The 115343-nt window shown below is 60.8% G+C and carries 92 protein-coding genes and 1 riboswitch (2 of these 93 only partly in view); of the genes, 59 read left to right on the top strand and 33 right to left on the bottom strand.

Annotation, left to right across the window (positions count from 1 at the left end; translation table 11 throughout):
* Window positions 1–627, bottom strand: a protein-coding gene (locus tag NJLHNGOC_RS03715) for an IS5 family transposase (protein ID WP_113595154.1) whose coding sequence is annotated in 2 segments (ribosomal slippage) — window positions 1–294 and window positions 294–627 — 759 coding nt in all (it extends 131 nt beyond the left edge of the window). Because the reading frame shifts where the segments join, the coding sequence is not laid out codon by codon here.
* Between the two features lie 280 nt (window positions 628–907).
* Here NJLHNGOC_RS03715 and NJLHNGOC_RS03710 point away from each other — a divergent pair.
* The 3 genes from NJLHNGOC_RS03710 to NJLHNGOC_RS03700 all read left to right on the top strand — a co-directional run bounded on the left by NJLHNGOC_RS03710 (window position 908) and on the right by NJLHNGOC_RS03700 (window position 5088).
* Window positions 908–2497: an acyl CoA:acetate/3-ketoacid CoA transferase gene (locus NJLHNGOC_RS03710; RefSeq protein WP_113595153.1), complete on the top strand. Its 1590-nt coding sequence runs from the start codon at window positions 908–910 to the stop codon at window positions 2495–2497.
* Window positions 2498–2634: 137 nt separating this feature from the next.
* Window positions 2635–3894 (top strand): glycerate kinase type-2 family protein, encoded by a 1260-nt coding sequence (locus tag NJLHNGOC_RS03705; protein WP_113595152.1) that lies wholly within the window; start codon window positions 2635–2637, stop codon window positions 3892–3894.
* Window positions 3895–4131: 237 nt separating this feature from the next.
* Window positions 4132–5088 carry an alpha/beta hydrolase gene (locus NJLHNGOC_RS03700; protein WP_113595151.1) on the top strand — a complete coding sequence of 319 codons (957 nt, stop codon included), beginning with the start codon at window positions 4132–4134 and terminating at the stop codon, window positions 5086–5088.
* 129 nt (window positions 5089–5217) lie between these two features.
* On the opposite strand, the gene NJLHNGOC_RS03695 is transcribed toward NJLHNGOC_RS03700, so the two are convergent.
* Together NJLHNGOC_RS03695 and NJLHNGOC_RS03690 are read right to left on the bottom strand one after the other, a co-directional pair.
* Window positions 5218–6588 (bottom strand): NAD-dependent succinate-semialdehyde dehydrogenase, encoded by a 1371-nt coding sequence (locus NJLHNGOC_RS03695; protein ID WP_113595150.1) that lies wholly within the window; start codon window positions 6586–6588, stop codon window positions 5218–5220.
* Entirely contained in the window at window positions 6585–7721 is a 1137-nt protein-coding gene (locus tag NJLHNGOC_RS03690) for an alkene reductase (RefSeq protein WP_113595149.1), read from the bottom strand. The genes NJLHNGOC_RS03695 and NJLHNGOC_RS03690 overlap by 4 nt, the downstream gene beginning before the upstream one ends.
* Window positions 7722–7836: 115 nt before the next feature.
* Here NJLHNGOC_RS03690 and NJLHNGOC_RS03685 point away from each other — a divergent pair, with 115 nt between their 5' ends.
* Entirely contained in the window at window positions 7837–8199 is a 363-nt protein-coding gene (locus tag NJLHNGOC_RS03685; protein ID WP_113595148.1) for a winged helix-turn-helix transcriptional regulator, read from the top strand.
* Between the two features lie 218 nt (window positions 8200–8417).
* On the opposite strand, the gene NJLHNGOC_RS03680 is transcribed toward NJLHNGOC_RS03685, so the two are convergent.
* The gene (locus tag NJLHNGOC_RS03680; protein WP_113595147.1) at window positions 8418–9494 is read right to left on the bottom strand and encodes an SDR family oxidoreductase; all 1077 of its coding nucleotides are present in this window, start codon (window positions 9492–9494) and stop codon (window positions 8418–8420) included.
* A 114-nt stretch (window positions 9495–9608) separates the two neighbouring features.
* Between NJLHNGOC_RS03680 and NJLHNGOC_RS03675 the strand changes: the two genes are divergently transcribed.
* From NJLHNGOC_RS03675 to NJLHNGOC_RS03665, 3 genes are all read left to right on the top strand, one after another.
* Window positions 9609–10001 (top strand): winged helix-turn-helix transcriptional regulator, encoded by a 393-nt coding sequence (locus tag NJLHNGOC_RS03675; RefSeq protein ID WP_113595146.1) that lies wholly within the window; start codon window positions 9609–9611, stop codon window positions 9999–10001.
* Between the two features lie 117 nt (window positions 10002–10118).
* Window positions 10119–10424 carry a plasmid stabilization protein gene (locus NJLHNGOC_RS03670; RefSeq protein WP_113595145.1) on the top strand — a complete coding sequence of 102 codons (306 nt, stop codon included), beginning with the start codon at window positions 10119–10121 and terminating at the stop codon, window positions 10422–10424.
* Between the two features lie 585 nt (window positions 10425–11009).
* Complete coding sequence (locus tag NJLHNGOC_RS03665; RefSeq protein WP_133258661.1) at window positions 11010–12104, top strand: DUF5700 domain-containing putative Zn-dependent protease; 1095 nt, start codon at window positions 11010–11012, stop codon at window positions 12102–12104.
* Between the two features lie 214 nt (window positions 12105–12318).
* Here the strand turns inward: NJLHNGOC_RS03665 and ligD are convergent, their stop codons facing one another.
* From ligD to NJLHNGOC_RS03655, 3 genes are all read right to left on the bottom strand, one after another.
* Window positions 12319–13245 carry a non-homologous end-joining DNA ligase gene (gene ligD / locus NJLHNGOC_RS03660; RefSeq protein WP_113595143.1) on the bottom strand — a complete coding sequence of 309 codons (927 nt, stop codon included), beginning with the start codon at window positions 13243–13245 and terminating at the stop codon, window positions 12319–12321.
* 129 nt (window positions 13246–13374) lie between these two features.
* Window positions 13375–13575: a hypothetical protein gene (locus NJLHNGOC_RS15590; protein WP_133258660.1), complete on the bottom strand. Its 201-nt coding sequence runs from the start codon at window positions 13573–13575 to the stop codon at window positions 13375–13377.
* A gap of 124 nt (window positions 13576–13699) precedes the next feature.
* Window positions 13700–14494 carry an OBAP family protein gene (locus NJLHNGOC_RS03655; protein WP_113595142.1) on the bottom strand — a complete coding sequence of 265 codons (795 nt, stop codon included), beginning with the start codon at window positions 14492–14494 and terminating at the stop codon, window positions 13700–13702.
* Window positions 14495–14872: 378 nt separating this feature from the next.
* On the opposite strand from NJLHNGOC_RS03655, the gene NJLHNGOC_RS03650 reads away from it, so the two are divergent.
* From NJLHNGOC_RS03650 to NJLHNGOC_RS03625, 6 genes are all read left to right on the top strand, one after another.
* Window positions 14873–15604, top strand: coding sequence for an IclR family transcriptional regulator (locus NJLHNGOC_RS03650; protein WP_113595141.1), 732 nt, complete (start codon window positions 14873–14875; stop codon window positions 15602–15604).
* A gap of 90 nt (window positions 15605–15694) precedes the next feature.
* Window positions 15695–16093 carry a GlcG/HbpS family heme-binding protein gene (locus tag NJLHNGOC_RS03645; RefSeq protein WP_113595140.1) on the top strand — a complete coding sequence of 133 codons (399 nt, stop codon included), beginning with the start codon at window positions 15695–15697 and terminating at the stop codon, window positions 16091–16093.
* A gap of 27 nt (window positions 16094–16120) precedes the next feature.
* Entirely contained in the window at window positions 16121–17353 is a 1233-nt protein-coding gene (locus tag NJLHNGOC_RS03640) for an MFS transporter (protein WP_113595139.1), read from the top strand.
* A gap of 217 nt (window positions 17354–17570) precedes the next feature.
* Window positions 17571–18680 (top strand): acyl-CoA dehydrogenase family protein, encoded by a 1110-nt coding sequence (locus tag NJLHNGOC_RS03635; RefSeq protein ID WP_113595138.1) that lies wholly within the window; start codon window positions 17571–17573, stop codon window positions 18678–18680.
* Complete coding sequence (locus tag NJLHNGOC_RS03630) at window positions 18677–19405, top strand: PIG-L deacetylase family protein (RefSeq protein ID WP_113595137.1); 729 nt, start codon at window positions 18677–18679, stop codon at window positions 19403–19405. The genes NJLHNGOC_RS03635 and NJLHNGOC_RS03630 overlap by 4 nt, the downstream gene beginning before the upstream one ends.
* Entirely contained in the window at window positions 19402–20046 is a 645-nt protein-coding gene (locus tag NJLHNGOC_RS03625; RefSeq protein WP_113595136.1) for an SAM-dependent methyltransferase, read from the top strand. The genes NJLHNGOC_RS03630 and NJLHNGOC_RS03625 overlap by 4 nt, the downstream gene beginning before the upstream one ends.
* On the opposite strand, the gene NJLHNGOC_RS03620 is transcribed toward NJLHNGOC_RS03625, so the two are convergent.
* The gene (locus tag NJLHNGOC_RS03620; RefSeq protein WP_113595135.1) at window positions 20014–21108 is read right to left on the bottom strand and encodes a glycosyltransferase; all 1095 of its coding nucleotides are present in this window, start codon (window positions 21106–21108) and stop codon (window positions 20014–20016) included. The genes NJLHNGOC_RS03625 and NJLHNGOC_RS03620 overlap by 33 nt on opposite strands.
* Window positions 21109–21725: 617 nt before the next feature.
* Between NJLHNGOC_RS03620 and NJLHNGOC_RS03610 the strand changes: the two genes are divergently transcribed.
* From NJLHNGOC_RS03610 to NJLHNGOC_RS03555, 12 genes are all read left to right on the top strand, one after another.
* Window positions 21726–22379, top strand: a complete 654-nt coding sequence (locus NJLHNGOC_RS03610; protein ID WP_113595133.1) for a cytochrome c3 family protein — start codon at window positions 21726–21728, stop codon at window positions 22377–22379.
* A complete protein-coding gene (locus NJLHNGOC_RS03605; protein WP_113595181.1) occupies window positions 22367–25255 on the top strand; it encodes a 4Fe-4S dicluster domain-containing protein in 2889 nt (962 codons plus the stop codon). Before NJLHNGOC_RS03610 ends, NJLHNGOC_RS03605 begins: the two co-directional genes overlap by 13 nt.
* On the top strand, window positions 25252–26634 hold the full coding sequence (nrfD, locus tag NJLHNGOC_RS03600) for an NrfD/PsrC family molybdoenzyme membrane anchor subunit (protein ID WP_239021308.1): 1383 nt from the start codon (window positions 25252–25254) through the stop codon (window positions 26632–26634). The genes NJLHNGOC_RS03605 and nrfD overlap by 4 nt, the downstream gene beginning before the upstream one ends.
* Window positions 26631–27122 carry a quinol:electron acceptor oxidoreductase subunit ActD gene (locus NJLHNGOC_RS03595; protein WP_113595132.1) on the top strand — a complete coding sequence of 164 codons (492 nt, stop codon included), beginning with the start codon at window positions 26631–26633 and terminating at the stop codon, window positions 27120–27122. Before nrfD ends, NJLHNGOC_RS03595 begins: the two co-directional genes overlap by 4 nt.
* 65 nt (window positions 27123–27187) lie before the next feature.
* Entirely contained in the window at window positions 27188–27625 is a 438-nt protein-coding gene (locus NJLHNGOC_RS03590; protein ID WP_239021307.1) for a c-type cytochrome, read from the top strand.
* 14 nt (window positions 27626–27639) lie between these two features.
* Window positions 27640–28668, top strand: coding sequence for a hypothetical protein (locus NJLHNGOC_RS03585; protein WP_239021306.1), 1029 nt, complete (start codon window positions 27640–27642; stop codon window positions 28666–28668).
* A complete protein-coding gene (locus tag NJLHNGOC_RS03580) occupies window positions 28661–29044 on the top strand; it encodes a hypothetical protein (RefSeq protein WP_239021305.1) in 384 nt (127 codons plus the stop codon). The genes NJLHNGOC_RS03585 and NJLHNGOC_RS03580 overlap by 8 nt, the downstream gene beginning before the upstream one ends.
* Window positions 29041–29853 (top strand): SCO family protein, encoded by an 813-nt coding sequence (locus tag NJLHNGOC_RS03575; protein ID WP_165837835.1) that lies wholly within the window; start codon window positions 29041–29043, stop codon window positions 29851–29853. The genes NJLHNGOC_RS03580 and NJLHNGOC_RS03575 overlap by 4 nt, the downstream gene beginning before the upstream one ends.
* On the top strand, window positions 29850–30848 hold the full coding sequence (gene coxB / locus NJLHNGOC_RS03570) for a cytochrome c oxidase subunit II (RefSeq protein WP_113595129.1): 999 nt from the start codon (window positions 29850–29852) through the stop codon (window positions 30846–30848). Before NJLHNGOC_RS03575 ends, coxB begins: the two co-directional genes overlap by 4 nt.
* A 5-nt stretch (window positions 30849–30853) precedes the next feature.
* Entirely contained in the window at window positions 30854–32494 is a 1641-nt protein-coding gene (locus NJLHNGOC_RS03565; protein ID WP_113595128.1) for a cytochrome c oxidase subunit I, read from the top strand.
* The gene (locus NJLHNGOC_RS03560; protein ID WP_113595127.1) at window positions 32487–33119 is read left to right on the top strand and encodes a cytochrome c oxidase subunit 3; all 633 of its coding nucleotides are present in this window, start codon (window positions 32487–32489) and stop codon (window positions 33117–33119) included. Before NJLHNGOC_RS03565 ends, NJLHNGOC_RS03560 begins: the two co-directional genes overlap by 8 nt.
* The gene (locus NJLHNGOC_RS03555) at window positions 33119–33433 is read left to right on the top strand and encodes a hypothetical protein (RefSeq protein ID WP_239021304.1); all 315 of its coding nucleotides are present in this window, start codon (window positions 33119–33121) and stop codon (window positions 33431–33433) included. Before NJLHNGOC_RS03560 ends, NJLHNGOC_RS03555 begins: the two co-directional genes overlap by 1 nt.
* 98 nt (window positions 33434–33531) lie before the next feature.
* On the opposite strand, the gene NJLHNGOC_RS03550 is transcribed toward NJLHNGOC_RS03555, so the two are convergent.
* Complete coding sequence (locus tag NJLHNGOC_RS03550; RefSeq protein ID WP_165837834.1) at window positions 33532–34821, bottom strand: metal-dependent hydrolase family protein; 1290 nt, start codon at window positions 34819–34821, stop codon at window positions 33532–33534.
* A 135-nt stretch (window positions 34822–34956) separates the two neighbouring features.
* Between NJLHNGOC_RS03550 and NJLHNGOC_RS03545 the strand changes: the two genes are divergently transcribed.
* From NJLHNGOC_RS03545 to NJLHNGOC_RS03505, 8 genes are all read left to right on the top strand, one after another.
* The gene (locus NJLHNGOC_RS03545; RefSeq protein WP_239021314.1) at window positions 34957–37095 is read left to right on the top strand and encodes a penicillin acylase family protein; all 2139 of its coding nucleotides are present in this window, start codon (window positions 34957–34959) and stop codon (window positions 37093–37095) included.
* 166 nt (window positions 37096–37261) lie between these two features.
* Window positions 37262–38566, top strand: a complete 1305-nt coding sequence (locus NJLHNGOC_RS03540) for an alpha/beta hydrolase (RefSeq protein ID WP_239021303.1) — start codon at window positions 37262–37264, stop codon at window positions 38564–38566.
* A gap of 190 nt (window positions 38567–38756) precedes the next feature.
* Complete coding sequence (locus NJLHNGOC_RS03535; protein ID WP_113595122.1) at window positions 38757–39470, top strand: hypothetical protein; 714 nt, start codon at window positions 38757–38759, stop codon at window positions 39468–39470.
* Between the two features lie 72 nt (window positions 39471–39542).
* A riboswitch (Fluoride riboswitch) is annotated at window positions 39543–39623 on the top strand.
* A gap of 388 nt (window positions 39624–40011) precedes the next feature.
* The gene (locus tag NJLHNGOC_RS03530; RefSeq protein ID WP_338045540.1) at window positions 40012–40833 is read left to right on the top strand and encodes a universal stress protein; all 822 of its coding nucleotides are present in this window, start codon (window positions 40012–40014) and stop codon (window positions 40831–40833) included.
* Window positions 40834–40871: 38 nt separating this feature from the next.
* Window positions 40872–41291: a fluoride efflux transporter CrcB gene (crcB, locus tag NJLHNGOC_RS03525; RefSeq protein WP_113595121.1), complete on the top strand. Its 420-nt coding sequence runs from the start codon at window positions 40872–40874 to the stop codon at window positions 41289–41291.
* A 369-nt stretch (window positions 41292–41660) separates the two neighbouring features.
* A complete protein-coding gene (locus tag NJLHNGOC_RS03515) occupies window positions 41661–44822 on the top strand; it encodes an efflux RND transporter permease subunit (RefSeq protein ID WP_113595119.1) in 3162 nt (1053 codons plus the stop codon).
* Window positions 44815–45990, top strand: a complete 1176-nt coding sequence (locus tag NJLHNGOC_RS03510; protein ID WP_113595177.1) for an efflux RND transporter periplasmic adaptor subunit — start codon at window positions 44815–44817, stop codon at window positions 45988–45990. The genes NJLHNGOC_RS03515 and NJLHNGOC_RS03510 overlap by 8 nt, the downstream gene beginning before the upstream one ends.
* Window positions 45980–47380, top strand: a complete 1401-nt coding sequence (locus NJLHNGOC_RS03505) for an efflux transporter outer membrane subunit (RefSeq protein ID WP_113595118.1) — start codon at window positions 45980–45982, stop codon at window positions 47378–47380. The genes NJLHNGOC_RS03510 and NJLHNGOC_RS03505 overlap by 11 nt, the downstream gene beginning before the upstream one ends.
* A gap of 59 nt (window positions 47381–47439) precedes the next feature.
* Here the strand turns inward: NJLHNGOC_RS03505 and NJLHNGOC_RS03500 are convergent, their stop codons facing one another.
* Complete coding sequence (locus NJLHNGOC_RS03500; protein WP_113595117.1) at window positions 47440–48696, bottom strand: cation:proton antiporter; 1257 nt, start codon at window positions 48694–48696, stop codon at window positions 47440–47442.
* Window positions 48697–48997: 301 nt separating this feature from the next.
* Window positions 48998–49651, bottom strand: a complete 654-nt coding sequence (tmpT, locus tag NJLHNGOC_RS03495) for a thiopurine S-methyltransferase (protein WP_113595176.1) — start codon at window positions 49649–49651, stop codon at window positions 48998–49000.
* Window positions 49652–49790: 139 nt separating this feature from the next.
* On the opposite strand from tmpT, the gene NJLHNGOC_RS03490 reads away from it, so the two are divergent.
* Window positions 49791–50609 (top strand): dienelactone hydrolase family protein, encoded by an 819-nt coding sequence (locus tag NJLHNGOC_RS03490; protein WP_113595175.1) that lies wholly within the window; start codon window positions 49791–49793, stop codon window positions 50607–50609.
* 51 nt (window positions 50610–50660) lie between these two features.
* Here NJLHNGOC_RS03490 and NJLHNGOC_RS03485 read toward each other — a convergent pair whose 3' ends face one another.
* A complete protein-coding gene (locus NJLHNGOC_RS03485; protein WP_113595116.1) occupies window positions 50661–55496 on the bottom strand; it encodes an ATP-dependent helicase in 4836 nt (1611 codons plus the stop codon).
* 145 nt (window positions 55497–55641) lie between these two features.
* Here NJLHNGOC_RS03485 and NJLHNGOC_RS03480 point away from each other — a divergent pair, with 145 nt between their 5' ends.
* The 3 genes from NJLHNGOC_RS03480 (at window position 55642) to NJLHNGOC_RS03470 (ending at window position 59266) form a co-directional block, all read left to right on the top strand.
* Window positions 55642–56649: a zinc-dependent alcohol dehydrogenase family protein gene (locus NJLHNGOC_RS03480; protein ID WP_113595115.1), complete on the top strand. Its 1008-nt coding sequence runs from the start codon at window positions 55642–55644 to the stop codon at window positions 56647–56649.
* Between the two features lie 503 nt (window positions 56650–57152).
* Window positions 57153–58523 (top strand): NAD-dependent succinate-semialdehyde dehydrogenase, encoded by a 1371-nt coding sequence (locus tag NJLHNGOC_RS03475; protein ID WP_113595114.1) that lies wholly within the window; start codon window positions 57153–57155, stop codon window positions 58521–58523.
* Between the two features lie 251 nt (window positions 58524–58774).
* Window positions 58775–59266 carry a 2Fe-2S iron-sulfur cluster-binding protein gene (locus NJLHNGOC_RS03470; protein ID WP_113595113.1) on the top strand — a complete coding sequence of 164 codons (492 nt, stop codon included), beginning with the start codon at window positions 58775–58777 and terminating at the stop codon, window positions 59264–59266.
* Between the two features lie 23 nt (window positions 59267–59289).
* Here the strand turns inward: NJLHNGOC_RS03470 and NJLHNGOC_RS03465 are convergent, their stop codons facing one another.
* Window positions 59290–60225: a ketopantoate reductase family protein gene (locus NJLHNGOC_RS03465; RefSeq protein WP_113595112.1), complete on the bottom strand. Its 936-nt coding sequence runs from the start codon at window positions 60223–60225 to the stop codon at window positions 59290–59292.
* Window positions 60226–60561: 336 nt separating this feature from the next.
* Here NJLHNGOC_RS03465 and NJLHNGOC_RS03460 point away from each other — a divergent pair, with 336 nt between their 5' ends.
* Window positions 60562–61332, top strand: coding sequence for an SDR family NAD(P)-dependent oxidoreductase (locus NJLHNGOC_RS03460; RefSeq protein ID WP_206059699.1), 771 nt, complete (start codon window positions 60562–60564; stop codon window positions 61330–61332).
* A 208-nt stretch (window positions 61333–61540) separates the two neighbouring features.
* On the opposite strand, the gene NJLHNGOC_RS03455 is transcribed toward NJLHNGOC_RS03460, so the two are convergent.
* Complete coding sequence (locus tag NJLHNGOC_RS03455) at window positions 61541–62614, bottom strand: L-idonate 5-dehydrogenase (RefSeq protein ID WP_206059698.1); 1074 nt, start codon at window positions 62612–62614, stop codon at window positions 61541–61543.
* 250 nt (window positions 62615–62864) lie between these two features.
* The gene (locus NJLHNGOC_RS03450; RefSeq protein ID WP_113595173.1) at window positions 62865–64310 is read right to left on the bottom strand and encodes a helix-turn-helix transcriptional regulator; all 1446 of its coding nucleotides are present in this window, start codon (window positions 64308–64310) and stop codon (window positions 62865–62867) included.
* 330 nt (window positions 64311–64640) lie between these two features.
* Here NJLHNGOC_RS03450 and NJLHNGOC_RS03445 point away from each other — a divergent pair, with 330 nt between their 5' ends.
* From NJLHNGOC_RS03445 to NJLHNGOC_RS03420, 6 genes are all read left to right on the top strand, one after another.
* Entirely contained in the window at window positions 64641–65585 is a 945-nt protein-coding gene (locus NJLHNGOC_RS03445) for an AMP-binding protein (protein ID WP_113595110.1), read from the top strand.
* A gap of 240 nt (window positions 65586–65825) precedes the next feature.
* Window positions 65826–66833, top strand: coding sequence for a Gfo/Idh/MocA family protein (locus NJLHNGOC_RS03440; protein WP_113595109.1), 1008 nt, complete (start codon window positions 65826–65828; stop codon window positions 66831–66833).
* A gap of 41 nt (window positions 66834–66874) precedes the next feature.
* Window positions 66875–68224 (top strand): MFS transporter, encoded by a 1350-nt coding sequence (locus tag NJLHNGOC_RS03435; protein WP_239021302.1) that lies wholly within the window; start codon window positions 66875–66877, stop codon window positions 68222–68224.
* Window positions 68225–68256: 32 nt separating this feature from the next.
* Window positions 68257–69018: a 2-keto-4-pentenoate hydratase gene (locus tag NJLHNGOC_RS03430; protein WP_113595172.1), complete on the top strand. Its 762-nt coding sequence runs from the start codon at window positions 68257–68259 to the stop codon at window positions 69016–69018.
* A 17-nt stretch (window positions 69019–69035) separates the two neighbouring features.
* Window positions 69036–69965, top strand: a complete 930-nt coding sequence (locus NJLHNGOC_RS03425; RefSeq protein WP_113595107.1) for a 2-hydroxyacid dehydrogenase — start codon at window positions 69036–69038, stop codon at window positions 69963–69965.
* A gap of 403 nt (window positions 69966–70368) precedes the next feature.
* Window positions 70369–71634: a carbohydrate porin gene (locus NJLHNGOC_RS03420; protein WP_239021301.1), complete on the top strand. Its 1266-nt coding sequence runs from the start codon at window positions 70369–70371 to the stop codon at window positions 71632–71634.
* Window positions 71635–71879: 245 nt separating this feature from the next.
* Here the strand turns inward: NJLHNGOC_RS03420 and NJLHNGOC_RS03415 are convergent, their stop codons facing one another.
* From NJLHNGOC_RS03415 to NJLHNGOC_RS03405, 3 genes are all read right to left on the bottom strand, one after another.
* Entirely contained in the window at window positions 71880–72851 is a 972-nt protein-coding gene (locus NJLHNGOC_RS03415) for an MIP/aquaporin family protein (protein WP_239021300.1), read from the bottom strand.
* 388 nt (window positions 72852–73239) lie between these two features.
* A complete protein-coding gene (locus tag NJLHNGOC_RS03410; protein WP_113595169.1) occupies window positions 73240–81834 on the bottom strand; it encodes a GH36-type glycosyl hydrolase domain-containing protein in 8595 nt (2864 codons plus the stop codon).
* 81 nt (window positions 81835–81915) lie between these two features.
* On the bottom strand, window positions 81916–82188 hold the full coding sequence (locus tag NJLHNGOC_RS03405) for a hypothetical protein (protein ID WP_113595106.1): 273 nt from the start codon (window positions 82186–82188) through the stop codon (window positions 81916–81918).
* A 203-nt stretch (window positions 82189–82391) separates the two neighbouring features.
* Between NJLHNGOC_RS03405 and NJLHNGOC_RS03400 the strand changes: the two genes are divergently transcribed.
* A complete protein-coding gene (locus NJLHNGOC_RS03400; protein ID WP_113595105.1) occupies window positions 82392–83057 on the top strand; it encodes a glutathione S-transferase in 666 nt (221 codons plus the stop codon).
* A gap of 60 nt (window positions 83058–83117) precedes the next feature.
* Here the strand turns inward: NJLHNGOC_RS03400 and NJLHNGOC_RS03395 are convergent, their stop codons facing one another.
* The 3 genes from NJLHNGOC_RS03395 to NJLHNGOC_RS03385 form a co-directional block, all read right to left on the bottom strand.
* On the bottom strand, window positions 83118–83864 hold the full coding sequence (locus NJLHNGOC_RS03395; protein ID WP_113595104.1) for a hypothetical protein: 747 nt from the start codon (window positions 83862–83864) through the stop codon (window positions 83118–83120).
* Window positions 83861–84535, bottom strand: a complete 675-nt coding sequence (locus tag NJLHNGOC_RS03390) for a type 1 glutamine amidotransferase domain-containing protein (RefSeq protein ID WP_113595103.1) — start codon at window positions 84533–84535, stop codon at window positions 83861–83863. Before NJLHNGOC_RS03390 ends, NJLHNGOC_RS03395 begins: the two co-directional genes overlap by 4 nt.
* 159 nt (window positions 84536–84694) lie before the next feature.
* Window positions 84695–85600 carry a LysR family transcriptional regulator gene (locus NJLHNGOC_RS03385; RefSeq protein WP_113595102.1) on the bottom strand — a complete coding sequence of 302 codons (906 nt, stop codon included), beginning with the start codon at window positions 85598–85600 and terminating at the stop codon, window positions 84695–84697.
* 116 nt (window positions 85601–85716) lie between these two features.
* On the opposite strand from NJLHNGOC_RS03385, the gene NJLHNGOC_RS03380 reads away from it, so the two are divergent.
* From NJLHNGOC_RS03380 to NJLHNGOC_RS03370, 3 genes are all read left to right on the top strand, one after another.
* Complete coding sequence (locus NJLHNGOC_RS03380; RefSeq protein ID WP_113595101.1) at window positions 85717–87432, top strand: NAD-dependent malic enzyme; 1716 nt, start codon at window positions 85717–85719, stop codon at window positions 87430–87432.
* 55 nt (window positions 87433–87487) lie between these two features.
* The gene (locus tag NJLHNGOC_RS03375) at window positions 87488–89554 is read left to right on the top strand and encodes an FUSC family protein (protein ID WP_239021299.1); all 2067 of its coding nucleotides are present in this window, start codon (window positions 87488–87490) and stop codon (window positions 89552–89554) included.
* Between the two features lie 252 nt (window positions 89555–89806).
* The gene (locus NJLHNGOC_RS03370; RefSeq protein WP_113595100.1) at window positions 89807–91045 is read left to right on the top strand and encodes a cation:proton antiporter; all 1239 of its coding nucleotides are present in this window, start codon (window positions 89807–89809) and stop codon (window positions 91043–91045) included.
* Here the strand turns inward: NJLHNGOC_RS03370 and NJLHNGOC_RS03365 are convergent.
* The 6 genes from NJLHNGOC_RS03365 to NJLHNGOC_RS03340 all read right to left on the bottom strand — a co-directional run bounded on the left by NJLHNGOC_RS03365 (window position 91037) and on the right by NJLHNGOC_RS03340 (window position 97491).
* Window positions 91037–92350, bottom strand: a complete 1314-nt coding sequence (locus NJLHNGOC_RS03365) for a DUF4910 domain-containing protein (protein WP_113595099.1) — start codon at window positions 92348–92350, stop codon at window positions 91037–91039. The genes NJLHNGOC_RS03370 and NJLHNGOC_RS03365 overlap by 9 nt on opposite strands.
* Before the next feature lie 53 nt (window positions 92351–92403).
* Window positions 92404–93375, bottom strand: a complete 972-nt coding sequence (locus NJLHNGOC_RS03360; protein ID WP_133258659.1) for a hypothetical protein — start codon at window positions 93373–93375, stop codon at window positions 92404–92406.
* Between the two features lie 25 nt (window positions 93376–93400).
* Window positions 93401–94360 carry a hypothetical protein gene (locus tag NJLHNGOC_RS03355; protein WP_113595097.1) on the bottom strand — a complete coding sequence of 320 codons (960 nt, stop codon included), beginning with the start codon at window positions 94358–94360 and terminating at the stop codon, window positions 93401–93403.
* Between the two features lie 54 nt (window positions 94361–94414).
* Entirely contained in the window at window positions 94415–95710 is a 1296-nt protein-coding gene (locus NJLHNGOC_RS03350; RefSeq protein WP_113595096.1) for a class I SAM-dependent methyltransferase, read from the bottom strand.
* Window positions 95711–95774: 64 nt separating this feature from the next.
* A complete protein-coding gene (locus NJLHNGOC_RS03345; RefSeq protein ID WP_113595095.1) occupies window positions 95775–96320 on the bottom strand; it encodes a dTDP-4-dehydrorhamnose 3,5-epimerase family protein in 546 nt (181 codons plus the stop codon).
* A gap of 163 nt (window positions 96321–96483) precedes the next feature.
* The gene (locus NJLHNGOC_RS03340; protein WP_113595094.1) at window positions 96484–97491 is read right to left on the bottom strand and encodes an SDR family oxidoreductase; all 1008 of its coding nucleotides are present in this window, start codon (window positions 97489–97491) and stop codon (window positions 96484–96486) included.
* Window positions 97492–97581: 90 nt separating this feature from the next.
* On the opposite strand from NJLHNGOC_RS03340, the gene NJLHNGOC_RS03335 reads away from it, so the two are divergent.
* From NJLHNGOC_RS03335 to NJLHNGOC_RS03295, 9 genes are all read left to right on the top strand, one after another.
* Complete coding sequence (locus tag NJLHNGOC_RS03335; RefSeq protein WP_113595093.1) at window positions 97582–98628, top strand: NAD-dependent epimerase/dehydratase family protein; 1047 nt, start codon at window positions 97582–97584, stop codon at window positions 98626–98628.
* Between the two features lie 46 nt (window positions 98629–98674).
* Window positions 98675–99568: a hypothetical protein gene (locus NJLHNGOC_RS03330; protein WP_165837833.1), complete on the top strand. Its 894-nt coding sequence runs from the start codon at window positions 98675–98677 to the stop codon at window positions 99566–99568.
* 96 nt (window positions 99569–99664) lie between these two features.
* On the top strand, window positions 99665–100429 hold the full coding sequence (gene rfbF, locus NJLHNGOC_RS03325; RefSeq protein WP_113595091.1) for a glucose-1-phosphate cytidylyltransferase: 765 nt from the start codon (window positions 99665–99667) through the stop codon (window positions 100427–100429).
* A gap of 140 nt (window positions 100430–100569) precedes the next feature.
* Window positions 100570–100998 carry a hypothetical protein gene (locus tag NJLHNGOC_RS03320; RefSeq protein ID WP_113595090.1) on the top strand — a complete coding sequence of 143 codons (429 nt, stop codon included), beginning with the start codon at window positions 100570–100572 and terminating at the stop codon, window positions 100996–100998.
* A gap of 74 nt (window positions 100999–101072) precedes the next feature.
* Complete coding sequence (locus tag NJLHNGOC_RS03315) at window positions 101073–102845, top strand: copper resistance system multicopper oxidase (protein WP_113595089.1); 1773 nt, start codon at window positions 101073–101075, stop codon at window positions 102843–102845.
* An 89-nt stretch (window positions 102846–102934) separates the two neighbouring features.
* Window positions 102935–103648 (top strand): copper resistance protein B, encoded by a 714-nt coding sequence (locus NJLHNGOC_RS03310; protein ID WP_239021313.1) that lies wholly within the window; start codon window positions 102935–102937, stop codon window positions 103646–103648.
* 36 nt (window positions 103649–103684) lie between these two features.
* On the top strand, window positions 103685–103999 hold the full coding sequence (locus tag NJLHNGOC_RS03305) for a hypothetical protein (protein ID WP_113595088.1): 315 nt from the start codon (window positions 103685–103687) through the stop codon (window positions 103997–103999).
* Window positions 104000–104237: 238 nt separating this feature from the next.
* On the top strand, window positions 104238–105614 hold the full coding sequence (locus NJLHNGOC_RS03300) for an 8-oxoguanine deaminase (protein ID WP_113595087.1): 1377 nt from the start codon (window positions 104238–104240) through the stop codon (window positions 105612–105614).
* A gap of 89 nt (window positions 105615–105703) precedes the next feature.
* Entirely contained in the window at window positions 105704–106990 is a 1287-nt protein-coding gene (locus NJLHNGOC_RS03295; RefSeq protein WP_113595086.1) for an Hsp70 family protein, read from the top strand.
* Window positions 106991–107175: 185 nt separating this feature from the next.
* On the opposite strand, the gene NJLHNGOC_RS03290 is transcribed toward NJLHNGOC_RS03295, so the two are convergent.
* A complete protein-coding gene (locus NJLHNGOC_RS03290; RefSeq protein ID WP_239021298.1) occupies window positions 107176–108267 on the bottom strand; it encodes a PQQ-dependent sugar dehydrogenase in 1092 nt (363 codons plus the stop codon).
* Window positions 108268–108424: 157 nt separating this feature from the next.
* On the opposite strand from NJLHNGOC_RS03290, the gene NJLHNGOC_RS03285 reads away from it, so the two are divergent.
* The gene (locus NJLHNGOC_RS03285; protein ID WP_113595166.1) at window positions 108425–109720 is read left to right on the top strand and encodes a replication-associated recombination protein A; all 1296 of its coding nucleotides are present in this window, start codon (window positions 108425–108427) and stop codon (window positions 109718–109720) included.
* Window positions 109721–109724: 4 nt separating this feature from the next.
* On the opposite strand, the gene NJLHNGOC_RS03280 is transcribed toward NJLHNGOC_RS03285, so the two are convergent.
* A complete protein-coding gene (locus NJLHNGOC_RS03280; RefSeq protein WP_113595084.1) occupies window positions 109725–110330 on the bottom strand; it encodes a nitroreductase family protein in 606 nt (201 codons plus the stop codon).
* Between the two features lie 344 nt (window positions 110331–110674).
* Between NJLHNGOC_RS03280 and NJLHNGOC_RS03275 the strand changes: the two genes are divergently transcribed.
* Window positions 110675–111439 carry a creatininase family protein gene (locus tag NJLHNGOC_RS03275; protein WP_239021297.1) on the top strand — a complete coding sequence of 255 codons (765 nt, stop codon included), beginning with the start codon at window positions 110675–110677 and terminating at the stop codon, window positions 111437–111439.
* Between the two features lie 262 nt (window positions 111440–111701).
* Here the strand turns inward: NJLHNGOC_RS03275 and NJLHNGOC_RS16575 are convergent, their stop codons facing one another.
* The 4 genes from NJLHNGOC_RS16575 to NJLHNGOC_RS03260 all read right to left on the bottom strand — a co-directional run.
* Complete coding sequence (locus tag NJLHNGOC_RS16575; RefSeq protein WP_275399375.1) at window positions 111702–111836, bottom strand: hypothetical protein; 135 nt, start codon at window positions 111834–111836, stop codon at window positions 111702–111704.
* Between the two features lie 113 nt (window positions 111837–111949).
* The gene (locus NJLHNGOC_RS03270) at window positions 111950–112951 is read right to left on the bottom strand and encodes an LLM class flavin-dependent oxidoreductase (RefSeq protein ID WP_113595165.1); all 1002 of its coding nucleotides are present in this window, start codon (window positions 112949–112951) and stop codon (window positions 111950–111952) included.
* A gap of 43 nt (window positions 112952–112994) precedes the next feature.
* Window positions 112995–113822: an MOSC domain-containing protein gene (locus NJLHNGOC_RS03265; protein WP_113595164.1), complete on the bottom strand. Its 828-nt coding sequence runs from the start codon at window positions 113820–113822 to the stop codon at window positions 112995–112997.
* 10 nt (window positions 113823–113832) lie between these two features.
* A protein-coding gene (locus NJLHNGOC_RS03260) for a glycoside hydrolase family 15 protein (protein WP_239021296.1) crosses the window boundary here: on the bottom strand, window positions 113833–115343 show its 3' portion. It continues 385 nt past the right edge of the window; only the last 1511 of its 1896 coding nucleotides appear in the window; the start codon falls outside the window, past its right edge; its stop codon occupies window positions 113833–113835.

Here is a 115343-nt window from a genome sequence, read left to right as displayed (position 1 = left end):
GTTTATATTTTCTCTTGTCGTATCTGACCGGTTTTTCGCGAGATTTCCGTCCTGGAATGCAAGGCTTTATACATTTCGCTTCCAGGGCGTCCCTGAACCAGTCGGCGTCATACCTGCGATCTCCCAGCATCCATTGTGCTGCAGGAAGACTGTCCAGCAGGGCAGCGGCACCGGTATAATCGCTGATCTGTCCCGCAGTCATGAAAAAACTCAGCGGTCGTCCGCTCTGATCGGTGATCGCATGCAGCTTCGTGTTCATGCCACCTCTGGTGCGGCCGATCAGGCAACCTGGATCCCCTTTTTTAGCCGCAGGCTCGAAGCCGTGCGGTGTGCCTTGAGATACGTCGCATCAATCATGATGGTCTGGGGCCCTGCCTTTCCGGCAGCCAGACCGTCCATCATCCGGACGAAGATCCCCATGGCGCCCCAGCGCTTCCAACGGTTGTAGAGCGTCTTATGTGGACCGTATTCCCGGGGTGCATCGCGCCAGCGCAGACCGTTCCGATTGACAAAAATGATGCCGCTCAGCACACGGCGGTCATCAACGCGGGCTCCACCGTGGCTCTTTGGAAAAAAGGGCCGCAGACGCTCCATTTGTTCGTCCGTCAGCCAAAACAGGTCGCTCATCTCCAGCCTCCTCACAGAGCCTGAATCAGATTTCCGCAATCAAATCAATGGGTCCTGAGCCTAGGGAACCGGCATCCCTTCAGATTCAGCCTTTGCCATGATGTGTCGTCGCATGCCCTGCGGGGACGATCCATCATTCCGGTATGGCAAAAAATGACCTGTTTACAGGACATTCACATGCGCGTGGGGGACAACACGTTTTGGCAATAGCGCTTGAGGTCGGGTTGGTCCGGATATATAAATAACCAGATAGTTATGTATGGTGATGAGAGGTTCCGGTATGTCAAAAACAAAAAGCGCCGCGGACGTCGCCGCGTTGATCGGTGATAACGCCATTGTCGCGGTGAATTCATCAAGCGGCCTGTGCTGCCCCGACGCGGTCCTTGCCGCCATTGGCGAGCGGTTCCGCACCGAAGGCGCGCCGCGCAACATCACGACCATCCATCCCATCGCCGCGGGCGACATGTTCGGCACGCGGGGGGTGGACCACCTGGCGCAGCCGGGTCTGATTTCGCGCATTATCGGCGGGTCGTATCCGTCCGGCCCTTCCTCGGCCGAGCCACCCCTGATCCGCCAGATGCTGGGACGCAACGAAATCGCGGCCTATAACGTGCCCAGCGGCATCATCTTCGATATCCTGCGTGAGGGGGCCGCCATGCGTCCCGGCGTGCTGACGAAGGTCGGACTGGACACATTTGTCGACCCCGCGCAGGAAGGCTGCGCCATGAACGAGGCCGCGCGGGAAACGCCACTTGTCAGCAAGGTGGAATTCCAGGGGGAGGAATGGCTGTATTTCCCCGCGATCCGTCCTGATGTCGCCATCATCCGCGCCAGTACCGCCGATGAACGGGGAAACCTGACGTTCGAGAACGAGGGCGCCTACCTTGGCGCCATGGAACTCGCCCTTGCCGCCCATAACAGTGGCGGCATCGTCATCGCACAGGTCCGCCAGGTGGCGCAGGCAGGCACGTTGCGCCCCCATGACGTGCGCGTGCCCGGCATTCTGGTGGATTACGTGGTCGAAGCCCCGAACCAGCTGCAGACCACCGCAACCCCCTATGACCCGGCGATTTCGGGCGAGGTGTTTCGTCCGCTCGACAGTTTTGCCCTGCCGCCTTTCGACGTGGCCAAGGTCATGGCCCGACGCGTGGCGCGTGAACTGCGACCCGGATGGGCGGTCAACATCGGCTTTGGAATCTCGGCCAACGTGCCGCGCATCCTTCTTGAGGAAGGGCGCCATGGCGAAGTGACATGGGTGATCGAACAGGGCGCGGTTGGCGGGATTCCGCTGCTTGATTTCAAATTCGGCTGTTCATCGAATGCCGAGGCCTTTGTCGCATCCCCCCATCAGTTCACCTATTTCCAAGCCGGTGGCTTCGACATCTCCCTGCTTTCCTTCCTCCAGATCGATCGCAACGGGTCGGTCAATGTTTCGAAACTGTCCGCGCGGCCCCATGTCACGGCGGGTTCGGGCGGGTTTGTCGATATCACGTCGCGTGCGCGGCGGATCGTGTTTTCCGGCTATTTCAACGCCGGCGCGAAATTCGACATTGTGGACGGCAGGCTTGTGATCGAACGCGAAGGCAAAATTGCGAAAATCGTTGACGAGCTGGAGCAGGTCTCCTTCTCCGGTCCGCGTGCGATCGCGCAGGGACAGGAAGTGCTCTACGTGACGGAGCGCTGCGTCATGCAGTTGACCCCGGATGGATTGATGGTAACGGAAATCGCCCCCGGCATCGATCTGCAGACGCAGATCCTCGATCAGGCGCAGGCATCGCTTCTGGTCTCTCCTACGCTGCGTGTCATGGACGCGGCACTTTTCCAGCCTGATGGCAAAAGCCCGTCCCACGCTGCCCGCGTCGCGGCCTGATGGGAAAAGGGGCCTGTCGCGTCATGACGAGGCAGGCCCGTCACGGGCGCGGGAATACGCGATCATGGATGCGCCCGCCCGATCAGCCATGCCTGTCTGCCCCGATGGACCGGATGCCCGGTTGAGGAGAGTTGCCCATGTCGGGTGAGCGTGCGTTTCTGAAACGCCTTTTTAGGGCTGCCGTGGTTGCAGCTGATCCAGAAGTCGTGCTGCGGCCTTTCCTTCCGTCCCCGCCTGCGGGCCGGACGGTCGTGGTTGGCGCCGGAAAGGGTGTTGCCCAACTGGCCCGCGCGCTGGAACAGGCATGGGATGCGCCCCTGTCCGGCATCGTGGTGACGCGGTATGGCTATGGCGTGGAATGCGAACGCATCCGCGTGGTGGAAGCAAGCCACCCCGTACCGGACGCGGCGGGGCTAGAGGCGACGCGGCTGCTGTTTGATGCGGTGGCCGGTCTTACGCCGGATGATCTGGTGATTGCCCTTGTGTGCGGCGGCGGTTCCGCCCTGCTGCCCGCGCCGGTGGAAGGGCTGGACCTGTCCGATGAAATCGCCCTTAACGAAGTCCTGCTGGCGTCGGGCGCGCCGATTTCGGTCATGAACATGATCCGCAAGCAGGTTTCGCGTATCAAGGGCGGCAGGCTGGCGGCCGCAGCATGGCCCGCGCGCGTGGTGACGCTTGTCGTATCCGACATCCCGGGGGATGATCCCGCATTGGTGGCGTCAGGACTAACGGTGCCGGATCCCGGCACGCGGCATGATGCCCTGACAGCCATCGAACGTTATGGCATTGCGGTGCCCCCCGCGATCATGCGCCATCTGCGGCATGCCATGACGGATGCGCCGCGACCTGACGATCCGCTGTTCCAGCGCAATACGGTGCATGTCATCGCATCCGCCGCCCGGTCACTGGAAGCCGCGGCAGAGGCGGCAGCGGCCGAGGGCATCAGGGCGGTGATCCTGTCGGATTCCATGGAGGGGGAGTCACGTGACGTGGCGCAGGTGCATGCGGCGATCGCGCGCGAAATCGTCCTGCGTAACCGGCCGTTTCCCCGACCGGTCGTCCTTCTTTCCGGGGGGGAGACAACCGTGACCCTGCGCGGGGATGGGAAGGGGGGACGCAACAGCGAATTCGCCCTTGCCTTCGCGCTTGGCATCAATGGCATGGCAGGCATTCATGCGTTGGCGGCCGATACGGATGGCATAGACGGGAGCGAGGATAATGCCGGCGCGTTCGCGGATGCCTCCACTGCGTCCCGTCTGTACCAACGTGGCATGGACCCCGCGATTTTCCTGCGTCGCAATGACGCCTGGACGGCTTTTTCCTGCCTGGGCGACCTGTTTGTAACCGGGCCTACGGGTACGAATATCAATGATTTCAGGGCAATCCTGATTTCCTGAATACAGGGCAGCGTTTCTGTTCATATAGAATATAAGAATGTCATATATTCCAGAACAGAAGGATCAGGATAGCAGATATAAAAGATAGAAAAATAGTATAGTTTTATATTTTATATTCATTTGCGCAGTAAGATATTTGATTTCCCTCATGGATGATCACGCGGATGAGAGTGACGGTCCCCTTATCGAAACCGGTTCCGATTACCGGTTTCTGATAACAAGAGGACTTGGTTCATCATGCCGAAAAACGTCGTAAATCCCGAATTCCTTCCGATCCTGGAAAAGATGCCCTCCTTTGACGGGCTGTCTGACCGATCTCTGCCGGAAGTGCGGGAAATTTTCATGACGGCAGTACGCCTGATCGAAGGGCGTCCTCTGTCCGATGTCGAAACACAGGAAGAATACGTACCCGGGCCCGCAGGGGCGCCGGACGTTCGCGTGCTGATTTACCGGCCGCGCGAACGTCGGCCCAACGCGCCTGTCATGGTCTATATTCACGGCGGCGGCCTTGTTTCCGGCCATCCCGAAGTTGACGATCCAAAATGCCAGGTTCTGGCAAGCAAGATGGGATTTGTCGTCGTTTCGGTCGATTACCGCCTTGCGCCCGAGGTCAGGTATCCCGGCGCGATCGAGGACTGTTATGCCGTGCTGAAATGGGTGCATGAAAATGCGCAGAAGCTGGGCATCAATCGCGACAAGGTGGTTGTCGCGGGGGAAAGCGCGGGAGGAGGGCTGAGCGCCGCCCTGTCGCTGATGGCGCGCGACCGCAAGGAATACAGGCTTGCCTATCAGCTGCTGATCTATCCGATGCTGGATGACCGGACGGCGACGAAAGTGGATCCGGCCCCCGACTTTGGCGAATATGTCTGGACGCGATCGGCCAACAAGTTCGCGTGGGAGGCCTATCTGGGGGCTGCCGCGGGCGGGGCTGACACGCCTGCATATGCCGCTGCCGCGCGGGCAAAGGATCTGTCAGGCCTTCCGCCCACGTTCATCGGGGTGGGATCCATGGACCTGTTCCTGTGCGAGGATCTGGACTATGCCCGTCGCCTGATGGCATCCGGCGTCCCGACGGAGGTTTTTGTGGTGCCGGGCGCCTATCATGTATTCGACATGTTCGTGCCCGATGCCGAACTGTCCCGGCGCTTCATGGATGCCTATTGCGCGGGTCTGAAGCGGACGCTGGGCCTGTAAGGGAACAGGGGGCGCGAACAACAGGGCGTATCTGTTGCGATGCGCCGTGAAAGTTCGCGTCCCTGCGTTATTTCCTGCGGGTTTCCATCCGGGCGAAACGGCCCGGATGGAAACCCGTGTCCGGGGATATCAGCCCAGGCGGATAAGCTTGCGGTTGATGAACTCCTCGATCCCCAGGAAGGACAGTTCACGTCCGAATCCTGAATTCCTGATCCCGCCAAAAGGAAGTTCCGGAGCCGCCGCAGTCGCCGTATTGATGAACATCATGCCGGTTTCGACCTGTTCAGCGACCCTTTCGGCCCGCCCGATATCGCGGGAGAAAACAGCCCCGCCAAGCCCGTAGGGGGAGTCGTTCGCCAGTTCAATGGCTTCGTGTTCGCTTGCCACCTTATGCACGACCGCCACGGGTCCGAATATTTCCTGATAGAATACGGGATTGTCCTTTGACACGCCCGTCAGGATGGTCGGTTCCATGAAGAAGCCCTTACGGTCTATCCGCTTGCCGCCAGCCACCAGGGTTGCCCCTGCCTTGACGGCTTCATCGGTCTGCGCAAGTGCTGTGTCGAGCGCCTTTTTACTGCTCATCGGGCCATGGGTGGTGCCTTCGGCCAGCGGATCGCCAATACGGAACTGCGTGATCGCTTTTTTCAGTCCTGCGACGAAAGCATCATAGACCTTTTCATGCACGATCATCCGCTTGGCGGCCGTGCAGACCTGCCCGTTATTGGCGAACCGGCCCCATGTCGCCCATTTTACGGCAAGTTCAAGGTCCGCGTCATCCAGCACGATGAAGGCATCGCTGCCGCCCAGTTCCATCGTGTCTTTCTTCAACGCCGCACCGGCTTCGGCGGCAACGGCCTGCCCGGCGCGTTCGCTCCCGGTCAGGGCGACGCCACGGATGCGGAAATCCTTGATGAGGTCCGAGGACTGTTCGTTGCTGAGGAAAATGTTGGTATAAACGCCTGCCGGCGCGCCCGCGTCATGGAACAGCTTTTCAAACGCCAGGGCGCATTGCGGCACGTTGGGGGCATGCTTGGCGATTACCACGTTGCCTGCCATCAGGTTGGGGCCGGCCACGCGCGCAAGCTGGTAATAGGGGAAATTCCACGGCTCGATACAGTAAATGATGCCAAGCGGCTGATTGATGATCTTGGCATGGCCTTCCCTGACCTTCAGGGGCGTCGGCGCAAGGAATTCTTCCGCCCCCTCGGCATAGAAGGAGAGGATATCTGCCGTGATGTCGATTTCCTCCAGCGCGTCAGGCAGCGCCTTGCCCATTTCCGTGGCAATCAGGCGCGCATGGGTGACGCGATCCCGGCGCAGCAGGTCGGCGGCTTTGGACATGATCTCCTTGCGCGTGGGAATGCTGCGTTTCTTCCAGTCTGTTTTCCAGACATGTTCGGCACGATCAACAATCGCCGTCATCTGCTGCGGCGTATGGAGTTCAAACGTGCGTTCGATGGTTTCCGTTGTCGGATTCAGGGTCTGGTACACGATCATTGGTGCGTTTCCTTGTTATGAAATGGGTAGTCGGTGTAGCCATGCGCGCCACCGCCATACATGGTTGCCGGATCAAGGGAATTGAGCAGCCATCCATGTTCCAGCCGTGCGGGAAGGTCCGGGTTGGCGATGAATTTCCGGCCAAAGCCGATCATGTCCGCCCAGCCATGGCCCAGCACGTGCCGTGCCCTGTTCAGGTCATACCGGCCCGCGCACAGGATGCGGCCCCCGAAGATGTCGCGCACGGTGGCACGGAATGAATCCGGCATTTCAGGCGCATTGGCCCAGTCAGCCTCGGCAAGCGAAACATAGGCAATGCCTGCTTCCGCCAGCACGCGAACGGCCTGTGTATAGGTTTCCGCCGGATTGCTTTCCAGCAGCCCGAGATAGACACGTTCTTCCGTGGTGGTGCCGAACAGGGGAGAGAACCGCACCCCCAACCTGTCTGCGGAGACAACGGCGCGGACGGCCTCCACCACCTCGCGCAGGAAGCGCAGACGGTTGGACAGGCTCCCGCCATAGGCATCGGTACGGAAATTGGCCCGTTCGGACATGAACTGGTTGATCAGGTATCCGTTGGCCGCATGGATTTCAACGCCATCGAACCCCGCGGCCAGTGCATTGCGGGCCGCCTGTGCATACAGTTCGACCATCTGGTGGATTTCCAGGATTGTCAGCGCCCTTGGCGTATCTGGCGGGACAAGCTTTCCCGTGCCCGGCCCGGTTGGAATGAAAACATTTACGCCCGTGGCCGCCACGGCAGATGGTGCGACGGGGGGCTGATGGTCGGGTTGCAGGGCGCGATGGGAAACCCGGCCAACATGCCACAGTTGCGCGAAAATAGGCCGTTGCCTCTGATGAACGGCTGTCGTGACCTGTTTCCATCCTGCGATCTGTTCCGGCGTGTAAATGCCGGGCGTCCATGCGTAACCCTGTCCCCGGGGTTCGATCTGCGTTCCTTCGGTAATCAGGAAACCGGCCTGCGTGCGCTGGGTATAATATTGGGCCATCAGCCCGTTGGGGATGTCGCCGGGCTGCGTGCTGCGGCATCGTGTCAGGGGCGGCAGGAAAATCCGGTTTTCAAGGGACAGGTTCCCCAGACGGACAGGAGTGAAAAGAGAAGATTTCGACATGACAAGCCTTGTTCACAAACAGACACGCAGTGTCTGGCCTGTCCATGAACATTGACCTGTTGGTCCTGCTGCGCAAGAACGCACATAAACCGCCACTAGTGTCAGGAATGATACCATGCCCCGTATCCGCCACACCACGTTGACATGCAGCCCTGGCTGTACGGTGGAAGCCACGCTGGAACTGTTCGGGGGGAAGTGGAAGGCGCTTATCCTCTATCACCTGTTTGAGGACGGGGTGCTGCGTTTTGGGGAATTCCGCCGTCGCATGCCCAATGTCACGCAGCGGATGCTGACCAACCAGCTACGTGAACTCGAAGCGGACGGACTGATTTCCCGCACCGTTTTCCCTGAGGTCCCGCCGCGCGTGGAATATGAACTGACCAATCTGGGCATGACTTTAAGGCCGGTTATCGAGGCACTCAAGAAATGGGGCGATGAACATGCCCATTCCCTGCAGGGCAGGAAATCGGCCGATTGATGCCGGATGGTAAGATGTTTTCCGATGGAAACGGCTGATGAAAATAACAAAAGTTTTTGGGTATCGCCTTTTTTTCAAAAAGGCGACATTCTTCGAAGCTTTTTGCAAAAAGCTTCACCAAAAACTTTTATGATTTCAGCATATTCCGGGACTGCCTTTTCAAACAGTCCCTATGACAGCCGGAGGAGACCAGACGCGATGCCTGATCCCCTGTTTTTCTATCTGTTCCGTCCGGGGATATAGCCCCCGGCACTCAGCCGTTCGAAAAGGTCGAAGAATGAATCCGGGGTGTAGCGATACCCGGTAAAGCCGAACTTCCGGCTCTTGCTCATGTCCGTCACGCATTCGGCAGGACGGCCTAGGTCGGCGTCCGTATGCCACGCCGACGCCAGCCGATGGAGCGTTCTTTCGCGCAGGCCGTATTTCTCAACGATTGCGGTCCAGTCCGCCTCTTTCCCGCTCAGCATCCCTTCCAGCGACGTGGCATGTCCGGGATAGGTCGCGGCCTCGATACCGAACCAGGCCGCCAGTTCAGGCCAGAGCCAGTTCCAGCGGAACACATCCCCGTTGACGACATTGAATGCTTCGTTGCGTCCGGCAGGACTGCTCGCCGCCCACAGGATCTGGCAGGCCAGCTGGCGGGCATCCGTCACGTCCGTCAGGCCGTTCCACTGCATGGGGGAGCCGGGGAAAACAAAGGGCAATCCCGTTTCACGACACAGCGTGGCATAGACAGCCAGCGTCGTCCCCATGTTCATCAGGTTACCGATTGCATAGCCGATGACGGTATGCGGACGATGGACCGTCCAGGAAAAACCGAACTTCCGCGCGGCCTCGAACAGCACGTCTTCCTGATTGTAGTAGAAATTTTCAAGATCGAGCCGTGGCATGACCTCACGGAAAGGTGTCTGCGGCGGCGCCCCCTGCGCATAGGCCTCGAACGGTCCCAGATAATGCTTCAATCCGGTGACAAGGCTGCCGTGGACAAGGGATTGCGGCTTTGGCAGGGTCTCGAACACATTGCGGATCATCGTGCTGTTGGCGACGCAGTTTTCCTTTTCCGTCGCGCGTCGCGTCCATGTCGTGAAAAAGACATGCGTGGGCTCAAGCCCCGCAAGCGCCTGACGGAGCGAGGATGGATCAAGCGCATCCCCGGCCACGGGAATGATGGTGCCCGGCAGGTTTTCAATGCGCCGTGCAAGGCCGTACACGGTCCAGCCCTCCGCAACGAGCCGGTTGGCAAGGTTCTGGCCAACGATCCCCGTCGCGCCAACGACAAGAGCCCTGTGAGACATCTGTTTCCTCCCTGAATGAAACATGGATTTCGCACGTTGTTGGGAAACGCTACAAAACGCAATCCGGCACCTTTTCGTGCCCTGGCCACCCAATGGTTCCCAGGAGTTTTTTACATGGACCTTGCCCCGCTACCCGACATCTACCGCCGTGCGCCGTTTGCCGAGGACTGTGCGCCGCGACGTCTGCTGCGCCTGTTTAGCGGCAAATGGACCACGATGATCCTGCATATGCTGCATCTGCTGGACGGCGCGTCCCGCCCCGGACAGCTTCAGCGGAACATTCCGGGCCTGTCAAAGAAGATGATGACCCAGACCCTGCGTGGGCTGGAGGAAATGGGGCTGGTGACGCGCGAAGTCCTGCAGGTCATGCCGCCTGCCGTGGAATACCGGCTGACCGCGCTGGGACAGCAGTTTATCGAGCCTCTGGAAATGCTCTATCGCTGGGGCGCGGAACATGCGGCGTTACTGGACCGCGTTGACCGGAACGCTGCCATGGCCGCGAGGTAGGGGGGCCAATGCCGGCATAAGGAAAGGTCAGGAAAACTTTTCATGTTTCCCTGCCTTGTTACCGGCAGGGGTTTTCGTCCCATAATGCAAAAACCGCCATTAACGGGAGCATGGATCATGCCGCGTGGTGACAAATCCGCATATACGGACAAGCAGAAGAGACAGGCCGAACATATCGAGGAAAGCTACGAACAGCGTGGCGTCAACGATAAGGAGGCGGAGCGCCGGGCCTGGGCCACCGTCAACAAGGAAACGGGTGGCGGAAAGAAAAGCGGATCGGGACGGGGACATGCCGTGACGCATGAATCCGCCCGCAAGGGAGGGGAGGCAGGCGGTGCTGCAGCCGCGCGACGTCCGGCCGGGGAACGCTCCGCCTCGGCCCGGAAGGCCGCCGAAACCCGCAGGGAAAACGAAAACGGATAGGACGCGGCGCATTCATTGCGCGTACCCTGACCCGGACGTTCGCATATGCGATTAGCACTACAGTTGCAGTTTATTTTCCGGACCAGAAAAACGAAAAAATTGCGGATTTCTCGCCGTAGACAGCCTGAAATTCGAGCTTTCTGGAAAGTATGGGAACCATGAACAATTAACGAACAAAACAAATTGTAACTGTAGTGCTAGCCTTATTATTGACGATCCATGAGGCCATGCGAGCTTCCATGCTACTGCTTGCCGTCTACAATTTACGGACGCGTAGCAAAAAATTTCGACACAGGCACGTTTCCTTCAAGCTATGCTGTGGGTTTTCATCGGCGTGTTCTTTATTTATGCGCCGCATCTTCTCGGATCAGCAATGATCGATTTCGCGCACGTCTCACATTAATCGTGGTACAAATTGCATAGTCTTCCGAAAATTGAGCGAAGCGTTTCCGATGCTTGACTGCTCGAATCAGGTAAGGAAGCTTCAATGTAAGAATTTATGACGTCCCGCAACCTGACAGCGAGGTATCTTGCCGTTCCAGAATGGTCTGGTATGAAGAAAGACGGTCCCGGTGGCGCCCGCTCATGGCGGCCTCTGGTTATGCGGGGTTTTCCTCAATGCTGCGACGTTCTGTTTTGCTGCTGCTGCTCCTGACAGCCGGATTGGCGCTCGATGCGCCACAAGCCATGGCCACAGGGAAGTTTTCGGACGTCCCCATGCCCACCATTATACTGGATACCCAGGGGGCCTCGGAATGGGTGCGCTGCATGCGCGTCACCAAAAACGACATTGCCCGATGCAACGCCATGAGTGCTACCACGGACGGTGGTAAACTGGCGGAACTGTCAGTTCCCACATTTGGGACCCTGCCCTCGGGCACCATTAAGCTGCCATCGGTCCAGAGTGTGCAGACACTTCTGGACACCATGAGCCACTGGCACTTACAGGATATTGCCCGCGAGGTCGCCGCCTATGTCCCACCTCTGAAAGGTTCCGGCCACACACTGCGCATTTTTGTGGTGGGTAACGGGGTTCCGTCATTCAGTGACATGTATGTCCGTCATTTTTCATGGCGGCACGGCATACCGTTTTTGAATGAAACATCCGGCGATCCCGTGATGCTGATTGATGCGCGGCAGGTTGCATCATACGGAAATACCGGGACGAATGCGGCAGATATCATAAAAGATGTTCTGCACCATGAAATATTCCATATCTATTTTTCATGGTATCGTGCCACGGATGCCCGGTGGCAGTCCTTCATGAAAGCCATGACGCCGGAAAGACAGCTTCTGCTGGATGTGCAGGACGAAGGCATTGCCCATTATCTAGGGGATCCTGCCTGGAAACAGACCGGCTTTCCCCGTGCGCGCGGTCAGGCCGCCATGGATACGCTGGGTAAGGTCATCCTTGCTTTCAGAAATGGCACGGTAACGCCAGACATGCTGCAAAAAGCTAATGAAGGGTCATTCTGGGAAAAATATGCCGATATTGCCGGGGGACTGTTTGCGACCGGTATCGATCATGTATTTGGTAAGGCTACTATACGCCAGTCCGTGCAGGACGGCCCCGCCTGCTTCATCCTGAAATATGATGCAGCCACTCGACAGGACCCCAGTCTTCCGCCCTTGACAGACACAATTCGTCAATGGGCGTACCAGCCTGAATGGAGGCTGTAGGGCACCTGCCCTCGCACCTCATGCAGTTTCTCTATGTCAGCCGGACTGGCCGATGCTGTTAACTCGGACTTCCCGAAGAAGATACCCGCCGTCCCCTCGATCGCCAAGCATTTCCATTGGACGATTATCGTCTAGGACCGATCTGGTGCCATCCATAATGCGAGAACCTTGCGCAGGAAGCAGTCCTGTCCGATCAATGCCTGAAAATCAATCCTTAACTGTGGTCCGTGGAAAGCATGGCTGCTGTAATCGGACGCCGTGCCGTATTGAAATCCTTCCACGGATCCGTGTGGAACGATGCGGGACGTTCCAGTATGTCGCTCACCGTGAATTGCGCTGCCCCGGTCAGTGAGTCCAGTTCCGTCCACGCAACCGGCATCGAGATCGGCGCGCCGGCACGCGCGCGTGTCGAATAGGGCGCAACCGACGTCGCGCCCCGTTGATTGCGCAGATAATCAAGCAGTATCTTTCCATGACGCTTGGCCTTGGAAATCGTGGCGACATAGCGTTCCGGGCTGTCGGACGCCATTTCGCGCGCCAGCGTTTGGGAAAAACTCTTTGCCATATCCCAGTCGGCTTCGGGTTTCAGGGGAACCACGACATGCAGCCCCTTGCCGCCGGAAGTCTTGGCGAAGGCAGCTAGGCCGAAAAGGCTGAGGCGCTTACGCACTTCACGCGCCGCCGTGACGATGGCTTCCCACCCAACGCCATCCCCCGGATCGAGATCAATGATCAGTTCGTCAGGCTTTTCCCAGTCATCAGGGGATGCGCCCCACGGGTGAATCTCCAGCGTCGCAGATTGCACCAGCCCCATAAGCCCGTCGAAATCATGGATGCCGATCAGGTGCGCGTCCGCGTTTTCCGTGGGATCGTTCAGCGTCAGAATATGGGCGTTCATGCCCTTCCACGTATTTTTCTGGAAAAAGCGTGGTCCCCCAATTCCTTCCGGACATCGCAGCAGTGCCAGCGGGCGGTCAACAATGAACGGGGTGATACGTGGCCATACGATGGCATAGTAATCGGCAAGGTCTTGCTTGGTGATGCCGGCATCCGGCCAGTAAACCCGCCCCGGATGGGTCAGGCTGATCGCGCCGTGCGGTTCTTTCCCCGAACCGGCAGGGGATGTTTCGGCCGTAGGCATTTGCAAACGATCTCCTGTGCCGCTGTATCATGACCCCACCCGGCGGAGATTGCGTTCGCCGGGCCCGGAAGCACGATATCACCAGTTTCCGTTTCATGGATCCTTGATCTGGATGGGGCGGGTTTCCCTTTATTGCCGTTCTGTCTTGCCCGGCAGCATCGGATGCAGGGCAAATCGCTTTTCCACGGTGCCCTGATGGTGCGGACAGGCATTATCTGATTGCGTAACAGACTGTTGGGAAACAATCTGTTGATTGGAATAAGAAAGTTTTTTTGCATCGCCTTTTTCGGGAATGCGGTGTCTTTTGAAGCTTTTTGCAAAAAGCTTCACCAAAAACTTTTATAATTTCAGTGTGTTGCTTGGCCTGCTTTTCATGATCTCTAAGAGAGACATCCCGCGGGCGACACAATCCATCCGGTCTGTTTTTCCCGCACAAGAATAATCATGTGTGAATTCATCCCCTGAGATTTTTCACCGGCATTTCGACCAGCTGCAGTTGCATTGTCTTTCCACCCTGCCACGCGTTCGCGCCGGGAACGATGTCCGGCAGTGGAATATCGGCACGGTTCTTTCTTTCGCTCTGGGTGGAAATATCGAAACGCCTGTCCCGATCATCCAGCAGGGACTGCCGGATCTGACCATCTCTTGTAAAACCCATCATCAGCTGCGGAATGCCGAAGGGAAAATCAGGATTCCGATCTATCTGCCAGGTGTGCCATGTTTTTCCGTAAGTCGTGACGAGGTCAGCCATGAAAGCATGCTCCCCTAAATCGGGGACATTTGGGGCAACCAGCATGCCGGATTTTACTTCATACTGGTGACTGTGCCACAACTTCTTTTCTTCTTCAGGGAGCGTTTTGAATATTCTTTCGCTGACTATATATTCAATCCCAAGCAGCTTGGCGTCTGTCTGATTTGCTTCATAAATGACGCATTGGTGAAAATCCTCGTTCAGATGCGTGCAGAAATGATTGGCTTCGACCTGGCGGCCCATATCGTCGGCGTAAAAATGAAATCCGTTCAGATACTCGCTCATGGCATCGATCGGTTTCTTGACCTGCAGGGCATCCGCCGCCTTATCAAGAACCTGACTCCGCACGGAATTCGGGCTTCCCGGAACAGGGGACAGCTTCCTGTCCGCCGCGCTGGCCCTGCGTCCGGCGAGGGCCGCAAGAGGGGTCGCGACAAGCGCCGTTGCAAATGTGCGATTGAAACAGCGGCGACAGGTAAGGTTGTGAAGGAACGACATCGGTCCGTCCTTTCCGGCAATACAGGCCGTGATTTGTCCCGCTATAAAGTCCTCCTGCCTGCGGGAGTTGCGCACTCCGGCACCTGTCGGCGGGATAATCGTGACACCGACCGGTCATGGTCCTGATCACGTGTCAAAGAGCCATTCGTGGCAGTGGTGGCCCGGCGTGGCAGTAAATTGATGCGAGGATCAGGCGTCCAGCCCCAACCTCGCGGCCCATGATGCCCATGACCCTGCGCCGCACCGTAATGGATCGCGATGGCCGGATGGGGTGACAGCGATCCCCGGTTCGGATACTGCGCAAAGGCGGGATGATGGGGCGGGTCGCACCCCGCCCATGACAGGCCCCATGAGTGTGTAGGACAGAAAAGCAGTTTCATGGACAAGACACCAAAGCTGATCCAGTCCATCGAGCGTTCGGCCGCCCTTCTGGAAATCATCGCGCAGGCGGGTGGCAGCGCGCGCTTGCGCGAGATTGCCGCGATTTCAGGTATCGAGAAAACGACGGTGCACAATATCCTGCAGACACTTGCCCATCTTGGCTATGTACAGCGGCGGCCGGGTGACATGCGCTACCATCTGGGGGGACGTATTCTCAACCTTTCGCGTATCGTGGGCGATGACCATGCCCTGCGCGACAGGATGCGCCCCACGCTGGAAATCATTGCGCGTGAAAGTGGCGGGACTGTCCATCTGGGCGTGCCCAGCGGGGACAAGGCGGCCTATCTGGATATTATCGACCCGCACGATCCCGACATCGCGGCCGCACGCGTGCAGCGTCGCGAGGCGCTGGAGGGATCGGCGGTGGGGCTCATATTCCTTGCCTTCGTGCCCGGCATGGGCAAGCGCGTGCTGAGCACACGCGCCAACGCACTGGATGCCGGCGTGCGGCACGAGATCGAGGCCGTGCGCATCAAGGGATATGCACTTGACCTTGAAACCTATCGCCCGGGCCAGAACGCGGTCGCGGTACCGTGGCGCGAAAATGGGGAAGTCCGGGCCAGCATCGCGGTAACAGGTCCGTCATCCCGGCTGCCGCCGCAACGTCTGGTCCGCCTGGCCTGGATGATGATGAAGCATGTGGAACGCGCCACGGTTCAGCAATGTTGAACAAATCGGATTTTTCATTATTTGGACGTTACACCTCTGCCCGGTCGCGGTTACCCTGCGCTTTTTTGCGACAGGTTCCGGAATCAGGAAATGAGACTCTCCGACGCGATGACCATGATGGATGCTGCCTTGGCGGAGGCACGCCGCCGTGGGGTCAGTGTATGTATTTCCATCGTGGATCAGGCGGCATGGCCCATGGCGTTCATCCGCATGGACAACGCGCCGCTGGGCGTGATCGACGTGGCGTGCAAGAAGGCCCGCACCGCCGCCCTGTTTCATATGGACAGCGCCGATTTCGCGCGGATTGGCCATCCCGGCGGCGGTGCCTACACGCTGGAGAATACAAATGGCGGCCTGACCAGCTTTGGCGGGGGGCTTGTGCTGAAAGGGGCGGATGGTAGCGTGCTGGGGGGAATTGGCGTATCGGGCGCCAGCACGGAAGATGACATCGACATCGCGCGTATCGCCGCGCAGACCCTTACGGCCTGAATCCTTTTTCCTACCGGATTGTACAAGATGACAGAAAATGTGCCTGCCACGGGCGGTGTTTCGCCCATCGTGGCGCCACATGGCGCGAAAGCCGCCTTTTTTATCCTTACCTTCGGTACATTCGTGGTCGGCACCGGCGAATTCGCCATCATGGGCATGCTGCCGGAATTTGCGGCGTCGCTCGGGCTTTCGGCCGCCGATGCCGGGCATGCCATCACGTCCTATGCGCTGGGTGTCGTGATCGGCGCGCCGCTGATCACCATCCTTGGCGCGCGGCTGTCGCGGCGTGAACTGCTGCTGCTGCTTTTCACGCTGTTCTGCTGCGCCAATCTTCTGAGCGTGGTCATGCCCAGCCCGGAACTGGTGGAGGTCGCCCGTTTCATCACCGGCCTGCCGCATGGCGCGCTGATCGGCATTTCCGCGCTGGTCGGTGCCTCCATGGTCGAACGCAGGCGCCGGGGATGGGCGGTGGGGCGCATCCTGTCGGGCATCGCCATTTCCACGCTTGTGGGCGCGCCATTTTCCACCTTCGCGGCGGATCATTTCGGCTGGCGCATCGCCTACCTCCTGATCGCGGCGCTGGGCCTGCTGACCGTTCTTGGCATATGGCGCTATATTCCTGCCGATGTGCCCAACCGCAGGAATTCGCCTTTCCGCGAAGTAAAGGCGCTGGCCAATACGCAGCTTCTGCTGACCCTGCTGACGGCATCAATCGGTTTTGGCGGCATGTTCGCCATCTATACCTACCTGACCAGCGTTCTGCAGAACGTGACGCATGTGCCTGAATGGCTGATCATGATCTATATGATCGTCTGCGGGGCGGGAATGCTGATCGGGGCGAATGTCGGCGCGTGGATCGTTGACCGTGACCTCAACCTTGCCGCGCTGCTGGCGCTGGCGGGCAGTGCGCTTGTCATGCTGGTCTTTCCTTTCGTGCTGCATGACGAGATGGCGCTGATGCTTGACGTGCTGCTCATCCCCGCTTTCGTGAATGCCCTTGGCCCGGCGCTGCAGACACGGCTGATGGATTTCGCGGGCGATGCGCAGACGCTGGCGGCATCGCTCAATCACTCGGCGTTCAATATCGCCAATGCGCTTGGCGCATCGCTCGGCAGTTTCCTGCTGGCCAACCAGTTCGGCTATGGCGCGCTGGGGATTGGCGGGGCCATGCTGTCGGCCGGGGGGCTGGTGGTGTATGTCGTCGCGCTGGTCCTGCTCAAACGCAGCGGCCAGACGGAGGTGCGGGGGGATATTGACTGAACCGCGCCGCCTTCTGTCATCCGGCAGTTCTTCCCGCATTAAAGGGGAGGGCGCCATGATGGCGGGCATCATTACATGTTTTGACAGACCCCGATCGCAAATCAGGGGGAACTAAACTTACACGGGCGCTGTTTCTGTGGGGAGGTTGGCAAAGGAAGGCCGTTTTTTTCCTTTGCCTGCGGATTAGGGTTTCCCCGACGAAAAGAGCATTGCGGCCATGACCTTCCCCTTCGAAGCCCTGACGGCCTGTGGCGCGGAACTGGAAGAGGAGGCAAGCGCCAATGACGCGCAGGCCGCCTTCCCGTCCGAGGGGATGGGCCGCCTGCGCGAACTGGGGGTCCTGTCCGCATCCTTGCCCCATACGCTGGGCGGGCAGGGGTTCGGCACCGGACAGCAGAATATCATCGGGCTGCTGCATCTCCTGCGATTGGTGGGGCAGGGAAGTCTGGCGCTTGGCCGTATCGTGGAAGGGCACATCAACGCCATTCGCCTGATCGCATGTTACGGCACCCCCGATCAACTGGCCCGTGCCGCTGCGGATGTGCATGATGGCGCCCTGTTTGGCGTATGGGTGACCGAAGGTACGACACCGCTGCGCATGGAACAGGTGGACGGGACCATCAGGTTGCGGGGCGAGAAAATCTTTGCCTCCGGCGCGCGTCATGTCACCCGTGCCCTTGTGACGGCCCGCACGCACGATGAGACGACGCGCATGCTGCTGGTGACGCTGGATGATGGCCGCGATGTATCCCCTGTCTTTGGCGGGCTGTCGGGCATGCGCGGCGCGGAAACGGGACGGTGTGATTTCGGTGCGATGACGCTGCCCCCCGATGCGGTGATCGGGCAGGAGGGAGATTACCTGCGCCAGCCGGAGTTTTCCGCCGGCGCATGGCGTGGCATGGCCGTGGCGCTGGGGGGGATCGAACGGCTGGCGACCCTGCTGCGCCTTCAGTTGGCGGAGCGTGGACGCGCGGAAAGCCCGGCCCAGCAGGCCCGCATCGGTCAGGCATTGATCGCCACGGAAACCGCGTATCTGTGGACCCGAAAGGCCGCGCTGATCGTTGCCACGCAGGACGGGCGGGACGCGGGCGATATCGTCGCCACCGTAAATCTGGCCCGCATCGCGGTGGAACGAGCGGGGCTGGATGTCATCGAACTGGTGCAGCGTGGCCTGGGGCTGTCGGCGTTCACCCGGACAAACGTGGCCGAACGGCTGATCCGCGACCTTGCGACCTATCTGCGCCAGCCCGCCCCGGACGAAACATTGTGCGAGGGGGCGGCATGGTTCACGCATCGCGACCTGCCCCGGATGGAGGACATGCGATGAAGGCCGGTGTCCTGCAGGGAATGTTGCGTGACCTGCCCATGGCGCCGTTATCGGCGATCGTGTCCGGCACGGCCCTGATCCTTGCCCCGCATGCCGATGATGAAAGCCTTGGCTGCGGGGGGCTGATTGCCGCCTGCTGCGCGGCGGGTCATCCGCCGATCGTGGTGATCCTGACCGATGGCGTGGGCTCCCACCCCCATTCACATGCATGGCCCGCACCGCGCCTGCGCGCGCAGCGGCAGCATGAGGCGCAGCATGCCGTGTCCTGCCTCGGGCTTGTGCCGGAGCGCCTGATTTTCCTCAACCTTCCCGACACCAGGGTCCCGCATGAAGAGGTGATGTTCGATCAGGTGGTGCGGGAACTGGCGCGACTGTCGAAAAGTCATGGCTGTGCCGTGGTGCTGGCCCCATGGCGGGCCGATCCGCACTGCGATCATGAGGCGGCGTGGAAAATGGCCGTCGCGTTGCGACAGTCCTGCGGGCTGCGGGTGCTGGCCTATCCTGTGTGGGGCTGGCTTATCCCTGCGGAGACGGAAGTGGATCATGAACGGCCCACGGGAATGCGCCTGGACATCGCGCCCTTTCGTGCGGCCAAGGCGCGCGCCGTCGGCATGTATGAAAGCCAGTATGGCAACCTGATTACCGATGACCCCACCGGCTTCAGCCTTCCGAAGGAACTGCTGGAAGCGCTGATCACGGATTTCGAGGTCTTTGTCGACCCATGACGGGCGCAAGCTGGTCGCGTACCGTGTTTGAACGGATGTACGAACACCATCCGGACCCCTGGGGGTTCAGGACGCGGGCGTACGAACGTGACAAGTATCACGCGACACTGTCCCTGCTGGCGGGACGGCATTTCCATCACGCACTGGAACTCGGCTGTTCCATCGGGGTCATGACGGCCCAGCTTGCGCGGCAGTGCGCGCGTATTACGGCGGTGGACGTGGCGGAAGCGGCCCTGAAACGCGCCCGGCATCGCTGCGCCGGGCTGACGGGGATTTCATTTTACAGGGGACAACTGCCAGAGGCTTTTCCGCCCCTGCCGCCGCACGGATGTGACCTGATCCTGATTTCGGAACTGCTGTATTTCCTCACACCACAGGATATCGGGCATCTTGCGACGAAGTGCCTGCATGTGCGACAGGCCGGGGCGCCGGTCATGCTGGTCAACTGGACGGGCCCGACCGATACGCCGTGCCATGGCGACGAAGCCGCCGGTTATTTCATCGATCAATGCGTCGCCGGGGGGATGCGCGTGGTCCATGCCCGCCGTCATCCCCGTTATCGGCTGGATGTCCTGAACGATGCGCCGCATTGCCGGCAGCCGGGGGCGTCACACGCAGGCGGCAGATCGTGGCGCGAGTAACTGGCGCATGATCCGTTCGGCCTGCCGGACATGCAGATCCAGTTCGCAGCGCCTGACGGGCATGCGCCGCAGTTCCGGACCTGTCGCCTCCAGCTGGCTCCACGCCATGCCGAAAAACCGTTCCTGCGTTACCCCGATGACGTAGGGCAGGGGCAGGCCCAGCTGACGGGCCAGACGCCTGCCTGCCTCCTGATACGATCGGGTGGAAGGGTTCATCGCGCGCAGACGGCGCAACGCTGCACGGGCCTGAGCACGATGCAGGCACGTCGTGGCGGGTTCAAGGCTTTCGTCCAGCATTTCATCCTGCCGGATCAGGCGACGCGCCATCGTATCCGCCATGCCGCCGCGCGCGCGTCCGACAGTGCGGCCCGATACGGTTACCATGACATCGGGCGCATGACGGATGGCGGCATCGACGTTCCGCAACGCCATGAGGAATCCACGATCCTCGCCCAGTGGCAGGGGCGGGACGCCGCCCGCCTGCCGCCATGCCCCCACGCGCACGGCGATGCTGGCGCCGGAATGTTCCGTATGGCGTGGCCACGGATCGTGCGGATCGGGATCGATCAGGTGATGGATACGGTCCAGCATCGTGGCATAGGCCATTTCCGCGCGGTCATCCTCATGCAGGCATGCAGGAAGCAGCCGGGCCTCTGCCGGGTCGATAAGTGCCCGCCCGCATACCGCATCGGCCCCGTTATCCAGCGCGGCAAGATTGCGGGCCAGCCAGTCCGGCGCGACAACGCCATCGGCGTCAGTCGTCAGCAGGATACCGTCCGGCCCCGCCATCGCGGCCGCCACTTTCATGGCGTCGCTCCGCGCGGTTCCGGCGTGGGCCACGGGCGGCGGATATGTCCGCTCGACGACGGAAACACAAAAAGGCAGGCATGGAATTGCGGCCTGCACCCGGTCCGCCGTACCATCGGTGCTGTTGTTCACCAGCAGCACGGCATGGGTCAGGCAGGCATCCTGCTGCGCCGCAAGGGCACGCAGGCAGCAGCCGATACGATCCGCCTCGTTACGCACGGGAATGGCAGCGACAAGGGAACGGGCAGGCGACATGGATCACCTGTTGAAAGGGGATGGGTTAACGTCCGGCCGGATGTCGCGGTTGCATGCGTCTGGATTAAGGAATGGCCACGCACCATTCCGGTAATATCCGGCCGGTTTATGCCAGATCTGTAAAAAGCCCTGCAGGTCGGTCCGGTGAACCATGACATGCATGCGGATACAGGGAATGGAGCCATCATTCTGCCTGTCGGTAAATGACATGATTTTCGAAAGAACAAGTCCCATCATGATGGTTCCCGATAATCTGCAGAACATGTGTTCAGAAAAAATGCGTGACCGGGTCATGGAGGTGAGGGGGAAGATGGAAATTCCTGATTATCGCCATCAGTAACGACATATATTTTTTGTCCTGAAATATGGCTTATTTAAAAGGCTTTTTCAAAAGACAGGAATGATGTTCCCCGTTGCATTCAGGGAGTGCCTGTCAATCACCGCGTTGTGAAGGGATCGTTTCTCCGGCTGGTGACGTTCTGCCCCACGGAACCTCCGGAACGGATGTCATGGTTATCCCCGCCGGTTTTTGAAGAACGCCAGGGGGAGGCCGGATATACCCCGGATATACAAGGGTCCGGATATAAAACGCGATATCCAGAACGGAAAAGAAACAGATGGCAGCGCCGTTCAGCCCCCGCGCCAATGTCATCATGACCACATGCCTGATCGGGATCGCCTTTGTGGTCATAAGCGGGTGCATGGTGTGGTTCGCGTGGCCATACACCGATTACGACCGGCATGTGGGATGGACAGTCGAACAGGCCGTTCCATTCAGCCATCAGCATCATGTGGCGGGCCTCGGCCTGGACTGCCGGTTCTGCCACAGCAGCGTGGAACGTAGCGCGCAGGCCAGCATGCCGCCCACCTTCACCTGCATGACGTGTCATTCACAGATATGGACGAATGCCGAGGTCCTGGCGAACGTCCGTGACAGTTTCCTCAGGAATGTTCCGATGACCTGGCAGCGCGTGACCAATGTTCCTGACTATGTCTATTTCAACCACAGCATTCATGTCGCAAAGGGCGTTGGCTGCGAAAGCTGCCATGGCAATGTCGCGGCCATGCCGCTGACCTACAAGGCAAGGACGCTTACGATGCGGTTCTGCCTTGACTGCCATCGCGATCCTGGCCCCCAGCTGCGTCCGGCCGAAAGCATCTTTGATACCGACTGGCATCGCGATGCCGCCACGCCCGCCCCGGTCGCGCTGATGGCGCGGTATCATGTCGGCGGACGCAACCTGACGGAATGTTCGATATGCCATCGCTAGGCCGCGGCGGCGCGGACGCGTCCGATCGGCTGGCGGGACTGTCGGATGGCGAACTGGCCCGGCGGTTCCCAAAACTGGAGGGCGCCCTGTCGCATGCGCTGGACCGCAGGCGTACGCTCAGGCTTCTGGCGCTGGCGCTTGCCAGTGGCGGGCTGAAGGGATGCGACCCGGGAACGCCCGATCGTGGTTTCGTCTCGGCCGTGCGCGCGGCCGAAGGGGTGGTTCCCGGCGTGCCCAATATCTATGCCACCGCGCATGTGCGCGATGGATACGCCGAAGGCATTCTGGTCACCCATCAGATGGGGCGTCCCATCAAGATCGAGGGAAACCCCGCCCATCCCGGCAGCCGTGGGGGCACGGACGTGATGGCGCAGGCCCTGATCCATGATTTTTATGACCCCGACCGGGCGATCGGACCCCTGCATCACGGCATGCCCGCATCGTGGCAGGACCTGACCGGGGCAATGCAGCGGATGCGTTCCACCGTCATGGCCCCGCGTCGTCCCGACGGCATCCGTTCGGGAACCGGACTGCGCATCCTGACGGGCACGGTGACGTCCCCGACCATGGGGCGGGCGATCACACAGGTCATGGAGGCATATCCGGGGGCGATCTGGCATCAGTGGGACGCGATCGGGCGACAGCAGGTCCGTCAGGGGGGGATGCTTGCCTATGGTCAGGCGGTTTCGGTCCTGCCCGACCTGACGCAGGCTGATGTCGTGCTGGCGCTGGACAGCGACCTTCTGGACAGCGCGCCGGGGCATCTTGCCTTTGCCCGGGACTTTGCCATGCGGCGCAATCCCGTGCGTGGGACGATGAACCGCCTGTACGCGGTGGAAGCCACGCCCTCGCTGACAGGCGTGGCGGCGGACCATCGCTTCATCGCGTCTCCCGTCATGCTGGACGAGGTCATTGGCCGGTTATCGGCGGGGCTGCTGCAAGATGAAGCACCATCGGGCGGCCCGGAATGGCTGGGGCCGGTCATGCGCGACCTGCGCGTCCACCGGGGCCGCGCGTTCATCCATCTGGGTCCCGATCACCCGCCAGAGGTCCATGCCACGGTCCATGCCATGAACGAGGCCCTTGGCGGCCGGGGGCGTGTCTTCGATGTCCTTGAACCGCCGGAATACCGGACGCCATCCCCAGCCGACGACCTGTCCACATTGATGGAGGACATGGAAAATGGCCGGGTGCAGGCGCTGCTGATCGTTGATGTCAATCCGGTCCATCAGGTTCCGCGCCTTGCCGCCGCCCTGCGTCATGTCCCCACCAGCATCACCCTTGCGGACCGTCCGCATGAAACGGCCGTCGCCACGAACTGGCACGTTCCGCTGGCCCATGGGATGGAGGACTGGGGCGATGCGCGGGGTCATGATGGCACGGTGGCCCTGATCCAGCCGCAGGCCATGCCGCTTTATGGCGGGATGAACGGGCTGGCGGCGCTGCATGCCTGCGTGGGACTGCCGCTGCGCCCCGCCATCGACATGGTGCGCGCGACGTGGCGCGATTTGCTGCCAAACCAACGGGACTGGCACGATGCCCTTGCCACCGGCGTCATTGCGGGAACCGCCTGTCGCAGCATCGATGCGTCCCTGCATCCAGCGGCCAGCCGGGTTGCGTCCCCGGCGTCGTTTCCCCGCAACGCCGCGCAGCCTGTCCTGCTGCTCCGGCCCGATCCCTATCTGTGGGATGGACGGGGGGCCAACAATCCATGGCTGCAGGAGCTGCCCCGACCGTTGAGCAAGGTCGTGTGGGACAATCCGCTGCTGATCCCCCCCGACCTTGCGCGGGACATGAAGCTGCGCAACGGGGACGTGGTGACCCTTTCACAGGGACAGGCGCGCGCCCGGCTGCCTGTATGGATACAGCCCGGACAGGCGTCGGGATGCGTGGTCGGCCTGCTGGGCTGGGGACGCCGGCATGCGGGCGAGACCGGGGATGATGTCGGGACCGACCTGTATCCCTTCCGCGATGCCCCAGGTCCCCTGCGGATCGAGGTGGCAAAGGAAACCGCCATCCCGGTCGCCTGCACGGAACACCACGCCACGATCATCGGGACCGCGCCATCGGAAATCGCGCGTCACGGCACGCTGGAACAGTTTCGCGACAATCCCGCCTTTCTGGCGGGGAAGCAGGAACCCGATGCAAGCCTGTATCGACGACCGCCCGATGGCCCCGTCGCGTGGGGCATGAGCATCGACCTCAATGCCTGCATCGGATGCAATGCGTGCGTGACGGCGTGCCAGGTGGAAAACAACATTCCCGTGGTGGGACGTGACGAGGTGCTGCGCCAGCGGGAAATGCACTGGCTGCGGATTGACCGTTTCCATGAAGGAACGCTGGACGCGCCCGATACGTTCTTTCAGCCGATGCTGTGCATGCATTGCGAACAGGCCCCGTGCGAAACCGTCTGTCCGGTCGGGGCGACGACACATGATTCCGAAGGCCTGAATGTCATGGTCTATAATCGGTGCATCGGGACCAAGTTCTGTTCCAACAACTGCCCCTACAAGGTCAGGCGGTTCAATTATTTCGCGTTCGCGCAACACGAAAATCGTCCCGCCATCAGCCGCAACCCCGATGTGTCCGTCCGCACGCGCGGGGTGATGGAGAAATGTACGTTCTGCGTGCAGCGCATCGCGCAGGCGCGCATCGCCACGGACCGCGATGGCGTGGCCGAACAGGTGGTCACGGCCTGTCAGGCGGCCTGTCCCACGCGGGCCATCAGTTTTGGCGATATCCATGATCCTGCGGCCGAAGTCACGCGCCACAAGGCCAGCCCCCTAAGCTATGCCGCATTGCCCGAACAGGGCACGCATCCGCGCGTGACGTATGAAGGGCGCATCCGCAACCGTAATCCGGACATCGGATCATGACGCGCGGCGCGGGCATGGCCGTGGACGTGACACAGGGGAATGATCCCCTCATTTACCCGCAGGAAACTCCCGCCTCCCTGACGGAGCGCGTCTGTGTGGCGACCCTGCGCCCGGATGGCGGCATGTGGGCGCCGATGTGGTGGTGGATGTGCCTTGGCGTGGCGCTGCTTCTGGTGGGGATGGGCGTCGTGTCCGTGGCATGGCTGTTCTATGCCGGGCTGGGGATATGGGGAATCGACTGGCCTGTGGCCTGGGGCTTCGACATCCTCAATTATGTCTGGTGGATCGCCATCGCCTCTGGCGGCACGTTCATTTCCGCGCTGTTTTTCCTGCTGCGCGCGCCGTGGCGGACGTCGCTCAACCGGCTGGCCGAAAGCCTGACGTTATGCGCGGCACTGTGTGCGGCGATATTCCCCATCCTGCATCTGGGGCGGCCGCAGTTCTTCTACTGGCTGTTTCCCTATCCCAACACGATGGGATTGTGGGCACAGTTCCGCAGCCCGCTGGTCTGGGACTTCTTTGCCATCCTGGCCTATGTCACCTGTTCCATCCTGTTCTGGTATTTCGGGCTGCTGCCGGATCTGGCAACCCTGCGTGACCGGGCGCAACGCCGGTGGCAGCAGGTGTTCTATGGCGTGCTGGCGTTGGGGTTTCGTGGCTCCGCCCGGCAGTGGCGGCATTACCACCCGGTCTATGGCGTGCTGGCAGCCCTGATGGCGCCCCTGGTCGTATCGGTCCACAGCATTGTCGGCATGGATTTCGCGGGGGGTGCCGCAACGGGGTGGCATTCCACCGAATTCCCGCCATTTTTCGTATTCGGCGCGGCGCTGTCCGGTTTTGCCATCGTGCTGCTTGTAATCCTGCCGCTGCGGCCGGCGTTGGGACTGGAACCCTATATCACCGACCGGCATGTCGATGTGCTGGGCAGGCTGCTGCTGACGAGCAGCCTTTGCGTCGCCTATGCCTATGTCATGGATGTCTTCTCGACATTCTATGGCCCCGATCAGGCCGACCGGACCATGTTCGCCTTCAGGCTGCATGGCCTGTACGCGCCCGTCTATTGGGGCACGATCATCCTGAACATCGTGTTTCCGCAACTGCTGTGGTGGCGCGCGATCCGGTTGAAGTCGGCGGTGGTCTGGCCGATCTGCCTGGGCGTGCTGATTGGCATGTGGCTAGAGCGTTTCCAGATCATCGTGACCAGCCTGGCGCGCACGCAGCTTGTATCCGCATGGGGGCAATATACGCCCACCGTGTGGGAATGGAGCCTGCTGTGCGGCACCATTGGCCTGTTCCTGACGACATTCCTGCTGCTTGTGCGCTTCATTCCCATGCTGGCGATGGCTGAAATGCGTGCGATGCTGGGGGACGACCCATGATCGTCGCGGCATTTATCACCGAATCCGCCATGCATGACGCCGCCGCCGAATTGCGACAGGTGCCGGGATGTGCGGTTGAAACCTATGGCGCGACGCAACCCCAGAATGAAGAGGGCGCATGGTCCATCCTGCCGCTGGTGATGCTGGGCGGTGGCATGGTGGGGGGGCTGGGCGGTTTTGGCATGCAGGCCTATGCCACGACCATCAGTTATCCGCTCGATATCGGTGGCAGGCCGGACCTTTCATGGCCATCCTATATCCCCGCGACCTTTGAACTGGCGGTGCTGGGCGCGGTTCTGGCGGGGATCTTCGGCTATTTCATCACGATGCGCCTGCCGCGCCTGTATGACCCGGTGGATGATGCCGTCGCCATGCGCGATGTCATGGCAGGCGGCCATGTCGTCGTGGCGTGCACGAGCGATATATCTGGCGTGCGTGAAATACTGGCCCGTCATGATCCGCTGTCCATCGAGTTGGTCGGCTCATGACCCCCGCGCGGCACGCCTGCGTCATCCCTGTCATGCTTGCGCTTTTGCTCACGGGCTGTGACGACATGTCGAAACAGCATAAGGAAAACCCTTACGCCAGCCGGGACAGCGCGCCTGCGGACATCGCGCAGGGCAGCGTGGAATATCATGATGCCCCGCATCCTGCTCCTGCGGTGACGATGGCGCTGCTGCGACGTGGGCACAGTGAATATCACGCATTCTGCGTGCCGTGCCATGCGGAAACGGGCGCAGGCGACGGCATGGTGGTACAGCGGGGCTTTCCCGCGCCCCGGCCACTGCTGACAACGGAGGAGGGACAACCCGCCCTGCCAGAACGCCTGTATGGCATCATCACATCGGGGCAGGGGATCATGTATGGCTTTGCCCAGAGGATCGTGCCGGACGACCGCTGGGCCATTGTCGCGTACCTCTTTGCCCTGCGGCGCAGCCAGCATGCCACGCGCGCCGCCATGACGCCCATACAGCAGGCGGGCGCGCAATGAACCGCGCGCGCAACATGACGGCCATCGTTACATTGGCGACGCTGGCGGCAGTCGTGGGGGGGGCTGCCCATATGCCGCATGCGGTCTTTCCGGCGTGGCTTGCGGTCTGTGCCGCATGGGTTGGCTGGCCGCTGGGCAGCATGGCGCTGCTGCTTGTCCATGCCCTGACCGGCGGCCGCTGGGGCGATGCGCTTGGGCCTGCGCTGCGTGGGGGGATCGTGACGCTGCCACTGGGCCTGCTGGCGCTGGCGGGGGTGATGTGGGGCGCGCGCGACCTGTATCCCTGGATGCATCCTGATGGACCACTGTCCAACGGGTTCTACCTCAACGGGTCATTCGCCCTGGGGCGGGTGGTGCTTTATCTGCTGGTCTGGGGCGGGCTCGGGGCCCTGTGCCTGCGGGGTGGGGATCTGGCGCGTGTCGCGCCCGCGGGTCTGATCGCGCTGGCCTTTACGTTCGGGTTTGCCGCGATCGACCTGACGGAATCCCTCGATTCGCGTTTCAGTTCCAGTGCCTATGGGCTGATTGCCTCCGCCGGGGCGGTGCTGGAGGCTTTCGCGATTGCTGTCCTGATGGAGGGAACACGCGCGGCGGGGGCAAGGGTATCGCCGGATCTGGCGCGCCTGATGCTGGGGCTGACGGTCCTGTGGGCCTATCTGGATTTCATGCAGTTCCTGATCATCTGGCAGTCCAACCTGCCGGTGGAGGCGGCGTGGTATGGCCCCCGCCTGCGGGGAACGTGGGGGATGGTGGCCGTCGGGATTGTCATGCTGCATTTCGTGCTGCCTTTCGGGCTGCTGGTTGCATCGCCGCTTCAGGCGCGGCGGGGTGTTGTCCTGACGGTGGCGGGACTGCTGGTGGGTATGGAAACGCTGCGCAACCTGTGGCTGGTCCTGCCGACATGGATGGGCCCTTTCCCGCTGTTCGGGGTTCTGGGCTCGCTTGTCGTCCTTGGCGGGGGAAGCGCCCTGCTGGTCGCGCGACATATGGAACGCGAAGGCGCGACTTCGTCCCGGATGCGGATGGATGGCGCCCATGTCTGAGCCTCATTCACCCGACAGCACGCAGGGGATCCACCATGAAACGCGCGATGTGTCGCTGCGCGCGGTGATCGTGGGGGGCATGGGTATCGGCCTTGCCGTCGGGGGGCTGGTGATGCTGGCCGATGTGCTGTTTCCGCAGGGATCGCTGGACCGTCTGCTCCGCCCGCCATTCCCGGTGATGTCGCGCCCCGCGTTGCAGTCGGACCCCGCGGCCGACATGTCGGCATTCGCGGCGCGTGACATGGCCGCGCTGAATGGTTTCGGCTGGACCGATCCTGCCCACGGCATCGGTCACATTCCCATAGAACAGGCCATGGAGCAGGTCGCGCGCGAAGGCATCCCGGACTGGCCCGCAAAAGAAGGGACAGGACCATGAACGGCTATCCGATGACGTCATGGAAACGCCATGCGGGGTTATCGGCGGCAGTGGCGTGCATGTGGATGCTGATGTGGGCCGTCCCCCTTCGGGCGGAGGAGGGGGCGATGCAGGCGCTGGCCTTTACCCCCCGGCCGGGAAGCACGCTGCCGCTTGATGCCCGTTTTACCGATACAGCCGGACGGGCGCTGCCGCTGGGGGCGTTCCTTGGCGGGCATCCGGCCATCATCTCCATGGGATATTATGCCTGTCCCAACCTGTGCGCGCTCGAACGCGAGGACCTTTTGCATGCGCTGGCGCGCAGCGGCCTGAAGACGCCGGGGGATTATACGCTGGTGGTGGTCAGCATCGATCCGGCGGAAACGCCCGCCGTGGCCCGTCAGGCCCGCGGGGAGGACATGGCGCGTTTCCCCACCAGCGGGGCGGAGGAGGGATGGCATTTCCTGACCGGCGATCCGGCCGGCATCCGGCGCCTGTCGCAGGCGGTGGGGTTTCACGCGCGATATGACGCGAAACTGGGGCAGTATCTCCATCCCATGGGGCTGATCTTCATTACTCCGGCCGGCATGGTGTCCGGTTATGTGCTGGGTGTCGGATACCAGCCGGGCGATGTGCGGCAGGCGCTGGTGCATGCCGCGCGCGGGGATCGTGTCGCGGCATCGCCCATCCTGCTGCTGTGCTTTCATTATGACGAGGTGACCGGACGTTACACGCTGGCGATCGAAAAGCTGCTGCGCATCGGTGGCGTGCTGACCGTGCTTATGCTGGGGACGGTCATGGTGCTGGCCCACAGGCGGCGGCAGGGATGAGCTGGCTTCCCGAAGCATCGGCACATGCCACGCGGATCGATATCCTGCTGGCGGGGCTGCTGCTGATCAGCCTGGCGGTACTGGGTCTGGTGTTCGGGCTGATGACGCTCAACATCATCCGCTTTAGGGTGGGCAGCAGGGTTCCCCTTTCGCATGAGGCCGTGGTCCACAAGAGCTGGCGTTTCGAAATCGGCTGGACCTCGGCCACGCTGGTGATTTTCTTCATCCTGTTCCTGTGGGCGGCGCGGCTGTACGTGGTGGGGTTCCAGCCCCCGTCGGGGGCGATCCAGATCTATGTGACCGGCAAGCAGTGGATGTGGAAGGTCCAGTATCCCGGCGGCCAGCGGGAGATCAACATGCTGCACGTTCCGATGGGCCGTGCGGTACAGCTGCTGCTGACGTCCGAGGATGTCATCCATGATTTTTCCATCCCCGTGCTGCGCATCAAGCATGATGTCCTGCCCGGCCGGTACCAGAGCATATGGTTCGTCGCCACCCGCTCCGGGCAGTTCCGTTTTTACTGCACGCAGTTCTGTGGCATCGGGCATTCGCGCATGACGGGCACGCTGGTTGTCCTCAACAGCACCGATTATGCCGACTGGCTGGATCATACGCCTGCCAGCGGCAGCCTGGCGACGACGGGGGAAATGCTGTTCATCCGCAATGGATGCAGTGGCTGCCACGTCTCGGGGCGTTATGCGCCCGACGCGCATGATACCAGCCGCGCGCCCTCCATGGTGGGGCTGTATGGCAGCATGGTGCCGGGACCTGACGGGCGCCCGGTCAGGGTGGACAGCGCGTTTCTGCATGACGCCATCCTGCATGGCGGTCCCGCGCGTTCGCAACAGGGAAACTATAGCACCGAAATGCCGTCATTTCGTGGGGTGCTGGGTGAGGACGACCTGGCGGCGCTTGTCGCCTATCTCCAGACGTTATCGCCCTCTGCGTCTTCCGGCATGGGGGTGGATGCCGTTACCCCGCGTGAAGGGAACTGAATGTCATGGCACTGACGGCCGATCGCGAACGCAGTTACCTGTGGCAGGATGGCACCGTGCGGTCATGGCTGCTGACGACCGACCACAAACGCATCGCGCTGCTTTACATGGCGTCCATTACCGTGTTTTTCATCCTCGGCGGTATCGGGGCGGCCCTGATCCGCATGCAGCTGGTCATGCCGACGGGCGCCATCCTGTCGGATGAGACCTATGGCCGGATGTTCACCATGCACGGCATTGTCATGGTCTGGCTGTTCCTGGTTCCCTCCATTCCCGTCACGCTGGGGAATTTCGTGGTTCCGCTGATGCTGGGGGCGCGGGACCTTGCCTTTCCGCGCCTGAACCTGATCAGCTGGTACCTGTTCGTCATGGCCGGGTTGCTGGTGGTGTACGGACTGTTCCGGGGCGGGCTGGAAACCGGGTGGACATTCTATACCCCGCTTTCCACCGACTATACGCAGGGGCGTGTGCTTCCGGTCGTGGCGGGCGTGTTCCTGAGCGGGTTTTCATCCATCGCCACCGGCCTGAATTTCATCATAAGCATCCATCAACTGCGGGCATCGGGCATGACCTGGTATCGTCTGCCGCTCATGCTCTGGGCGCTTTATGCCACCAGCGTGATTTTCGTCCTGGCGACGCCGGTGCTCAGCATCACGCTGGTGCTGCTGGCGTTCGAGCATTTTTTCCGTGTCGGTGTCTTTGACCCCACCCTTGGCGGGGATCCGCTGCTGTTTCAGCACCTGTTCTGGTTTTATTCCCACCCTGCGGTCTATATCATGATCCTGCCGGGAATGGGCGTTGTGAGCGAGGTGGTCAGCACCTTCTGCCACAAGCAGGTCTTCGGCTACCGCTTTGTGGCGTGGTCTTCCATTTCCATTGCGGCGATCGGCTTTCTGGTCTGGGGACACCACATGTTCGTGGCCGGAACATCCCTTTACGCTGCCGTCGTGTTTTCCATGCTGAGTTTCCTTGTATCCGTTCCATCGGCCATCAAGGTCTTCAACTGGCTGGGGACCATGCATGGCGGGGCCATCAGGCTGGACGCGCCCATGCTGTATGCCATGGGGTTCATCGGCCTGTTCACGGTGGGGGGACTGACCGGGCTGTTCCTGGCGTCGCTCGCCAGCGACGTGCACCTGACGCAGACCTATTTCGTGGTCGCCCATTTTCACTACATCATGGTGGGCGGCATGGTGTCCGCCTATTTCGCGGGGCTGCATTACTGGTGGCCCAAGATAACGGGGCGCATGTATCCCGAAATGTGGGGGCGGACGGCGGCGGCGCTGCTGTTCTTTGGCTTCAACCTGACATTCTTTCCGCAGTTCCTGCTTGGTTACGAAGGCATGCCGAGACGGTATGCGACCTATCCGGCGCAGTTTCAGGTACTCAACGTGCTGTCTTCCGCCGGGGCAAGCATCCTTGCGCTGGCCTATATACTGCCGCTGATCTATTTCGCCTGGTCGCTGCTGCGTGGCGCGCGCGCGACGGACAATCCATGGCAGGCCACCGGTCTTGAATGGCGGACGTCCTCCCCCCCGCCGACGGAAAATTTTGTCCATCCCCCCGTCGTGACCCATGACGCCTATGATTACGCCGCGCTGGATCAGGCGAATATCGCCGCCCGTCAGGAGGTTCCGCATGTCTGATCATATCACGCCCTATGATACGGCCCTGCATCGCGATGAATCGGCGGTATCGGGCATGTGGCTGTTCCTTGCCAGTGAAATCCTGCTGTTTGGCGGGCTGTTCCTGATCGTTCTGGTCTATTCCCATACGCATGCCGCCGGATGGAATGCGGGCGTGCGGCATACCAGCCTCATGATCGGCAGCATCAATACGGCAGTACTGCTCAGCAGCAGTGCCGTTTTCACCCTTGCCGTCGAAGCCGCGCGGACAGGGGATCACCGCCGCATCATCCATGCCGGGCTGGGTGCTGCCGGACTGGGGATGGTTTTCCTTATGCTCAAAAGCTGGGAATGGCATCTTGAATTTGAGGAACATCTTTTCCCGGGATCGAGTTTTTCCATTTCCGGACCGCATGACGGTGGCGCGCAGTTATTCTACAGCTTCTATTTCATTTCCACCGCACTGCACGGGTTGCACATGCTGGTGGGGATCGGACTGATCCTGTGGATATGCGATCGGACCCGCAAGCAGACGGGGAGGGAAGTATCCACCATCCCCGTTGACATTGTCGGACTTTACTGGAGTTTTGTCGATCTTATCTGGATCGTCCTGTTCCCGGTCCTCTATCTGATCGGGCGGAACTGATGGCGCGCGTCCTGTACTGCTGGATCCTGCTCATGATGCTGCTTGCCGGGGAACTGACCATGGCGCGGCTGGGGTTCGGTTCCGCCGTCTGCGCCTGCGCCGTCCTGATGGGGCTGGTTATCATTTTCGGCTTCATGCGTATTGCGCAGGCGCCGCCCCTGGCCGCGATTTTTGCATTGGGGGGATTGTTCTGGCTGGTAATACTGCTCTCCCTTGGCAGTCTGGACAGTTTTACCAGAACAAATTTCGCCGTGGGCAGCGCCATGTCCTCCCGACCGGACCATGCCCCCGCCTCACCGGATGAATCCCGCTGACGAATATCGGAAAACGCATAGATATTTCAAGATATTGCATAAACGATCATTCAGGATCATCGCATTTCCGACACGCCTTGCGCCATCGGTCCCCACATTCATCCGCCATTTCGCATGATGATGCCCCCCTTGGCGACGAAACGGACCGCGCGCAGGGCGGTGATGTCGTGGGTGGGGTCGCCATCGACCGCGACCAGATCGGCAAGGTAGCCGGGCCGGATGACGCCAAGCCGATCGTCAAGATGGAAGATCCGCGCATTGCCGGAGGTCGCTGCCTGCAGGACGGCGGCAGGGGGCATTCCGGCGGCGACCATGGCCTCCAGCTCACGCGCATTTGTCCCGTGGGCGAAAACGCCGACATCCCCACCGACGCACAGGGTGACGCCCGCCTTTCGCGCGGCGGCAAAGCTCGCACGGCCGGTCCGCACGGACTCCGGGGCGGGTTCCCTGCCGTCCCAGCCGCGATAGCGGGCAATCGCCTCCGTAGCAGCAAGAGTGGGGCAGAGCGCGGTGCCATGGTCGTGCATCAGGCGAAAGACATCCGGCGTGCCATCGGTGCCGTGTTCGACGGTATCGACACCCGCGATAATGGCACGGCGCATCCCTTCGGCCGAATGCGCGTGGGCGGCGACGATCCGCCCGGCCGAATGGGCGGCCTCCACCGCCGCGCGCATTTCCTCCATCAGGAAGGTCGGGCGGCTGGGCTCGCCCGGTCCCCAATGGTAATCCGCGTAAAGCTTGACCACGTCCGCGCCGGCTGCGATCTGCTGCCGGGCGGCGCGGACCAGTTCGGGACCATCCGCCTCCTGCGCACCCTGCGGAATGGCGACGCCAGGTTCAAAACCCTTTGGCCCGTAGGAGCCGGTCGCAACCAGCGCGCGCGTCGCCACCAGCATGCGCGGCCCCGGGATGATGCCCTGTTCGATGGCCTGTTTCAGACCGACATCGGCGTAACCCGCCCCCTCGGTCCCCAGGTCACGCACCGTGGTGAAACCGGCCATGAGGGTCGCCCTTGCCGCGACCGTCGCGCGCGCGGTGCGCAGCGCCAGCGGTTCATGCAGGACCTGATCGTCCCATTTTGCCTCGTCATAGGGATGAAGGAACAGGTGCGAATGTCCCTCGATCAGGCCAGGCAGCAACGTCGTGCCCGGCAGGTCGATCACGCGTGCGCCCGCAGGCGTGCCTGTCGCCGGGCCGGCGGCCGTGATGCGTCCGTCATGGACCAGGACCGTCCACCCTTCGTGCGGGTGGGGATCGACGCCGTCAAATACCCGCGCGGGGCGGATCAGCAGGTCATCGGCCCATGCATCGCCCCATACCGGAACCGCAAGGAGCGTCACCAGCCATGCGGCCAGAAAATATCGCGTGAAATATCTCGTGAAACGCATTGCGGCCCTTCCCATGCGCACGCGCCCCCGATCTTGCATCTCGTTGCGCCTGTGAATAGATTTTTGCCGATGATAACCCTGCCTCTTCGTGTTGCAACCTCCCGCATTCTGTTTCTCGGGGTCCTGTGCGTGGGAATGATTCCCTGCGCGCGGGCGGCCGCGCCCGACGATGCGGCCCGCCTGCAACGCGAGGCGGGCAGGGTGACGATCACCCGTGATGACTGGGGCATTGCCCATGTGCGCGGACGCACGGATGCCGATGCCGTTTTCGGTGCCAGCTACGCGCAGGCGGAGGACGATTTCAACCGAGTGGAGACCAATTACCTCGTATCGCTCGGCCGGCTGGCGGAGGCCGAAGGCGAAAGCGCCCTGTGGCAGGATCTGCGCATGAGGCTGTTTGTCGATCCGGCCGGACTGCAGGCGGATTATGCCACGTCCCCCCGATGGCTGAAGCGGCTGATGGATGCGTGGGCCGATGGGCTGAACTGGTATCTCAAGACGCATCCGCAGGTGAAGCCGCGCGTCATCACCCATTTCGAGCCGTGGATGGCGCTCAGCTTTACCGAGGGCAGTATCGGCGGCGATGTGGAGCGTATTTCGCTGACGCAACTGCAGGCATTCTATGAAAACCGGCCCGTCGCGCCGGACGCGGAAGAACGTGGCGCCAGACCGCGGGAGCCGAAAGGGTCGAACGGGATCGCGATTGCGCCCTCCCGTACGGCGGACGGGCATGCGTTGCTGCTGATCAACCCGCATACCAGCTTCTTCTTCCGCTCCGAACTGCAGATGACCAGCGATCAGGGGCTCAATGCCTATGGCGCGGTCACGTGGGGGCAGTTTTTCATCTATCAGGGGTTCAATCCCCACGCCGGATGGATGCACACGTCAAGTGGCGTCGACGTGGTTGACGAATTCGCGGAAACGGTCACCCACCATGATGGCCGGACCTATTACCGCTATGGCGACAGGGAACTGCCGGTTGAAACCCGCAGGGTCACGGTGCGGGTACGTCTGCCATCGGGCGGATTGGCCGGGCGCGAATTCAGCGTCAATGCAACCCGTCATGGCCCGGTCGTCAGGGCAGAAGGGAACAGGTGGATCAGCACCGCGCTGATGTACCGGCCTGTCCCCGCGCTGGAACAGTCCTTTTTGCGCACCAAGGCAAAGAATTATGCGCAGTTCCTGAAAATATCCGCGCTTCAGGCGAATTCGTCGAATAACACCATCTTCGCGGACCAGAAGGGGGAGATCGCCTACCTTCATCCCCAGTTCGTGCCGCGCCGTGATGACAGGTTTGATTACCGCCATCCCGTCGATGGCAGCGACCCGGCGACGGACTGGCACGGGCTGCACGCCCTTTCCGAACTGCCGCAGGTCATCAATCCGTCTGATGGCTGGGTCATGAACACCAATGACTGGCCCTGGTCGGCTTCGGGGAATGAGAGCCCACGGCGGGAGGATTACCCACGTTACATGGACATGGCCGGGGAAAACCCGCGTGGCATTCACGCAACCCGCCTGCTGGAGGAGGGCAGGGATTTCACTGCCCGGTCTTTGATGAAGGCGGCCTATGATCCATGGCTTCCCGAATTCGCACTGCTGGTGCCCCAGCTTGTTTCCGCATGGGAACGCCTGCCGGCTGGCGCGGCGCAGAAGGCACGGCTGGCCGGGCCGGTCGCGCTGCTGCGGGGATGGGACAATCGGTGGGCTGCGGATTCCACGGCGACGTCGCTGGCCGTATTCTGGGGGGACGGGCTGCTTGAACGGGTGCGTCCGCTTACCACGGCGGCGGGGATCCCGCTTTACGATGGCCTTGCCACGCGCATCAGCGACGCGGAAAAGCTGGACCGGCTGGACGTGGCCGTAAACCGTCTGGTGCATGATTTCGGCAGCTGGCAGGTGCCGTGGGGGACGATCAACCGTTTCCAGCGGATCAATGGCGATCTGGTCCAGCCCTTCAGCGACGCGAAGCCGAGCATGGCCGTCCCGTTCACGTCCGCCATATGGGGCTCGCTCGCCTCGTTCGGGGCGAAACGTTATCCGGGGACGAAACGCTATTACGGCACCAGTGGCAACAGCTTCGTCGCCGTGGTGGAATTCGGCCGCAAGGTCCATGCGTGGGCTGTCTCCACCGGGGGAGAGAGCAGCGACCCGGCCTCGCGTCATTTCATCGACCAGGCACAGCGATACAGCGACGGGAACCTGCGCGAGGTCTATTTCCGTCCCGCGCAGTTGCGGGGCCATGTGGAACGGCGTTACGCCCCCGGCGGCTGAGGCCCCGATTGATGACATCGGTGGCGGCTGGCCATGCCCGCACGTCGTGGGGCCGGGGTGGATATGGGGCGCGTCGCGTGTTTGACTGGGGTGCCGGCCTGACTGGGGCATTGTCCTGATCGGGCGCTGGCAATCTTCATCATGGAACGGGATACGGATATTGATATTGGGTTTCAGGACGCGGTTTTCATTTCCTTTCATAATCGGCGCGCTCTGCCTTGTCGCACCGTTGCGGCAGGCCCGCGCTGATTGCCAGTCCCTGCGCATCCCGCAGCCACCCGTGGCCAATACCACCCATCCGCAGGCCCCGTTCTTCATCGATCTTTCGGGAATGACGCTTGACCGCATGCCGCCACGGCGCGACCCGCACGATGCGCATTACCCCGCCGCGCGCGACCTGCCCGATGGCAGCGTGCCGCCGGTCACGGCCAGTGGCAATTTCGTGCTGGGGCCAACCCATCCGGTCGCGCCCGAATTCGCAACAGCCACCAGCGTGCCGCACGGGCGCGTTGTCTCCTTCACCATGGATTCCGAACACAGCGTCCTGTTCAGGAACGGCATCGCGCGTGACGATCCGGACAACTGTCCCAATGGCGCGATCTATACCGCCCATTCCGAACCCGGCGATCCGTCGGATTTGCGCCTGATGGCAAGCCATCCCGCCCCGTGGACGCGGCAGGTCGATGTATATGTGCCCGCGCAGTACAGGGCGGGCACCAGGGCGCCCTTCCTTGTGTTTGGCGATGGCGGGGCGGATGGCATCTATCCCGGCCGGGACCTGTTCGCGGTCCTTGATGTCCTGATCGCCAGCCATCGGCTGCCACCCATGATCGCGATTGGCGTCGGCGCGGGCGGACAGGACGCGCAGGGCAGCGAGCGTGGACTGGAATATGACACGGCTTCGGGCACCTATGCCGAATGGGTCGAACGCGAGGTCCTGCCGCTGGTGCAGCAGCAGGCCGGGGTAAGCCTGACCCGCGATCCCGACGGGCGGGCCACGATGGGGGTCAGTTCCAGCGGTGGCGCGGCCTTTGGCATGGCATGGTTCCATCCCGACCTGTACCATCGCGTTCTGGCCTATTCCCCCACGCTGACCAATCAGCAATGGCCGCATGATCCGGCGATGCCCGGTGGGGCGTGGCAGTATCATTCCCCGTGGGCGGGCGCGCCAAGCGCGACGGGGAAGCAGCCGGGGGCCGCCCTGATGCCCGATGCGCCCCGCAGGCCGATCCGGTTCTGGTTCGCGGCGGGGGATCAGGACCTGTTCTATCCCGCGCCGGCCATGCCCGATGGCATGCATGACTGGGTACTGGCGAGTGAGAACATGGCGCGGGTGCTGGGCCGGAAGGGATATGATTACCAGTTTGTCCTGTCGCGCAACGCGGGTCACATCGATGGGGCGACAATTGCCCAGACCCTGCCAGAGGCCCTGTTGTGGCTGTGGCGGGACTATACCCCGAAACGGGACTGAGCGACGATCGCGGCAGGGTGGGTGCCTACGGACCCCGCACGGTATAATGGGGATAACCGGCAAGGCGTCGATGCCGTGCCGGCCATCACAGGCCGGGGAAACCCATCCCTGCCTGTTGCCGCGGATCCGACCCATCTTCCATCGACGGGCCGGTCGCGATGACTGCAATGCCCCATTTCAGGAGCCGAAAGTGCATAATCTCGATTTCAGTTCGTGGCACAGCCTTCTGGTCACCCTGATCGGCCTGTCGCTGATTACGCTGATTGGCGTTGGCATCCGGCTGCTGATGATGGTTGTCATCCAGCAGCGTCGCGAACGCATGAACCGCCAGATCAATGAACGCCTGCGGACCCTGATCGCGGCCTACCGGACGCTGGGCGGCTCCTTTACCGGCGATCTGGCGGTCGATCCACGACATCGCCGTGAACTTCGCATCATGCCGGAAGGCGCGACGCTGCCGGGCGATGACGTAACTGGCCAGACGGGGACGCAGGCGGGTTCAGAACGCGCGCGGCGCATCCGCGACGCGGTGGAGGCCGCGCTGTCGGACATCATCCTTCTCGGCACGGAGGAACATGTCCGCTTGGCCGAACAGGCGGCACGGGAACTTGTGGCGGGACAGCGTGTGCATACCCATAACCTTGTCGTCTCGCTCCGCAGTTTCATCCGTAAGGCACTTGATCTCGAACCCATTCCGTCCGACCTCGCCATTCCCATGCAGGGGCCGGTGCGCACGTCGTCATCCGGTGGGCGGGCGAAGGAGGATGGCAAGAAAGACGGGTCGGATAAAGGCGGCGGTGGTGGCGGAGGCGATGGCGGCATGCACGGGTCGGGTGAGATGACGGCTTTTGGTGGCGGAACCGGCACGGACAGCCACGATGCGGCATCTCATCCCGGCCCCTGAGCGGATGCAGGGGGCAGGGGCCCGCACGGGATCGGGCAAGGCGCTTGACCTGAGCATATCGCGGATGCGAATGTGGGGGCAGGCAATGGACTCTGCCTGACTTCCTTTCCAAGGGGTCGAACCGCCCGCAGGGCTGATGATTCCTACCTCGCCACATGGCATGAGAGGGAGGAGTGTGTCTGCGGTCATGGGTCTGTTTTTCCGGAATTCTGGATATGATCGGTCCACGATCCTGCGGGATTGTGGTGACGCTTTGTATCGCGTGTCCGCTCTGCCCGTCCGGGCGGAGTGTCGGCCTTTGGGAAAAGGGATGTTCCATGCCCCCGCATGACGTCCTTATCGCCTCGGATAAATATGGTGCCCCATCGATCCCATCGGTTCAGATACACGTTTCCGATCCTGTCCGGAGCGGAAATGGAAGTATTCCATTGCGATGGAAATCAAGAGAAACAACCGGACGCATCGTAAATAAAATATCCACCAACAGAATTACAATAAACAACAAGATCCGAATGCAACCCAACTTCCTGCGGGAGTACTGATGATGCGTATCCTCGCCATCCTTGATCGTCCTGAAACGGCCATGTTCACGCTTGAGACGGCAAGCGGACTGGCGGACCGGTTGAACGGCCCCGAAATCCGGGTTCTCTGCCCGCAGCCGGCAGGCGATCCGGATTTTCAGTCCCCTGATGAGGGATTGCCCACCCATGAGGAAAAATCCCGCTTCGCGCATGACATCTCCACCCGGGTGGAGGCCCTGCGTAACGCCTTCGATCGCTGGGCGGCCCCTGCGGGACAGTCCCATGGTGCCCGATGGGTGGAAATCGCGGGCGATATTCGCAAGGTCGTCGCGCGTGAGGCAATGGCCGCCGACATGACGGTCCTGAGCCGCCCGCGTTCCGGGGATGCGGATCATGTAACGCTGGCATTTTCCGCAGCACTTTACGACGCCAGGGCGGCCGTGGTGGTCGCCCCCCTGCAGCATCATCAAACGGTGGGCGCGCATCCGGTCATTGCCTGGCATCCGGCCCCCAATCTGGAACGCGCCATGGCCGCCGCCCGCCCCCTGTTGGAAAGCGCGTCCCGCGTCACGGTCATCATCGGGGAAAGCCGGGAAAATGAACAGCCGGACCCGCCCTTTGTCGATGCGTTGCGCCAGCGGGGGATTCCCGTAACGGTTGATCGTTTCATCATCGCCTCGGCCAATGTGGGGGAGGAAATCAGAACCCGCGCCCTGGCGGCGGGCGGTGACCTGCTGGTCATGGGCGCGTACAGCCGCCCGCATTTCATCGAATGGCTTTTCGGCGGACCGACGCGCGACATCCTTGCGCACGGCACGCTGCCCATCCTGACACATCACTGAAACCGCCACCGCAAAAGAGACGGGAGAGAAAACCACCCATGTATTCGAATGTCCTGCCTACCCTCCTGATCGCGCTTGGGGGCGCGATGGGGACCGTCCTGCGCTACTGGGTTGGACTGGCGACCGCACGGTGGAGCCAGTCTCTGCCTTGGGGGACGATCCTGATCAACGTGACTGGCTCCTTCGCCATCGCCTTTTTCGCCGGGCTGACCATGGCGGGGGGACGTCTGCATGTCCCTGAGACAGGCAGGCTTGTATTCATGGTGGGGATCTGCGGCGGATATACGACGTTTTCCTCATTCAGCCTCCAGACGCTGGATCTTTTCCGCAACGGGACGCCGGAAAAAGCCTTTCTCAACATGGGACTTTCCGTAGTCCTGTGCATGATCGCGGTATCGTTCGGCTATTACGCGGCACAGGCCCTGAACCAGGCCGACACGACCATCGGGCATCACTGATCCGCTGTGTTTCGGTGGTTTCGTGCCGCCGGAATCAGGCCACCATGACATGACTTTCCATGGCCGTTTCCCGTAACCTGCGCGACATCATGCGCGGGCGGGTGGTCATTGCCTGAAACCCGGTATGGCCGCTGGAGCGGCGGCTGCGGTTTTTTCGGAATTTGATGTCATCCGATCTCCCCATTCATGCGTTCAGCGTGAAACCGGCCGGAACCAAGGAAACCGGTTGCGGCGGCAGGGAGCGCGATCATGAAAATGCGGGTCGTCATCAGTGGGACGCGTGCCATCCGCTCCCTGCGTGCAGGAAGGGGATCGCAGCGGGGCCGGGTGGAACATGCCGGCACAAGCCGCAGGGGATAGTCCCGGGGCATGAACGCGATTGTCCGTCTGGCGCTTGCCCGTCCCTATACCTTCGTCGTGATGGCGATCCTGATCGCCATTGCCGGCGTGCTTTGTGCCATCCGCACGCCAGAGGACATCTTTCCCGATATCGGCATTCCCGTCATCGCCGTGGCATGGACCTACAGCAACCTTTCGCCGCAGGACATGTCGGGACGCATTGAACTGCCATTCCAGCGGGTGCTGACAACCACCGTCAACAACATCGAACATATCGAGGGGGAATCGCTGACGGGCATTGGTGTTACCAAGATTTTCTTTCAGCCCGGCACCGATGTCCGCATCGCCAACGCGCAGGTCACGGCCATCGCGCAGACGATCCTGCGCCAGCTTCCTGTCGGCACCACGCCCCCGCTGATCCTCAACTACAGCGCATCGACGGTGCCCATTGTCCAGATCGCCCTGTCGGGACAGGGGCTGACCGAACAGCAGATGTATGATTACGGCTTCAACTTCATCCGCAACCGGCTTGTCACGGTGCCGGGGGCCGCGATCCCGTATCCCTATGGCGGACGGGTGCGCCAGATCCAGATGGACCTTGACCCCCGGCAGCTGCAGTCGCGTGGCGTCTCGGCGCAGGATGTCGGCACCGCCCTGAGCAGCCAGACCCAGATCACGCCAGCGGGCTTCGTAAAGATCGGGGAATACCAGTACAATTTCAGGCTGAACAACCAGCCGGTTTCCGTGGAACAGCTCAACATGTTGCCGGTGCGGACGATAAACGGCGCGGTGGTGCGCGTGCGCGACGTCGCCCATGTGCGCGACGGCGCGATGCCGCAGCAGAATGTCGTCCACGTTGACGGACAGCGTTCCGCCCTGATGACCGTCCTGAAATCGGGCGCGACCTCCACCATTTCCATCGTGCAGGGCATCAGGGACATGGTGCCCGATGCGACACGCGGCCTGCCGAAACAGCTCCGCCTCCGCCTTGTCAACGATCAGTCGCTGTTCGTGAAGGCTGCGGTCAACGGCGTCATGCGCGAGGGCGCGATCGCAGCCTGCCTGACCAGCCTCATGATCCTGCTGTTCCTCGGGTCGTGGCGTTCGACCCTGATTGTCGCGACCTCCATCCCGCTGTCGGTCATGGGGGCGATCACGGCCCTGTCCACGCTGGGCGAGACCCTGAATGTCATGACGCTGGGCGGTCTTGCGCTGGCGGTAGGGATCCTGGTGGACGAGGCGACCGTGACGATCGAGAATATCGAACGCCACCTGGAAATGGGCAAGGATGTCCACGCCGCGATCATCGATGGATCGGGGGAGATCATCGTCCCCGCCTTTCTTTCGCTGATATGCATATGCATCGTGTTCGTGCCGATGTTCTACCTGCCCGGCGTGGCGGGGTTCCTGTTCGTGCCGATGGCGCTTTCGGTCATGTTCGCGATGGTGATGTCCTTTGTGCTGTCACGCACGCTGGTGCCAACCATGGCGATGTTCCTGCTGCGCCCCCATCATGACGAAGGCGGCAGGCAGGGATTTTTTCAGAAATTCCAGAAAGGTTTCGAACGACGGTTTGACGCCCTGCGCACCCGTTACGGCGCGCTGCTTGAAGGGGTGCTGGAACATCGGGGCCGGTTTGTCGTCGGCTTCCTCGGCTTTGCGTTGCTGAGCATGGGGCTGCTGCCCTTTCTGGGGCGCAATTTCTTTCCGCAGGTGGATGCAGGCACCCTGACGCTGCATGTGCGCGGTCCCGTGGGCATGCGCATCGAGGAATCATCGGCCCTGTTCCAGCGGATCGAAAAACAGATCCGCAGGCGGATCGCGCCGGCCGAACTGGACTCGATCGCCGATAACATCGGCCTTCCCACCAGTTCCATCAACACGGCCTATAACGCGTCGGGCACGATCGGGCCGCAGGATGGGGACATCATCGTGGCACTCAGGCCGGATCACCGGCCTACCGGACATTATATCCATATCCTGCGCCGCGAACTGCCGAAACTCTTCCCCGAGGCGACCTTTGCCTTCCTGCCGTCGGACATCACCAGCCAGATCCTCAATTTCGGGGCCCCGGCGCCCATAGACATTCAGGTTTCCGGCCCCAACCCGGCCGATACGCGGCAGTTCGCGGAACGGATCCTGCGCCAGATCCGCCGGATCGACGGGCTGGTCGATGCCCGTATCCAGCAGCCGGGGCATTACCCCGAACTCCGCTTCGATGCGGACCGGACCCGCATCAATCAGCTGGGCCTGACCGAAAGCGACGTGACAGGCAGCATCGCGACCTCGATTGCGGGCACGGTGCAGACCGCGCCGCTTTACTGGGTGGATCCGCACAGCATGGTGACCTATCCCATCGCGGTGCAGATGCCGGAATACCGGATCAGTTCGCTGGCGGATGTCATCGGCCTGCCGGTTACCGGAATTGCGACATCCCAGCTGCAGGTGCTTGGCGCGCTGGGCACGATTACGCGCGATACGACCTCGCCGGTGGAGGCGCAGTACAACATCCGCTCCCTGATCGATGTTTTCGCGGGCGGGGATGGCCGCGACCTTGGCGCGATCGCAACGGATGTGCAGGCGGTGCTGCACCATCTGGAACATGAACGGCCGGAGACCGTCACGGTTACGCTGCGCGGGCAGTACCAGGCCATGACAACCGCATTTTCGGGCATGGGATTCGGCCTTCTGGGCGCGATCGTGCTGATTTACCTGCTGATCGTCATCAATTTCCAGAGCTGGACCGATCCCTGCATCGTGGTCCTTGCCCTGCCGGGGGCGCTGGCGGGCATATGCTGGATGCTGTTCGCCACGCGCACCCCGCTTTCGGTGCCGGCGCTGACGGGGGCGATCATGTGCATGGGGGTCGCCACGGCGAACTCCATCCTTGTCATTACCTTCTGCCGTGAACAGCTGGCAGAACATGGCGATGCGATCCGCGCGGCCGTAACCGCGGGCAGCACCCGCCTGCGGCCCGTCCTCATGACGGCGCTGGCGATGATCATCGGCATGCTGCCCATGGCGCTCGGACTGGGGGAGGGGGGGGAGCAGAACGCGCCGCTGGGCCGTGCCGTCATCGGCGGCCTTCTGTTCGCGACCTGTGCCTCCCTGTTCTTCGTGCCGACGCTGTTTGCCGTCATCTATGACCGGCGTGCGCGCCATCAGGCGACCGGGGCTCATGCCCATGGCTAACGCAGACCGATCGATACAGCATGCAGGACACAGGATACGGCTGCGGTGGATCGTGATCGGCGGGGCCGGTCTTTTTGCGCTCATCCTTGTAACAGGTCTCCTTGAACGTCTGCATTCCCGCCGGCAGCTTCATGCCACGACCATGGCCGCGCTGGTGCCGAGCGTGACCGTCGTCCATCCGGGCGGTCACGCGGTCGATACGCTGGTCCTGCCCGGCATCCTTCAGGCATGGTACACGGCCCCCGTCTATGCACGGACCAATGGCTACCTGCGACGCTGGTATGTCGATATCGGACAGAAGGTGACGGAAGGCGAGCTTCTGGCGGAAATCGATACGCCGGATGTCGACCTTCAGCTTGCCGGTGCGCGCGCGGCGCTGGGCACCCGGACGGCCCAGCGCGACCTTGCGCGCATCACGTCGCGGCGGTGGGACCGCCTTGTCGTGCAGAACGCCGTTTCCCAGCAGGAGACGGACGAACGCCGCGGCAACCTCGCCGCCAGTGAAGCCGCCCGTCACGAGGCGGAGGCAGAGGTCGGGCGGCTGGAGACGCTGTCGGGGTTCAAACGTATCATCGCGCCATTTTCAGGGGTCGTGACCAGCCGCGCGACCGATATCGGCGCGCTGATCGTCGCGGGCACCGCCGCCGCACAGCCCCTGTTCAGCGTATCGGACGTAACCCGGCTGCGGCTGTATGTCCGGGTGCCACAGGCCTATGCCGCGCGGATGCGTGAGGGGTTCGTCGCCCGTTTCACGGTGCCCGATTACCAGGAACGCAGGTTCGAGGCACACCTGCTGCATTCCGCCGACGCCGTTGATTCCCAGTCGGGCACCATGCTGGTCCAGCTTGTCTATGACAATACGGAAAATCTTCTCAAACCCGGGGCGTATGCGCAGATTTCCTTCACGTTTCATGGGCCGGGACCGCAGGTCCCGCCATCGGCGCGCATTCCCGCCAGCAGCCTGCTGTTCCGCAGGGACGGGACAACGGTGGCGCTTGTCGATGATAGCAATCACGTCCATATCCAGCCCATCTCCATCATGACCGATTTCGGAACCGAACTGGAGGTCACCGGCCTGACCCCGCGCAGCAGGGTCATCGACAACCCGCCCGACGATATTGCCGAGGGCGATCCGGTCAAACCGCGTGAGGACGGACATGCGTCCTGAGTGGCGCAGGGGGATCATCATCCTTGTCTCCCTGCTGTGTGGATGCGACCTCTCCCCACGTTACAGAAAACCGGTCATGGCGGATATTCCGGTCACCTTCCGCGAAAGTGGGCCATGGACGCCCGTAACCCCTGCGGACAGCGTGGGGCGCGGCGCATGGTGGAAAATCATGGATGATGAGGAACTGAACCGGCTGGAGGACAGGATCGAACATGGCAGCCCGCAGCTGGCGGCGGCGGTGGCGCGATATGACCAGGCACGCGCGCTTGTCCGTCGCGCGCGGGCCGAGTTCTTTCCCCAGGTCGATGCCACGGCCAGCGCACAGCGCGAACGCGCGCTGTTTCCCGCGACAGGGCGTTATTATGAATATCGTGATTATGACGCGGGCGGCACCATTTCGTGGGAGCCGGACATCTGGGGCCGCATCCGCAACCTGGTCAGGGCCGCGCGGGCCGATGCGCAGGCAAGCGCGGGCGACCTTGCCTCCCTGCGTCTCAGCCTCGAAGGGGAACTGGGTGACGATTATTTCCAGCTGCGCGGCCTCGATGCCCGCATCAGCCTGCTGCACAAGACCATGGCGGCCTATTCTGCGGCGCTGGACCTGACAACGAAACGTTTTGCCGGCGGGGCCTCGAACGAACTGGATGTCGGGCGGGCGCGGACCCAGCTGGCCACGGTCCAGTCCCAGCTGGAACAGCAGGTTGCAGACCGGGCGCTGCTTGAACACGCCATCGCCGTGCTGATCGGTGAACAGCCCTCCACCTTTTCCGTGATGCCCCGCGACGACCTTGTGCCCGTGCCGGTCATTCCCGTCACCGCCCCGTCCCTGCTGCTTGAACGCCGGCCGGACGTCGCTTCGGCCGAGCGGCACATGATCGCGGCCAATGCGCGGATCGGCGTCGCGAAGGCGGCATTCTTTCCCAACATCACGCTGGGTGCGACCGGCGGATCGGAAAGCACGACAAATACGCTGCTGTCGGCGGGATCAGGCGTGTGGGCGCTGGGACCGGCCCTTGCCACGCTGGCGATATTCGATGGCGGGCGGCGGTTTGCCAATCTGGCGATCACCCATGCGGAATATGCCGAAGCCGCCGCGAATTACCGGCAGGTGGCCCTCAATGCCTTTCGCGAGGTCGAGGACCAGCTGGCGTTGCTTAATCATCTGGCCGATGCCTCGGCACGGCAGGATGAAGCCGTCGCCGCCGCCACGCGGACCGATCAGCTGGCCGCCATCCAGTATCGGGAGGGCGCGGTTGACTACCTTCAGGTCGTGATAGCGCAGACAGCGGAATTACAGGCACGCGAAGACCTGATTACGGTCAACACGCGTCGTCTCATGGGGGGGATCGACCTTATCCGCGCCATGGGCGGGGACTGGGGCAGAAGCTGAATGGAACCAGAAGGGCGCAGGCCACGCTGCCATGGCCTGCGGTTGGGCATGAATGTGCCTTATTCCTGAACGGGCACTACCCTTTGGCATGCGCGGGGCGCGGGGGCCTTGCGCGGGCGCGGGGCGACGAACTGGAACAGGGGGCCTGTCAGTATCGTCGAAATGACCGCAAGCAGCATCAGCGACGTGAATGCGAATTCCGAAATCATGCCCTGGGCATGCAGGATCGTGGCCGCCACGATTTCCATCAGGCCCTTGCACTGCAGGAGTGAGCCGATCGCCAGCTTCTGCCGCCCGCTCAGGTCCGCCGCCGGCGCGAACAGATAGACCCCGCCCATTTTGGAGGCGATGGAGATCACCACGAGCATGACGGAGGCAAGGACCGACGGCCATGTCAGGGCATCGCCATTGATGTGCAGGCCGCTATGACCAAAGAACATCGGCGCGAACCAGATCAGGGCGAACGTCCCGACCTTTTCCACCGGCAGGCGCCGGACCCAGCCCGGCGGCATGACGGCCCCGGCGAAGTACGCCCCGATCAGTTCATGCAGCCCAAGCTGCATGCTCGCCCACGAACCCGCCGCCAGATAAAGCGGCAGGCAGCCCCAGATCAGCCACAAGGGCGGATGGCGCAGGTTGCGCGTCGCCCAGCTTCCCATCAGGGCAAGACCTGCCAGCAGGCCGACAGCAAGGAACTGCATGGCGCTCCAGCCATGCAGCGCGGCCGATCCCCTTGCCGCGAACTGCAGGGCGGCCAGCCCGATCCACAGGGTCGCGTCATCAACCACCGCAAGCTTGAGCGCCAGTTGCCCAAGCGGTTTCTGCGCGGGTTCGAGTTCCCGCACCACACCGATCAGAACCGGCAGGGCGCTTACGGCAATGCACAGCCCGATGCCCAGCGCCGCGATCACGCCGGTTGCGTGGGGGGGCTGCCACCCGCGAAGGGGCAGGAAAAACTGATAGATCAGGGCCGAACCGACGAAGAACGGCACCGCCATGGCGACGAACGCCCCGCCAAGCAGCCGCCCGACAGAGGGTTGAGGCACGGACTGCGCAGAAGGATCCTCGCCGGGGTGCTGCCACATTTCCAGTCCCGCCGTAAAGGCAAGGATCAGGACCGCCACCCAGCCGATATCGGTGCCATAGACGGACGGTATCCCCAGCCGCCCGACCGGCAGATGGAAGGCGGCCAGAGTAATGCCGACAAGGATCGGAAGGACAACGATCGGGATGGCGCGCTGCATAAGCCGCCATGCAATCCACGGCAGCAGCACGAAGACACCCGCATCCAGAATAAGCGCCGTAATATCTGACATGATCTATCCTCCCTCGCTTATTGGAGGGAGAGTGTATGTTTTTTCATGCCTGATATGCAAATTTTACATTATTTTGACGACGGGATTACATCCGGTTATCTGTCATGCATCTGAAATAATGCGTTGTTATATATTCATAATTTTCCAACATCCTGAAACAGGTTCACATTTCTGACATCAGGTTTCCGCCTCGCTTTACCCCGGTTCGACCGGATCATTCGCCACGATTTCCCTTTCCGACGGCGTTGCTGGATATGGCCGGGCATCGCCTTCCGCCTGATGGGCGGCACGAAATGATGGCTTACCGTGCTGGTTCGCTGCGGGGTTCCAGCTTCCAGACGGTTTCCACCGCCGGGCAGGTGCCCTTCAGGCCACCGGGGATGTCCTGTCTTTCCAGGCAGGTCAGCTGAAACCTGTCCTCATAATGCCGTCGGACCTCGGCCTCATCGACTGAAAAGGGCGGACCCGGGCGGCATGACTGGTCATAATCAAGACAGATCAGAAGCTGGGATGCCGCATCCGTAATCGAAATCAGGTGCGTGGCATAACCCTGCCTGACAGGCGCGGGCAGGGCGATGAGTGCCGCGCGATCATACACCCCGTCGATAGGTCCCAGCTCATGCCGGGTCAGGTCAAAGAAATCGCCGACAAAAATGCACAGTTCCCCCGCCTCGAAACGCTGCAGCCTGTTCATCGTGGTAATGCGCGGGGTCAGGCCGAGTTCGGCAAACAGCTGCCTGACTGCAATATCGCTCAGTTCAATGCCGCGGACCTGATATCCCTGTGCCAGCAACCAGTGGATATCGAGGCTTTTTCCGCACAGGGGCAGGAAGATGCGCGACCCGGCCGCAAGATGCATCGCAGGGAAGTGGCGGATCAGGAACGCATTGGGCTGGCGTTCATGAAAGCCGATCTCATTGCGCTGCCATTTCGCGTGCCAGAAGGCAGCATTTATCGCATTTTCATTCATGCGGACAGTTTATACGGTGGAAACATAACAGTCACGATAATGGGATCCGCATGGAAACGCAGGCGGATTTATGATCCGGACACAGCTATTTCATCAGCCATTTCATGGGGGCCCCATGCGGACCATGCTTTCATCCTTCCTTTCGCGCTGCTGGCTGATACTCGTCCTGTCCTGCCTGCTTGCCGGGTTCGGGCCGGTGGCACAGGCGCGAATGGTGGCAAGGCCCGTGTCATGGGATTTCGAACATACGCGTTTTGACAGTGTCATCGTCTATGACGATGCGGTCACGACAAAGCGGCCCGGCTTGTTGATGGTGCCCGCATGGTTCGGGGTCAATGACAATGCCATCCACAAGGCTGAACAGATCGCGGGGCAGAGCTATGTCATCCTGCTGACGGACATGTATGGCGCTGGTATCCGGCCGCGCAATACGGCGCAGGCCCGCGCTGCTGTCGGGCCATTGCTGGTGGATCGGGCGCTGATGCGCCGGCGCGTCAACTTTGCATTGCAGCAGTTCCGGGCACAGGTGGATACGGCACCGCTTGATCCGTCTCGCCTTGCGGCGATCGGTTTCTGTTTTGGCGGGGCCGCCGTGCTTGACCTTGCGCGCAGTGGCGCGGCCATTGCGGCGGCCGTGTCGTTCCACGGCAATCTCAGCACGGACAATCCGGCACTGGCGAAACAGATCCATGCCCACGTACTGGCGATGAATGGCGCGGATGATGAGGCAACGGCGCCGGATTTCGGATCCTTCATGCAGGAAATGCGGCAAAGCCCCGCACCGTGGCAGTTCCTGGTGATCGGACACGCGGTTCACTGCTTTACAGAGACGGAGGCGACCGCCACGACGGGACAGTGCCGGTATGATCCACAGGCGACGGCACAGTCCTATGCCCTCATGGACCAGTGGCTGGCGACCAGCTTTGAAAAGGGCGATCGTTAAAAGCTTTACCTGATACGTCGTTTTCCAAAAAAAGTTTTGAAAAACGACGTATCAGCCACGCCATCCCAATCCTTTTGGCAGGGCAAAGAACCCGACCTGACGAAGGTCAGGGACCAGCGATGACCGGCCTGCCGGTTCCCCGTTAATTGTCTCCACGGTGAACATGGCCCTTTTTTCACGTTTCAGCATCAAGGCCAGTGCCGTGAAGGATGCGGAAGCCATGGCCGGGCTACGGGGGACATCCGGGTGGAAATATGTCAGCAGGCTTCGTCCGCCATGCGACAGATAGAGTGTCAGACACCCGTCGCACAGGACGACGATCGCGCCCTTGCGCCGCACCGGTCTTATGCCGGTACCGTGCACGGGCCATGCCAGGATCGTGCCATACGGATTGGCGGGATCCAGTGCGGCGAGGGCAAGTGCGACGGGTTCTGCGGTCGGGGCCGTGGCCAGATCGCGCAGGCGGTCGATCGTCTCGCGATCGGCGAACTGGGCCGCGCCCAGTTCCTCCACGAATCTTCCGCGCAGGACATGTCCCGCATCCTCCATGCGGCGCAGGAAGGGATGCAGCGCCGGAAAGCCGCCATTCACGTCCTCTGCCATTGTCGCTCCGCGGGTCACGATGGCGTATCTGTCCATGATTTTTTCCACGACTGCCAGTCCACGCTCCGTATCGCTGCATGGCCTGTACGGAATCACGGACCAGCGGCCGGGCATCGTGGCGTCTTCGTGTCGTGACGCGCCCTGCAACGCGGCGCCAGGCGGACGAAGGCGCGAGGACGGGGCCCATATCCCGCCATGCCGTCGCATGGGACGTGCTGGCCTGCGCTCTGCCAGCGATGGTCCGCGCGGAGTGACAAGCAACCGTAGCGGCGCGAAGCTGTCCGCCGAGACATAGCCATGCCAGACAAGCCCCCACAGGGCGGAGCGGATATCACTGGTCGTGGCGCGCTCCATTCCGGCTGGCGGCATGGCGTCGGGATGCAGCAGGTCACGCAGCTGACGCACGAAAAAGGCGCCCCCATCCGCCATGATGTGCAAAATCCGGTTCTGGAGCGTGGACAGTTCCTCCGGCGGGACTGACGGGGCGGCGGGAAGCGTCTGTTCCGCGATGTCGCGCAGGTGCAGGGAAACATGGCCGTCATCATCCCCGATGGTCCCGTGCCCAAGCCAGATGACGTCACCGCTGGCAAGCAGGCTGTCGAGCATGTGCGGGGCATAGTCGCGCACGCGCGAAGGCAGGATATGCGTTTCCCACAGGGAGGCTGGCAGGGGCAGGGAGACCAGCTGTTCAATGACGCGGATGACGCCATCAATCCCCTCCAGACATCCGTGTCCGGGAATTGACGCAGCCGCAGCGAAACCGGCGGTTCCGACGGCGGGACACAGGTAATGCCGTTCGGCAAGCAGGCGGACATAGGCCTGTGGCGGCACGGGCCGCGTGGCATCCCGCGCGGCGCGAAGCGAACGCAGGCGGAGACGGCGGAAGACTTTCGCCGATACCCATTCATGTTTCGCGACGGGCAGGTCGCCCACGGTGGCGGGTGCCTCCTCCTCCAGCTTTCTTTCGACCCCGAAATTGCCTTTCAGGACCGTGCCCCGGTCGCTCAGCTCGTTCAGGCCCCTGTCCGCCACCACCGTCCCAAGCCCGAAATGGCTGGCGATTTCGCCGGTGGTAAAAGGGGTATGGGTGCGCGCGTAACGGGCAAGGAGGTCGCGCAGAGGATCATCGGCCGGACGCAGGAACGCATCGGGAATGCCATCAGGAAGTCGTACGCCAAGCGCATCGCGCAGCCTGCCCGCGTCCTCGATGATTGCCCAGTGTTCCTCGCCCGCGATATCGACCGCGATCAGACGCGATGCACGCTGCAGTTCATGAAGATACGCGCCCACATTTCCGGCCTCCGCCTCCGCGACGCTGCGGGTGATGCGCGGCAGCGTCAGCGGCCCGAGTTCACGCAGAAGGTCCACGATCCCTTCCGCGCCGCTGATGCGCCGATCGGGAAGGGTCCGGCCCAGTTCCTGCCCGACCAGCGCCACGACCTCGGGGTCAAGGATTTCGCTGAAATCAACCTGCCCCAGCAGGTCGTCAAGCAGGCCGGTATCCAGCGACAGGACGGAGGCACGACGTTCGGCCAGCGGTGCATCGTCCGAATACATGAACTGCGCGACATAGCCGAACAGCATCGTGGCGGCGAACGGGGAGGGGGTTTCGGTCGTCACTTCGACCAGGGCGATCTTTCCCGCCTGCAGGCCACCCATCAGGTCATGCAGGGCCGTCAGGTCATAGACATCCTGCAGACATTCCCGCGCGGTTTCGACAAGGATGGGAAAGTCGCGATGTTCATGCGCCACCTGCAGCAGCTGCGCCGAACGCAGCCTCTGCTGCCAAAGGGGTGAGCGCTTGCCCGGATTGCGGCGCGGCAGGAGCAGCGCGCGCGCGGCGCATTCGCGAAAGCGCGAGGCGAAGAGCGCGGATCCCCCCACGGCATTTGTCAGGAATCCCCGCAAAAGATCGGGATCGAACGTGAAAAGCCCAGCCCCCGGGACGCGTCCGCCCGCGTCGGGCACGCGCGCCACGATGCCGTCGTCGCTGGCGACCACCGACGGGTCAATCCCGAAGGTCCCGCGCGCCCGCTCCGCCACGGCCAGCGCCCACGCGGCATGGACGCGCCGGCCATAGGGGGAATGCAGGATGACGCGCCAGTCGCCGGTTTCATCGCGGCAGCGTTCGATGACAAGGGTTTCATCCGTGGGCACGACGCCCGTCGCCTCGTGCTGTTCCATCACATAGCGCACGATGTTGGTCGCGGCATTGGCATCCAGGCCAAGCGTCCTGAGCTGCGTGTCCACCAGCCGGCTGGCGGCGTCCTCGATCCCCGTGCGCGCGACGGACGTGTCGAGTTCGCGCAGGAACTGCCCGATCGCCTGCCCCAGTTCGGCGGGACGGCCGGGGCCGTCGCCACGCCAGAACGGCAGACGCGCGGAGCGTCCGGGGGCAGGCACGACGATCACCTGATCATTGGTGATCTGCTGTATCCGCCATGAGGAGGCACCCAGCGTGATGACATCATTCACGCGGGATTCATAGACCATCTCCTCGTCCAGTTCGCCGACCCGGCGCGCGCCGGCTTTTTCCTCCCCTTCGGGAAGCATCACGCTGAACATGCCGCGATCGGGGATCGTGCCCCCGCTGATGACGGCAAGCTGCCGCGCGCCCGGACGCGCGCTCAGGGTATCTTCTTTCCTGTCCCACACCAGCCGGGGGCGGAATTCGGCGAATTCGTCGGACGGATACTGCCCCGCCAGCATTTCAAGCGTGGCGTCGAAGGCCTTGCGCGACAGTTCATGAAACGGCCAGGCCCGCCTGACGGTCGCAAACCAGTCCTCCACCCCCAGCATATCCATCGCGACGGCGGCCACCGTCTGCTGCGCAAGGATGTCGAGCGGGTTGCGCGGCGGGGAGAGTGCCTCCAGCCTGCCTTCGAGCATGCAGCGGGCCGTTACGGTCGCATCGATCAGGTCCCGCCGGGAACGCGGATAGACAAGCCCGGTCGAAAGTCCGCCCACCTGATGGCCCGCCCGGCCGATACGCTGAAGCCCGCTGGCCACAGTGGGTGGCGCGCCGACCTGGATCACCAGATCGACCAGTCCCATGTCGATGCCGAGTTCAAGGCTGGAGGTCGCGACCACGCAGCGCAGTTCGCCGGATTTCAGGGCGGCCTCTATCTCCCCGCGCTGTTCCTTGGATACCGATCCATGGTGGGAACGCGCGATCAGCGGCGTGATCCCGGTCGCGCGTCCCTGCGTTCCCCCGGACCATGACTCGTAATGGACAGGCGTCGCAGGGGACGTGGGTGACTGGGCCTCATGCCGTTCGGCATACAGTTCGTTCAGCCGCGCCGTCAGCTTTTCCGCCAGGCCACGTGAATTGACGAAAACGATTGTCGAACGCCGGGTCTCGATCTGATCGAGGATATGGGCGGTCACGTGGGGCCAGATCGATCCCGTCTGGGCTGGGTGGGACGTGCCGCCGATGGGGCCGCCGGTGGCGGGGATGTCGGCCATATCCTCCACCGGAACGACAATGCGCAGTTCCAGGCGGCGCGACGATGCCGGATTGACCACCGTTGTCGGCTGCGCCCCGCCAAGGAAGCCTGCAACCCGTTCGACAGGGCGGACGGTGGCGGACAGGCCGATGCGCTGCGCCGGGCGCTGCAGAAGGCGGTCCAGCCGCTCAAGGCTCAGCGCAAGGTGGGAGCCACGCTTGGTCCCGGCGACGGCGTGGATTTCGTCGATGATGACGGTCCTGACATCCCGCAGCGTTTCACGGGCATTGGATGTCAGCATCAGGTAAAGGGATTCCGGCGTGGTGATGAGGATATCGGGCGGTCGCCGGACAAGGGCCGCGCGTTCCGACGGCGTGGTATCGCCGGTGCGCATCCCGACCGTTATCGTGACAGGCGGCGCGCCCTGTTCTTCACGCGCCGCACTGACGCCATCAAGGGGAATGCGCAGGTTACGCTGCACATCCGCGCCAAGCGCCTTGATGGGGGAGATATAGATGATCCCTGTCGTCGTCCGGGGGCGTCTGGTGGAAACGGGCGGCGCGGTTTCGCCCGCGCGGAAAAGGCCGTCGATGGCCTGAAGAAACGCGGCAAGGGTCTTTCCCGAACCCGTGGGCGCGATGACAAGGACACATTTCCCCTTGCGGATTTCCGTCCATGCGGCGCTCTGCACCGGGGTGGGGGCGCCAAAGGTGTCACGGAACCATGCGCGCGTCGCAGGCGTGAATGACGCAAGGCTTTCGTGGGAGGTGTCAGGCTGTCGGGTGCGCTTGCGGGAAATGGGTGTGGCCTCCGGTCGGTGTGATCCATGTCGGAACATGGCAATTCGTCATAACATGCGCGGCGTCCGGCATCAGCACCAATCCGGGGACGACGCATGTGTGGGCCACAAGACGGGGGCACGGATTGGAAATCGCTTCTGTCCTCTGATATCCCGGTCGTTCACGAAACAAGGAGAGGTGATCATGCCAAAGGCGATCATGGTGCAGCCGCCCGGGGGATTTGCGAACGTCGGCATCGCCGAGGTGGCATCGCGCGCGCCCGGCCCGGGCGAAATCCGGGTGAGGTTGCATGCCTCGTCCCTCAATTATCACGATTACGCCGTCGTCAGCGGCATGTGGGGACCCACGACGCCACGAATTCCCATGGCTGATGGCGCGGGCGACGTGGTGGAAGTCGGCCCGGGCGTGACGGAATTCGCGCCAGGGGACCGGGTGGTCAGCACATTTTTCCCGACATGGCTTTCCGGTGCGCCAGAAGTCATCGGATTTGCCACGGTTCCGGGGGATGGCGTCGATGGCTATGCCCGTGAAGAGGTCACCGCCGCCGCGACGTCATTTACCCGCGCGCCGGCGGGCTGGAGCCATGCCGAAGCCGCCACCCTGACGACAGCGGGCCTGACGGCATGGCGCGCGCTGTTTGTCGACGACCATATAAAGCCGGGCGATACGGTTCTGGTGCAGGGGACGGGCGGCGTCTCGATCTTTGCGCTCCAGTTCGCGAAGATGGCGGGCGCTACCGTGATCGCGACATCCTCCAGCGGTGAGAAGCTGGAGCGTCTGCGTGAACTTGGCGCGGATCACCTGATCAATTATCGCGAAGATACGACGTGGGGCAAAACCGCGTGGGATCTGACAGGCGGCAAGGGGGTCGATCATATCATCGAGGTCGGTGGCCCCTCGACCCTTGAACAGTCGATGGCCGCGATCCGTGTGGCGGGTCATATTTCCACGATCGGTATCCTCAGCGGGGTTTCGGGCCGGCTGGAAGTCGTGCCGATGCTGCTGAAGCAGTTCCGGCTGCAAGGGGTGCTGGTGGGCTGCCGGGTTGACCAGCAGGCCATGGTGCGGGCCTTTGAAAACTGCGCCATCCGACCGGTCATCGACCGTTCATTTGCGCTGGAAGATATTGTCGCAGCCTTCAGGTATCAGGAAAGCAACCGGCATTTCGGAAAAATCTGCCTGGAATTCTGACCGCGCGTCCCCTGGCCGGGTCATCTTCGGCTTCTTCCTGTTGCCCTGCTGTTTCTTTCAAAAGGAACTGCGGGCAACAGGGCATATCTGGCATGTCCGCGCCGATACCATGTATGACAGGGCGACGGTATTTTATGCCAGCCATTTCCATGAATGGATGCTATATTACTGATATATGCAGAATATTTCCTGAAATCTGATCCCGCATGGCAAAATCGGGATCATGACCTTTCGGCCCCTTGCCCCACCCTCCAGCAGGGAAAGGCAATGCCGCGCAGTTCTGACCTGAATGCATAACTCCCAGTCATAATAACGAATTTCACGTGATATTGAGCGTAAAAGACATTGTTGTACGACCATGACTATATATGGTCGTATATAGACATGGCTGACCAGCCCGCCATCTGTCGCGCAATTTCACATCATGACGGGCATGCCGTGGTCACGGCCGAAGCAATTTCAGGTTGGCCGTAGAAAAAATATCGGGAGGGAACCGTTTTACCATGAAATACCAGACCATAAATCCGTACACGGAAGAAACGCTCAAGACATTCGACCTTCATTCGGATGAGCAGCTGGCGGGCATCGTCGCAACGGCCGACGCCACCTACAGGAACAACTGGCGCAAAAAGAGCTTTGCTCAGCGCAGGGAAGTCCTGCACAAGGCCGCTGAAATCATGCGGCATAACCGCGATGCCTTCGCCACGCCGATTACCGTCGAAATGGGCAAGCTGTTCCGCGAGGCACAGGCGGAAGTGGACCTGAGTGCCGATATCCTTGATTATTACGCGGATAATGCGGAAAAATTCCTCGCCCCTGTCGATCTGAAGGTCAATGATGGGAAGGCGACAATCATCAGCCAGCCCATTGGCATCGTGTTCTGTATCGAACCGTGGAATTTTCCTTATTACCAGCTGGCGCGCGTGGCCGGTCCGAACCTGATGGCGGGCAATGTCCTGATCGTCAAGCACGCGCCCGGCGTGCCGCAATGCGCCGTCATGTTTGAGGAGCTGTTCGCCGATGCCGGCGCGCCCGAAGGAACATATTCGAATGTGTTCATCACCAACGAGCAGTCCGCAACCGTCGTGGCCGACCCGCGCGTGCGCGGCGTGGCCCTGACCGGAAGTGAACGCGCGGGCAAGGCGGTCGCGGCGGAAGCGGGCAGCGCGCTCAAGAAAAACACCATGGAACTTGGTGGCAGCGACGCCTTCATCGTGCTGGACGACGCCGATATGGATGTCGCGGTAAAATGGGCGGTCTGGGGCCGGATGAACAATACCGGACAGTGCTGCGTGGCGGCCAAACGGTTCATCGTGCATGAAAAGATCGCTGATACGTTCGTAGTCCGCTTCAAGGCGGAACTTGAAAAGCTGGTCGTCGGCGACCCGATGGATGAAAAAACGACCCTTGGCCCGCTTTGCAGCGAAAGCGCGCTGAAACTCGTGCTTGGCCAGATCGAGACGGCAGTGGCACATGGCGCGCGCGTCGTAACCGGCGGCAAACGCGTCGAACGGCCGGGCTATTTCCTGCAGGCGACCATCCTTGAGAACATTACCAAGGACAATCCCGCTTTCTATCAGGAGTTTTTCGCACCGGTCGCCCTGATCTTCCGCGTCCCGGATGAGCAGGCGGCGATCGACCTTGCCAATGACTCGCCTTATGGACTGGGCGGTTCCGTCATCACGACGGATATCGAACGCGGCAAACGTGTCGCCAGCCAGATCGAGACGGGCATGGTCTTCATCAACCGCTCCACATGGACGGCGCCCGGGCTGCCTTTCGGTGGCGTCAAGAATTCGGGATATGGCCGGGAGCTTTCCTCACTCGGCATCGAGGAATTCCTCAACAAGAAACTGATCCATACGCCAGCCTGATCGCTGTTGTGCGTGGGTGCGCAGGGGACGATCCATTGATGTCCGTTGCATAACATCAGGCTGTATCAGATGGCCTCCCTGCGACCGGAATCGCGGGGAGGCCAGATGTCCTGAAGTATGAAACAGGGGATGCGGATATCTCCTGATTACTGATCCCATCTCGGGATTACTTTTACCATACCTGTCATCGTATCTTTCCTGCTTGCGAAATATTTTCCCATTTCCCGCCTTGCCCTGCCGCATATTTCACGATGCCCGACAGGACAGGAGACAGCTACATTTCGTCCACGCCCTGCGTGATTGCCTCGCCCGGGCCATTGCATGCCCCCGATGGTGATGTAATCATCACGCCGCGTGGTCTGGATGGGTTCATGAAGGCCGCCTGTTTCTGCGTACCTGCCATCAACTGGCGCGCGGATCCGGGCCATAAGGAACCTTTCCGTGCCGCGCGGATGGCAAGAGTGGAGAATACCATGTCGGATCAGGCATTCGATGTCGTGCTGGCCCGTTCCGGCCGGACCGTTCACGTGTCTGCGGGACAGAGCATCGCAAACGCCCTGCTGGATGCGGGGATTGATGTGGCGGTGGCGTGCGAGGAAGGCATGTGTGGCGCGTGCGTCGTGCCCCTGCTGGCGGGGGAAGCCGATCATCGCGACACGGTTCTGGGCGATGACGAGCAGCAACGCGCGATCGCCCTGTGCTGTTCACGCGCACGCACGCCGTCCCTGACGCTGGATCTGTGATATATATGAGAACGGGCAGGGGTCTATGCGGTCCGGTCCTGCCTTTGCCGTTCATAGACACACAGGTTGAGGTCAACCAGATCCAGAACGGGGGTCGCGACCTGCGCGGCGCGGGCCCGTTTTACCAGATCGCCAATGATCTGCCCTGCCTCCACAGGGGCGCCCTGCATCAGGTCACGATACATGGAAGAGGTAAGGGTGGAGTCCGGCTTCGTCAGCATTCGCACGATACCCTGGACGTTGTCTTCGGGTAGTGGATATCCGGCCGCCGTCGCGATCGATGTGCATTCACCGATGACCATGCGCGCGAAATCAGGGCCGGAAGGCTGGCTTGCGATCTCCCCCACCGTTCCGCGCATCAGGCAGCATATGGCGCCGAGTGACGCCAGCAGAACCCATTTGTTCCACATATCCTGCAGGATATCGGATGAAAGCACCGTGTCGAACCCGGGGGCGGAAAGGGTTTGCACGATCGCATGATCCTGCGGCGTGTCCGCACCGGCCAGTTCCCCGAAGGAAAGCCGTGGTCGTGGTCCCGTCTGGATAATCCGTCCCTGCTGGTCCAGCTTGCTGACGATGAAACATGTGCCCCCCATGACAGCGGCAGGGCCGAACCGTTCTGAAAGCACATCAAGATGCCGCATGCCGTTCAGCAGGGGGATGATGCGGGTGTCGGGACCGACAGCCGGGGCGAAATCAGTCATCGCGGCATCAAGGGAATAGGCCTTTACGCTGAGAAGGACGATATCGTACGGACCGTCAATTTCGCTCGCCATCACCATTTGTGGCCTGACGGTTTCGTCTCCCATGGTACTGATCAGGCAAAGCCCTTCGGCATGGATCTGCTGCCTGCGTCCCGGGCGCACCAGAAAGGTGACGTCATGCCCCGCCGCAACCAGCCGGGCGCCAAAATACCCGCCAACAGCCCCCGCGCCGACAATAAGGATTCTGGATCCCATCAAGCTACTCCCTGTTCTCATGCTGTGTAGTGAAAATCCGGCAATGCCTGTGCATGATGCCTGACATTTACGGATTTTTCAGATGAAATGAAGCTGATGAGCGGGAAAAGGGAAATACCGGACGGGGAGAACGCCAATCCGTCTTGCGCATCGTGCGCTGCGGCAGTTCTTCAGGGGATCAAACACCGGGCGCCACGTTCGTCAGGACCTGCAGTTTCTGAAATTTTTCGTCCGCAAACGTTCAGGACATGGCACGCCGCGCGCGGATACGTGTGCGGGCACGGGTTCGTGTCCGTGCTATGGTCGATGATACAAATAACAAAGGCGGAAATTGCCATGCACGACACTACCCTTTTCTCCCTTTCCGGAAGACGGGCGCTTGTGACCGGGGCCTCCCGTGGCATCGGCCTGACCCTGGCGCGCGGCCTTGGTCGGTATGGGGCGAAAATTGTGCTGAACGGTCGTCATCCCGAACCGCTGGAGGCCAGCCGCGCCATGCTGGCGGATGAGGGGCTGGATGTCGTGACCGCGCCCTTTGACGTGACTGATCAGGACGCCGTCATTGCGGGGGTCGAAAAAATAGAACGCGAACATGGCCCGATTGATATTCTGATCAACAATGCTGGCATCCAGCGACGCGCGCCACTGGATCAGTTCAGCCGGGCGGACTGGGATGCGCTGATCGCCACCAATCTCAATGCGGTTTTCTTCGTGGGGCAGGCCGTGGCGCGGCACATGCTGCCGCGCGGGCGGGGCAAGATCGTCAATATCTGTTCGGTGCAGAGCGAACTGGCCCGTCCCGGTATCGCGCCTTATACCGCGACCAAGGGGGCGGTCAGAAACCTGACCAGGGGCATGGCAACGGACTGGGCCCGTCATGGCCTGCAGATCAACGGTCTGGCCCCCGGTTATTTCAAGACGGAAATGAATGAAAAGCTGGTGGCGGATCAGGCCTTTACCCAATGGCTGTGTCAGCGCATCCCTGCGGGGCGCTGGGGAAATATGGAGGAACTTGTGGGGGCAGCGGTCTTCCTGTCCTCCGACGCGTCAAGTTTTGTGAACGGCCATGTGCTTATGGTTGATGGCGGCATGACCGTCTCCGTGTGAATACAGGCTGGATATTCCACCTGTTTTTTGCCGGACGCGTAAAAATGGGCAGCTTTCTTTTTACGGGCTGCCCAAAAGCCCCCTTGAAATGTTCCGTAATCATGAAGAAGTTTTTGGTGAAGCTTTTTGCAAAAAGCTTCAGGGGAAAGCCGATTTTTTGAAAAATGTGCCCCCAAAAACTTTTGCCATTTCTATCAATGGACTGTTTTCAGGCAGTTTCCTGATCGCGCAGGGATAGCAGGACCTTGGTCGCCTGCCTGCGATCAGGCGCAACGGCAAAGGCTGTGGCGAAATCGCGCAGGGGAAACTGCTGCGTGACCAGAATATCGGCGATTTCGGGACGTTCGGCCAGCAAGGCAAGGGCCGCGTCAAATTCCATGTCGAAACGGAAGGTTCCCCTGAAATCGAGTTCACGACTGATGATCTGTGCAATCGGCACCGCCACATCCCCCGGCGGGAACATGCCAACCTGCACCAGAATGCCACCGCGTCGCGTACGGGCTATGGCCGTTGGCAGGGCGGCTGGCACGCCGGTGGCTTCGAACACGATATCGAATTCTTCCTCCACCGCGACATGGCGGGTGTTGTGCCACGCATCCGCGCCAAGCCTGCCCGCGCGTTGCAGGGGAAAATCCTCCAGATCGGTTGCCACGATCCGTCCTGCCCCGTGATGCGCCAGTCCTGCGACCAATAACAGCCCGATTGGCCCCGCCCCCTGTACCATCACGTCACGCCCCCGCACATCGCCCGCGCGCGCAATGGCATGCAGGGCCACGGACAAGGGCTCGGCAAGGCAGGCCCGGCGCAGATCAAGTCCAGGGGGAAGATGGTGCAGTTGCGTCGCCCTGACGATCATCGCACGGCGAAAGCCGCCGTCGGTATGGGGATCGCGCGCGGCACTTCCCAGAAACTGCATGTTGCGGCACAGGTTCCGCTGTCCCCGCGCACATTCGGGACAGTAACCGCAGGGCCGCGCCGGATGGATGGCGACGGCCTCGCCCACGGCAAAGCCTTTCACATCGCGCCCCATCGCGCCAATGGTGCCTGAAACTTCGTGCCCCAGAACCATGGGGGCGTGCAATACGGACGCGCCGACGCCCCCGTGTGCGAAATAATGCAGGTCGGAGCCGCATATGCCGCCCCAGGCCATGTCCACCCGCACTTCATCGGGTCCGGGAGAGGGCAGGGAGGCCGGGTCCAGCCTCAGGTCATGCGGGGCATGGATGACCAGTGCCTTGCTCAGGGAAAAGGTGGCCTCTTCATACCCTACATTATTATCCACACTATCCACGTTCTGGGCGCTCCCCGCCTGTTACAGGGCTTTCGCCGCGTGCAACCGCCACAGGGCATGGGTTACAGGACGGGAAAGCCATTTCCATGGTTCTTTCTGGGTCAGCGCGGCGACCTCGGGCAAGGAATGGCGAAACGGGCATCGCCATGATCTCCACCGCTCGGCCGCCGCCGCTTCCTAACGAAGCGTCAGGCAATCAGGTTTCCCGTCAGGTGGCATCTTCCCCGTCAAGGCCAGCCCCTTACTGCGCCGTGCGATAGGGGGCGATGCCGCGTCCTTCGTTATTGATATCGACACGATGGCCGACCATGGGCAACGCGCGATGGTGGCAGTTTTCGCGCGTGCAGGCGCGGCAGCCCGGCCCGATGGGAATGATCATACGCGGATCTTTAAGGTCGAGGCCCGCGGAATAGACAAGGTGTTCGGCATCCGCGATGGAACAGCCCAGAACGACCGCAGTCAGGCGCGGGCGATCAAGGTAGGAGATGCTGCTGCGTCCGACGGTGCGCGCGATGTTGAGATAGACGGCGCCATCGGTCGTCTGTGACATCTGGACCTGCACCTGCAGGGGCGTGCTGAACGCACGGAAAATATTCCACAGCGGGCAAGGGCCACCGAAACGGGACTGGGTAAAGCGGTTTGCGCTGAAACTTTTGAGGATGTTGCCAGCTATGTCCGTTTTGAGAAAGTAGAAGGGAATCCCCTCGCTGCCCGGCCGCTGCATGGTGCTGAGCCTGTGGCAGGCCTGCTCGAAACTGACGCCGAAATGGCGTTGCAGCCGTTCCAGGTCATGGCGCACTTCGTGGGCGGTTATACGAAACCGCTCATAAGGCAGCAGCAGCGCCCCGGCGAAATAGTTGGTCAGATAGACACGCGCCAGTCCCCGGGCCTCGCTCTCACGCAGGCGGGAGCGGCGGATGGTGCGCGCGAACACGTCCTGATGTTCAATCTGCCCCAGTGCCTGCGCCATCCAGAACGTACTGCTTTCCGAAGGCACGATGCGCGACAGGAACAGGGTGCGCTGCCGCCGGTCCATCCGCCACATCAGGCCCTTGTGGTTCAGGCTGAGGTCAACCTCGGTGCGGATGCCATGATGGTCCAGCAGGTAGCGGGCAAGCTGCTCCGCCGGGCTGCCGTCATCCAGTCGCATCTGTTCGAACTGATGTTCAGCCGTGCGATCGACCTCGTCAAAATAATTGCGCTGGGCCTGCACCCAGTCACTGACGGCCTCGTACGGCTCCACCCGGTCGGGCGTGCCCGACGCGCCGGCGCGTGGCGGGGGACTGCTGCCGACCAGCGGCGTGGCGGTATGCTCCTGCTGCAGCAGGTAGGCACGGTAAAGCCGGATGAACTGCGCGCACAGATCGGGCGCGACGCGCATGGCGGCCTGAATGCTGTCCAGCCTGACGGCCTGCATGTCAAAGACGGGATCGGCCATTATCTCGCGCAGGGTCTGTATGCCGCGTGTTTCCTCGGTATCGCTGAAATAATCCGCGCCCACGCAAAAGATGTCACACAGCGCATTGAGCAGCGGCAGCGGCAGCGGCCTGACGTCATGTTCGATCTGGTTGAGGTAGCTGGCAGATATGCCAAGCCTTGCGGCAAGGGCGCTCTGCGTCATGCCCGTGCGGTTGCGCTGATGACGGATACGCGATCCGGTAAAGGTTTTGGTGGCGGGTTTTTTCATCTTCGCAATCTTTGCAATTCGCACCGTGGCGTTCGCACCTTTAAACGGCAAAACGTCTTCCGCCCGCAACCGCGATTTGTCACAGTCCGGGACAAGAAAAAGAAACAGGGACAGTACCGATGAAATGCCATGACCGGGCAAAAGCCCCGATGGACGACATGTTTTTGTGGAATTCCGCAATGCGTCCGATGGCATTCCCGACTTGATGCCGGGCGGCACCACGCCCGGCATCACTTTCATCCGTACAAGTCACGCACACCCTCTCCTTTAATTGACTGCTGCGCCGCGCATCGCGGGTGCCGGGGCGGTTGAACGACGGGAAGCAGGTCCATGATCGGCAAAACTTATGATAACGTCTCCATCCTGCCTGTCGCCCATGCGCGGCAGCGTTTTGGGCAACCGGTGGATTACGCGGGCATGTCGCGCATCCACCCGCTGACGCAATATGATCCTCCGGTGCTGAATATCTCCGCCCTGTGCGTTGACCGTCATCTTGGCGATCATGCGGACAGGGCCGCGATATCCTGGCATGGGACGGATGCACGGCCGGACAGGCGGACAATCTCCTACAGGACGTTGCATGAAGAGGTCTGCCGTCTGGCGAATGCCCTGACGGATCAGGGCGTGGAACGCGGCGACAGGGTTGCGATCCATCTGCCGCTGATGGTCGAAAGTATGGTTGCAGTCCTCGCCTGTATCCGTATCGGCGCGGTGCATGTCGTGTTGGGCGGGGATCTGGATGCGCCCACCCTGGCCGAACGGCTGGCGGAATGCGGGGCGGTTGCCGTCCTGACAGACCATGATACTGACGGTATCATAGGGGATATTACGGGCCACACATCGCCGAAAGCCATGCTGGACCGGGCGCTGGCCATCATCGGTTCACGCTGTCGGGTGCAACTGGTCCTGGTTGTCGGAACCAGTGGAACGGACGCGCCGATGAAGCCGGGGCGCGATCATTATTATGATGCCATGGTGGACTGGTACGAACCCGATTTCACGCCGGTGGTCATGTCGCCGGACGATCCGCTGTTCTTGCTCTATCCCCCCGGTAGGTCTGGCAGGAAGCGCGGCGTGACCTATACGGCTGGCAGGTACAGCCGGCTGACCACCTATGCGATGGAAATGCTTGCGCCAAAAGGCAATGTGGAGATTCCCGGCAGCCTGCTCGACATGGCATGGAACGCGGGACAGACCTCGCTTCTGGTCAGCATGCTGGCAAAAGGCGGCACCATTATGCCCCCCGCAGGCAGCGCCCGGCCTGCAGGTGGCTGAACAGGGGACATATGGATCCGCGCGCCTGACTTTCACAATTTTGTTTTCAGCCTGAAAAAACCGGCCCGGCAGGGTGACGTTTGAAGTAAGTCGTCGCCCGTTACCGAACACAGGGCAATAATTAATAAATAAAAATTCAACATTCAGCTGCTTCCCACAACTGACAACAAAAGACACGTCCCCCACGGGGGAAGCGTGCCCATATAATGGAGAGGGCCTGAAATTGTCCCTGTTTATCCAATGAATACCCCAATCGGTTGGGCTTTGATTGGCGCGAGTAACGTGGCACGGCAATGGATTATCGACGCCATTCGCGCGCAACCTGACAGCACGATCCTGAACGTGCTGAGTTCAAGCGAAGAACGCGGCGCCGGATTTGCGGCTGAAAACGACATTCCCGCCCATACGACGGATATCGACACGATCCTGACGGACAGGAAGGTGGATGCCGTCTATATCAGCACCGCCAACCAGTTTCACTGCAGCCAGACACTGGCGGCCGCGGCGGCAGGGAAAAATGTCCTGTGTGAAAAGCCGATCGCCCTTGATGTGGCTGATGCCCGAAAAATGATTGTCGCCTGTCGGGAGGCGGAGGTGGTGCTGGGGATCAACCATCACCTGCGCTGCAATGCCATGCACCAGAAACTGCGGCAGCTTCTGCAGAAAGGGACAATCGGCAGGCTCAATGCCGTGCGGGTGTTCCATGCCAATTTCCTGCCCGAAGCCCTGCATGGCTGGCGCGTCAACGATCCCGACGGGGGCGGGCTGATCCTCGACAGCACGATCCATGACATCGACACGCTGCGTTTCCTGATCGGAAGCAACCCGACGCATGTCATGGCCATGACACAGAGCGGTCGCCTTGCCCACGATGGCGTGGAGGACGGCATCATGGTCGTCATGCGTTTTCCCGGCGATGTGCTGGTGCAGATCCATGGCTCCTATACCGTCCCATTCTCCGAAGGGGGGGTGGAATTCTATGGGAGCGGGGGCGTCCTGATCGGTCGTGACTGCATGAGCCAGCGGCCTGCGGGCCGGCTGTTCATGCGCAACGCCGATGGGGAACGGGAAATACCGTTTCAGCATCACAATCTTTATCACTATGCGCTTTCTGCATTCAGCAGTGCGGTGTGGGGCACGGGGCACCCTGCCGCGACCGGCGAAGATGGCCTTGCCGCCCTGGCCATCGCGCTGGCCATTCGTGAATCGGCCCGTACGGGTCGTCAGATCGAAGTGGAAATCCCATGACACAAGCAGCATTCGGGGCCATCGGCGCAGATGGCCGGATAATGTCTCCCCCGGTCCGCTTTACCCTGACGGTAAGCGAACTGCGTCGCGCGGCATGGACATGCTCGTTGGGAAGTGCGCTGGAATATTATGATTTCGCGCTCTACAGCTTGGCCTCGGCACTGGTTTTCGGGCCACTTTTCTTCCCGTCGACCACGCCGGTCACCAGCCTTATCGCCAGCTTCGCGACCTATTTTGTCGGATTTGCCGTGCGTCCCATCGGCGGAATCATCTTCGGCCGGCTTGGGGATCATATCGGCCGTAAAAAGGTCCTGCTGATGACGGTCACCCTGATGGGGCTTGCCAGCACGGCCATCGGGCTGATTCCCACCTATCAGACAATAGGGATATGGGCGCCCGTCCTGCTGATTACGGCCAGAATGCTTCAGGGACTTGGGGCAGGGGCGGAACAGGCGGGCGCTGCCGTGATGATGACGGAATACGCCCCCCTTGGTCAGCGCGGCTTTTATGCATCGCTGCCGTTCCTGGGTATCCAGATCGGCACGATCATCGCGGCACTGGTCTATTGCAGCCTGCTGTTCGGGGTGACGGACATCACGCATTCATGGATATGGCGGCTGCCGTTCCTGGTGAGCGCCGTCATCCTGGTGGTCGCGCTTTACATGCGCCTGAAACTCAAGGAATCCCCCACTTTCGAGACCATCCAGCGCAAGGTGGCGGAAGAGCGTGAGTCGCTGGTCTCCCTCCTGCGGAGTTCGTGGCGCACGATCCTGGCGGGAATTGGCGTCAGGATGGCTGAAAATGGCGGTTCGTCCATCTATCAGGTGCTGGCCATCAGCTATCTTGTCAATACGATGGGCCTGTCCGGACTGTGGGGGACCACATCGCTGATCACGGCTGCCGTCATCGGTGGCTTTACCGTTCCCGCCGCAGGCATGCTGAGCGACAGGTTCGGGCGGATAAGGACATACCGCACCTTTGCCATCCTGCAGGCCGTGACGGCGCTGCCGGTATGGTATGCCTTCAGCACCGGGCGTCCCCTGCCGGCCGTGATCGCCCTGTCTGTGGCGTTGGGGGTGACCACGTGGGGCATGTTCGGAACGCAGGCCGCGATGCTGCCGGAAATGTTTGGCGCCCGGCACCGCTACATGGCCGTGTCGATGTCGCGTGAGGTTTCGGCCGTTATCGCCGGTGGCCTGACCCCGCTGGTCGGTTCGTGCATCATCAGGTGGGTTGCGACCTTTTCCCCGAACGCGGCGCATCCGGGCCAGATGTCATGGCTGCCCATTTCGGTCTATGTCATGTTTCTTGCCGGCATTACCATCGGCACGACTTTTATTATTCCAGAATGTCGCGACCGTGATCTCGTTGAACAGCACGACATTCTATAGTTCATTTTTATTTCATTATGGAAAATATGTACATGCACACCGTTATGTCGTCTGATGTCGCGCACCTGCTGCAGTCCGTGCGCAATGGAACGGCCACACCACCCGCCTGCGTCCCTGACAGCCTGATCCCGCGCTCCATCGAGGAAGCCTATGCCATACAGGATGAGGTGGGGCGTCATCTCGGGCCGGTTGCGGGATGGAAAGTCGGATCGGAAACCCCTGATTCAGAACCATTCTGCGCGCCCATCCATGCTGCCACCCTGTTCAACGACGGCGCCGTCATCCCGGCCGACCTTTGCCGCCATCGGGGCGTGGAAGCCGAAATCGTCTATCGGTTTGACCGCGCCTTGCCGCCGCGCGCCGGGGAATGGACCCGTGACGAGGTACTTGACGCCATCGGCACGATCCATCCAGCCATCGAGATTCTGGATACCCGTTTTGAAAAACCCGGTTCGCAGCACAAGCTTCTTCACACTGCGGACCAGCAGAGCCACGGTGCCCTGATCGTGGGGCAGGGGGTGACGCAATGGCGCAAATTCACGCCGGTGACGCAACGGGTGGTTTTGGCCATCAATAACCGGACCGTGGCCGACCATGCCGGTGGCAATTCCGCAGGCGATCCCCTGCGGCTGCTGGTGTGGCTGGCCAATCATGCCTCGCGTCGGAAAATCGGCATCTCCGCCGGCAGCGTTGTCACGACTGGTTCAACGACCGGAACCATTTTTGTCGGGCATGATACCGAAATCGAGGCCGACTTTCCCGGTATTGGCAGCGTGCATGCCCATCTTTCCTGAACTGGAAACCTGAAATTATGAAACCAGAAATTCTGCTGATTGAACCGATGATGCCCGAGATCGAAAGACAGCTTGACGCGGCCTATACCGTGCATCGCTTTACTTCGATTACGCAACTGAAGGACATCGCGGGCAACATACGCGGCATTGCGACGGGCGGTGCCACCGGCGTGCCACAGGCCGTCATGGACAGCCTGCCCGCCCTTGAAATCATTGCCATAAACGGAATTGGCACGGATGCCGTAAACCTGACGCAGGCCAAAGAACGCAATATCCGCGTCACCACCACACCGGGTGTCCTGACCGATGACGTCGCGGATATGGCAATCGGGCTGATCCTGTCGCTGTTGCGGGGCCTGCCCGCAGGGGATCGGTACGTGCGTGACGGGGAATGGGGCCAAAAATCCGTCCCGCCGCTGGGACGCAAGGTGACGGGCAGGAAGCTGGGGATTATCGGCATGGGGCAGGTCGGCCGGGCGATCGCCCATCGTGCCCAGGCTTTTGCAATGCCTGTTTCCTATACTGATTTGCGGGATTTCGGCCTGAAGGATCATACGTTTGTGCCGGACCTGAAAACCCTGGCGCAAGAGAGCGAGGTTCTGGTGGTTGCTGCATCGGGTGGCGCGGGTTCGCGACACCTTGTCAACCGCGAAGTCATGGAAGCGGTAGGGCCAGAAGGCTTTCTGGTCAATGTTGCCCGTGGTTCGGTCGTGGATGAACAGGCCCTGGCGCAGGTGCTGGAGGCAGGAAAGCTGGGTGGCGCGGCGCTTGATGTTTTCGAACATGAACCCGAAGTGCCTGCGGCACTGCGCCATTCGGCCCGCACGGTATTGCAGCCCCATCGTGCCAGCGCAACGGTGGAAACACGACTGGCAATGGGCCAACTGGTTGTAAAGAACCTCGCCGCCCATTTTGCGGACCAGCCCCTGCCGACCGCCGTGATCTGAGCAGACGTACTGCGTGCAGGATACGCCCGGCGCGGGCGTATTCACCATATGTTGTCACAGGCAGTCGCACCGAAAGCGACTGCCTCATTCCCGACATCACCCTAAATTCCAAAATAATTTTTCAGTATTGGAAGATTTATTTTCAATACCATAAATGGATTCAACCGGATCAGAATGGATGCGTACGCTCCTTACAGTGGTTATGGCATTCTATCGTCAAAAACTGGTTTCCAGAACAGCAGTCCGGATCATTGCCGTCGCAGGCATGATGGTATGTGGTCAGGCGACGGCGCAGACTTTTCAGGACAATTCAAACAGCGATACCAAGCTGCGCGTGGCGACGCCTCTTATGGCTCATCCGTCGAATTCGCCTGTCGTTCCGGCATTTTCACGACCGGAAGCAATGTTTTCAGATCCATTCGGCATGACGTCATGGCTGCGCGCACGCGGCATTGCCCTGACAATGGATAATACCAATGAATACACGGATGCCGTTTCCGCCCCGACACCCGGTCATCCGAATTACAGGCAGGGATCAAGTAATGCAGGACAGGTCAATACCGCCCTGCATATCAACTGGGAAAAAATCATCGGGCTGAAAGGATTTGCCACCCATGCGCTGTTTACCAGCAGATATGGCACGACCGCCAACCGGATGATGGGTGACTGGCTGGCGCATTCATCGGAAATATACGGGGGCGGTGGAAATGTCGTCGTCCATCTGGTGACGGCGTATGGAGAAGAAAATCTGCTGGGCGGTCGCGTCAGCATTGCCGGTGGCCGGTTGACGGAAATGAGCGAGTTCAGCGCCAGTTCGCTTTTCTGCAACTTCCAGAACAACAGTTTCTGCGGACGGCCCAAGGCAGCCATCGATAATCAGTACATTACGTCCTATCCGGCGGGGGAGTGGGGTTTTCGCGTTCGTGGGCGTCCGTCCCGCTATATCTACATACAGGCGGGCGTCTATTTCGCCGAACGCGGGATTTACGCCAACAGTCAGCATCGGACGGGATTTCATTTCAATTCATCCAATATCGTGGGGCAGCTTGCTCCGGTTGAATTCGGATGGGAACCCCTGTTTGGCCGTCAGCATAAATTGCCAGGACATTACAAGATTGGCGCACAGCTGATTTCCGCCCCCAATCCGGACAATTACTATGATGATGCAGGGCAGCCTTATGCCATTTCAGGAAAAACCGCCCGCAACCACCAGCAGACATGGAGCACATGGTTTGAAATTGACCAGAAACTCCTCCATCATTCCTATTCCAACGCCGAAGGGGGCCTGACCACGATGGCGGGCGTGATCTATAACGATCCGCGCACATCGCTGCGTAATTACGAAACATATGTGGCATTCGTTGATCGCGGCTTTCTCAGAAGCAGGCCCTATGATTCCCTGGGCGTCGTCATGACCTATGTAAAAATTGCTCCGGGTGTTTCGGCTACGGATATGCTGGACCTCAACATGGTGCCGGAAAAAACGGCGCCAAACCATGCGACAGGGGTGCAGGGCCACGCGACCATCTTTGAAACGGACTATCAGATCCATGTCATGCGCGGCGTGGTGCTGGCGCCGGACTTCCAGATCTATTTCCATCCAAATGCACAAAGAAACCTCAAGAACGTGGAGTTCATAGGTTTCAAGTCACAGATACAGATTTTGTGACCAATTCCGGAAAGGCCAGACGCCTCGGAACAGAGGGAGCGCCCGCATCTGCACATGACGTGCTTCACGCTGACAGCCCGCAGCGCAGGCCGTGGCATGTTGCTTCCGGTCAAGGGGACAGACAATGCCATGCCTGTCCCGTTCATTCATCCGTGGGGGTAAATCTGCGCGGAAGGACGCGGACGAACTGGCAACCTCGCGAAGCTATGGCGCCCCCCTGAACGGCGTCATGTCACGGGTCTGCTTCACGTATCCTGCTGAGCGGCGTTCTTTTGCGCCTTCAGCTTCGCCAGTTCCTCCAGATGCGCGCGATAGGCATCGTAATGCTCCGGCGCGGCATGCTTGAAATGCGGATCATCCAGATGCGGCACACGGCCATGATGGCCGAAATTCACCAGCCGCGCCTCCAGAAGGTGGATCTTGCCAAAAAGATCGAACTGGATCGCCAGAACCGCCAGCGACGAACCGGCGAAAGGTCCGATCAGGTAGATCCACAGGTTGGTCCATTCCCCTGCGAACAGGGCGGGGGCAAGGCTGCGGGCAAAATTGACGCTGTTGCCTGACAGCCATGCGGTAATCGGATTCATGACCAGAAAGAAGATCCCGCCAATCCACGGCGTCACGGCCTTGTATCGGGGATGGGCCGCAAGCCAGTAGAGGGTTATGATCAACAGTCCGGTCACCAGTGCCTCGGACCCCAGCGCATACCAGACTGAAATCTTGGTATAGGGAATGGTCGCGCCATAGTGCACTTCGGCCGACAGGTTACGCCATGAGGCAAAAACCATGCCCATGCCATACACGGCGGCGGTCCCGAACAGGGCGCCGATAACCTGCGCGATGGCATATCCCAGGGCGTCGATCCAGACAATTTTCTTCGACAGCATGAAGGCAAGCGTGACGGAGGGATTAAGGTGCGCCCCGCTGATCTTGCCAAACGGCGTCATCGCCGCTGCGGTGCCGGCCATGCCGAAACACAGGCCACACAGCGCCGTCTGGATATTGGGATAGGGGGCAAGCATGCGGCCAAGGAACGTGTCGGGCGCAGTCAGCAGTATGACACATACAAGCCCCACGATCATGAGGACGGCCGTCGCAAGGGCCTCGCACCAGTAAAGCCGCCAGTGAAACGGGCGTTCGGGATGCGGTTCCCCCGACAGGGGGCGGTCATGGAAGTGAATATGGAAATGCGGCCAGTGAATATGCGGCAATCGCACATGAGGAAGATGGAAATGAGGTAAATGCATATGAGGCATATGAAAATGCCGATGCCCGCCATGCTTTTCCGTATCGTCCTGATGTTCTGACATCGCTCTTCTCATGTATTCGTTATGTCATAAAAATATGAATATATCTTATTTTACATTTTGTTTTTTGCATTCTGGTTATAGATTTAGATCATCAGGATATATTTTCAACGTCAATACATCGTGAATATATGACATTCAAATATGAATTATTTCTTATTTATGTGTATGTTTTATTTTAATATGGACGATTAATATTGTAAAAACCTGAATACAGATTCATTCCGGATAAACATCTTCCAAGAATTATACATATACAGATTATTATTTTTCAAAATATGTCCGTATTGTCCTGTATTTATCCAAGCATGACAGATACGGCATGCGTCCGGCCATCATCCGACATCATCACGCGATCGGTACCGCCCAGGATCTTTCCATCCACATCCAGTTCACGGATTCCCCGGCTGACATGATCGGGATTATGGACCCTGATCACATAGCGCGCCGTGCGCCAGAGGATCGTGACGTCGTACCCTTCCCACGATGTCGGGATGCATGGGTCGATCACCAGTTCCTCGCCCTCGATCCGTATCCCCAGCAGGGTTTCGCATCCCACGCGCTGCATCCATCCGGCCGATCCCGTGTACCACGACCATCCTCCCCGGCGTTCATGCGGGGGGCGGGAATAGATATCCGCCGCCACGACATAGGGTTCCAGACGATAAATCTCCGCTTCGTGCAGCGACAGGGCGTGTGTGATGGGCAGGAGGTCATGGAACAGGGCATGCGCGCGGCTGCCATCCCCCAGCCGGGCCACGGCCATGACGGTCCACAGGGCGGCATGCGTGTACTGGCCGCCATTTTCGCGGATGCCCGGCGGATACCCCCGAATATAACCCGGATCAGGACCGGTAACGTCAAAGGGTGGGGCAAGAACAAGGACAAGGCCCGGCGGCTTTCCCGTCAGACGCTGCAGCACGGACTGCATGGCGTGCGTGGCGCGTTGCGGCGCCGCCACGTTGGACAGGACGGCCCATGACTGTGAAATGGCGTCGATCTGACATTCCACATTCGCATGCGAACCCAGCGGCGTGCCATCATCGAAATAGGCACGCAGGTACCAGTCCCCATCCCACGTCTGTTCCAGCGCCTGGGCCAGCGCATCCGCATGGGCCTGCCATGCATCGGCACGCGCATTTTCGTGGCGGGCGCGTGCATGGGGGATGAACGTCATCAGCGTGGTGTGCAGGAACCACCCCAGCCAGACGCTTTCGCCGCGCCCCTTTTCCCCCACGCGGTTCATGCCGTCGTTCCAGTCACCCGTTCCCATCAGCGGAAGCCCGTGTTCCCCCACGCGCAGGCTATGCTCCAGCGCGCGGGCGCAATGTTCGAACAGGGACCCGACCTGCGTCGAGATTTCAGGCACGCTGAAACGGTCATGCTCGCTCTGCGGCAGAAGGGGGGCCTGAAGGAAGGCAAGCGGTTCATCCAGCACCGCCATATCCCCACTGACCCGCACATAATGGGCCACTGTATAGGCAAGCCATGCGCAGTCATCGGAAATATGGGTCCGCACCCCGGCCCCCGTCTGCGGCAGCCACCAGTGCTGGACATCGCCTTCGACGAACTGGCGCGACGCCGCACGCAACAGATGCTCCCGCACACGCGCGGAACATGCGGGGACAAGCGCCATGCCGTCCTGCAACTGGTCGCGAAAGCCGAACGCGCCGCTGGCCTGGTAAAATCCCGCCCGTGCGCGCACCCGGCTGCTGAGCGTCTGGTACAGCAGCCAGCCATTGAGCATGATGTCCATGGCGCGGTCGGGGGTCCGCACCTGGATCGAATGGGTCAGCCTTTCCCACTGCGTCGTGACCTCATGCAGGACGACATCAAGGCTGGTGGCGCGATAATGCGTGACAAGGCGACGGGCCGCGTCCTCGTCCTCCGCTTCGCCCAGCAGGACGACAATCTCCACCCGCCCGTCGGGCGGCAATGTCACGACCGTCTGGACGACCCCGCACGGGTCAATCCCCGCACCGGTCGGGCCATTGATCCCTGCGGGATCGCGCAATGCCGCCGGGGAGTCCAGCGTGCCATTGCGCCCGACAAAGGACGCGCGATCGCCCGATGACGCCGTGCTGTATCCGCCGATGTCCACAAAGGCGACACGGGGGGCGTATGTCACGTCCCACTGGTTGCGCGCGAACAGCGCCCCGGTCTGCGGGTCGATCCGGGTCGTGATGAACGGTGCCGTATTTCCCCGTGCGCGTCCCATCACCCATTCTACATAGGCGGTGATGGACAGGGTCCGCGCGCGCGTGGAAAGGTTATGCAGCTGTATGCGTGAAATCTTGATTGGATCGGTCACGGGCACGTACTGCAGCAGCAAACTGGCAATCCCGTGCGCCACCCGTTCATGGCGGGTATAGCCCCAGCCATGCCGCGCGACATAGGTGGCCCCCGCGTCCCGGCGGGTGGCGGCAGTCGGACACCACAGTTCGTGCGTAGCCTGATCGTGGAAATAGATATGTTCCCCGCAATAATCGCTGACCGGATCGTTCGACCATGGCGTGATCTGATGCTCCCGGCTGTTCTGCGACCAGGTATAGCCACGCCCCTCGGCCGAGACCTGAAAGCCGAAGACGTCGTTTGCGATCACGTTGATCCATGGCGCGGGCGGCATCCGTCCGGGCGCCAGAACCACGACATATTCACGCCCGTTCTCCGCAAAGCCACCAAATCCGTTGAAGAACTCCAGTTCGGGAATGACCGGCGCCCCCGGGGCACGCACGGGTGGCGGGTATGCGGGCACCATGGGCGCGGCACCACGGGGGGGCTGCCGTTCCGCCTGATCCAGCTGTTCCACAAGGGAATGCCGCGCCGAAAGCACCACCCGGGCCGTTGAGACCAGCATGTCGCGCAGGGCGGGGGAAATCAGGTCCGCCCGCAATGTGCGCACCGATCCCCCGCCTGCCGCCGCCCTGGTTGTCGAACGCACCAGGTCATCCAGCGATACCTGAAGATCCTGAAGATAGGAGGAGGGATGTTCGTTCAGGATGACAAGGTCAACCGCCAGCTGCTTCATCCGGAAATATTCGTGGGCCAGCAGCAGGCTGCGCACGATTTCCGTATTGGCATTATCCTTTATCCGCAGAAGGAGGATCGGCAGGTCACCCGAAATTCCCTGTTCCCACAGAACGGGCTGCGATCCTGCCCCCCTGATGATACTGGCGCCCGACGCACGCAGCGACGGCCCCGCGAACAGGATGTGCCCCGCCAGGCGCTGGAACAGGTCGGCCTCGGTGGGGGCGATATCCAGATGCCGCAGCTGTACCTGCGCCTGGGTCCATGCCAGGGTCCGCACGCGTTCGAACGCGGCCTGGTCCCTGTGGGTGTCGATCAGGTCCAGCAGGGCCTGCCGCGATGATGCGACCAGCATCCAGAACGTGATCCGCGCCATCGCGCCGGGCCTGACGACAACCGTGCCACGAATGGAAAATACCGGGTCCAGCACCGTGCCGGTCTGTCCCGACAGCGCCTGACGCGCCATGATCGCGGCGGGGGAGCGGACATCATGTCCACGCCCGATAAAACGCGTGCGGTCGGTTTCCACCTGAACGGGCGTGGCACATACCGCCAGATGCGCGGCCCAGATTTCGGGTTCATCAGGGGTGCGCCGCCGCCGGGTGGCAAGCAGGGCGCCGGATTCAGGCAAATACTCCGTCTGCACGAACAGCTTGGTGAACGCGGGATGCGCCATGTCCGCGTCCTGTGGCAGGAGGGCCAGTTCGGCATAGGACGTGATTTCGACCTCCACCGTGTCGCTGCCGCCGTTGAAAAGCGATACCTGACGTACTTCGGCATCATTCTCGGCAGAGACCATGACCTCCATCGTCGTGGTCAGCGCCCCGTCGCGCCGGGCGAATTCCGCGCGGTCCTCATGAAACACGACGGCGTAATCATCCGCCCGCGCGCCACAGGGCTGGTGCCCGGCGGACCAGACCTGTCCCGTATGGGTGTTGCGCAGGTAGATGTAGGATCCGAAATTATCCAGCGTCGGATCCTCCCGCCACCGGGTCACCGCCTGTCCCTGCCACCGGCTGTATCCCGACCCGGCGGCGGTCAGCATGACGGTATATCGTCCGTTCGACAGAAGGTGGGTCATGGGTTCGGGTGTGTCGGGGCTGCTGTAATACCGTCCGGCGGACGCCGTCTTTGGCCCGGTGGGGGTGGAGATCACCTCTTCCGAGGGAAGGGCGCGCGCGACCGCGCCGGTGCGGGGCGCGCGTTCCTGCAGCAGGAGTTCGGCCGCGGCAATGGCCGGGTCATCGTGGAAACGCGAACGCATGATGCCGTTCATCACCGTGTCGGCGGCGGCAAGGATGGACATCCCCTGATGATGGGCCATGTAGGCACGCACGATCGCCACGCGATGATGATCGGGAACGCGATCGGGGGTATAATCGAGGGATTCGTAAAACCCGTACCGCCCCTGCGCGCCGGTCCTGTCAAGCACGGAAAGGTTGGCCACCGCCTTTTGCGGGTCGATCATGGCGGCCAGCATGGTGGCATAGGGGGCGACGACCATATCCTGCCCCAGGCCGCGTTTTAGGCCCAGCCCCGGCACGCCGAAATTCGAATACTGATAGGTATATTCAAGATCGCGCACGTTATACGCGGATTCCGAAATTCCCCACGGAATGCCGCGTGCCTGTCCATAGGAAATCTGGCATCGCACGATCAGCTTGTTGGTCTGTTCCAGCAGGCTTCCTATGGGCGCGCGCATGACAAGCGAGGGCATGAGGTATTCGAACATCGACCCCGACCATGACACCAGCGCCGCACCATTGCCGACCGGCGTTATGGCGCGGCCCAGCCGGAACCAGTCATTGGCCGGCATGTCGCCCTTCGCAATGGCGAAAAAGACCGCCAGCCGCGCCTCGGACGCCAGAAGGTCGTAACAGTTGGCATCCTGCGCATCTTCGGCAACCACAAAACCGATGGAAAGCAGCTTTCGCGATTCATTGCACAGGAACCCGAATTCCATTTCCTGCGCCATGCGCACGGCCCGATGTTCCAGAACCTCCAGCCGCGCCGCCACTGATGGGCCGGCCACCTGCGTTCGGTCACGCAGGTGGCTTTCGATGCTCCGCAACGCGGCCTGCGCCCAGAAAAGCGGATCGGCCTGCGGTTTCACCCCGTCATCGGGCAATGTGTACCTTATGCCGGCAGCCTGTTTCACGATCGTCCGCGCGCGTTCCAGCAGAAGGGTAAGATCAGCGGCCAGCGCCTTCTGCGGCGCGGAAAGCACCGCGTTCTTGAGACCGGAAAGCGCCCGGACCAGATTTTTTTCAGACGAAGAAAGGGACAGGCGGACGCCATTGCGGAATGTCAGGTCGGTAATGGCGATGTTGAGCGCATCGGAAACCCCCTCGCGCCATGTGGGGGCGGGGGTATCGACATTCCTTTCGCGCCACAGGCGACAGGCGCTTGCCAGCGTTACAAGGTGTCCCGCCATGTTGCCGCTATCGACCGTGGAGACATAGACCGGCTCCAGCGGCGCAAGGTCCGATGTATCGTACCAGTTATAGAAATGCCCGCGATAGCGACGCATTTTTTCCAGTGTGGCGAACGTCGCCTCCAGCCTGTCGAGGGTATCGTTCATCCCGGCCCAGCCAAAGTCACGCGCGCTGACGCCGCACAGGAGGTACAGCCCGATATTGGTGGGCGATGTCCGCCGCGCGAGGACCGGATCGGGATCTTCCTGAAAATTGTCGGGGGGCAGCATGTTGTCCGCGGGCGTCACGAAGGTTTCGAAAAATCTCCAGGTACGCCGGGCAACCATGCGAAGGGAGCGAATGTCGGTGCGCGAGGGACGGGAGCGGGCATATATGACAGGCAGCCTGCTGGCCCACATCGCCACGGCGGGGGACGCGCCCCACAGGAATGTCAGCGGCCCCGCGATAAACAGGCTCCACGGCGCAAGATGCGCGATCACGTCAATGATCCCGAGGGAGAGGAGGGGGGCGGACAGCATCCGTCGATAGTACCCCGCCACCCCCGCGCGGCTGGCTGATATGACCTGTGCCGCGGGAATCCACTGCAGCAGGTAACGCCGCGTGATGAAAACCCGTACCAGCGTACGCACGATCGCATCGCCCATCAGGTAGGCCTGATGGGCCACGAATGTGATGTTGAGGCAGGTCACCACGGCGGCATCGGTCGCATCGGCAAGCAGGACGCTGCCATAGCTGCGCAGCGTTATCCATTCCCGTCGTGGAACGAAATCCGCCAGGACCGGCAGGAAAACCGGCAGCGCCATCATGGACAGAAGGAAGAACGTCCAGACGAATGCGTCATGCAGCGACAGAAGCCAGCAGACGACAAATGCCACCATAAGAAGGGGGGCGCATAACGTCCGGCGCAGGTTGTCCGCCATTTTCCAGCGCGAAATGCCCGACAGGCGGAGCCGTGGGTCGCTGGGACGGCGAATTCCTGAAAAGATCCACGGCAGCAGCTGCCAGTCCCCCCGCGTCCAGCGATGGAGCCTCTGTGCCGCGACCAGATAATCGGTCGGGGCCTCCTCGACCACCTCGATGTCGGAAACAAGGCCCGCGCGCGCGAAAATCCCCTCGAACAGGTCATGGCTCAGCATCGTGGAATCCGGCACGCGATGGGCCAGCGCGGCCTCGAACGCATCAATGTCGTAAATGCCCTTGCCGGCATAAGACCCTTCGCCGAACATGTCCTGATACAGGTCGGATACGGCGGCGGAATAGGCATCGATGCCGCTGGCGCTGGAAAATGCACGCTGGAAAAGGGTGTTCTTGTGACCGACCGGCAGGGCGGGCGTCACGCGTGGCTGCATGATCGCGTATCCCTCGTCCACCCGTCCCGTCATGTGATCGAAACGCGGGCGGTTCAGCGGATGCGCCATCTTTCCGACCAGCCGCCGCACCGTCTCCAGCGGCAGGCGCGTATCGGCATCAAGGGTGACGACATACCTGATATCGTTCGGCAGGACGCGGGCCGGGTCCGCAAGGAAGGTCGTGTCGGTCGACCCGCGCAGCAGGCGGTTGAGTTCATGCAGCTTGCCGCGCTTGCGTTCCCATCCCATCCATGCGCGCTCGCTCCCGCACCATACCCGCCGGCGGTGCAGCAGCACAAAGCGCTGTCCCCCTGCGGTCGGGCCATATTTCTGGTTCAGGCGCGCAATCCCCTCGGTCGCGAGGGTCAGCAGGATGTCGTCATCCGGCGCATGGGCGCTGTCATGATCCGTCCAGTCGCTGAGCAACGCGAAATGGACCGAATCATCGCGCGTGGCCAGATAATGCACCTCCAGCCGCGCGATCAGTTCGGCAACCGTCGCGCGCGTCGTCAGCAGGACGGGTATGACCACCATGGTGCGCAGGCCCACCGGAATACCCGCGCGCAGTTCCAGCCCCGGCAGGGACGTGACCCTGATCGCCTGCAGCGCCAGCCGGTTGATGCAGGCAACGGCCGCGTCGGTCGTGGGAATGAAGGCCAGGAATACCACCAGCAGCACGCCCGGCGGCACATCCGCGACGCGCGGCAGCGACAGCCACAGGGGCAGGGCAAGAAACGCAACCGTAAGCACGGTGACGGCCACGCTGTATCCCGTAATCCCCCACCCACAGAACGTCCGCACCATCCACATCGGCGCAGCCGGCCGGAATCCCAGCAGCCGTTCAAGCTCCGCACGTCCTGCCATCAACAGGTAATATCCCGGATCCCCCCGACGCGGGTCGTCCGCAGAGGTTCCCTGCGCCTGATGCGCAAGCGTGACAGAAGCGCGGGCAATCTCCATTTCCGTATGGGCACAGCCCTGCGAAAGCTCCTCTATCGCCTTGCGATACAGATCCCGGCTGGCGAAGTCCGCCTGTGTGAAGCTGTCATATTCGGCAAATACCCGATCGATCAGGCAGATCTGCTCGAACGCCTTGGTCCAGTCATAGCCGGCGATCAGCCGCAGGCTGGTGATGATGTTGCGGATCGTGGCATTGAACGCCCCCTGTTCCTGTAGGTCTTCGCGCACGGCGGCGTCAATCGTGCTGTCCCTGTCGGCAACCCTCTGTTCCAGCCAGACAAGGGCGGCATCCCTTTCGGGATCCAGCCCGCGCAGGCGATGGGCAAGCCGCGCGGTGAAGGCAGGCGTCAGGACCAGCGGATCGACAGAAGCCAGAAGGTCCGAAATCGAGGGGCGCCCGTTCCTGCGTGCCTCGGCCAGATGGTCCGCCAGCCTGTCGGCCTCATGCCTGCTGGCATTGTTTTTCATGATCGCCGCGACAACCCGGCGCAGGTTTTCAATCAGGACGATACGCACCGTGATGGGCACGGCCCACAGTTCGCCAATGGTCAGGACCTCCACCTCCTGATAGGCCAGAAGATAGCGCCGCAGGGTTTCCGGCTGAAGGTGGCTGTCGGTATGGGCGACAAAGGACCATGCCACGCCGAATATGCGCGGCAGCCCGACAAAGGGACCGTTCGAAAGCTTGGGCAGGCGTGCGTAATACCCCGCCGGAATATCAAGCGCGGTTTCGCGGATCTGCATGTCCACAAGGGCATAGTTATCCGCCAGCCATTGCGCCGCCGGCGTCAGGGGACGGCCCTGCGTGATCGCCCGGGCGATTTCCATGTCGGCCTCGCGCAGGAAGGCGCTGTTATCCGCCAGCCGACGCGATAATGGCTGCCGCGGCCAGCGATGTGGCCGCAATGGCGCGACCTTCTGCGCCACCGCTAGGCTGCGGGCATGATCCTCAAGCCGTTCGACGCCAAAAATCTCGCTTTTGAGGGGGAAGGCATCATCCTGCCATCCACGCGCCCCGCCATGGCGATCCCGGCGCAGGATACGCCGCAGCAGGTCCGCGCCGCCACGCCACGCCCCGGAAGCAGAGGACGGCTGTGGCGTCAGTGTGGGATTCACGTCCATGCCATGCTCCGCAGGCGGCATCGGAAAAAGGGAAGGGGGCGAGCCGTCACCACACAAGACGGCCGCCATCCCGTGATGGCCCTATTGCCGAAAAAGGGTTTTTCTTGTCTTGCTTACATATCCGGAAAGTTTGCGTATCAGCGGCGTGGGCGTATCGGGCCGCGGCGTCTTCATGTCGGGTGGCGATCCCGCCGGTGCGTCGTTTACGGCGGAAGTGTCGCGCCGGTCCTCATTTTCCGGTAATTCCATGATATTTTCCCCAATGATCTTTTCCCCGGCCAGAAAAACGTGGGAACCGCCGAAACGTGGACACCGCCACGGTTGGGTAATCGGGAACTCTGCCGCAAACGCCACGTCCGTTTGGAAGCGTCCTGACAACGCGCAACGCGGTCGCGTGTTGCATGACCATCTTTTCCGCCCGTCTTTCCCGACGGCGATGCAACCGCGCATGAACATTCTCAATGTCGGCGCGTTCAGGTCGCGATGCTGACGCACTTCATGCGCAACATGTTCCCTCATCATTGGAAATGGGGGCGAAAGCACAAGGACGCTTCGCCATGATTACCGTGCATCACCTGAACAATTCCCGTTCCCAGCGCGTATTATGGCTGCTGGAGGAACTGGAACTGCCCTATGAAATACGCTTCTACCAGCGCGATCCGAAAACCATGCTGGCGCCCGCCGCGCTGCGCAAGGTGCATCCGCTCGGCAAGGCGCCTGTCATCACGGATGGGAATGTCACCCTTGCCGAAAGCGGGGCCATCATCGAATACATACTGGAACGTTACGGCAATGGACGCCTGCTGCCGCAGGCGGGAACGCCCGAATGGCTGCGTTTTACCTACTGGCTGCATTATGCCGAAGGATCGGCCATGCCGCCGCTGGTGATGAAACTGATTTTCCAGCGCCTACCCCGACAGGCCCCGTTTTTCGTGTGGCCTGCCGCGAAGCTGATTTCCGGCGGCGTCCAGCGGCGTTTCATCGACCCGCAGATCCGGCTGCACATGGATTACTGGGAAACCGAGCTTCAGACCCATGAATGGTTCGCCGGCCCGGACTTTACGGCCTGCGATATCCAGATGAGCATTCCCCTGGAAATCGCGATAACACGGGCACGCGCCATTGCGACACGCCCCCATGTGACCTTTTTTGTGGAGCGCATACGCGCGCGCCCCGCCTATTGTCGCGCCCTGGAAAAAGGCGGTTCGTACGCCTATACCTGAAACCGCATCGCATTGCCCGTACCTGCCCCGGCGGCGCGTCGGGCATGCGATCAGGTCTGTTCAGGCGAGCGGGGTAAGGCGCCCCGGATTTGCTTTCCAGTCGCGCAACGCTTCCTCGCAATAGGGCAGCACCTCGAATACTGCCATGGCCGTCAGGGCACCTGCGGCATACGGCAGGCCCAGCGGGTCGCGTTTCAGGCGCAGCGGGGCAGGGGGCATGACCCGGCGACCCATCAGGGCCTCCAGCTGGGGCCAGTGCAGGACGGAAATCATCGACACCGCCAGCAGGGGAATCATCTCCAGGAAACTGTGGACATGCTGTTCCACCGGCTGCACATCGCGCCGCGTCACGGCATAACTGACATCCCACATCGCCGTCGCTTCATGCACGAAAAAGGTGGCGATCATCAGCGACAGGACCGGCACGTCGATTTCCAGAAACAGCCCGGCCAGCACAGGCACAGCCGCCTCGCCCAGCATCAGCAGGTGAAGGCCGGTTTCCTTCAGGCCCGTCGTATGCTGGATGTCGGTGCGGCGATGGCACCACCAGTCCGTCAGGCCAGAGGCCAGCCACAGCGGAATGACGAAATACTGCAGCACCTTGCGCACGACGCGACGGGTTTCATCCGTTTCGGCAGGTTCCTGTGTCACGGATGTGCCGCCCGTCGGGGACTCGCCAGTGGCGATGACGATGCGCGACTGGCGTTTTCCCCGCCACCACGCAACCACGCCCGCCCCCAGTGACACGCCCGCCATCGCCAGCGTACCGATTGCATAATATCTGAGAAAAGTCCTGTTTTCCTTCATGTGGCATGCCCCTGCGGCATCTGGGCCGCCGTCGCATGGGATGCCGCATGGGCAGAGGCAAACATCGCCACGATGGCGGGACAGAAGACCTTCAGGTCGCCGGGGTTGCGCGATGTCACCAGCATGCCATCGGTCACGACGTCACGATCAACCCAGTGCGCCCCGGCGTTCGTCAGATCCGTGCGCAGGGAAGGCCAGGATGTCATCGTATGTCCCCGCACGCCCTCGGCATCGATCAGTGTCCATGCCCCGTGGCATATGGCGGCAACCGGCTTGCCCTCCTGCACGAATTCCCGGACGAAGCGCACCGCGTCGCGATCCATGCGCAGGTGATCGGGATTGGTGGTGCCCCCCGGCAGGACAAGGCCGGCGAAATCATGGGCATGCGCCTGTCCCACCTGCATGTCGACATGATAGCGGTTGGTGGGATTGACGTCGGCCTCCATGGCCTGGATTTCCCCGCTCTGCGGTGAAACCAGAACGGTGCGCGCCCCCGCCTGCCGCAGGGCGGCGGCAGGATCGGTCAGTTCCACTTCCTCCACCCCATTGGTCGCAAGGATCGCAATCGCAAGCCCCGCGAGACTGCCGCCGTCACGGCGCGTCACGGCATCGGAAGGCGGGTGCGCCACATGCATGGCGGCGTCTGTCTGGCGCGAATTTCTGAGTATCATGGTCGTCCTCCATCTGCGATGGGCAGGGGATGCCGACAGGATCTTCAGCCTTGTGAATCGACACCCCTCTCATGACCCCAACGAGTGGAGAGCGACGCATGTTCCCTGAAAAATACACAGGCTTTCCCTATGGAAAGCCGACATGCATGCAATCTTCGCTCAGGTTACGAAGTCACGGTGCCGCAGGGCCTGACGGACAAAATCAAGAAAGAACCGCGTCCGCGACGGCAGATGCGCGCGGGAGGGATAGACCGCGCACAGCACGATTTCTTCCCACGCATATGACGTAAGACATTCAATCAGCCGACCGCATTTCAGGTCGTCGGCGATGTCCCACAACACCTTCAGCGCAATGCCGTGACCACTGACGGCCCAGTCATGGACAACCTCGCTGCTTGATGCCGCCAGATGGGGCGTGACATGGATTTCCTTGCGCACCTTGCCATCGTGATAGGCCCATTCGTTGAAAATCCGCTGCCGGCGCAGCAGGCATATGCAGTCATGTTTCAGAAGGTCATGCGGTGTCGCGGGAAGTCCCCTGCGCGCGCGATAGTCGGGAGAGGCACAGACCACGCGGCGGCTGCTGATCAGCGTGGTCGCCATGACCCCCTGATCGGGCGGCATGCCCGCGCGGATCGCGATATCCAGCCCGTCATCAATGACATCCAGCCCCGCATCGGACAGCGTCAGGTGAACGGTCACGTCGGGATATTTTTCGACAAAGGCCGCCACGATACCCGCCAGTCTCTTGCGGCCCAGTTCGGAGGGAACCCCCACCCGCAGCAGGCCGTGCGGAATATCGGCCCGGGCCGTGACTTCCGCCTCAGCCTCCTCGATTTCCTCCATGATGCGCACGGCGCGTTCATGCAGCCGCAGCCCTTCGGCCGTCAGCGCGAAATGACGCGAGGTACGGGTCACGAGGCGGGTGCCCAGACGCGCTTCCAGCGCGCTGAGCCTGCGGCTCATCGCGGCGGAGGACATGCCCACAACGCGCGCGCAACCTGCGATGCTTCCTGCCGCGGCCAGGGTGCAGAAGAATTTCAGGTCACTGATTTCGTCTGGCATGCGCTCTCCATGATTGCGTCTGGCGTACGGTTACCGTGCATGCGCGTGCTCTACACGGAATTGTGCGGATCGGTATTGTGCGCATCCTTTCACCGTGATCGCAATATCGAGTTCTGATGCCTTTTTCCGCGCGCCTTTCCCGTACATCCCCCCGCAAGGTCAGCCTGCATGGCCGTAACCTTCTGGAATGTCCTGTTTTGAACAAGGGAAATGCCTTTGACATGCGCGAAAGGGATCTGTTCGGATTGCACGGGCTGCTCCCGGCCAATGTCACGACGCTGGAACGCCAGGTCGCCCGCGCCACGCGACGGCTTGCGGCCCTGCCGGACAATTTTTCGCGCCATGTTGCGTTGCGCGAAATCCAGGACCGGAATGAAACGCTTTTCTACGCCATCATCGCGCAGTCGCTCGAACACTATCTGCCCATTATCTACACCCCGTGCATCGGGCGCGCCTGCCGGCAGTTCAGCCAGATATGGACACGTCCGCGCGGGCTGTTCCTGAGTTACGAAGACAGGGGGAGGCTGGCCGATATCCTGTCGGACCCGCAGTGGGACGACGTGCACGTGATCGTTGCCAGCGACGGGGGCAGCATCCTGGGCATTGGCGATCAGGGCGCCAACGGAATGGGCATTCCGATCGGCAAGCTGGCGCTCTACACGGCCTGTGGCGGCCTGGACCCGGCATGCGCCCTTCCCATCGAGCTTGACGTGGGAACGGACAATGCGACCCTGCTGGAGGATCCGGATTACATCGGCTGGCGTCATCCGCGCGTGCGCGGTGCGGAATACGACGCGTTCATCGCCGAATTCGTCGAAGCGGTGGAAGCGCGCTGGCCCCATATCGCCCTGCACTGGGAGGATCTGGCGGGCGCGGACGCGCTGCGGATCCTTCATCGTTATCGCGGGCGGATGTGCACCTATAACGATGACATACAGGGCACGGCCGGCGTCACCGTCGGCGCACTTCTGGCGGCAATCAGGGCTGGGGCCGCGCCGGTCGCGCAACAGCGCATCGTCATCTTCGGCGCGGGGGGCGCGGGCTGCGGCATCGCGGACCTGCTGTCGCGCCTTATGATCGCGGACGGCATGGACCCGCAGGAGGCGCGTCGTCGCTTTTTCATGATCGATGTCGACGGCCTTGTCCGGCAGGGAATGGCAGGCATTACCGACGGGCAGCGCCCCTTTGCCCAGCCTGCGGATATCGCGGCGGAATGGCATGTGCGCGATCCCGCCCATCTCTCGCTGGCGGATGTCATGGCGCATGTCCGTCCCACCATGCTGATTGGCACGTCAGGGCAGGGCGGGGCGTTCACGCGCGACATCATCGCCCCCATGATCACGGGAACATCGCGTCCCGTTATCTTCGCCCTGTCCAACCCGACCGCCAATATCGAGGCGACGCCTGCGGATCTGCTGGAATGGACGGATGGTCGCGCCATCATCGGGACGGGGGGACCTTTCGCGCCGGTTGTCTTCAACGGGCAGGAACGCCCGGTGGACCAGATCAACAATTCCTATGTCTTTCCCGGTGTCGGCCTGGCGGTGGTGGCAGGCGGCATCACACGCATGACGGATGGCATGTTCCTTGCCGCGGCCCACGCGCTGGCGGAACGTTCACCTGCGGCACATGCACACGGGCCAGACAGCGCGCCGCTCCTGCCGCCGGTCTCCGAACTGCCCAGGGTCGCTGTTTCCGTGGCCCGCGCCCTGATCCGGCAGGGACAGGCGGAAGGCGTGGCCCCACCCGCCACGGAGGCCGAGACGGAAACCGCCCTGCGAAACGCGACATGGACCGCGCGGTACCAGCCTTATGAAAAGGTGGATGGCTGAGGACGCGCCACCGCCACGCAATGCATTTCCATTACATCAGAATGCGTCATAGCTGATGTATCTTCACCGTTTCATGACGAGTGTGCCCTTTCGTCCGGCATGGACGCGCAATGGGGCCGCCATGATGCAATGGCTGTTCTGCCCCACGCCGCAGGCCGTGGGTTTTGCCCTGCGCAATACGCTGGCCTCGCTCCTCGCGCTGGCGGTGGCGTTCTGGATGGAACTCGACAGTCCCCAATGGGCCGTGGCGACCGTCTGGTCCGTGGCGCAGGTGCGCCGGGGCGAAAGCATGTCCAAGGCGCGCTGGCGGATCGTGGGTACCATGGCCGGGGCGATCGCGGCCGTGGTCTTCATCGCCGCGTTTCCGCAACAGGCATGGCTGTTTTTCCCCGCTGTGGCCATCTGGATCGGGCTGTGCAGTTTCCTTGCGACGTTCAGCCTGAATTTCCGCTCCTATGCTTTCGTGCTGTCCGGATATACCTGTTCCATCATCGCGGTCGCCGCCGCATCACAGCCCGACAATGTCTTTTTCATCGCGGTATCGCGCGCGACCTATATCGTACTGGGGGTGGTGTGCGAGGCCGCGATGGCATTGCTGTTCGCCCATGACCTGGCGACCCGGGCGCGTGCGACAATGCATGCGCGGGTGGAGGAGGTCCTGCACCAGCTTGCGCTGCTGCTGCGCGAAATCGTGCTGCATGACCGCGAGACCCTGACCCATGCGGGCGAGTTTTCGGACATGATGGTATCGGTTCACAGGGGAATAGAATTTCCTGCCATTGAAATGGGGCGCCATTCCCATGCCGGGGATCATGCGCGTGCGGTTTTCGCCAATATTTCCATCATGGTCACACGCCTGTTCGGCCTGTCCGGCGCGGCAGGGCAGGGGGACCCGGTTCTTCTGGATACGCGCGAACGGCTTTTGCGCCTGTGTGACAGCCTGCATTCATGCCGGTTGCACCAGGGCATATTGCAGGCATTGCACGGGGAGGCCAAAGCCCTCGCCACGCTGTTTCACGATCGCGCCCTGTATGACAACAAGGATGAGGCGCGGCGTGTCACCCACACCATGTTGCATGCCGCGATGACGGATCTCGCGCAGGCGCTGGAGCACTGTCAGGCCATTTTCACGCCACCGGCACATGACCGGTTCCGCTTCCGCCTGCCGGGGCATCGGGACCTGCGGCTTGCGCTGTATAACGGTTTGCGTGGCGCGGCGGCCATCATGATCGCCGGCCTTGTCTATGAAGTGACCGCATGGCCCGGCGGGATGGGATTTATCGCGATCACCACGCTGGTATGCGGCCTGTTCGCTACACGGGAAAACCCGGTCGTGGGGACGCTGCGCTTCCTGTCAGGCGCGATATGGTCCGCCGTTGCCGCCGGATGCCTGGACCTGTGGATCGTGCCCTATCTCAGCAATTACGAGGAACTGGCCTTCGTGCTGGGCATATTCCTGTTTGTCGGTGGCCTGGCAAAATATAATCCCGGCACTGCTGGTGCGGCTGCGGCCTACGGGCTGCTGATGCCCAATCTCCTGATGCCGGGGAACCAGTTGCGGGTGGATGAAATCACCTTCCTGAACAACGCACTGCATACAGTGCTGGCTGTCGGGCTGAGCGTGCTGGTATTCCGGCTGGTGCTGCCTTTCTGCGCGGCGGAGGAACGCGTCCGCTTTGCCGCGCATATCCGTGCCGAACTGCGCGGATTGTGTATCATGCCGCTGCCCCCGCTACCCCAATGGTGGATCGGAACCAGCGTCGACCGGATCGGGCGGCTGGTCCGCCATGCCGCACAGGCCGGGGACCGCGCGGCGGCAGGGGAAATCCGCCAGGCACTCATGCTATCGGCGGTCGGACTGAATATCCTGCTGCTGCGTCAGCTGAAACGTGAACAGGATAACGATGCCTCCCACAGCCTTGCCGTGCTGCTGCGGACACTGGCGCGATACCAGCCCGTCAGCCGGCGGGGGCTGGCGATGATCTCCGTCACGCGGCGTCGGTTACGGGCGGCGGCGCAACGTGACGGAGCCGATCCGTGGCTGTTGCAGGTGATGGGATGCCTTGACGGTATTGAACGCACGGCCGCCATCAGCATGGATGGAAACCGGGCATACGTCTGACAATACATCATGACGTCCACGGAATAGACCGGAGATTTGCAAATATTACATTCAGTATTAAAAATACATATGGATTTATCATGAAATCAAATATCCTATCAAATCTGAATGAAAATCATTTTTCACGAAAGATGGGATTTCTTTGATTTCTGTGCCGCATCAGGATGTGCCGGACAGGTGACGTTTTATTTACATGCCCTGCATATCGATATATAACAATCCGGGTCGGAAACAAAAACAAAAGAGAACGGCATGGATAGGATGTTTCATTTTTCGGCGGACATAGTCCTGTTCGTTTTTATTCCTCTGCTATTGTGGCACCTCTGCCGGAAAGCCGTACCGATTGTCGTAATTCCCATTCTGGTGGGGATCGTGATCGCCGTTACAAAATACCCCGTCGGCGCATGGGGCATTCCCTCCCAATATGGCGAAAACATTGGCTGGATCGCCGTGCTCGTGCTTGCCTTTACCGCCGGGCTGGACATGTGGCAGCTGTCCGATGGCACGGATCCCAACCAGACCTTCACCTCGCCATCGCTGGGGCGGTTGCTGGCAAGCGCGCTGGTGGCGCTGGGGGTGCCTTTCTGCATCGGCTCCGTGCTGATCTATTTTTATTTCCTGCCCCTTCACGGGTGGGAGACGCCACACGGCAGCCCTGTCATCGGGGCCATGTCCATCGGGCTGTGCCTTGCCGTCAGTGCCCTGCCGGTGCTGATCGGAATTGTGCGCGAACTTTCACCAGCGGAACGTCCGATGGGTCAGTTGGCGCTGCGACTGGCGGTTGTGGACGACGCCGCATTGTGGATCGGGCTGGCCTGCCTGCAGTTCGCGGCGGAAGGGTCGGATGCTTTCCACGGATGGCGCATCCAGCAGTTCCTGGCCGTTGCCCTGCTGGGCATGCTTGCCCTCATTAGTGGCGCGGCCACACGGCGTCTGCAGCAGCCCCCCATGTGGGTCATCTGGATGTGCGTGCCGGTCTGGCTGGTGGCCGGGGCATGGGCCAGCAGGGAAATCGGGCTGCATGAACTTATCGGGGCTTATTATGCTGGTGCTGTCATGCCCCCCCGATGGGTCCGTCGCCTGCCGGTGGAAAAGGTGGGAACGTTCGCCCTGTTCTGGCTGGCGCCCATGTTCTTTGGCCACAGCGGCATGCACATCAATGGCGAGGCCCTGACATGGCCATCCGTGTTCGCGTCCTTCATGCTTGTCGTCATTTCGATCGGAAGCAAGATGGGGGCGGTCGTCCTTTATCCGCCATCTCCCGACATGTCCCGTTCCGAGGCGCTTGGCATGGGCGCGCTTTTGCAGTGTAAGGGGCTGATGGAAATCGTTGCCGCCACCATCCTGCATGGCAAGGGCATGATTTCGGAATTCGCCTATGCCTCCCTGATGATCCTGGCTGTCACGTCCACGACGCTGACGGGACCCATGTTCCGGCTCGTGATGAAGCAACGGCCGACATGGAAGGATGGGCCGATCGGATCAGCCTGACCGCTGCGCCAGAAGGCCTGCCTGCGTCAGGGCGTCTGCCGCAGCAGCCACGGCGGCAAAGGGTTTGTCCGCCCGTATCGCGATATCCAGAAGCGAATGGCCGCCATCCGCAAGGTTGAGGGTCCACAGCAACGTCATCTGATCGAACTTCGCCCCGCCCGCGTCTTCATCCCCGCCGCCAATGGCCTTGTAAAGGCCCCGGCGTCCCAATTGTGGTTCCCCATAAGGAAACAGGCTGCGTGGCAGGAAATCCTTTTCGATCATCATGACAAGGTCGGTAATAAAACAGAACGAGGCATAAAGCCCGGCCGGCGTGACAAAATCCAGATTGTCGGCGGACGTATGATATTGCGCGAACTGCCCGTTGGGGGAACGCATCAGGCATCCCACCGGCAGATTGAACCCGGGCGAGCAATATTGCCGCTCATCATATCCATAAGGTTCGAACGGCACGACCCTGCCACCCCAGCGCGTTTCCACGAGATGGGCGGCATAGCGGTCAATCGCCGCATTCCCCTGGCGGGATTGCTTATAGGTGGGGGAACCGTCATCCCCCAGACAGCTCATGACCAGACCGTGCCGGACATGCTGCAGTATATGGCGATTACGGGCAAGCCATGTGATGGATCCGATCGTCCCGGGAATGAAAAGGAAACGATAGGACAAATGCCGGCAGGGCATGTTCCGCAGATTGCGGATCAGTTCAATCGCGATTGCGATTGAGGAGGCATTGTCGTTTGCCAGCGAGGGATGGCAGCAGTGAACCGAAAACAGGACCTCGTCGGCTTTTTCATTCAGGGGGTGTGTGGCCGGTATCAGCACTTCCCCGTAACTGAGATGCCCCGGTCCAAGTTCGGTCCGGATATCAACGTCATATTCCTCGTCCGTCAGTTGGGCACGTTGCCTTGCGGAGAGGCAGAATCCCCAGTCATGGTTATAATAGCTGGTGCGATAGGGAATGAGATCCGGCTGATCAGGTAGCCAGTGGAGATGCTTTTCCAGTTCCGTCCGTGAAACCCGTGCATGTATCGGGATACTGTAATGGACCAGATGCAGGTTGCATCGTGCCCAGTCGATCACGATTTCACCATTGGTGCGTCGGATCGTCGCGCTGTTTACATTCCATTCATCCGGCACCGTCCAATCAAGCACCCTGGTCCCGGACGCGACATGATGGATCTGGAAGTCCGTTGTCTGATCGGAAATGTATTCAAGCGTCTGGCGAATGCCCCTGCCGGTTATGCTTCGAAAAACAGGAAATATGTTTTCCACATGACGGTACAGTATTTCCGGCGAGGTCTCCATATCAGGAACATGCCTTTCTGCTGACGGAGAAAAATACAGGGTGCGCGCATTTTCTAGTGCGGCGTGAAGGGACCGCTGACCGGTGCCTGGACCTTTCCGGGCCCTTTCATCACACCCTCCCTGCCTGTCACGCCCCATGTATTGAAAGGAAACTGTACAACGTTATAGGGACTGTTGGACAATATCCACGCATCGGACGTCGGCTTTCCGTTATAACCGTTGACCATGACGAACGATCCGGGGGTCATGTACAGCTGGGACGCTACCATGTTTGGCAAGGCACGCAATTCGATCACAGGCTGGGTGGATGGGCCGATTTCAATATGGCCGTCAAATTCGACCAGCGCGGACAGAATGGCCGTCCTGCCATTATAATCCCAGTGACCGCCAACCCAGTCCATCTCGAACCCGCCTTCGTCATCGATCCCCAACTGATTGTTGAAGACACCGACATCAACGAACGTGATACGTTCCCCTGCGTCCTGGACCGCAGGCATCGTGTATATTCCGGTCTTGTTGTTGAATATCTGGATATGCGACAACCCGAATCCGTAACAATGATTGGCGAACGTAATTCCCCGGCGGAAACCGGAAATGGACATGTTTTCCAATGTCATCGCGGCCGCAAGTATATTGTCATTATGGACGCTGTTGAAAACGATCCCGTCTGCATTTTCGTTTCCGATCAGGCGTATTCCCTTGATATAATGAAGAAATGATCCATAATCGGAAACAGTTTCACTGTCGGTGCTGATCGTCAGCGCCGCTTCGCCCGGAGGCAGGGCGGAAGCATCGATCCGTCCGTCCTGTAACGTGACACGCAGGGGATTGATGAGCACGCCATGAGTCAGATGCACGGTCCGGCCGGACAGGTTGATGATGCATGGGCCATGTCCGCTGTAACAGGATTTCAATGCCGCGGGCAGGTTGGATGCCGCATCCACACCCGTAGATGCGGCCTGCGCGGTTCCCTGTGTTCCCAATAGTCCCGATAGCAGTATCACCGCCATATAACCGAATTTCATGCCGAATGCCTCATTGTGATTTCAATCAGAATTCTTCCCTGATTTTCCTGATCCTGCCGATACGATAGGAAAATATTTTTTCACCCAGCAGGGAGAACAGCAGTCTTGCCCGCTTTTTCAGGGCATGAAACAGGGGAACGCCATAGCTGCTTATGGGAAAGCGACGAAGTTTCTTTCCAAAAGAACTTGATGGAATAAAAAACTTTTCCGGTCGTCCTTCATAGCGGATCGTACTCAGGATATACCGTTTTGTATCGAGAACCGGGTGCATGATCTCGTTTTCCTCAAGAAAATCTGTATCTTCTTCAAGGTAGGCGGGTTCATGACTGTAACGATTCACGTTTACATAACTGGATAGATCCGAAAAGCGATAGCCTGCCTTTCTTATTTCTATCGGAATGAATGCTTCACAATGGGGCCAGTTCTTCAGCATGCCGGCACGAAACTGTTCTGACATTTCCAGACGTCGCCGCAGGAGCAGGGATACGGCACGTCTGGAGAAAATACCGATCTGCAGAAATGTCTTTACCAGCTCCTTTTCCTCATAAACGCCGACACATGATCGAAAAAACCACCATTTATTAAAGGCGCCGCTTGCCGTCACCCCGACAAGATCGCTTCTGTTGTCGTGGACTTTTTTGATCAATTCATCAAAATTCACGTTTCCACGGACATCGTATTCAAAGAGTACATAATAATCATAATCATTATATATATTCATGAAAAAATATAATGCATAATCCACATTATACCACATCAGGTTTCCTTCGCCGCCATCGGCCAGGCCCATTTTCGCGAAATCGGATTCCTGAAACTCAACAACCCGGAGCGTATCTGGAATTCTGGTTTTCCCTGACGTGTTGTTGACAACCACAAACAGGTCGCCCTGACCAATCAATGACTGAAGCCGGAAAAACTGACGCTCGACAAAACTGTCCCATGTATGGGTACGGAACAGGACGGCGTATCGCGGTACATCAACCACAGGATCGGTTCCCTGATGAAATTTCCCAAAGTCATGGGGGAGACTGTGTGTAATTCAGAAAATTTCAACCTGAGGTATCGGGATCACAAATTTCCCACCCCATTCACGGATATAAGACAGGCTGCCGACAATCTCGTTCTTGAGATTCCACGGGAGGATCAGGACAAAATCCGGTTTCTGTTCGCGGATGGCTTCGGGGGAAAGAACAGGAATGCGCGTACCGGGCAGAAGCATGTTCTGCTTGTAGGGGCTGGCATCCGTCGTAAAGGGAATGAGTTCCGGACCAACGCCACAGTAATTCAGGAGCGTATTCCCCTTGGCTGGCGCCCCGTACCCCACCACCACTTTTCCATTGCGATGCGACGTGATGAGGAAATCCAGCAAACCGCACTTTATGTCGATCACGGTTCGCGCAAAATTTTCATAAGTCGCAAAATTCTCGAGCCCGAATTCCTTTTCCTCCGTACAGATCATTTCCACGGCAGGACTTTCCTGCTGTTCTGCATTATCCCTATGTGTTGCAAATACCCTCAGGGACCCGCCATGCGTCGGGAGCTGCTCGACATCGAAAACACGAAGTCCATGCGCGGCAAGGGCACGACGGATAACCTGCAGCGACAGATAAGAAAAATGTTCATGGTAAATGGTATCGAACTGATATTCCTTTATCAGGCGCAACAGATGTGGGAATTCGAATGTCACTATTCCCTGGGGGGCAAGAAGTATCCTAAACCCTTCGAGGAAATCATGAAGATCAGGAACATGTGCCACGACATTGTTCGCAACCATCATGTCGGCCACATACCCTTCCGATTTCAGGCGCGTGGCTGTCTGTGCCCCGAAAAAGGAGACTTCCGTCGCAATGCCTTTTGAGACGGCGATTTCGGCAACGTTGGCTGCGGGCTCTACCCCGAGGGTCCTGATCCCGGCCTCTTTTACATACTGCAGAAGATAGCCATCATTGCTAGCGACCTCAACGACCAGGGATTTTCCATCCAGGCCAAATCGATCAATCTGTTTTTTCACATAATTCTTTGCATGCTGCAGCCAGCTTTCAGAATAAGATGAAAAATAGATGTAATCGCCAAATATGGACTGTGGTGACTCGAATTCCGACAGCTGGACCAGAAAACACTTTTCACAGATAAAGGCATGAAGGGGATAAAATGCCTCCATGCTATTCTGCAATTCCGGTTTGATAAACGAATTCGCCAGTGGCGAAAGGCCAAGATCCACCACACTGCGTTGCAGCGGGGTCGCGCAAAGGCGACAGGCACCGATTGCTGAGTGCGGGATCGCGGAATAAAGCTGCGATTTGTCACGAAGAGGGGAGTGTACCACGTTTTCCATGAGAACCATCCATTATGACAGGTGTGGCTTTGCAGGTTTCAGGAACATCGAAACAACATCAGTTTCAGTTCACCAATGATGCTGGCATGTACGGGGGCCAGTTCAGATCCTTTCCGGATATACAGGAAACAGGACGGGGCCATGTAATGCCAAGTTCCGGATCATCGAAACGGATGCCGCATGCATGTTTTTCTGAATATATACTGGACATGCCATATAATATTTCCGTATTGTCCTCCATCGTCTGGAAGCCATGCGCGCAGCCAGCCGGAATATAGATCATCGTGTTGTTCTGGTCGCTGAGATAGAAACTCTGACACTTCATGTATGTCGAGGATTCAGGGCGCAGATCACAGATGACGTCATGTATTGACCCCCGGATGCAATAAACAAGCTTATCTTCAGCATAAGGGGATTTCTGGTAATGCATCCCCCGCAATGTCCCTGCATGCCTTGTGCGGGAAATGCTGAACTGTATGAACTCAGATTTTATGCCATGATCCATGAATAGATCACGATCGAATATGCGTCCAAAAGATCCTCTTTCATCCTTGTGTTGCGGAAGGATGATTTCCCTGGCATCATTTATTTCTGTTGATTGAAAAAGCATTTATGAGATCACAATCGTGTTATTTGTTGGAGGATCAGAAAACGCTCTATAGTGCTTGCTTAAGCGAAACCTTTCTCAAAGGTTCCGCAGGCATGAAAATATTATCTGCAGCCGGGGCAGGCTTTTTCCCGTAATGGCAGGACGTGGATAAATCATGCGGGCTTCAGTTCCCGACCGGCCGGATTACGATATCCGTGATGTCCGCCCTGCGTGAAAAGGAAAGGCATCCCATAATGATTTCCGCAATATCATAGGGTTGAAGCATCGGGATAATGGCGTCTGGACGTTTTTCTGCCTGCAGGACCTCCTGCTGCATCGGGGTTTCCGTCCTGCCGGGATAGACATTCAGGATACGGATGCCTTTTCCCCGGACCTGGTCCCTCAGGCGGCCAGCTTCCTGTTTTAATGCATGTTTACTGGCGGCATAGGCATCCGTGTGAATGCGAGGTCCCATGATTGCGGTTGAATTGATGAACACGATCTCTCCGCCTCCGGCTTCCAGGGCAGGCAGCAGCAGGTTCGACAGCCTCAACGGAGCATGGACGTTAACCGCCATAAGACGGTCGCGGACATCGGGGGAAATGCGATCAACGCTGTCCGCACAGAAAATACCTGCGGCATGGACCAGCACCTCCAGCCTCGGGATGTCAGAGATGAAAGGGAGGAGGGCATTTTCGTTTGTGATATCCACAGCCCATACGCTGACCCGTTCATTTCCAAGGCTTTGAGCAAGTACCTCAAGCATTTCTTTCCTGCGCCCGACAAGGATGACGTGAAACCCTGCCTGATGCAGCGCAAGGGCAACCGCCCGGCCAATCCCGCTTCCCGCCCCGGTGATCAGGGCCGTGCCATTGTCAGGAAATTCATATTCCAGAAATTTTCTTTCCGATTTCATGATGGCTGAATTCCTGTAAGGAAGGGCAGGGAACCTGAAATACAGGCGGATATTCTTTTTCTTGAATTCCAATATGATGAACGCGGGAAAACAGAAGATTTCCTCCGGGTCTTCGTGCCGGAGCTGCCTATTGCAGAAGACATGTTCGCGGAATTTGTTTTCCCGTCGATAAAACTCAGCCGACATCATAACGTTCCTGATCCCAGCAAAAGGAAAATGGGGCTTCGCATGCATCGTCAGGTCCTGTTCGCTGATGTTGCCTGCATGAAACGGCATGTGCCCCGGGTTCCCCGCCCGATCTCTGTGTCATGGGGATCATTCAAGACGAATTATTTTTTCATCATCTGAGCCGGGAAGAAAAAGTCCATGCGCATACTTGTGGTAGGCAATATGGGGTATATAGGACCAGTCGTCGTGCGGCACCTGAGGACGCGCTTTCCGGCCGCACACATTACCGGATATGACCTCTGCCTTTTCGGGCAATGCCTGACCACGCATGGACCCTTGCCGGAAATTGCCCTGCAGATGCAGTATTTTGGCGATGTGCGCGATATTTCTCCGGAATTCCTGCACGGGGTGGACGCGGTCATTCATCTTGCCGCCATTTCAAATGACCCGATGGGATCGCGCTTTGAGGAGGTTACCGACCAGATCAATCGTGGCGGCAGTCTCCATCTGGCCCGGATGGCGGTAAAGGCCGGCGTGAAGCATTTCGTTTTTGCCTCCAGTTGCAGTGTATATGGCGTGGCAAGCGGCCCGGCCCGGAAGGAAACCGACCCGGTGGAGCCGCTTACGGCCTATGCGCGTTCCAAAATAGAGACCGAACAGGCGCTGGCGGAAATGGAACTGGGCGATATGACCGTCACATGCCTGCGTTTTGCCACGGCATGTGGTTTTTCCGATCGCCTGAGACTGGATCTGGTCATCAATGATTTTGTAGCCAGCGCCCTGACAACCGGCGAAATCGTCGTCCTCAGCGATGGCACGCCCTGGCGCCCGCTGATTCATGTCCGCGACATGGCGCGTGCCATTGAATGGGCGGCCACGCGTCGTCAGGGGCTGCCCTTCATGGTGGTCAATGCCGGGTGTGACGAATGGAATTATACGGTCCGTGACCTCGCGGAAACCGTCGCGGAGTACATTCCCGGCACGAGTGTCAGCATCAATACCGACGCCCCCCCGGACCGGAGATCCTATAAGGTGGATTTTTCCCTGTTCCGCACCCTGGCGCCCGATTTCCTGCCGCAGGTCAGCCTGGCGGAAACGATTACCGAACTGGTCGCGGGATTACGCAACTTAGGTTTTGCAGACAGGAATTTCAGAAATTCCTCCCTGATCCGGCTTCATGCCCTGAAATACATGATCGATGCCGGATATCTGGGAATGGACCTCCGGTGGACCGCAAGCGCCTGAAAGGGACTGCCCACCTGTTGCCGCATATCATGTCAGGATGGAACTCATGACGCTTTTTCAACCGATGTTTGCTACTTTCTGGGGAGGAGGGGCGCTTTCCGCCTATGAAGCCGCCTGCATCAATTCGTATGTGGCGCATGGATACATATTCACGGTCTATAGTTACGAAGCGATTGAAAACCTGCCACCGGGCGTCGTCAACGGCGACGCGCGTGAGATTACCGATCCCGCCAACATGACGCGTTTCAGGATCCGGGGGAAACCCAACCTCAGTCACTTCTCGGACCTGTTCCGTTATGAACTTTCCCGCAAGACCGACAATATCTGGGTTGATGCGGATATGCTGATGCTGCGTCGCCTTGACCTGCAGCGCTGGGATCTGCTGATCGCAAAGGAAGACCCCGTATCCATATGCGGCGCGATCATGCGTCTGGAACGCGACAATCCGAAGCTGGACAAGCTGGTCGAGGAAACGCTTGCGTTACGTGACCGGGATATGGTGTGGGGGGCGACGGGTCCCCGCCTGCTGACATCTCTGTTTGGCCGTCAGGCGGTCATGCAGGATTCCTATGCGCCGCAATATTTCTTTCCGATCCATTTCCGTGAGGCATGGAAAATGCTGCTACCGCAGTATCGGCAGGAATGCGAAAAACTGTGCGCATCGGCCTATACGCTTCATCTGTGGAATGACCAGATGGTGCGTATCGGCATATGGAAACGCTTTGCCCCGCCGCGCGGCTCCTTCCTTGCCGAATGTTTCGCCGCGACGGACGGGCTGCGTTTCTTTGAAGATTTCTACCCCTTGTCGGTCATGGAAAACATGGTCTCCAACTGGAGATTCCGCTGCGAGGGAGGGGAGATTGGCATGGGACAATGGCTGCGCCGCGCGTTGCCGAGCGTACGGGTGACCTGGCGCCGTCGTCTCAACCTGCCGACATAGGATCACCCCGGAAAAGCCGAACCGCCCCCTTCGTCAACGGGACGGGAATTACAGGTCGTCCAGCTTCATATGAAGCCTGTATGGAGAATATTGGTCATGAAAGCCGTTATCCTGTCCGGTGGTTACGGAACCCGTCTGATGGAAGAAACCGAAAGCCGTCCCAAGCCGATGGTTGAAATTGGTGGTCGCCCCATATTGTGGCACATCATGAAAATTTATTCCTGTGCGGGGATCAATGATTTCGTCATCCCGCTCGGGTACAAGGCGGAAATGATAAAGCAGTATTTCGCGCATTATCATCTTCTGTCCTCGGACATCACGGTCGACATGCAGTCCGACAACATCATCACCCTGCGGCGCAACGCGGAACCATGGCGCGTGACGCTGGTTGATACGGGCCTTGATACCATGACAGGCGGTCGACTGCACCGCCTGCAGCCCTATCTGCAGGATGAGCCGTTCTGCATGACCTATGGCGACGGGGTCGCGGAAATAGATGTCCGCACGACCATTGACTACCATCACAGTCATGGACGCATCGCCACGGTCACGGCGGTCAGGCCGCCCGCGCGTTTTGGTACCCTGGAAATCGTCAATGGCTGCGTTAACGCCTTTCGTGAAAAACCGATTGAGCAGGGATACGTCAACGGGGGATTTTTCGTGCTGTCCCCATCCGTGTTCGAATACCTTGAGGATGACGAGACCGTTTTCGAACGCGGCCCCCTGGAACGCCTGGCCAATGATGGACAGCTGATGGCCCTGAAACATGACGGGTTCTGGCATTCGATGGATACGCTGCGTGACAAGCGCCATCTGGAACATCTGTGGGCGACGCACAACGCGCCGTGGCGGATGTGGTGATCCGCCATCCGCATGAGACGCGCGTCCCCACGCGAGGGTGAGCATCAGGGGGATGGACATAGGGATGTCGTGGCATGCTATGATGGCGTGTTCCATCCGTGGGACCATGATGTAACCCCTTAGGTGACAGGGAAACGGACGTGAGCCGGATCGGCAAGGGAAAATGGGGACGCATGCTGGCCTGCCTGATGTTTCAGGTGGGAATGCTGTTTTCTGTCGCCATGCCCTCGCACGCCATGTCCATCATGCCACATTCCCCCGCCATGCATGCCACCGCGGCCATGCTCCCGATGGACATGGCAGTAATGGCGGCAATGCCGGACCTTCATGCCCATGCGTCCCGATGCCATCATGACAGCCCCTGCGGCGGTCCTGCGGCCAGCCATCACGGGGACGATCATTGCTGCCTGCAGGGGGCGAACTGCGTGGTCAGCTGGGCTGTCGCGCCATCTTTCTCCATCCTGTCGGCCCGGTATGCCAAGACGGTGATGTTTGGCGTCACCGATATTGCCGGGGGCGGGGGGATGACTTTCGCCCCGGCACTTCCGCCACCCAGAAAAGCGGCCTGATCCTGTTCTGACCGTTTCAGGGCCGGTTGCCTCGCGGTGACCGCTTCCGTGCTTTTTCTGGCGGACGATTACTCATGACTTTTGCATCCCATGCGGGACGCGGCGTGCTGACGCGCCGGCGTTTCGTGGTTGGCGCGGGCCTGTGGGGCACGGCGCTGACGCTTGCGGGGCGAAGCACATATGCACAGACGCCCATGTCCGGGCAGCCTGCGGCCGTGCCTTCCACCCGTTTCGACCTTACTATCGACCCCATACATGCCAACGTCACGGGCCATCGGGTCCGCGCGGTAGGGGTCAACGGCGCGACCCCTGCTCCCATCCTCCGCTGGCGGCAGGGGGACACCGTTGAACTGAATGTCACGAACCACCTGCACGAGGACAGTTCGATCCACTGGCATGGCATCCGCCTGCCGGCGCGCATGGACGGCGTTCCGGGACTGAGTTTCGCCGGAATTGCGCCGGGCCAGACCTTTACCTACCGCTTCCACCTGCATCAGAGCGGCACCTACTGGTACCACAGCCATTCCGGCTTTCAGGAACAGACGGGCCTGTACGGGGCGATCATCATCGACCCCAGACAGGGCTATGACCATCATTTCGACCGGGAATACGTGATGGTCCTGTCCGACTGGACCGACGTGGACCCGAAGGACATCATTTCCAACCTGAAATTCGACAGTGATTATTACAATTTCCGGCAGCGGACGGTCGGCACCCTGTTTCATGACATGCGTCACAAGGGCATCGCCGCGACCATTCGTGACCGGCTGCGATGGGGGGCGATGAACATGGCCCCGACCGATATCCTGGATGTATCGGGCATCATCTATACCTACCTGCTCAACGGACAGTCGCCGCACGCCAACTGGACCGGGCTGTTCACGCCGGGGGAGCGTATCCGGCTGCGGTTCATCAACGCATCATCCATGACGTTGTTCGACGTAAGCATTCCGGGCCTGAAAATGACGGTCATCCAGGCCGACGGCAACGACGTGGAACCGGTTGCGGTCGATGAATTCCGCATTGGCACGGCCGAAACCTATGACGTGCTGATCTCCCCGGACGGTGCTGGCCCCTATACGGTCTTTGCCCAGGCGGAAGACCGCACGGGCTACGCGCGCGGCACGCTGGCAACGCAGCCCGGCCTTGCCGGTCCGGTCCCGCCCATGGACCCGCGTCCCTTGCGCACCATGACCGACATGGGAATGGGGAACATGCAGGGCATGGGCCATATGGATCATCACGCGATGGACCATCATGCGCCGTCTTCGTCCCACATGGATATGCCGGGAATGGACATGGATCATATGGACATGAAGGGCGGCAAACCTGCCCCCGCGCCGCGACTACACCCGGGGGTGGAGGTCCAGAGCATCGCAATGATGCCCATCAACCGCCTTGGCGAAGCGGGCGACGGGCTGGATCACAATGGCCGTCGCGTCCTGACCTATGCCGACCTGCGCGCAACGATTCCGGGGGCGGACCCGCGACCGCCCTCGCGGGAGATCACGCTGCACCTGACCGGCAACATGGAACGGTTCATCTGGGGTTTTGATGGCAAAAAATTCTCCGAAGCCCCGCAAATCTACCTGCAGGTCGGCGAACGCGTCCGCTTCATCCTGATCAACGACACGATGATGGAACACCCGATCCACCTGCATGGATTATGGAGCGAACTGGAAAACGGGCAGGGGGAATATCGTCCTTATAAACACACGGTCATCGTAAAGCCGGGAGAGCGGCTGAGCTACCTTGTCACCGCCGATGAACCGGGGATGTGGGCCTATCACTGTCATCTGCTCTATCACATGGAACTTGGCATGTTCCGCACGGTCGTCGTGTCATGACGCCGCGTTGCCGTCGGATGGCAATGGTCGTTCTGACCGGGGCGGGGATCATCGCGGCGCCATCCGCCCATGCGCAGATGGCGCCCGCCATGATGCAGGGAAACACCATGACCACCACATCAACCCCGGCACCCGCCGCCTATGTCAACGGGATGCCGCCGGTGATGGACCATAATTCCTATGTCCATGCCCTGCTGGATGAATTCGAAGCCCGCTATAGCGGGAATGGCGGGGAATTCCGCTATGACGGGGAAGGGTGGTTCGGCACCGATTACAACAAGCTGTGGCTGAAATCCGAAGGCACAGTCGGCACGAATGGAAAATTCGGGGATGGCGATCACGAGGCCCTGTATGACCGTGCGATCTCGCGCTATTTCGATGTCCAGACCGGGGTCCGCATGGACATCGACAACGGCCCGACCCGTGCATGGGGCGCCGTGGGGATAGAAGGGCTCGCGCTCTATTTCTTCGATGTGGAGGCCACCGCCTATTTCAGCGACCGGGGCGTCGCCGGGCGGTTGCAGGGATCGTACGATCTGCTGCTGACCAACCGCCTGATCCTGCAGCCGCAGGTCGAACTGAATTTCTATTCCCAGTCCGATCCGGCGCGGGCAAACGGGGCGGGCCTGTCAAACATCGATACGGGCCTGCGGCTGCGTTATGAATGGCACCGCAAGCTCGCCCCCTATATCGGCGTCACCTACAGCGGCACCTTCGGGCAGGCGACCGAACTCGCCCGTGCGCGGGGGGAACGCGACCTGCACGACCTGAATTTCACGTTCGGCCTGCGGACATGGTTCTGACCAGATGTCCCCTGAAATACAAATAAGGATGCCAGCATGAACAAATCCGTCCCGACACAATTCCTTTTCCTGTGCATGGCGGCTGCTTCGGTCTGCGGCGCAACCGTGGCGACAGCGGCCCCCGATCCTGCGATGCAGATGTCGGGAATGCAGGATATGTCCGACATGCAGGGCATGGACGACATGCCCGGCATGAAACACAATTCCCCCAAAAAGACGGTTCCCGACAGACACCAGCACTCCGCTCACGCGATGACAAAGGAGGGCGCTAAACCCAGCCATGCAGAAAAACCGACCACCCCGGCCGCCACAGGCCCGTTGGGCATGCCCGAGGCGGTGCGCGAACGCTGAGGCATCCGGCGAAAGCCGGCGGACTGGTTAAAAACAAAGGACTGACGAAAACATAAAAGTTTTTGTGCCGACTTTTTTCAAAAATGAAGATCCTATTTGAAGATTTTTGAAAAGATTTTCACCAAAAACTTTTATTACTATTCCCAGACAGCTTTTTGCTGCGGCAGGAAGATGCACCAGCGACCATAAACGGGTATAGAAACCCCTTGCGGCAATCCATCATTGGCAAAGGACGCGCATGCCCCGTTCCATACTGCTCAAGAATGTCCTGATGCTCGTGACGATGGATGAACGGCGGCGCGAGATTCCGGGTGGCTGGATCCTGATACAGGACCGGCAGGTTGCCCGGATCGGCACGGCGGACGAAACGCCGCCCGACGCGACCGAAATCATCGACATGGCGGGGCATGTGGTCATGCCGGGCATGGTCAATACCCACCATCATATGTACCAGACCCTGACCCGCGTCATTCCCGGCGCGCAGGATGTCTCCCTGTTCGGATGGCTGAGGACGCTTTACCCCATCTGGGCCGGTCTGACGCCGGAAATGATCCGTGTTTCGACCTGCACCGCCATGGCCGAACTGATACTGTCCGGCTGCACCACCACCAGCGATCACCTCTATCTGTTTCCCAATGGCAGCCGTCTGGATGACCAGATCGAGGCCGCGGCCACGATGGGCATGCGTTTTCACGCCGCGCGGGGCGCCATGAGCGTGGGCGAAAGCCGTGGCGGCCTGCCACCGGACAGCGTGGTGGAGGATGAACGCGACATCCTGCGCGACATGCAGCGCGTGGCGGAGACGTATCATGACCCGTCGCGCCTTTCCATGCGGCGGATCGTGCTCGCCCCCTGTTCCCCCTTTTCCGTCAGCCGCGACCTGATGCGCGAAACAGCCGCCCTGGCACGCGCGACGGGCACGATGCTTCATACCCATCTGGCGGAAAACAAAAGCGACATCGATTACTGCCGCGATGCCTTTGACATGACCCCGGCCCAATATGCCGAAGACGTGGGATGGCTTGGCCCCGATGTCTGGCATGCCCACTGTGTCCGCCTCGATGATCCGGGAATCGCGAAGTTCGGCGACAGCGGCACGGGCATTGCCCATTGTCCGTGTTCCAATATGCGTCTGGGATCAGGTATCGCGCCGGTGCGCCGGATGATGGCCCACGGCGTCAATGTGGGGCTGGGGGTCGATGGTTCCGCCTCCAACGACAGCAGCCATATGCTGGCGGAGGCACGGCAGGCCATGCTTGTCTCCCGCCTGCGCGACAATGACGACAGCATGCCGATGATGCGCGCGCGCACCGTGCTGGGACTCGCGACACGTGGTGGGGCCACGGTCCTGGGGCGCGATGATGTCGGGCACCTGTCGCCCGGCATGGCGGCCGACCTGGTTGCCTTTGACATGCGCGGAATCGAATATGCAGGTGCCCTGTCGGATCCGGTGGCGGCGCTGGTGTTCTGCACGCCGGGTCATGTGGCGCTGTCGATCATCAATGGCCGTGTCGTGGTCCGTGACGGGCATCTTGTGACCTGTGACGTCACGCAACTGGCGCAACGCCACAACAGGCTGGCCCATACATTGCTGAACGAAAGTCCCGGCGCATGAAGATGGCCGCGCGAAGCTGCAAACGGCTGTAGCCGATCCCTGAAATCACGCGGATGGACACAAGGCGGGGGGACGCCTATTGAGGCGCCATGTCTTCCATCACGTCCCCCCAGAGCATACGGCTCGGCATAGATTTCGGCACCACCAACACCGTCGTGGTCGTGCTGGACGAACACGGACGGCCCTGTCCGGCACGCTTTTCCTTTCCCCATCATGCACCGTCGGAGACATGCCGCTCCCTGCTGTGCCTGTGGCAGGAGGAAACGCAGCCACGACGCGCCACCCTGCAGGAGGCCATCGGCGCGGCAGCCATTGACGCCTATCTGGAAGATCCGGCGGAAAGCCGCCTGATCATGTCCATGAAATCCTATCTGGCGCAGGCATCCTTTCGCCAGACACGGCTGCTGGGGCGGGTCATGACACTGGAAATGCTGATTTCACGTTTCCTGACATGCATGATGCGCACCATCGGAATCGACCCCGCGCGTGTCAGCGCGACGGTCGGGCGTCCCGTCCATTTCGCGGGGGACGGGGTGGATGACGCCTTTGGCGAACAGCGGCTGCGTGACAGTTTCAGCGCGGCCGGGTTCGGACACGTCAACGTGGCCCTTGAACCCGAAGCCGCCGGCTGGCGCTTTGCCCAGCGGCTTGATGCGCCCGCAACCGTGCTGGTCGGGGATTTCGGCGGCGGGACGAGTGACTTTTCCATCCTCCGCTTCGACCCGCGCGCCACCTGCCGGGCAACGCCGCTGGGATATGCCGGCGTCGGGATTGCGGGGGACCAGTTCGACTATCGCATCATCGAACATGTGATCGCCCCGGAACTTGGCCGTCACGCCACCTATCGCGTCATGGGTGGCGAACCGCTGCCCGTTCCCGTGGAATGGTATGCCAGCCTTGGTCGCTGGCACCGTCTGGCCCTGATGCGCACGCCACAGACACTGCGCAATATCGCCGATGTCATGCGCACGGCGTCGGAACCTGAAAAGCTTCAGGCGCTGATGCAGGTCATCGACGATCAGCAGGGGCAGGCCCTTTACCGGGCCGTCGGGGCGGCAAAGCGGGAACTGTCCCACGCCGATCGCACGGTCCTGAAATATGCGCATCGCGACATCTACATTCACCGTGAAATCACGCGCGCGGAATTCGAGGACTGGATCGCGCCCGACATCGCGCGCTTTGACGAAGCTGTGGAGACCGCCCTGCAACGCGCCGGCCTGCCTGCCGGCGCGATTGACCGCGTCTTCCTGACGGGAGGGACCTCATTCGTGCCGGCGGTGCGTGATCTGTTCATCCGCCGCTTCGGCGCGGAGCGCGTGGATACGGGCGGCGAATTCGTCTCGGTTGCCGAAGGGCTGGCGCTGATGAATGGCTGACAGCCCGTGCCGCCGGTTGCCAGGCCGGGCAGGGATGACGGCTTGACACAAGGAGGGGAGGGGAAGGGAAGGCGCCCGGTGCCTGCCTGCGTCCGGGACGCCTGAAATATTATCGCACCTTATGTTTATTATATCCGTACAATCCTTCCCCCGGATGCGCGGAACGCCACTTCGGCCATCCGGTCTCAGCCTGAATGGGCATCATAGGTCAGCCGATAGACCGCCCCCGCCTGATCGTCGCTGATCAGCACGCTGCCGTCAGGCAGTGGCTGCACATCCGCCGGGCGGCCCCATGGCACCTGATTCTGCTCGAACCCGTCCACCAGCGGTGTTGCGGGACCGACGCTGCCCCCCGCGCCGAAAGGAACCGTGACCACCCGGTATCCCGACAGGCGGGAGCGGTTCCACGATCCGTGTTCCGCAATCAGCAGGCTGCCCCGGTAGGGGGCCGGAAACATCGTTCCCTCGTAAAACCGCAGCCCAAGTGCCGCGACATGAGCACCCAGCCCCAGTACAGGGGGCGTAAACTCGCTGCATGGATGCAGATGGCCATAGGTCGGATCGGGGATGTTGCCCTGATGGCAGTAGGGAAAGCCGAATGACTGCCCGACCTTGTCAAGCCGGTTCAGTTCATCATTGGGCACGTCATCGCCCAGCATGTCGCGCCCGTTGTCGGTAAACCACAACGTTCCCGTATGGGGCTGCCATGTGAAGCCCACGCTGTTGCGGATGCCATAGGCAATATCCTCGCGGTCCGTGCCGTCGGGATTCATCCGCATCAGCTTGCCAAGGTCATGTCCCACCTCGCACACATTGCATGGCGAACCGATGGGCACGTACAACTTGCCATCCGGGCCGAACGCGATGAACTTCCACGAATGGTCCCCGGCGCGATAGGGCAGGTTGTCCGCGACCGTTTCGGGGGCCGGCGGATGATCCAGACGGTCCTCGATCCCGCGCAGGACGACAATGCAGCGCGTGTCCGAAACATAAAGGTCGCCATGGAAAAAGGCGACGCCCGCAGGAAGGTTCAGCCCATGGGCGATCACCCGGACCTGTCGCGGATGGGCCGGATCACTGTCCCCCGTCAGGGCATACACCTTGCCCGCCCCCATGGAGCCGAGGAAAACCGTGCCCTTTTCCCCCAGCGCGATTTCCCGCGCACCCGGGACATGCGTGGCATAGGTCGCGATATGAAACCCCTCCGGCATATGGAGGTCCTGGAGTTGCGGCGCCGCATGGCCGCTGATGCTCCAGCAGGATGCGAGCAGCATCATGGCAGGCAAGACCCCGCGGCGGGCAGGATTCCGGAATGTCATGGCTGTACTCCTTGCATTGGCAGTTCAGGGATGGCGACAAATGTAGAAAGACCTTCATATGCAGGATATCGGGAAAATGCATAATCCCGGCAGACATGAACGACATGGAGCAGACGTGACATCCCTGTTTGAAACAGCCGCCCCACGCCCCCTTGCCGAAGCACTGCGTCCGGGACGGATGGAAGATGTCATCGGGCAGAAGCATCTTCTGGCCCCCGATCGTCCAATCGGGCGGATGCTGGCGTCCGGCCGGCTGTCCTCGATGATTTTCTGGGGACCGCCGGGCACTGGGAAAACCACGCTGGCGCGCATCCTGGCCAGCAGTTCCGGCATGGCGTTCGAACAGATTTCCGCCGTCATGTCGGGAATGCCCGACCTGAAAAAGGCGCTGGCGAAGGCGCAGGCCCATCGGCAGCAGGGACATGAAAAGGGAATGGTCCTGTTCGTCGATGAAATCCATCGCTGGAACAAGGCGCAGCAGGATGCGCTTCTGCCGTTTGTGGAGGATGGAACCGTCGTCCTGATCGGCGCGACGACTGAAAACCCGTCATTTGAACTGAACCGCGCACTCGCCAGCCGGGCACAGGTCATGGTTCTGCAACGGCTGGAGATGGAGGATCTGTCAACGCTGCTGACACGGGCGGAGGCACATCTGGGACGGGAGCTTCCCCTTGCGCCGGAGGCCCGCGACGAACTGCTGCGCATGGCCGACGGGGACGGGCGTTACCTGCTGGTGATGGTGGAGGCGCTGGCGGATCTTGCGCCGGACTCTCCCGTCACCGCGGAACAGCTTCATACCCTTGTCCAGCGCAAGGCCCATGCCGGGGACAAGGGATCGGACATCCACCATGCCCTGCTGTCCGCATTCCAGAAATCAATTCGCGGGTCGGATGTGCAGGCGGCACTGTACTGGCTGGCGCGCCTGCTGAAAAGCGGGGAGCCACCACGCGCCATCCTGCGCCGCCTGATGGTCATGGCGACGGAGGAGGTGGGACTTGCCGACCCGCGCGCCATAGAACAGGCCGCCGCCTGTGCTGCGGCATTCGAACGGGTGGGAGAACCCGAAGGGCTGCCGGCCCTTGCGCAATGCGTGGGGTATCTGGCGACCGCAATCAAGTCGAACGCGATTTACAAGGCCTTTTACGCAGCGATGGACCTTGCGGAAACCCATGGTTCCATCCTGCCGCCCAAACATCTGATCAATGCCCCGACGGCCCTGATGAAGGCGCAGGGTTTCAAGGATGGATACCGCTATGACCATGATTTCCCGCATGCCTTCAGCGGACAGCAGTTTTTCCCCGACGCGCTGACCGGCCCCAACAGGCCGGATCTCTATCGTCCCAATGAAAGGGGATATGAACGCGATATCATAAAGCGGCTTTCATGGTGGGATCAGCGCCGCCAGTCATGACCATTCAGTCCGGGTCCCGAACGCGGAACCGTCCCGCGAAGACAAGTTCTGAAAGAGGACGGCGGGTGGAGGGGGCCTCACGCGCCCGCAGGGAGTCGGGCAATATCTCCGCCTCGCCCTGCCGGCCTATGACAAGGGCGGCGTTGAGGGCATGGTCTTCGGGAAGCTCAAGGCCCGAACGCGCAAGGTCATGGTCAAACCCGCTGATGGGATGGCCGGCCCATCCTGCCCGGCTCAGTTGCAGTTGCACCAGCACGGTCGCGGCACCCGCGTCAAACGCGTGGGTGGGGGAGGGAACGGGCTCCGCCCTGCCTCCGCCCATGACCGTATGCGACGCGACATAGACCAGCGCCGACGCATTCTGCGCCCAGGCATGGTTGAACGGGATCAGCCATGACAGGAACCGTTCCCAGTCCGGGGTATCGCGACGTGCGTATATGAAGCGCCATGGCTGGGAATTATAGGCCGAAGGCGCCCACCGGCCTGCATCCAGAAAGGAAAGAAGCTCGGCTTCCGTGATGGGGGCGGGCGTAAAGGCGCGGGGGGACCAGCGATCGAGGATAAGGCGATCGACGTCGGTATCAGAATGGCGTTCGGGGGCTTCGGTCATGAGGGATCACCTGCAATGGTTACATGGGTAATATCTGGTTTTCATGACAATTACTTCACAAACGATATTCTTAAAATAACTATGTTTCATGGTTATTCATGTGCAGGATCTTTCATCCCTCAGACCCTCCACATTACGGGACAACATTGACCATCCCTCAGATCACGGAAGAAGCGGAAAATCACGGCGCATATGGCAATCTTCCGGAAATCCGTGTAAATGTGGGGATCAGTTTTTCCATGCACATGTTACAGGATATCATCAGAACATCCGTTATTTTTCCTGAAAACAGGATTCCATCAGAAGTATTTCCAGAACGATTACATCATCAGGATCCACGCACAATGAATGAAATGCCCACAAAGACGTGTCTTGGCGAACTGACCGGAGAAGAGGCACGCGACGTGCTGTCGCGCAATCCTGTCATCATCCTGCCCCTTGGCAGTCATGAGGATCAGGGCCCCTTCGCGCCGATGGGCGATTACATGTGCGCGGACGCCGTGGCGTGGCGCGTGGCAACGGCGGCGACGGACCGTGGCATCGCCACCTATGTCGCGCCCGTGCTGCCATATGGCGGGGCGGATTTTTTCGGGAGCATGATTGGCGGCATCGCGTTGCGGCAATCCACCCTGCGCGCCGTCCTGACGGACATGATGTCCTGTCTTGTGCGGCAGGGACTGACACGTATCGTGATCTTCAATGGTCATGGCGGAAATGCGCAGGCCATTCATGATGTCACGCTGGCCCTGCGGCAACAACATGGGGTCGTGATCCCGTGCGTATATCTGTGGAGCATCGCAGCAGGGATGTTGCCCGATGTGATGGAAGACGCCGATACGGCGAAACGCTCCGCCGGTCATGGGGGTAATCCGCTGGCAAGTATTGCCATGGCGCTGTTTCCCGACCTTGTCCGTCAGGATCTGGTCCCCGGCCCTGCTGTTCCGCCCCCGTTCATGGGGATGCCGGTCAATGGTTTTGCAACGGTGAAATTTGACGGTGCCAGCATCAATTTTCCCCTTGAGATCAATGAAATTGCCGTCAGGGGCGTCGCGAATGCCGACCCGCGACTATGTTCCCCGCAAACAGGGAAAAACTGCTTGATCGGCTGACAACGCTGGGCGTTGACCTGCTGGCACATCTTGATGAAGAAAAATGGGGAAAATGATCCGTCATGGGATTGTCTGAAAACAATTACACGAATGAAAAATAAAAAAAGTTTTCGGATACCGCTTTTTCCGGGAAGGCAACATTTCCGAAATTTATGAAAAAATATTCATGAAAATTCCTTATAATTACAGGAATTTTCCAATACGGATTTTCCGGAATCCTCCAGGCGCACCATGCGGCGCGGCCGTGTCCGGAGGTTCCCTTCTACAGCATATTCTGGACGCCATGCGTCTGTTCCAGACCGTCGATCAGCATCAGCATCTCGCGGGGTGGCGGTTCATGTATGATGAAATCGAAGCAGGCATGCAGTTCACGCCTTACCCAATGAAACAGTGACATGTTTTCTGCATGCACGCAGAGGGGGAAATCCATGACACTCCCTCCTTCTTTCTCCTGAGACCTGTTTCATGAAGCGTGTGAACGAAAGCAGGGTTTCATGACAGGAAATCCAGCTAACCCGTCATGGCGTCCGTTTCCACCCCATCCCACAGCCCCTTCAGCAGGGACAGTGAGTGGCGTCGGGCGGCATGATCGTATATCGGCATCGCCACCATCAGTTCGTCGGGGCGATGGCGCCGCATGAAATCCGTCAGGGACTGGCTTACGCGTTCCATCCCGCCATGAAACGTGTAACGCAGGACCTGTTCCAGCATGGCCCGTTGGGCGGGATCATATTGCAGGTGCGCGTCCGGCGGCGGGAATGCCGTGGGCCGGCCGGAACGCAGCGCCACGAAATACTGTTCAAGCGAGGTGAACAGCAGCGCGGCCGTCGCATCGTCATCGGCGGCAATGACGTTGACGCACAACATGACATGGGGTGCCTGCAGGTATCGCGACGGGACAAAGGCGTGCCTGTAAAGGGCGACAGCTTCCTCCATCATCGCGGGGGCGAAATGGGCGGCAAACGCGAATGGCAACCCCAGCTGGGCCGCAAGGTGCGCGGAAAACAGCGATGATCCCAGCAGCCAGACCGGCACGTCCAGCCCTGCGCCGGGAATGGCGACCACGCGCTGTCCTGTCTCCACCGGGCCGAGATAACGCAGGACCTCCTGAACATCCGCGGGAAAGCGGTCCGCCGCAGCCGGATCGCGACGCAGGGCGCGCATCGTGGCCTGGTCCGATCCCGGCGCACGACCCAGCCCGAGGTCTATGCGCCCCGGATAAAGGCTTTCCAGCGTGCCAAAGGCCTCCGCCACGGCCAGCGGGGAATGATTGGGCAGCATGATCCCGCCCGCGCCGACACGGATATGCCGTGTGGCGCCAGCAATATGGCCGATCACCACCGCCGTCGCGGTCGAAGCGATGCCGGGCATGGCATGATGTTCCGCCAGCCAGTAGCGATGATACCCCAGCCGTTCCGCAAGGCGCGCCAGATCGACACTGTTGGCAAGCGCGCCAGCCACGCTGCCGCCACGGGTAATCAGGGACAGGTCAAGGACAGAAAGGGAAGTCATGGGCATCTCCGTCCATATTGGGGAAAGGCGGCATCAGCGAAAGTCAGGACGCCGGAGGTCCGAGATTGGAGGATCCCCGTTCCACAATAACGACCTCATCGCCTACCGCAATGACGCCCTCCTGCCGGACGAGGGCATTCTGTCCGAACATGATGCCATCCGCCACGTGGCGAAACCCTGCAAGCGTGCGTAACGGTTCTCCCTTTTCGGGGATCTCGCCCGTTTCCTGATCCACGGTCGTCACCTTGCACCGGCTACAGGCCTTTGCGACGGAAAGTTCCACCGCGCCGATCCGGATACGCCGCCATGTATCCTCTTCCCAGGGCTCCGACCCGGCAATCACGATGTTGGGGCGAAAGCGTTCCATCGGCACCGGATGGTTCATCCTTGCGTTCAGATCGGCAAGGGAGGATGTCGCCGCCAGCAGCAGGGGAAAGCCATCCGCGAACGATACGGGATAGATACCCACCGCATCCTTCAGCCGCGCGGACCGGGGATCGCGCATGAACGCCAGCCGGCACCCGTGCCCCAGCGCCTGCGACAGCCACCCGGCAGCATCCTCTCCCGCATCATGGGCCTGCACCCTGTCGCCCCAGACCTCGACGTTGAGGACGGGGGCATCCGGCGATGGGAACGTGATGCGAAGATCCTCCATCCGTCCATTGCTGATGACAAGTCCGCCCTCCATGGGCTGCACCATCAGCGTGGCCATGCGGGGATGATGGCGCTGCGTCAGGAACTTCCCGGTTGCATCCGTCACGACCCAGCGGCGATCCCCGCATGGTCCCCACGGGTCCACCCTGAACGATTGCACGGCGCAACGATGCAGGCTTTTGACAGGATATATGTAAAGGGAATGGACATGGGGCATGGTCACGATCCTATCGGCCGTCGCGCGAACCCCCAACCGAAAACAGGCGGCGTTGGTCCGGCCCGGCAGGCAGGGCCTGCGTGCGCGCCCTGTTTTTTCCTGCACCACTGGCGTCTATGACGCCCCCGGCCAGCATGTGGGCGGTGTGGACAAGGGCGAAATGACTGAACGCCTGCGGAAAATTGCCCAGCTGCCGCCGCGCGACGGGATCATATTCCTCGGAAAACAGGCCCAGATCATTGCCATAGGTCAGCAGGCGCTCGAACAGGGCACGGGCCTCATCCATGCGGCGGGACATGATATAGGCGTCACACAGCCAGAAACTGCAGGCAAGGAAGGCGCCCTCTCGGCCTTCCAGCCCGTCGGCGCGCACCCCTTCGGGAAGGTAGCGGTAGACGACGTTGTTATGCAGCAGTTCGCGTTCGATCCGCGCGACCGTGCCCTGCACGCGCGGGTCATCGGCGGGCAGGAAGCCAAGCAGCGGAATCTGCAGCAGGGAAGCATCGACGCGATCCGCCCCGTAATACTGCACGAAACTGTTGCTTTCTCTGTCGAATCCTTTTTCACAGACCTGGGCATGGATTTCCTCGCGCGCCTGCCGCCATGTGTCGATCGGACCTTCCAGCCCGAAATCCACGGCGCTGGCGATGGTCCGGTCGAATGCGAACCAGCACATCATCTTGGAATAGACGAAATGCTGCTTGGGGCCGCGAATTTCCCACAGGCTGGAATCCGGTTCCCGCCACAACACCAGCAGGCGATCGGCGATGGAACGCTGGAGCGGCCATATCGCGTCCATGTCGGGCAGCCCGTCACGCCGCGCCGCGTCGAACGCCCCCAGCAGCGATCCATAGACATCCAGCTGCAGCTGTCCGTGGGCGGCATTGCCAATGCGCACCGGACGGCTGTTTTCATATCCCGCCAGATGGTCCAGCGTCGTTTCCGTCAGGCGGCGTTCCCCATGCAGCCCGTACATTATCTGCAACCCGTCCGGCGCCCCCGCCGTCGCCCGCATCAGCCACCAGCGCCACGCGCTTGCTTCCTCCATGTATCCGGAAACGGTCAGGGCATGCAGCGTCCAGACCGCATCGCGCAGCCAGCAGTACCGATAATCCCAGTTGCGGCTGCCCCCTGGATCTTCGGGCAGGGAAGTGGTCGGGGCGGCGACAATGCCCCCCGTCGGATGATAGGTAAGCGCCTTGAGCGTCATGAGCGACCGGCGCACGTTTTCCGCATAGGGGCCTTCATACGTGCATTGCGAGGCCCATAGCCGTCCCTGTGCCTCGGTATGGCGCAGCAGGGCATAGGGATCGCGCGGCATGGGCGGGATCTTGTGGGATGGAAACCACTCCAGCGTCGTCGCAACGCTCTGCCCCGCGACGATGGTGAAATCCGAAGTGGTGGAGAAATTGGCGTTGCTCAGGTCCACGCTGCTGCTCAGGCGGATCGCGTCCGGCCCCGCGAAAGCGAATATCGCCCCCTCGCGCCGTTCTACCCAGGGGATCCATTCCCCGTAATTGA

Origin of the sequence: Novacetimonas cocois, assembly GCF_003311635.1 — a bacterium.
GTDB lineage: Bacteria > Pseudomonadota > Alphaproteobacteria > Acetobacterales > Acetobacteraceae > Novacetimonas > Novacetimonas cocois.
The sequence above is the reverse complement of the archived record's forward strand: the minus strand, read 5'-3'. Positions and strand labels throughout refer to the sequence as shown.

Coding starts and splice junctions, on each gene's coding strand:
- NJLHNGOC_RS03560 (WP_113595127.1), top strand. CDS start 32,487: ATGTCTGATCATATCACGCCCTATGATACGGCCCTGCATCGCGATGAA.
- NJLHNGOC_RS03545 (WP_239021314.1), top strand. CDS start 34,957: ATGATTCCCTGCGCGCGGGCGGCCGCGCCCGACGATGCGGCCCGCCTG.
- NJLHNGOC_RS03475 (WP_113595114.1), top strand. CDS start 57,153: ATGAAATACCAGACCATAAATCCGTACACGGAAGAAACGCTCAAGACA.
- NJLHNGOC_RS03655 (WP_113595142.1), bottom strand. CDS start 14,494: ATGTCGTTCCTTCACAACCTTACCTGTCGCCGCTGTTTCAATCGCACA.
- NJLHNGOC_RS03665 (WP_133258661.1), top strand. CDS start 11,010: ATGGCGGCCTCTGGTTATGCGGGGTTTTCCTCAATGCTGCGACGTTCT.
- NJLHNGOC_RS03700 (WP_113595151.1), top strand. CDS start 4,132: ATGCCGAAAAACGTCGTAAATCCCGAATTCCTTCCGATCCTGGAAAAG.
- NJLHNGOC_RS03680 (WP_113595147.1), bottom strand. CDS start 9,494: ATGTCTCACAGGGCTCTTGTCGTTGGCGCGACGGGGATCGTTGGCCAG.
- NJLHNGOC_RS03290 (WP_239021298.1), bottom strand. CDS start 108,267: ATGATGCTGCTCGCATCCTGCTGGAGCATCAGCGGCCATGCGGCGCCG.
- rfbF (WP_113595091.1), top strand. CDS start 99,665: ATGAAAGCCGTTATCCTGTCCGGTGGTTACGGAACCCGTCTGATGGAA.
- NJLHNGOC_RS03395 (WP_113595104.1), bottom strand. CDS start 83,864: ATGAAGGAAAACAGGACTTTTCTCAGATATTATGCAATCGGTACGCTG.
- NJLHNGOC_RS03425 (WP_113595107.1), top strand. CDS start 69,036: ATGAAACCAGAAATTCTGCTGATTGAACCGATGATGCCCGAGATCGAA.
- NJLHNGOC_RS03465 (WP_113595112.1), bottom strand. CDS start 60,225: ATGGGATCCAGAATCCTTATTGTCGGCGCGGGGGCTGTTGGCGGGTAT.
- NJLHNGOC_RS03640 (WP_113595139.1), top strand. CDS start 16,121: ATGACAGAAAATGTGCCTGCCACGGGCGGTGTTTCGCCCATCGTGGCG.
- NJLHNGOC_RS03555 (WP_239021304.1), top strand. CDS start 33,119: ATGGCGCGCGTCCTGTACTGCTGGATCCTGCTCATGATGCTGCTTGCC.
- NJLHNGOC_RS03390 (WP_113595103.1), bottom strand. CDS start 84,535: ATGATACTCAGAAATTCGCGCCAGACAGACGCCGCCATGCATGTGGCG.
- NJLHNGOC_RS03470 (WP_113595113.1), top strand. CDS start 58,775: ATGCCCGACAGGACAGGAGACAGCTACATTTCGTCCACGCCCTGCGTG.
- NJLHNGOC_RS03510 (WP_113595177.1), top strand. CDS start 44,815: ATGGCTAACGCAGACCGATCGATACAGCATGCAGGACACAGGATACGG.
- NJLHNGOC_RS03710 (WP_113595153.1), top strand. CDS start 908: ATGTCAAAAACAAAAAGCGCCGCGGACGTCGCCGCGTTGATCGGTGAT.
- NJLHNGOC_RS03370 (WP_113595100.1), top strand. CDS start 89,807: ATGGATAGGATGTTTCATTTTTCGGCGGACATAGTCCTGTTCGTTTTT.
- NJLHNGOC_RS03635 (WP_113595138.1), top strand. CDS start 17,571: ATGACCTTCCCCTTCGAAGCCCTGACGGCCTGTGGCGCGGAACTGGAA.
- NJLHNGOC_RS03565 (WP_113595128.1), top strand. CDS start 30,854: ATGGCACTGACGGCCGATCGCGAACGCAGTTACCTGTGGCAGGATGGC.
- NJLHNGOC_RS03650 (WP_113595141.1), top strand. CDS start 14,873: ATGGACAAGACACCAAAGCTGATCCAGTCCATCGAGCGTTCGGCCGCC.
- NJLHNGOC_RS03400 (WP_113595105.1), top strand. CDS start 82,392: ATGATTACCGTGCATCACCTGAACAATTCCCGTTCCCAGCGCGTATTA.
- NJLHNGOC_RS03265 (WP_113595164.1), bottom strand. CDS start 113,822: ATGCCCCATGTCCATTCCCTTTACATATATCCTGTCAAAAGCCTGCAT.
- coxB (WP_113595129.1), top strand. CDS start 29,850: ATGAGCTGGCTTCCCGAAGCATCGGCACATGCCACGCGGATCGATATC.
- NJLHNGOC_RS03515 (WP_113595119.1), top strand. CDS start 41,661: ATGAACGCGATTGTCCGTCTGGCGCTTGCCCGTCCCTATACCTTCGTC.
- NJLHNGOC_RS03530 (WP_338045540.1), top strand. CDS start 40,012: ATGATGCGTATCCTCGCCATCCTTGATCGTCCTGAAACGGCCATGTTC.
- NJLHNGOC_RS03620 (WP_113595135.1), bottom strand. CDS start 21,108: ATGTCGCCTGCCCGTTCCCTTGTCGCTGCCATTCCCGTGCGTAACGAG.
- NJLHNGOC_RS03460 (WP_206059699.1), top strand. CDS start 60,562: ATGCACGACACTACCCTTTTCTCCCTTTCCGGAAGACGGGCGCTTGTG.
- NJLHNGOC_RS03590 (WP_239021307.1), top strand. CDS start 27,188: ATGTCGAAACAGCATAAGGAAAACCCTTACGCCAGCCGGGACAGCGCG.
- NJLHNGOC_RS03630 (WP_113595137.1), top strand. CDS start 18,677: ATGAAGGCCGGTGTCCTGCAGGGAATGTTGCGTGACCTGCCCATGGCG.
- NJLHNGOC_RS03305 (WP_113595088.1), top strand. CDS start 103,685: ATGAACAAATCCGTCCCGACACAATTCCTTTTCCTGTGCATGGCGGCT.
- NJLHNGOC_RS03330 (WP_165837833.1), top strand. CDS start 98,675: ATGACGCTTTTTCAACCGATGTTTGCTACTTTCTGGGGAGGAGGGGCG.
- NJLHNGOC_RS03645 (WP_113595140.1), top strand. CDS start 15,695: ATGAGACTCTCCGACGCGATGACCATGATGGATGCTGCCTTGGCGGAG.
- NJLHNGOC_RS03610 (WP_113595133.1), top strand. CDS start 21,726: ATGGCAGCGCCGTTCAGCCCCCGCGCCAATGTCATCATGACCACATGC.
- NJLHNGOC_RS03420 (WP_239021301.1), top strand. CDS start 70,369: ATGTTTTCAGATCCATTCGGCATGACGTCATGGCTGCGCGCACGCGGC.
- NJLHNGOC_RS03350 (WP_113595096.1), bottom strand. CDS start 95,710: ATGGAAAACGTGGTACACTCCCCTCTTCGTGACAAATCGCAGCTTTAT.
- NJLHNGOC_RS03410 (WP_113595169.1), bottom strand. CDS start 81,834: ATGGACGTGAATCCCACACTGACGCCACAGCCGTCCTCTGCTTCCGGG.
- NJLHNGOC_RS03625 (WP_113595136.1), top strand. CDS start 19,402: ATGACGGGCGCAAGCTGGTCGCGTACCGTGTTTGAACGGATGTACGAA.
- NJLHNGOC_RS03450 (WP_113595173.1), bottom strand. CDS start 64,310: ATGAAAAAACCCGCCACCAAAACCTTTACCGGATCGCGTATCCGTCAT.
- NJLHNGOC_RS03310 (WP_239021313.1), top strand. CDS start 102,935: ATGATGCAGGGAAACACCATGACCACCACATCAACCCCGGCACCCGCC.
- NJLHNGOC_RS03280 (WP_113595084.1), bottom strand. CDS start 110,330: ATGACCGAAGCCCCCGAACGCCATTCTGATACCGACGTCGATCGCCTT.
- NJLHNGOC_RS03275 (WP_239021297.1), top strand. CDS start 110,675: ATGAATGAAATGCCCACAAAGACGTGTCTTGGCGAACTGACCGGAGAA.
- crcB (WP_113595121.1), top strand. CDS start 40,872: ATGTATTCGAATGTCCTGCCTACCCTCCTGATCGCGCTTGGGGGCGCG.
- NJLHNGOC_RS03480 (WP_113595115.1), top strand. CDS start 55,642: ATGCCAAAGGCGATCATGGTGCAGCCGCCCGGGGGATTTGCGAACGTC.
- NJLHNGOC_RS03295 (WP_113595086.1), top strand. CDS start 105,704: ATGTCTTCCATCACGTCCCCCCAGAGCATACGGCTCGGCATAGATTTC.
- NJLHNGOC_RS03605 (WP_113595181.1), top strand. CDS start 22,367: ATGCCATCGCTAGGCCGCGGCGGCGCGGACGCGTCCGATCGGCTGGCG.
- NJLHNGOC_RS03500 (WP_113595117.1), bottom strand. CDS start 48,696: ATGTCAGATATTACGGCGCTTATTCTGGATGCGGGTGTCTTCGTGCTG.
- NJLHNGOC_RS03375 (WP_239021299.1), top strand. CDS start 87,488: ATGTATCTTCACCGTTTCATGACGAGTGTGCCCTTTCGTCCGGCATGG.
- NJLHNGOC_RS03300 (WP_113595087.1), top strand. CDS start 104,238: ATGCCCCGTTCCATACTGCTCAAGAATGTCCTGATGCTCGTGACGATG.
- NJLHNGOC_RS03490 (WP_113595175.1), top strand. CDS start 49,791: ATGCTTTCATCCTTCCTTTCGCGCTGCTGGCTGATACTCGTCCTGTCC.
- NJLHNGOC_RS03575 (WP_165837835.1), top strand. CDS start 29,041: ATGAACGGCTATCCGATGACGTCATGGAAACGCCATGCGGGGTTATCG.
- NJLHNGOC_RS03505 (WP_113595118.1), top strand. CDS start 45,980: ATGCGTCCTGAGTGGCGCAGGGGGATCATCATCCTTGTCTCCCTGCTG.
- NJLHNGOC_RS03550 (WP_165837834.1), bottom strand. CDS start 34,821: ATGCGTTTCACGAGATATTTCACGCGATATTTTCTGGCCGCATGGCTG.
- NJLHNGOC_RS03435 (WP_239021302.1), top strand. CDS start 66,875: ATGTCTCCCCCGGTCCGCTTTACCCTGACGGTAAGCGAACTGCGTCGC.
- nrfD (WP_239021308.1), top strand. CDS start 25,252: ATGACGCGCGGCGCGGGCATGGCCGTGGACGTGACACAGGGGAATGAT.
- NJLHNGOC_RS03430 (WP_113595172.1), top strand. CDS start 68,257: ATGCACACCGTTATGTCGTCTGATGTCGCGCACCTGCTGCAGTCCGTG.
- NJLHNGOC_RS03685 (WP_113595148.1), top strand. CDS start 7,837: ATGCCCCGTATCCGCCACACCACGTTGACATGCAGCCCTGGCTGTACG.
- NJLHNGOC_RS03270 (WP_113595165.1), bottom strand. CDS start 112,951: ATGACTTCCCTTTCTGTCCTTGACCTGTCCCTGATTACCCGTGGCGGC.
- NJLHNGOC_RS03315 (WP_113595089.1), top strand. CDS start 101,073: ATGACTTTTGCATCCCATGCGGGACGCGGCGTGCTGACGCGCCGGCGT.
- NJLHNGOC_RS03675 (WP_113595146.1), top strand. CDS start 9,609: ATGGACCTTGCCCCGCTACCCGACATCTACCGCCGTGCGCCGTTTGCC.
- NJLHNGOC_RS03345 (WP_113595095.1), bottom strand. CDS start 96,320: ATGCTTTTTCAATCAACAGAAATAAATGATGCCAGGGAAATCATCCTT.
- NJLHNGOC_RS03705 (WP_113595152.1), top strand. CDS start 2,635: ATGTCGGGTGAGCGTGCGTTTCTGAAACGCCTTTTTAGGGCTGCCGTG.
- NJLHNGOC_RS03695 (WP_113595150.1), bottom strand. CDS start 6,588: ATGATCGTGTACCAGACCCTGAATCCGACAACGGAAACCATCGAACGC.
- NJLHNGOC_RS03445 (WP_113595110.1), top strand. CDS start 64,641: ATGATCGGCAAAACTTATGATAACGTCTCCATCCTGCCTGTCGCCCAT.
- NJLHNGOC_RS03670 (WP_113595145.1), top strand. CDS start 10,119: ATGCCGCGTGGTGACAAATCCGCATATACGGACAAGCAGAAGAGACAG.
- NJLHNGOC_RS03380 (WP_113595101.1), top strand. CDS start 85,717: ATGCCTTTTTCCGCGCGCCTTTCCCGTACATCCCCCCGCAAGGTCAGC.
- NJLHNGOC_RS16575 (WP_275399375.1), bottom strand. CDS start 111,836: ATGTCACTGTTTCATTGGGTAAGGCGTGAACTGCATGCCTGCTTCGAT.
- NJLHNGOC_RS03365 (WP_113595099.1), bottom strand. CDS start 92,350: ATGGAGACCTCGCCGGAAATACTGTACCGTCATGTGGAAAACATATTT.
- NJLHNGOC_RS03335 (WP_113595093.1), top strand. CDS start 97,582: ATGCGCATACTTGTGGTAGGCAATATGGGGTATATAGGACCAGTCGTC.
- NJLHNGOC_RS03440 (WP_113595109.1), top strand. CDS start 65,826: ATGAATACCCCAATCGGTTGGGCTTTGATTGGCGCGAGTAACGTGGCA.
- NJLHNGOC_RS03340 (WP_113595094.1), bottom strand. CDS start 97,491: ATGCCGTTTCATGCAGGCAACATCAGCGAACAGGACCTGACGATGCAT.
- NJLHNGOC_RS03585 (WP_239021306.1), top strand. CDS start 27,640: ATGACGGCCATCGTTACATTGGCGACGCTGGCGGCAGTCGTGGGGGGG.
- NJLHNGOC_RS03690 (WP_113595149.1), bottom strand. CDS start 7,721: ATGTCGAAATCTTCTCTTTTCACTCCTGTCCGTCTGGGGAACCTGTCC.
- NJLHNGOC_RS03385 (WP_113595102.1), bottom strand. CDS start 85,600: ATGCCAGACGAAATCAGTGACCTGAAATTCTTCTGCACCCTGGCCGCG.
- NJLHNGOC_RS03595 (WP_113595132.1), top strand. CDS start 26,631: ATGATCGTCGCGGCATTTATCACCGAATCCGCCATGCATGACGCCGCC.
- ligD (WP_113595143.1), bottom strand. CDS start 13,245: ATGCCTACGGCCGAAACATCCCCTGCCGGTTCGGGGAAAGAACCGCAC.
- NJLHNGOC_RS03360 (WP_133258659.1), bottom strand. CDS start 93,375: ATGAAATTCGGTTATATGGCGGTGATACTGCTATCGGGACTATTGGGA.
- NJLHNGOC_RS03485 (WP_113595116.1), bottom strand. CDS start 55,496: ATGTTCCGACATGGATCACACCGACCGGAGGCCACACCCATTTCCCGC.
- NJLHNGOC_RS03580 (WP_239021305.1), top strand. CDS start 28,661: ATGTCTGAGCCTCATTCACCCGACAGCACGCAGGGGATCCACCATGAA.